This window comes from Pseudomonas sp. Marseille-Q8238, from assembly GCF_965111915.1.
In genome coordinates this window covers 802793-918135 of the sequence record NZ_CBCOPI010000001.1, presented here as the reverse complement: position 1 = coordinate 918135, position 115343 = coordinate 802793, and the positions used below count along the sequence as shown (strand labels likewise).

Annotated in this window: 100 protein-coding genes (2 of these 100 running past the window's edge); 34 read left to right on the top strand and 66 right to left on the bottom strand. The window is 60.5% G+C overall.

Annotation, left to right across the window (positions count from 1 at the left end):
* Both ACWPW0_RS04030 and ACWPW0_RS04025 read left to right on the top strand, forming a co-directional pair.
* Window positions 1-420, top strand: partial view of a hypothetical protein gene (locus tag ACWPW0_RS04030; RefSeq protein ID WP_454254500.1) — the end only. It extends 2205 nt beyond the left edge of the window; the window shows 420 of its 2625 coding nt (coding positions 2206-2625); its start codon lies beyond the left edge, outside the window; its stop codon occupies window positions 418-420.
* 1936 nt (window positions 421-2356) lie between these two features.
* The gene (locus ACWPW0_RS04025; protein WP_454254499.1) at window positions 2357-2770 is read left to right on the top strand and encodes a type IV pilin protein; all 414 of its coding nucleotides are present in this window, start codon (window positions 2357-2359) and stop codon (window positions 2768-2770) included.
* 50 nt (window positions 2771-2820) lie between these two features.
* On the opposite strand, the gene ispH is transcribed toward ACWPW0_RS04025, so the two are convergent.
* The 6 genes from ispH to murJ form a co-directional block, all read right to left on the bottom strand.
* A complete protein-coding gene (gene ispH, locus ACWPW0_RS04020) occupies window positions 2821-3765 on the bottom strand; it encodes a 4-hydroxy-3-methylbut-2-enyl diphosphate reductase (protein WP_454254498.1) in 945 nt (314 codons plus the stop codon).
* Between the two features lie 49 nt (window positions 3766-3814).
* A complete protein-coding gene (gene fkpB / locus ACWPW0_RS04015) occupies window positions 3815-4252 on the bottom strand; it encodes an FKBP-type peptidyl-prolyl cis-trans isomerase (protein ID WP_454254497.1) in 438 nt (145 codons plus the stop codon).
* Window positions 4245-4754 carry a signal peptidase II gene (lspA, locus tag ACWPW0_RS04010; protein WP_454254496.1) on the bottom strand — a complete coding sequence of 170 codons (510 nt, stop codon included), beginning with the start codon at window positions 4752-4754 and terminating at the stop codon, window positions 4245-4247. Before lspA ends, fkpB begins: the two co-directional genes overlap by 8 nt.
* The gene (ileS, locus tag ACWPW0_RS04005) at window positions 4747-7581 is read right to left on the bottom strand and encodes an isoleucine--tRNA ligase (protein ID WP_454254495.1); all 2835 of its coding nucleotides are present in this window, start codon (window positions 7579-7581) and stop codon (window positions 4747-4749) included. Before ileS ends, lspA begins: the two co-directional genes overlap by 8 nt.
* Window positions 7582-7601: 20 nt before the next feature.
* Window positions 7602-8540: a bifunctional riboflavin kinase/FAD synthetase gene (gene ribF / locus ACWPW0_RS04000; RefSeq protein ID WP_447589225.1), complete on the bottom strand. Its 939-nt coding sequence runs from the start codon at window positions 8538-8540 to the stop codon at window positions 7602-7604.
* A gap of 81 nt (window positions 8541-8621) precedes the next feature.
* Entirely contained in the window at window positions 8622-10166 is a 1545-nt protein-coding gene (gene murJ, locus ACWPW0_RS03995; protein ID WP_447589223.1) for a murein biosynthesis integral membrane protein MurJ, read from the bottom strand.
* A 195-nt stretch (window positions 10167-10361) separates the two neighbouring features.
* Here murJ and rpsT point away from each other — a divergent pair, with 195 nt between their 5' ends.
* Window positions 10362-10634, top strand: coding sequence for a 30S ribosomal protein S20 (gene rpsT, locus ACWPW0_RS03990; protein WP_447589221.1), 273 nt, complete (start codon window positions 10362-10364; stop codon window positions 10632-10634).
* A gap of 107 nt (window positions 10635-10741) precedes the next feature.
* On the opposite strand, the gene ACWPW0_RS03985 is transcribed toward rpsT, so the two are convergent.
* The 5 genes from ACWPW0_RS03985 to rplU form a co-directional block, all read right to left on the bottom strand.
* A complete protein-coding gene (locus ACWPW0_RS03985; RefSeq protein WP_454254494.1) occupies window positions 10742-11203 on the bottom strand; it encodes a CreA family protein in 462 nt (153 codons plus the stop codon).
* 12 nt (window positions 11204-11215) lie between these two features.
* The gene (gene proB / locus ACWPW0_RS03980) at window positions 11216-12334 is read right to left on the bottom strand and encodes a glutamate 5-kinase (protein WP_447589218.1); all 1119 of its coding nucleotides are present in this window, start codon (window positions 12332-12334) and stop codon (window positions 11216-11218) included.
* A gap of 78 nt (window positions 12335-12412) precedes the next feature.
* Window positions 12413-13636: an Obg family GTPase CgtA gene (gene cgtA, locus ACWPW0_RS03975; RefSeq protein ID WP_447589216.1), complete on the bottom strand. Its 1224-nt coding sequence runs from the start codon at window positions 13634-13636 to the stop codon at window positions 12413-12415.
* 104 nt (window positions 13637-13740) lie between these two features.
* A complete protein-coding gene (rpmA, locus tag ACWPW0_RS03970; protein ID WP_447589214.1) occupies window positions 13741-13998 on the bottom strand; it encodes a 50S ribosomal protein L27 in 258 nt (85 codons plus the stop codon).
* A gap of 38 nt (window positions 13999-14036) precedes the next feature.
* Window positions 14037-14348: a 50S ribosomal protein L21 gene (gene rplU, locus ACWPW0_RS03965; RefSeq protein ID WP_447589212.1), complete on the bottom strand. Its 312-nt coding sequence runs from the start codon at window positions 14346-14348 to the stop codon at window positions 14037-14039.
* 318 nt (window positions 14349-14666) lie between these two features.
* On the opposite strand from rplU, the gene ACWPW0_RS03960 reads away from it, so the two are divergent.
* Window positions 14667-15635, top strand: a complete 969-nt coding sequence (locus ACWPW0_RS03960) for a polyprenyl synthetase family protein (RefSeq protein WP_454254493.1) — start codon at window positions 14667-14669, stop codon at window positions 15633-15635.
* 113 nt (window positions 15636-15748) lie between these two features.
* On the opposite strand, the gene ACWPW0_RS03955 is transcribed toward ACWPW0_RS03960, so the two are convergent.
* From ACWPW0_RS03955 to ACWPW0_RS03945, 3 genes are all read right to left on the bottom strand, one after another.
* A complete protein-coding gene (locus ACWPW0_RS03955; RefSeq protein ID WP_454254492.1) occupies window positions 15749-19768 on the bottom strand; it encodes an autotransporter domain-containing protein in 4020 nt (1339 codons plus the stop codon).
* 207 nt (window positions 19769-19975) lie between these two features.
* On the bottom strand, window positions 19976-21241 hold the full coding sequence (locus tag ACWPW0_RS03950) for an OmpP1/FadL family transporter (RefSeq protein ID WP_454254491.1): 1266 nt from the start codon (window positions 21239-21241) through the stop codon (window positions 19976-19978).
* A 163-nt stretch (window positions 21242-21404) separates the two neighbouring features.
* The gene (locus tag ACWPW0_RS03945; protein WP_447589204.1) at window positions 21405-21689 is read right to left on the bottom strand and encodes a metalloregulator ArsR/SmtB family transcription factor; all 285 of its coding nucleotides are present in this window, start codon (window positions 21687-21689) and stop codon (window positions 21405-21407) included.
* Between the two features lie 316 nt (window positions 21690-22005).
* On the opposite strand from ACWPW0_RS03945, the gene ACWPW0_RS03940 reads away from it, so the two are divergent.
* The 3 genes from ACWPW0_RS03940 to ACWPW0_RS03930 all read left to right on the top strand — a co-directional run bounded on the left by ACWPW0_RS03940 (window position 22006) and on the right by ACWPW0_RS03930 (window position 23233).
* Window positions 22006-22446: a YeeE/YedE family protein gene (locus ACWPW0_RS03940; protein ID WP_454254490.1), complete on the top strand. Its 441-nt coding sequence runs from the start codon at window positions 22006-22008 to the stop codon at window positions 22444-22446.
* The gene (locus tag ACWPW0_RS03935) at window positions 22443-22853 is read left to right on the top strand and encodes a DUF6691 family protein (RefSeq protein ID WP_454254489.1); all 411 of its coding nucleotides are present in this window, start codon (window positions 22443-22445) and stop codon (window positions 22851-22853) included. The genes ACWPW0_RS03940 and ACWPW0_RS03935 overlap by 4 nt, the downstream gene beginning before the upstream one ends.
* Window positions 22854-22990: 137 nt before the next feature.
* The gene (locus tag ACWPW0_RS03930; protein ID WP_447589198.1) at window positions 22991-23233 is read left to right on the top strand and encodes a PA4570 family protein; all 243 of its coding nucleotides are present in this window, start codon (window positions 22991-22993) and stop codon (window positions 23231-23233) included.
* Window positions 23234-23424: 191 nt separating this feature from the next.
* On the opposite strand, the gene ACWPW0_RS03925 is transcribed toward ACWPW0_RS03930, so the two are convergent.
* The 6 genes from ACWPW0_RS03925 to ettA form a co-directional block, all read right to left on the bottom strand.
* Window positions 23425-24054 (bottom strand): FKBP-type peptidyl-prolyl cis-trans isomerase, encoded by a 630-nt coding sequence (locus ACWPW0_RS03925; protein ID WP_447589196.1) that lies wholly within the window; start codon window positions 24052-24054, stop codon window positions 23425-23427.
* A gap of 155 nt (window positions 24055-24209) precedes the next feature.
* Complete coding sequence (locus tag ACWPW0_RS03920) at window positions 24210-24704, bottom strand: TIGR00645 family protein (RefSeq protein ID WP_447589194.1); 495 nt, start codon at window positions 24702-24704, stop codon at window positions 24210-24212.
* Window positions 24705-24896: 192 nt separating this feature from the next.
* Complete coding sequence (locus ACWPW0_RS03915) at window positions 24897-25238, bottom strand: PA4575 family protein (protein WP_447589192.1); 342 nt, start codon at window positions 25236-25238, stop codon at window positions 24897-24899.
* Window positions 25239-25423: 185 nt separating this feature from the next.
* Window positions 25424-27871: a Lon protease family protein gene (locus tag ACWPW0_RS03910; protein ID WP_454254488.1), complete on the bottom strand. Its 2448-nt coding sequence runs from the start codon at window positions 27869-27871 to the stop codon at window positions 25424-25426.
* 317 nt (window positions 27872-28188) lie between these two features.
* On the bottom strand, window positions 28189-29529 hold the full coding sequence (gdhA, locus tag ACWPW0_RS03905) for an NADP-specific glutamate dehydrogenase (RefSeq protein ID WP_447589188.1): 1341 nt from the start codon (window positions 29527-29529) through the stop codon (window positions 28189-28191).
* Window positions 29530-29728: 199 nt separating this feature from the next.
* A complete protein-coding gene (gene ettA / locus ACWPW0_RS03900) occupies window positions 29729-31396 on the bottom strand; it encodes an energy-dependent translational throttle protein EttA (RefSeq protein WP_447589186.1) in 1668 nt (555 codons plus the stop codon).
* Window positions 31397-31913: 517 nt separating this feature from the next.
* Between ettA and ACWPW0_RS03895 the strand changes: the two genes are divergently transcribed.
* On the top strand, window positions 31914-36035 hold the full coding sequence (locus tag ACWPW0_RS03895; RefSeq protein ID WP_454256691.1) for a sensor domain-containing protein: 4122 nt from the start codon (window positions 31914-31916) through the stop codon (window positions 36033-36035).
* A gap of 12 nt (window positions 36036-36047) precedes the next feature.
* Here the strand turns inward: ACWPW0_RS03895 and ACWPW0_RS03890 are convergent, their stop codons facing one another.
* From ACWPW0_RS03890 to ACWPW0_RS03875, 4 genes are all read right to left on the bottom strand, one after another.
* On the bottom strand, window positions 36048-37721 hold the full coding sequence (locus ACWPW0_RS03890) for a ShlB/FhaC/HecB family hemolysin secretion/activation protein (protein ID WP_454254487.1): 1674 nt from the start codon (window positions 37719-37721) through the stop codon (window positions 36048-36050).
* 84 nt (window positions 37722-37805) lie between these two features.
* A complete protein-coding gene (locus tag ACWPW0_RS03885; RefSeq protein ID WP_454254486.1) occupies window positions 37806-40112 on the bottom strand; it encodes a collagen-like triple helix repeat-containing protein in 2307 nt (768 codons plus the stop codon).
* 246 nt (window positions 40113-40358) lie between these two features.
* Entirely contained in the window at window positions 40359-43085 is a 2727-nt protein-coding gene (locus ACWPW0_RS03880; RefSeq protein ID WP_454254485.1) for a PAS domain-containing sensor histidine kinase, read from the bottom strand.
* Window positions 43086-43088: 3 nt separating this feature from the next.
* Window positions 43089-43535, bottom strand: coding sequence for a TadE/TadG family type IV pilus assembly protein (locus ACWPW0_RS03875; protein ID WP_454254484.1), 447 nt, complete (start codon window positions 43533-43535; stop codon window positions 43089-43091).
* A 99-nt stretch (window positions 43536-43634) separates the two neighbouring features.
* On the opposite strand from ACWPW0_RS03875, the gene ACWPW0_RS03870 reads away from it, so the two are divergent.
* Together ACWPW0_RS03870 and ACWPW0_RS03865 are read left to right on the top strand one after the other, a co-directional pair.
* Entirely contained in the window at window positions 43635-44108 is a 474-nt protein-coding gene (locus ACWPW0_RS03870; RefSeq protein ID WP_454254483.1) for a prepilin peptidase, read from the top strand.
* 106 nt (window positions 44109-44214) lie between these two features.
* A complete protein-coding gene (locus ACWPW0_RS03865; protein WP_454254482.1) occupies window positions 44215-44997 on the top strand; it encodes a response regulator transcription factor in 783 nt (260 codons plus the stop codon).
* A 10-nt stretch (window positions 44998-45007) separates the two neighbouring features.
* Here ACWPW0_RS03865 and ACWPW0_RS03860 read toward each other — a convergent pair whose 3' ends face one another.
* From ACWPW0_RS03860 to cpaB, 9 genes are read right to left on the bottom strand one after another with little or no spacing between them, the layout of a single operon-like run.
* Window positions 45008-46774: a TadG family pilus assembly protein gene (locus tag ACWPW0_RS03860; protein ID WP_454254481.1), complete on the bottom strand. Its 1767-nt coding sequence runs from the start codon at window positions 46772-46774 to the stop codon at window positions 45008-45010.
* A gap of 9 nt (window positions 46775-46783) precedes the next feature.
* Complete coding sequence (locus ACWPW0_RS03855; protein WP_454254480.1) at window positions 46784-47047, bottom strand: DUF3613 domain-containing protein; 264 nt, start codon at window positions 47045-47047, stop codon at window positions 46784-46786.
* A gap of 3 nt (window positions 47048-47050) precedes the next feature.
* On the bottom strand, window positions 47051-47767 hold the full coding sequence (locus ACWPW0_RS03850) for a tetratricopeptide repeat protein (RefSeq protein WP_454254479.1): 717 nt from the start codon (window positions 47765-47767) through the stop codon (window positions 47051-47053).
* A 20-nt stretch (window positions 47768-47787) separates the two neighbouring features.
* Window positions 47788-48684 carry a type II secretion system F family protein gene (locus tag ACWPW0_RS03845; protein WP_454254478.1) on the bottom strand — a complete coding sequence of 299 codons (897 nt, stop codon included), beginning with the start codon at window positions 48682-48684 and terminating at the stop codon, window positions 47788-47790.
* On the bottom strand, window positions 48684-49562 hold the full coding sequence (locus tag ACWPW0_RS03840; protein WP_447589167.1) for a type II secretion system F family protein: 879 nt from the start codon (window positions 49560-49562) through the stop codon (window positions 48684-48686). The genes ACWPW0_RS03845 and ACWPW0_RS03840 overlap by 1 nt, the downstream gene beginning before the upstream one ends.
* The gene (locus ACWPW0_RS03835) at window positions 49559-50827 is read right to left on the bottom strand and encodes a CpaF family protein (RefSeq protein ID WP_447589165.1); all 1269 of its coding nucleotides are present in this window, start codon (window positions 50825-50827) and stop codon (window positions 49559-49561) included. The genes ACWPW0_RS03840 and ACWPW0_RS03835 overlap by 4 nt, the downstream gene beginning before the upstream one ends.
* Window positions 50824-51993 carry a pilus assembly protein gene (locus tag ACWPW0_RS03830; protein ID WP_447595537.1) on the bottom strand — a complete coding sequence of 390 codons (1170 nt, stop codon included), beginning with the start codon at window positions 51991-51993 and terminating at the stop codon, window positions 50824-50826. The genes ACWPW0_RS03835 and ACWPW0_RS03830 overlap by 4 nt, the downstream gene beginning before the upstream one ends.
* A 7-nt stretch (window positions 51994-52000) precedes the next feature.
* Entirely contained in the window at window positions 52001-53236 is a 1236-nt protein-coding gene (locus ACWPW0_RS03825) for a type II and III secretion system protein family protein (protein WP_447589163.1), read from the bottom strand.
* A gap of 21 nt (window positions 53237-53257) precedes the next feature.
* Entirely contained in the window at window positions 53258-54187 is a 930-nt protein-coding gene (cpaB, locus tag ACWPW0_RS03820) for a Flp pilus assembly protein CpaB (protein WP_447589161.1), read from the bottom strand.
* A gap of 281 nt (window positions 54188-54468) precedes the next feature.
* Here cpaB and ACWPW0_RS03815 point away from each other — a divergent pair, with 281 nt between their 5' ends.
* The 3 genes from ACWPW0_RS03815 to glyA all read left to right on the top strand — a co-directional run bounded on the left by ACWPW0_RS03815 (window position 54469) and on the right by glyA (window position 56561).
* Complete coding sequence (locus tag ACWPW0_RS03815; protein ID WP_454254477.1) at window positions 54469-54699, top strand: Flp family type IVb pilin; 231 nt, start codon at window positions 54469-54471, stop codon at window positions 54697-54699.
* A gap of 45 nt (window positions 54700-54744) precedes the next feature.
* Entirely contained in the window at window positions 54745-55155 is a 411-nt protein-coding gene (locus ACWPW0_RS03810; RefSeq protein ID WP_447589158.1) for a response regulator, read from the top strand.
* 152 nt (window positions 55156-55307) lie between these two features.
* Window positions 55308-56561, top strand: a complete 1254-nt coding sequence (gene glyA / locus ACWPW0_RS03805) for a serine hydroxymethyltransferase (protein ID WP_447589156.1) — start codon at window positions 55308-55310, stop codon at window positions 56559-56561.
* Window positions 56562-56772: 211 nt separating this feature from the next.
* On the opposite strand, the gene ACWPW0_RS03800 is transcribed toward glyA, so the two are convergent.
* From ACWPW0_RS03800 to ACWPW0_RS03750, 11 genes are all read right to left on the bottom strand, one after another.
* Window positions 56773-58563, bottom strand: coding sequence for an acyl-CoA dehydrogenase C-terminal domain-containing protein (locus tag ACWPW0_RS03800; protein ID WP_454254476.1), 1791 nt, complete (start codon window positions 58561-58563; stop codon window positions 56773-56775).
* A gap of 13 nt (window positions 58564-58576) precedes the next feature.
* Window positions 58577-60259, bottom strand: a complete 1683-nt coding sequence (locus ACWPW0_RS03795; protein ID WP_454254475.1) for an AMP-binding protein — start codon at window positions 60257-60259, stop codon at window positions 58577-58579.
* Window positions 60260-60290: 31 nt separating this feature from the next.
* Window positions 60291-61727: a carotenoid oxygenase family protein gene (locus ACWPW0_RS03790; RefSeq protein ID WP_454254474.1), complete on the bottom strand. Its 1437-nt coding sequence runs from the start codon at window positions 61725-61727 to the stop codon at window positions 60291-60293.
* A 173-nt stretch (window positions 61728-61900) separates the two neighbouring features.
* The gene (locus tag ACWPW0_RS03785) at window positions 61901-62827 is read right to left on the bottom strand and encodes a winged helix-turn-helix transcriptional regulator (RefSeq protein ID WP_454254473.1); all 927 of its coding nucleotides are present in this window, start codon (window positions 62825-62827) and stop codon (window positions 61901-61903) included.
* Window positions 62828-62905: 78 nt separating this feature from the next.
* Entirely contained in the window at window positions 62906-64261 is a 1356-nt protein-coding gene (locus ACWPW0_RS03780; protein WP_447589146.1) for a DUF1329 domain-containing protein, read from the bottom strand.
* Between the two features lie 13 nt (window positions 64262-64274).
* On the bottom strand, window positions 64275-66113 hold the full coding sequence (locus tag ACWPW0_RS03775; RefSeq protein WP_454256690.1) for a DUF1302 domain-containing protein: 1839 nt from the start codon (window positions 66111-66113) through the stop codon (window positions 64275-64277).
* A gap of 81 nt (window positions 66114-66194) precedes the next feature.
* Window positions 66195-67367, bottom strand: a complete 1173-nt coding sequence (locus ACWPW0_RS03770; protein ID WP_454254472.1) for an acetyl-CoA C-acyltransferase — start codon at window positions 67365-67367, stop codon at window positions 66195-66197.
* A complete protein-coding gene (locus tag ACWPW0_RS03765) occupies window positions 67364-68590 on the bottom strand; it encodes an acetyl-CoA acetyltransferase (protein ID WP_454254471.1) in 1227 nt (408 codons plus the stop codon). The genes ACWPW0_RS03770 and ACWPW0_RS03765 overlap by 4 nt, the downstream gene beginning before the upstream one ends.
* Before the next feature lie 460 nt (window positions 68591-69050).
* A complete protein-coding gene (gene yjiA / locus ACWPW0_RS03760; protein ID WP_454254470.1) occupies window positions 69051-70025 on the bottom strand; it encodes a GTPase in 975 nt (324 codons plus the stop codon).
* A gap of 166 nt (window positions 70026-70191) precedes the next feature.
* Entirely contained in the window at window positions 70192-70395 is a 204-nt protein-coding gene (locus ACWPW0_RS03755) for a YbdD/YjiX family protein (protein WP_447589137.1), read from the bottom strand.
* The gene (locus ACWPW0_RS03750) at window positions 70385-72475 is read right to left on the bottom strand and encodes a carbon starvation CstA family protein (protein WP_454254469.1); all 2091 of its coding nucleotides are present in this window, start codon (window positions 72473-72475) and stop codon (window positions 70385-70387) included. The genes ACWPW0_RS03755 and ACWPW0_RS03750 overlap by 11 nt, the downstream gene beginning before the upstream one ends.
* Before the next feature lie 308 nt (window positions 72476-72783).
* Here ACWPW0_RS03750 and ACWPW0_RS03745 point away from each other — a divergent pair, with 308 nt between their 5' ends.
* Genes ACWPW0_RS03745 through ACWPW0_RS03735 form a run of 3 tightly spaced genes read left to right on the top strand, consistent with a single transcriptional unit; the run spans window position 72784 to window position 76514 of the window.
* A complete protein-coding gene (locus tag ACWPW0_RS03745; RefSeq protein WP_454254468.1) occupies window positions 72784-73959 on the top strand; it encodes a DUF3142 domain-containing protein in 1176 nt (391 codons plus the stop codon).
* Window positions 73946-76153, top strand: a complete 2208-nt coding sequence (locus ACWPW0_RS03740) for a hypothetical protein (protein WP_454254467.1) — start codon at window positions 73946-73948, stop codon at window positions 76151-76153. Before ACWPW0_RS03745 ends, ACWPW0_RS03740 begins: the two co-directional genes overlap by 14 nt.
* Entirely contained in the window at window positions 76146-76514 is a 369-nt protein-coding gene (locus tag ACWPW0_RS03735) for a PilZ domain-containing protein (RefSeq protein ID WP_454254466.1), read from the top strand. Before ACWPW0_RS03740 ends, ACWPW0_RS03735 begins: the two co-directional genes overlap by 8 nt.
* A 115-nt stretch (window positions 76515-76629) precedes the next feature.
* Here ACWPW0_RS03735 and ACWPW0_RS03730 read toward each other — a convergent pair whose 3' ends face one another.
* The 4 genes from ACWPW0_RS03730 to ACWPW0_RS03715 all read right to left on the bottom strand — a co-directional run bounded on the left by ACWPW0_RS03730 (window position 76630) and on the right by ACWPW0_RS03715 (window position 79043).
* Window positions 76630-76809 (bottom strand): hypothetical protein, encoded by a 180-nt coding sequence (locus tag ACWPW0_RS03730; protein WP_454254465.1) that lies wholly within the window; start codon window positions 76807-76809, stop codon window positions 76630-76632.
* 131 nt (window positions 76810-76940) lie between these two features.
* Window positions 76941-78305, bottom strand: coding sequence for a DNA repair protein RadA (gene radA, locus ACWPW0_RS03725; RefSeq protein ID WP_447589127.1), 1365 nt, complete (start codon window positions 78303-78305; stop codon window positions 76941-76943).
* Between the two features lie 128 nt (window positions 78306-78433).
* Window positions 78434-78715 carry a YdcH family protein gene (locus ACWPW0_RS03720; protein ID WP_447589125.1) on the bottom strand — a complete coding sequence of 94 codons (282 nt, stop codon included), beginning with the start codon at window positions 78713-78715 and terminating at the stop codon, window positions 78434-78436.
* Between the two features lie 85 nt (window positions 78716-78800).
* Window positions 78801-79043 (bottom strand): YdcH family protein, encoded by a 243-nt coding sequence (locus ACWPW0_RS03715; protein ID WP_447589123.1) that lies wholly within the window; start codon window positions 79041-79043, stop codon window positions 78801-78803.
* A 177-nt stretch (window positions 79044-79220) separates the two neighbouring features.
* Between ACWPW0_RS03715 and mscL the strand changes: the two genes are divergently transcribed.
* Window positions 79221-79640, top strand: coding sequence for a large-conductance mechanosensitive channel protein MscL (mscL, locus tag ACWPW0_RS03710; RefSeq protein ID WP_447589122.1), 420 nt, complete (start codon window positions 79221-79223; stop codon window positions 79638-79640).
* 56 nt (window positions 79641-79696) lie between these two features.
* Here mscL and ACWPW0_RS03705 read toward each other — a convergent pair whose 3' ends face one another.
* Both ACWPW0_RS03705 and ACWPW0_RS03700 read right to left on the bottom strand, forming a co-directional pair.
* Window positions 79697-81256 carry a TerC family protein gene (locus ACWPW0_RS03705; RefSeq protein WP_447589120.1) on the bottom strand — a complete coding sequence of 520 codons (1560 nt, stop codon included), beginning with the start codon at window positions 81254-81256 and terminating at the stop codon, window positions 79697-79699.
* A 252-nt stretch (window positions 81257-81508) separates the two neighbouring features.
* Window positions 81509-82285 carry a ferredoxin--NADP reductase gene (locus tag ACWPW0_RS03700; protein WP_454254464.1) on the bottom strand — a complete coding sequence of 259 codons (777 nt, stop codon included), beginning with the start codon at window positions 82283-82285 and terminating at the stop codon, window positions 81509-81511.
* Window positions 82286-82353: 68 nt separating this feature from the next.
* Between ACWPW0_RS03700 and ACWPW0_RS03695 the strand changes: the two genes are divergently transcribed.
* From ACWPW0_RS03695 to ACWPW0_RS03645, 11 genes are all read left to right on the top strand, one after another.
* Window positions 82354-83478 carry a methyltransferase gene (locus ACWPW0_RS03695; protein WP_454254463.1) on the top strand — a complete coding sequence of 375 codons (1125 nt, stop codon included), beginning with the start codon at window positions 82354-82356 and terminating at the stop codon, window positions 83476-83478.
* Between the two features lie 691 nt (window positions 83479-84169).
* Window positions 84170-85852, top strand: a complete 1683-nt coding sequence (locus ACWPW0_RS03690; RefSeq protein WP_454254462.1) for an ATP-dependent nuclease — start codon at window positions 84170-84172, stop codon at window positions 85850-85852.
* 152 nt (window positions 85853-86004) lie between these two features.
* Entirely contained in the window at window positions 86005-86544 is a 540-nt protein-coding gene (locus ACWPW0_RS03685) for a hypothetical protein (RefSeq protein WP_447722242.1), read from the top strand.
* 95 nt (window positions 86545-86639) lie between these two features.
* Complete coding sequence (locus ACWPW0_RS03680) at window positions 86640-86987, top strand: hypothetical protein (RefSeq protein ID WP_447589105.1); 348 nt, start codon at window positions 86640-86642, stop codon at window positions 86985-86987.
* A gap of 85 nt (window positions 86988-87072) precedes the next feature.
* A complete protein-coding gene (locus ACWPW0_RS03675; protein ID WP_447589103.1) occupies window positions 87073-87378 on the top strand; it encodes a hypothetical protein in 306 nt (101 codons plus the stop codon).
* 370 nt (window positions 87379-87748) lie between these two features.
* A complete protein-coding gene (locus tag ACWPW0_RS03670; RefSeq protein WP_447589101.1) occupies window positions 87749-87994 on the top strand; it encodes an Imm32 family immunity protein in 246 nt (81 codons plus the stop codon).
* 5 nt (window positions 87995-87999) lie between these two features.
* Window positions 88000-88239 carry a hypothetical protein gene (locus ACWPW0_RS03665; protein ID WP_447589099.1) on the top strand — a complete coding sequence of 80 codons (240 nt, stop codon included), beginning with the start codon at window positions 88000-88002 and terminating at the stop codon, window positions 88237-88239.
* Between the two features lie 77 nt (window positions 88240-88316).
* Complete coding sequence (locus ACWPW0_RS03660) at window positions 88317-88709, top strand: hypothetical protein (protein WP_447589097.1); 393 nt, start codon at window positions 88317-88319, stop codon at window positions 88707-88709.
* A 102-nt stretch (window positions 88710-88811) separates the two neighbouring features.
* The gene (locus ACWPW0_RS03655) at window positions 88812-89231 is read left to right on the top strand and encodes an ankyrin repeat domain-containing protein (RefSeq protein WP_447589095.1); all 420 of its coding nucleotides are present in this window, start codon (window positions 88812-88814) and stop codon (window positions 89229-89231) included.
* 405 nt (window positions 89232-89636) lie between these two features.
* On the top strand, window positions 89637-89969 hold the full coding sequence (locus ACWPW0_RS03650; protein WP_447589093.1) for a hypothetical protein: 333 nt from the start codon (window positions 89637-89639) through the stop codon (window positions 89967-89969).
* 704 nt (window positions 89970-90673) lie between these two features.
* On the top strand, window positions 90674-91135 hold the full coding sequence (locus ACWPW0_RS03645) for a GNAT family N-acetyltransferase (protein ID WP_447589091.1): 462 nt from the start codon (window positions 90674-90676) through the stop codon (window positions 91133-91135).
* A gap of 81 nt (window positions 91136-91216) precedes the next feature.
* Here ACWPW0_RS03645 and ACWPW0_RS03640 read toward each other — a convergent pair whose 3' ends face one another.
* The 7 genes from ACWPW0_RS03640 to ACWPW0_RS03610 form a co-directional block, all read right to left on the bottom strand.
* Complete coding sequence (locus ACWPW0_RS03640) at window positions 91217-93370, bottom strand: TonB-dependent copper receptor (protein WP_454254461.1); 2154 nt, start codon at window positions 93368-93370, stop codon at window positions 91217-91219.
* Between the two features lie 47 nt (window positions 93371-93417).
* Window positions 93418-93831 carry a DUF2946 family protein gene (locus ACWPW0_RS03635; RefSeq protein WP_454254460.1) on the bottom strand — a complete coding sequence of 138 codons (414 nt, stop codon included), beginning with the start codon at window positions 93829-93831 and terminating at the stop codon, window positions 93418-93420.
* Window positions 93832-94022: 191 nt separating this feature from the next.
* The gene (locus tag ACWPW0_RS03630) at window positions 94023-94169 is read right to left on the bottom strand and encodes a DUF2474 domain-containing protein (protein ID WP_447589085.1); all 147 of its coding nucleotides are present in this window, start codon (window positions 94167-94169) and stop codon (window positions 94023-94025) included.
* Window positions 94170-94182: 13 nt separating this feature from the next.
* Window positions 94183-95190 (bottom strand): cytochrome d ubiquinol oxidase subunit II, encoded by a 1008-nt coding sequence (cydB, locus tag ACWPW0_RS03625; RefSeq protein ID WP_454254459.1) that lies wholly within the window; start codon window positions 95188-95190, stop codon window positions 94183-94185.
* Window positions 95191-95193: 3 nt separating this feature from the next.
* Complete coding sequence (locus ACWPW0_RS03620; RefSeq protein WP_454254458.1) at window positions 95194-96639, bottom strand: cytochrome ubiquinol oxidase subunit I; 1446 nt, start codon at window positions 96637-96639, stop codon at window positions 95194-95196.
* Between the two features lie 236 nt (window positions 96640-96875).
* Complete coding sequence (locus ACWPW0_RS03615) at window positions 96876-97322, bottom strand: SecDF P1 head subdomain-containing protein (protein ID WP_447589079.1); 447 nt, start codon at window positions 97320-97322, stop codon at window positions 96876-96878.
* Entirely contained in the window at window positions 97322-97447 is a 126-nt protein-coding gene (locus tag ACWPW0_RS03610; RefSeq protein ID WP_454254457.1) for a hypothetical protein, read from the bottom strand. Before ACWPW0_RS03610 ends, ACWPW0_RS03615 begins: the two co-directional genes overlap by 1 nt.
* Before the next feature lie 217 nt (window positions 97448-97664).
* Here ACWPW0_RS03610 and ACWPW0_RS03605 point away from each other — a divergent pair, with 217 nt between their 5' ends.
* Window positions 97665-98963, top strand: coding sequence for an NCS2 family permease (locus ACWPW0_RS03605; protein WP_454254456.1), 1299 nt, complete (start codon window positions 97665-97667; stop codon window positions 98961-98963).
* On the top strand, window positions 98960-100045 hold the full coding sequence (trmA, locus tag ACWPW0_RS03600; RefSeq protein ID WP_447589071.1) for a tRNA (uridine(54)-C5)-methyltransferase TrmA: 1086 nt from the start codon (window positions 98960-98962) through the stop codon (window positions 100043-100045). The genes ACWPW0_RS03605 and trmA overlap by 4 nt, the downstream gene beginning before the upstream one ends.
* 95 nt (window positions 100046-100140) lie before the next feature.
* On the opposite strand, the gene adeC is transcribed toward trmA, so the two are convergent.
* Genes adeC through ACWPW0_RS03585 form a run of 3 tightly spaced genes read right to left on the bottom strand, consistent with a single transcriptional unit; the run spans window position 100141 to window position 105890 of the window.
* The gene (adeC, locus tag ACWPW0_RS03595) at window positions 100141-101592 is read right to left on the bottom strand and encodes an AdeC/AdeK/OprM family multidrug efflux complex outer membrane factor (RefSeq protein ID WP_447589069.1); all 1452 of its coding nucleotides are present in this window, start codon (window positions 101590-101592) and stop codon (window positions 100141-100143) included.
* Window positions 101589-104732 carry an efflux RND transporter permease subunit gene (locus ACWPW0_RS03590; protein WP_447589067.1) on the bottom strand — a complete coding sequence of 1048 codons (3144 nt, stop codon included), beginning with the start codon at window positions 104730-104732 and terminating at the stop codon, window positions 101589-101591. The genes adeC and ACWPW0_RS03590 overlap by 4 nt, the downstream gene beginning before the upstream one ends.
* A gap of 12 nt (window positions 104733-104744) precedes the next feature.
* Window positions 104745-105890 (bottom strand): efflux RND transporter periplasmic adaptor subunit, encoded by a 1146-nt coding sequence (locus ACWPW0_RS03585; RefSeq protein WP_447589065.1) that lies wholly within the window; start codon window positions 105888-105890, stop codon window positions 104745-104747.
* A 191-nt stretch (window positions 105891-106081) separates the two neighbouring features.
* On the opposite strand from ACWPW0_RS03585, the gene ACWPW0_RS03580 reads away from it, so the two are divergent.
* A complete protein-coding gene (locus tag ACWPW0_RS03580; protein ID WP_454254455.1) occupies window positions 106082-106717 on the top strand; it encodes a TetR family transcriptional regulator in 636 nt (211 codons plus the stop codon).
* Here the strand turns inward: ACWPW0_RS03580 and ACWPW0_RS03575 are convergent.
* Window positions 106690-107103, bottom strand: a complete 414-nt coding sequence (locus ACWPW0_RS03575; protein ID WP_454254454.1) for a DUF4345 domain-containing protein — start codon at window positions 107101-107103, stop codon at window positions 106690-106692. The genes ACWPW0_RS03580 and ACWPW0_RS03575 overlap by 28 nt on opposite strands.
* Before the next feature lie 180 nt (window positions 107104-107283).
* On the opposite strand from ACWPW0_RS03575, the gene ACWPW0_RS03570 reads away from it, so the two are divergent.
* Together ACWPW0_RS03570 and ypfJ are read left to right on the top strand one after the other, a co-directional pair.
* A complete protein-coding gene (locus ACWPW0_RS03570; protein WP_454254453.1) occupies window positions 107284-107718 on the top strand; it encodes a DUF411 domain-containing protein in 435 nt (144 codons plus the stop codon).
* A 101-nt stretch (window positions 107719-107819) separates the two neighbouring features.
* Entirely contained in the window at window positions 107820-108686 is an 867-nt protein-coding gene (ypfJ, locus tag ACWPW0_RS03565; protein WP_447589057.1) for a KPN_02809 family neutral zinc metallopeptidase, read from the top strand.
* Window positions 108687-108726: 40 nt separating this feature from the next.
* Here ypfJ and ACWPW0_RS03560 read toward each other — a convergent pair whose 3' ends face one another.
* Window positions 108727-109737: an AraC family transcriptional regulator ligand-binding domain-containing protein gene (locus ACWPW0_RS03560; RefSeq protein ID WP_447589055.1), complete on the bottom strand. Its 1011-nt coding sequence runs from the start codon at window positions 109735-109737 to the stop codon at window positions 108727-108729.
* 157 nt (window positions 109738-109894) lie between these two features.
* Here ACWPW0_RS03560 and ACWPW0_RS03555 point away from each other — a divergent pair, with 157 nt between their 5' ends.
* On the top strand, window positions 109895-111721 hold the full coding sequence (locus tag ACWPW0_RS03555) for a long-chain-acyl-CoA synthetase (protein WP_454254452.1): 1827 nt from the start codon (window positions 109895-109897) through the stop codon (window positions 111719-111721).
* Here the strand turns inward: ACWPW0_RS03555 and ACWPW0_RS03550 are convergent.
* The 4 genes in view from ACWPW0_RS03550 to ACWPW0_RS03535 are tightly spaced (each overlapping or abutting the next) and all read right to left on the bottom strand, a layout consistent with a single transcriptional unit that may run on beyond the window.
* Entirely contained in the window at window positions 111718-112326 is a 609-nt protein-coding gene (locus tag ACWPW0_RS03550) for an HAD family hydrolase (protein WP_454254451.1), read from the bottom strand. The two genes, ACWPW0_RS03555 and ACWPW0_RS03550, sit on opposite strands and share 4 nt — an antisense overlap.
* Window positions 112323-113192 (bottom strand): acyl-CoA thioesterase II, encoded by an 870-nt coding sequence (gene tesB, locus ACWPW0_RS03545; protein WP_454254450.1) that lies wholly within the window; start codon window positions 113190-113192, stop codon window positions 112323-112325. Before tesB ends, ACWPW0_RS03550 begins: the two co-directional genes overlap by 4 nt.
* A complete protein-coding gene (locus ACWPW0_RS03540; protein WP_454254449.1) occupies window positions 113185-114798 on the bottom strand; it encodes a SagB/ThcOx family dehydrogenase in 1614 nt (537 codons plus the stop codon). Before ACWPW0_RS03540 ends, tesB begins: the two co-directional genes overlap by 8 nt.
* On the bottom strand, window positions 114788-115343 hold the 3' portion of the coding sequence (locus ACWPW0_RS03535; RefSeq protein ID WP_454254448.1) for a GNAT family N-acetyltransferase. It continues 14 nt past the right edge of the window; 556 of the gene's 570 nt are visible here — the last part of the coding sequence; the start codon falls outside the window, past its right edge — the gene reads right to left on this strand; its stop codon occupies window positions 114788-114790. The genes ACWPW0_RS03540 and ACWPW0_RS03535 overlap by 11 nt, the downstream gene beginning before the upstream one ends.

Genomic DNA, 115343 nt, shown 5'->3' with positions numbered 1-115343 from the left:
GCGTCAAAGAATGGTATTGCCTCCATGACAGGTAGTGCGTGCACAGGCGACTCGGGATACGACTCAGAGCGATGCGCCAGGACCCTTGCACAATGGATGGCAACCCAGAACGTCACAGACTTTGATGGCCTTAACACCATCACCACCCACACCATCGGCTTCAATACCAGCAGTAACGCACAAGCCACCGCACTGCTTCGCAATCTGGCCACATTGGGGGTGGAACAGCCTACCAGGCAGAAAACGCCAATGACCTGGCCACCGCATTCGACGATATCGTGCAAGCTGCGCTTGCCACCAATACCTCGTTCGTCAACAGCAGCGCACCGGTCAACAGCTTCAACCGCGCCGACAACCTGGACGAGCTCTACTTTGCCTTGTTCAAACCGTCTGAAACGGACCGCTGGGCAGGCAATCTGAAGCGCTACCGCCTGAGAACGGATGGTGATGTGGCCACCATCGTCGACGCCGACAACTCACCCGCCATCGACAAGAACACCGGTTTCTTCAAGAGCAACGCACGCAGCTTCTGGAGCACTACCCAGGACGGCAACGACATCACCAAAGGCGGCGCAGCACTCAAGCTGCCAGCACCTGCTAACCGCAAGCTGTTCACCTATCTGGACGGCACCATGCAAAACCTGATCACGACCAACAACAGCATCACCAAGGCAAGGCTTGGCGACAGCACGATGAGTGATACGGAAAGAGGCAACCTGCTCAGCTATATCCGTGGCTTCGATATCAACAACACGACGCCGCGGCAGGCCTTGGGGGATCCGATCCACTCCTCACCCAAACTCGTGACCTATGGCTGCAACGGCACGGTTACCAATGGCAAGTGCAGCAACCCGGACATCAGCGCCGTTATGGGCAGCAATGAAGGGTTTATCCACTCATTCAATACAACTACGGGGGTTGAGGAATATGCCTTTATGCCTGAAGCCCTGCTGCCAAACATCAAACAACTGAGGGGCGATTCCAAATCAACAGCGACCAAACCACGCCTATATGGCATGGATAACACGCTGACCATCTGGGCCAACGATGCTAACAATGATGGCAAGATCACCGGCAACGATTTCGTCTATGCCTATGCAACCATGGGTCGTGGAGGACGTAATCTCTACGCGCTCGACATTACGGACAGGAACAGCCCGAAGGTTCTATGGCAGATAATCGGCGGCGCCACAGCGGGCTTCGAAAAACTAGGTCAGACCTGGTCCGCCCCCGCTAAAACCAAGATAAAGGTCGGCGGCACCGTGCGCGATGTTCTGGTCTTCGGTGGCGGCTACGACGATGCTCAAGACACCCTGAATAATTCCACCAGCACCTATGCAGCCGACAATATGGGCAATGCTATCTATATCGTCGATGCCAAGACCGGCGCGAAGATATGGTCTGCAGGTACAGGGTCCGGGCATAGCGTCACTCTGGCCAAGATGAAGTACAGCATCCCGTCCTCCGTGCGCGTCATCACCTTGCCGGAGAATCAAGCGGCCAACCCAGAACAACTGGCCGATCAGTTCTTTGTAGGCGATATGGGTGGGCAGGTCTGGCGCTTCTTCATCAACAATGGCAGCACCGGCTCAGGACTTGTAACACCTGGAGGCACAAGCTCGGACGGTGTATTCGCCAGTATCGGTGGCACTACTGCTGCCAGCGCCCGTCGCTTCTACAATGAGCCGGATGTCGCGCTACTCAACGTCAAGGGCCGCATTTCGTTAACCGTCAATATTGGCAGTGGTTATCGCGGGCACCCTCTGAATGAGTATATCCGTGACCGTTTCTATTCGTTCCGCACAACATCCCTGTTCAAGAATGATGCTCAGAAGACGCTGACAGAAAGTGACCTCTATGACGCCACCACCAATCTTCGCGGAGGAACAAACTTTGAAGACCCGAACACCGGCTGGTACATAACCCTCGCCGGATCTGGGGAAAAAGTACTTTCCCGGGCCCTGACAGTGGGTGGGGACCTCTATTTCAACACCTACGAGCCCAGCCGGAGTACTGCAGCGTGCAGTGCCAGCGTAGGCAAAAACCGCTCCTATGCTGTCTCCTTGATGTACGCCACGCCGGCTAGCTATACCGTGAACGCTGATGGCAGCATCACCTACGGTGACCGATCCGCCACCAGCAATAGCGGCGGCATTGCAGGGGATCCACAACTGTTCTGCAGCGGCGACAATTGCTGGGTGCTTCCTGACCCGTCAATAGACCCAGTGAAAACTAAAACACCGCCACTGGGGAAAACCTATTGGACGGACAAACTGGATCTCGACTAGCCCCTGCCCCTGCCCCTGCCCCTGGGTAGAGAGCCTATTCAGGGGGATTTCTAAAAAGAGCAAGAACCATGAAGAAACAGACTGGCTTCACCTTGATCGAACTAATGATCACTGTGTTCATCCTCGGCATCCTGGCAGCTATTGCCATTCCCAATTACCAGAGCTATGTGAGGCGTACCCACTGCGAAGATGCCAAAGCAACACTTATGGGAGCTGCAAACCTAATGGAACGCTATCGCGCGCAGAAAAATACCTATACCGATGCGGATTTGGGTAGTTACGCGAAGAGCCCTATCGACGGAAGCACGAAGCAATTCACGATTGCGATCTCAGCTTCGACAGCCACCACCTACACGCTGACAGCAACACCCAGCGGAATGCTGTCGGGCACCGGAACCTTGACTATCAAGTCGACAGGGGAGCGAGGGGCAACAGGAAAACTCAGTACAATTAATGCCTGGAGCAGTTGCTCTGGCATATAAGCAACTCTTAAGCCGACTGCGCCGCCTCGGCTAGCGGCGCTCGTCTCGAATCAGACCGCCTTTACCCGCAACTCTTTCGGCATGGAGAACGTCACGTTCTCCGGTCGCCCATCCAGCTCTTCTGCGCCGGTCGCGCCCCACTCACGCAAGCAGGAAACCACGCCACGTACCAGCACTTCCGGCGCCGATGCCCCTGCAGTAATGCCGATACGCTGTATACCGTCGAACCACTCTTGTTTCAGGTCCTCGGCACCATCGATCAGGTAGGCTGGCGTGCCGATCCGCTCAGCCAGTTCGCGCAGACGGTTGGAGTTGGAGCTGTTCGGACTGCCCACCACCAGCACCACATCGCACTCATCGGCCAGTTGCTTGACCGCATCCTGGCGGTTCTGCGTGGCATAGCAGATGTCGTCCTTGCGCGGGCCACCGATGCTCGGGAAGCGCTGACGCAAGGCATCGATAACACGACTGGTGTCGTCCATCGATAGCGTGGTCTGGGTAACGAAGGCCAGTGACTCGGGATTGCGGACCTGCAAGCTCGCCACATCCGCCTCATCTTCAACCAGATAAATGGCCCCGCCGTTGCGAGCATCGTACTGACCCATGGTGCCCTCGACTTCCGGGTGCCCTTCGTGGCCAATCAGGATGCATTCGCGGCCGTCGCGACTGTAACGCGCGACCTCCATATGCACCTTGGTCACCAACGGGCAGGTCGCGTCAAATACCTTGAGGCCACGCGCTTCAGCCTCCTGGCGTACTGCCTGGGAAACGCCATGGGCGCTGAAAATGACGATGACATTGTCTGGCACCTGATCCAGTTCTTCGACGAACACTGCCCCGCGCGCGCGCAGGTCTTCGACCACGAATTTGTTGTGCACCACTTCATGACGCACATAGATCGGCGGGCCGAACACTTCCAGGGCACGATTGACGATTTCGATGGCACGGTCGACGCCAGCGCAGAAGCCGCGTGGGTTGGCGAGTTTGATTTGCATGACGGTTACCTCAATGGCCCATGGGCCAGTCCCGCGTGGGAACCCGCACTCAGGCGGGCTTCACCGCAATGATTTCGACGTCGAAGCTCAGCGTCTTGCCAGCCAGCGGATGATTGAAGTCGATGGTGACCTGCGCATCATCGAAGGCTTTGACCACCCCCGGCAACTCGGTATTGGCAGCATCGTTGAAGATCACCAGCAGCCCTTCGGACAACTCCATATCCTGAAACTGGCTACGCGGCATGATCTGTACGTTCTGCGGATTGGGCTGACCGAAGGCATTCTCCGGCTCGACCTGCACACTGCGCTTGTCACCCGCCTTGAAGCCAAATAGAGCCGCTTCGAAGCCGGGCAGCAAATTACCATCGCCCACCTTGAAGGTCGCCGGCTGCTTGTCAAAGGTGCTGTCCACCACGTCACCATTCGCCAGCTTGAGGGCGAAGTGCAACGTGACTTCCTTATCCGGTCCGATACGTTGCTCAGTCACGGGCAGGCTCCTCGGATTTCTTGCTCTTGAACATGTCCAGGGCCAGCATCACAGCGCCAACGCTGATCGCACTGTCCGCCGCATTGAACGCGGGGAAGTAATACTGGTTCTGCCAGTGCACCAGGATGAAGTCGACCACATGCCCCAGCACGACCCGGTCATACAGATTACCCAGCGCACCGCCCAGCACCAGCGCCAGCGCGATGGCCAACCAGGTCTCGTCGGACTTCAGGCGCTTGAGCCAAACCACCAGCACCCCACTGACCGCCACCGCGATAGCCGCGAAGAACCAGCGCTGCCAACCCGACTCACCCGCCAGAAAGCTGAAGGCCGCGCCCCGGTTGTAGACATGCGTCCACTCGAAGTAGCCATCAATCACGACCACACGCTGGCCGTACTCCAGTAGCTGCAACACCATCTGCTTGGTGCCCTGATCGAGCAGGAACACCAGCAGGGTCAGCCACAACCAAGCCAGGCGTCCGAAACGGCTGCTATCAGGCATGCTGGCGCACCTCGCCGGAACCGGAGATGTTGTCGATGCAACGACCGCACAGCTCAGGATGCTCGGCATGAGTGCCGACGTCCGCACGGTGATGCCAGCAACGCGCACACTTGCCATGAGCCGATTTGACGATCTGCAACTTCAGCCCGGGCACTTCAGTGACCACCGCATCGGCCGGCGCCGCAGACAATGGCGCGACAGCCGCGGACGAGGTAATCAGTGCAAAGCGCAGTTCATTACCCAGTTTGTCCAGCGTGGCCTGCAGGCCCTCGTCACCGTAGAGGGTCACCTCCGCCTGCAAGCTGCCACCTATGGCCTTGGCCGCGCGCAGGTTTTCCAGCTCCTTGTTCACGGCCGTCTTGACCGTCATGACCTGCTCCCAATAGGCGCGGTCCAGCACGAAGCCTTCCGGCAATGTGGCCAGCCCCTCATACCAGGTGTTGAGCATGACCGACTCGTTGCGCTCACCCGGCAGGTACTGCCATAGCTCGTCGGCCGTGAACGACAGGATCGGAGCAATCCAGCGCACCAGGGCCTCGCTGATGTGGAACAGCGCGGTCTGGCAGGAACGACGCGCCACGCTGTCGGCAGCGGTGGTGTACTGGCGGTCTTTGACGATATCGAGGTAAAAGCCACCCAGTTCCTGCACGCAGAAATTGTGCACCTTCTGGTACACGTTCCAGAAGCGGTACTCGCCGTAGGCCTCGGTCACTTCGGCCTGCAGGCGGGCGGCGGCATCCAGTGCCCAGCGGTCCAGGTCGAGCATCTGCTCGGCCGGCAGCAGATCCTTGGCCGGGTCGAAGCCGTTGAGGTTGGCCAGCATGAAGCGCGCGGTGTTGCGGATACGCCGGTAAGCGTCAGCGCTGCGCTGAAGGATCTGGTCGGAGACCGCCATCTCACCCGAATAATCGGTGGAAGAGACCCACAGGCGCAGAATGTCGGCACCCAGGCTGTCGATCACTTTCTGCGGCGCGACCACATTGCCAAGGGACTTGGACTGCTTGCGGCCCTGCTCGTCGACGGTGAAGCCGTGGGTCAGCAGTTCCTTGTACGGCGCGTGACCATCGATGGCGCAGCCGGTCAGTAGCGAGGAATGGAACCAGCCACGGTGTTGGTCGGAACCTTCCAGGTACAGGTCCGCCACCGGGCCACTGGTGTGGGCCAGCTCGGCGTGGGAGCCGCGCAGGACGTGCCAGTGGGTGGTGCCGGAGTCGAACCATACGTCCAGGGTGTCGCGGCTCTTGTCGTATTGGTTGGCCTCGTCACCGAGCAGTTCGGCGGCGTCGAGCTTGAACCAGGCCTCGATGCCTTCCTGCTCGACGCGCTGGGCAACCTGCTCCATCAGCTCGACGGTACGCGGGTGCAGTTCGCCACTTTCCTTGTGGGTGAAGAACGGGATCGGCACGCCCCAGTTACGCTGACGCGAGATGCACCAGTCCGGGCGGCCAGCGATCATGCTGTGCAGACGCGCCTGCCCCCAGGCCGGGACGAACTGGGTCTGCTCAATGGCCGCCAATGAGCGCTCACGCAGGGTGGCACCTTCATTGGGCTGGGTATCCATGCCGACGAACCACTGCGCGGTGGCACGGTAGATCAGCGGGGTTTTGTGGCGCCAGCAGTGCATGTAGCTGTGGTTGATCGCTTCGTGCTTGAGCAGCGCGCCCACTTCTTCCAGCTTGGCGACGATATTCGGGTTGGCCTTCCAGATGAACTGGCCGCCAAAGAACGGCAGCGAGTCGACATACACACCGTTGCTCTGCACCGGGTTGAAGATGTCGTCGTTGCTCATGCCGTACGCCTTGCAGGTACGGAAGTCGTCCTCGCCGTAGGCTGGCGCGGAGTGGACAACACCAGTGCCGGCACCCAGTTCGACGTACTCAGCCAGATAGACTGGCGACAAGCGCTCATACAGCGGATGACGGAAGTTGATCAACTCCAGCGCAGCGCCCGGCGCGGTGGCAACCACCGCCCCCTGCAGGCCGTAACGCTGCAGGCTGCTCTCGACCAGCTCTTCGGCCAGCAACAGCAGGCGGTCGCCAACATCCACCAGCGCATAGGTGAACTCGGGATGCACGTTAAGCGCCTGGTTGGCCGGAATGGTCCAGGGTGTGGTGGTCCAGATGACGATACTGGTCGGCTTGCTCAGGCTGGCCAGGCCGAAGGCGGCAGCCAGCTTGTCGGCATCCTCGATCGGGAAGGCAACATCAATGGCGTCGGACTTCTTGTCCTGGTATTCGACCTCGGCCTCGGCCAGCGCCGAACCGCAATCGAAGCAGAAGTTGACCGGTTTCAGGCCCTTGAACACGAAGCCGTTCTTGACCATCTCCGCCAAAGCACGGATCTCGCCGGCCTCGTTGGCGAAGTTCATGGTCAGGTAGGGGTTGTCCCACTCTCCGAGCACCCCCAGACGGATGAAGCCTGCCTTCTGCTCGGCAATCTGCTCGCTGGCATAGGTGCGGCAGCGCTCGCGAGTCAGATCGGCCGGCTGATTCTTGCCGAAAGTGGTCTCGACCTTGTGCTCGATCGGCAGGCCGTGGCAGTCCCAGCCCGGCACGTAAGGCGCATCGTAGCCGTCCAGCGTCTTGGAGCGGGTAATGATGTCCTTGAGAATCTTGTTCAGCGCGTGACCGATATGAATGCTGCCGTTGGCATAGGGCGGGCCGTCGTGCAGGACGAACTTCGGCCGGTTCTCGCCAATCTGCCGCAACTTCTGATACAGCCCAATACTGTCCCAGTGGGCCAGGGTTTGCGGCTCGCGCTGCGGCAGGCCGGCTTTCATTGGGAAGGCAGTATCCGGGAGGTTCAGCGTGGCTTTGTAGTCGGTCATCTCAGGCTCTTGGGCTTCATTCAGTCAAGCGGTTGGCCAAGCCAATAGGCCCGGGCGGCAGCGACATCCGCATTTATCGCTGTCTTCAGTGCCTCCAGAGAGGCGAAGCGCTGCTCATCGCGCAGCTTGTGGTGGAAAACCACCGTCAGGCGCCGGCCATACAGGTCGCCGGCGAATTCCAGCAGATGCACTTCCAGGTGGGGCCGTCCATCGCCCGCCACCGTGGGCCGCATGCCAATATTGGCGACCCCGTGATAACGCTGGCCATCGACCAGCACACTGACCAGGTACACGCCTCGCAGCGGCGGTTGGCGGCGTTTGAGCTGCACATTAGCCGTCGGCGAACCGAGCTGTCGCGCCAGCTTCTGTCCATGCAACACCCGCCCGGCCAGAGCGAAGGGACGCCCGAGCAGACGCTCGGCCAACTCCAGCTCACCCGCCTGCAGCGCCTGTCGCACCCGCGTGCTGCTGACCCGGTCACCGTCGAGCTCGACGGTCATCGCCGCCTCGACGCTAAATCCCTGCTCGGCACCGGCCTGCACCAGAAAATCGAAGTCACCGGAACGATCACAGCCAAAGCGGAAGTCGTCCCCAACCTCAAGATGCTTCACATGCAGCCCTTCAACCAGCACCTGACGCACGAACTCGGCTGCGGACAACTCGCGCAAGCGGCGGTTGAATGCCAGGCACAAGACCCGGTCGACGCCCTGTTCGGCCAGCAGTTCGAGCTTCTCGCGCAAGCGGGTCAGGCGCGCCGGCGCGGTATCCGGGCCGAAGAACTCGCGTGGTTGCGGCTCGAAAATCACCACGCAACTGGGCACACCCAGCTCAATGGCCCGCTCACGCAAACGCGCCAGGATGGCTTGATGCCCACGGTGTACGCCATCGAAGTTACCGATGGTGGCAACGCATCCCTGGGTGAGGGGTAGCAGATTGTGGAGACCTCGGACCAGCTGCATAGCGCGCTTCTTGCTTACAAAGTGGTCGATTATACGCACAGCTGGCAGCAGACAACAGGCAGCTATTGGCCTTGCCGCTGCTCAACTGATCGCTCGGCGCCCGAAGTCACGAACCCGAAAGCCCAGCAGCAGCAGTGTGGCGAAATACCCCACCAGCCCCAATGCAACCAGCGCCCCCAGCCGTAGCAAGCGCAGCCACATGTCGCCCTCACTCCATGCCGGCATGAAATACATGGCCAGCAGCAGCAAGGCCGTCATCACGCCCACCGCCAGGCACAGCTTGACGAGGAACACCCACCACCCCGGCTGCGGTCGGAACAACCCACCCTTGCGCAGTTGCCAATACAACAAGCCCGCATTCAGACAGGCCGCTAGCCCGATGGACAAGGCCAGCCCGGCGTGCGCCAACGGAATCACGAAGACGAACAGCACGTTCATCACCTGAGTTGCCAGCAGACTGATCACGGCGATTCGCACAGGCGTGCGGATGTTCTGCTGGGCATAAAAGCCCGGTGCCAGGATTTTCACCAGAATGATGCCGAGCAACCCCACCGAGTAGGCGATCAACGCAAGCTGCGTCATCGCCGCGTCATGACTGGTGAACTTGCCGTACTGAAACAGCGACACCGTCAGCGGTTCGGCCAACACCGCCAGTGCCACCGCGCTCGGTAGCACCAGCAGGAAACAGAGGCGCAGCCCCCAATCGAGCAGGCGCGAATACTCTTCGCGATTGGCGCTGGCATAGGTTTTCGACAGCGCCGGTAGCAGGATGGTCCCCAGCGCCACGCCCAGCACCCCGGATGGCAACTCCATGAGGCGATCGGCGTAATACATCCACGACACCGAGCCGGCGACCAGGAAAGACGCGAACACGGTGTTGATGATCAGCGAGATCTGGCTGACCGAAACCCCGAAGATTGCCGGCCCCATCAGCTTGACCACCCGCCACACCCCCGTATCGCGCAAGCTCAGGCGCGGCAACACGAGCATGCCGATCTTTTTCAGGTGCGGCAGCTGGTAGAGCAGCTGCAACAGCCCGCCGACCAGGACCGCCCAACCCAGCGCCATGATCGGTGGATCGAAATACGGCGTCAGAAACAGCACGAAGACAATCATGCTGACGTTGAGCAGGGTCGGCACGAACGCCGGTACCGAAAAACGGTTCCATGTGTTGAGCACCGCGCCAGCCAACGAGGACAGCGAGATCAGCAATATATAAGGAAAGGTCAGCCGCAACAGGTCGGTGGTCAGCGAGAAGCGATCCGCTTCATCAGCGAATCCCGGAGCGGAAATCCAGACGATCCATGGCGCGGCCAGGATGCCAAGCAGTGTCACCAGCGCGAGAACCAGTGTCAGAAGACCGGATACGTAAGCCACGAAAGTACGCGTCGCCTCCTCCCCCTGCTGCGACTTGTACTCCGCCAGAATCGGCACGAACGCTTGGGAAAAAGCCCCCTCGGCAAAGATCCGCCGCAGCAGGTTGGGCAGCTTGAAGGCCACGACCCAGGCATCCGACGCCACCCCGGCACCAAAGAAGCGGGCGATGAGCGTATCGCGGACAAAGCCCAGCACCCGGGATAGCATGGTCAGCGAACTGACCGCAGCCAGCGACTTAAGCAGATTCATGAATCATTCGACTTCCGCAAACGGGCACAACAGTGGACAATCCACCGCCGCGCGAAGGCGTCGAGTGTAGCGGGCCGTCACTGGTCAGACCAGCAGGCGGAATTGCCAATACACTTGACAGCTGCGCTTTGGCTCGGCATGATTCGCGGCCTTATTTGTTGCTATCCCCCCAGATTTTTTTCGAGGAGCTTGACGGTGGCCAATACACCTTCTGCCAAAAAACGCGCAAAACAGGCTGAGAAGCGTCGTAGCCACAATGCCAGCCTGCGCTCGATGGTTCGTACCTACATCAAGAACGTGGTCAAGGCTATCGACGCCAAAGACCTGGAAAAAGCTCAGAACGCCTACGTTCTGGCTGTGCCGGTAATCGACCGTATGGCCGATAAAGGCATCATCCACAAGAACAAAGCCGCTCGTCACAAGAGCCGCCTGAACGGTCACATCAAGGCTCTGGCTACCGCCGCCTGATCTGCACCCCTCATGAAAAACCGGCCAATGGCCGGTTTTTTATTGCCCGAGATTCCTGCAACTGCGTATCACGGGAGCGGACCGCACCCCGCGATACAGCCCTATGACTACTGCACCGCCCACGGCAGGATCGGTATGGCCGTGACCGCATTTTGCGGACTACCCTCGATGACCCGATCGCTGTAAACCAGGTACACCAGGGTGTTGCGCTTCTCATCGAAGAAACGCACTACCTGCATGGTCTTGAACACCAGCGATGTGCGCTCCTTGAATACCTCCTCACCAGCCTTGAGCGCACCCGTGAAGCGGATGGGACCTACCTGACGACAGGCAAGCGATGCCTCGGCACGATCTTCCGCCAATCCCAGACCACCCTTGATACCCCCTGTCTTGGCCCGCGATAGATAACAGGTAACCCCTTCGACCTTGGGGTCATCGAAGGCCTCCACGACAATCTTGTCGTTCGGCCCCATCCACTTGAATACCGTGGAGACCTCACCAACTTCCTCAGCAGCCGCCACCAGCGGCAGCACCAGGCAAGCAGCCAACAATCCCTTCGCAATACGCATTACGCACACTCCTCAAACCAGGATCAGGTTATCCCGATGCACCAACTCCGGCTCGTCGACATAGCCCAACAGCTTCTCGATGGCGTCGGAGGACTGACCGACAATCTTCTGCGCCTCCAAAGCACTGTAGTTGGCCAAGCCACGCGCGATCTCCCGCCCGTCCGGCCCAACACAAACCACCATCTCACCGCGCCGAAAACTGCCTTGCACCTCGCGCACGCCAACCGGCAACAGGCTCTTGCGGCCCTGCAACAGGGCCTTCACCGCACCGGCGTCCAGCACCAACGTACCACGCGTCTGCAGATGCCCCGCCAACCACTGCTTACGCGCCGCCAATAGACCCCGCTCGGGCGCCAGCAGCGTACCGAGGCGCTCGCCCGCCTTTAGCCGATCGAGCACGCGCTCGATACGCCCACCGACGATGACCGTGTAGGCACCCGAACGCGCCGCCAGACGCGCCGCGCGCAACTTGGTCTGCATCCCGCCACGCCCCAGCGCACCACCGGTTCCGCCCGCCACCGCATCCAGCGCAGGATCATCGGCACGCGCCTCGAAAATCAGCTGTGCATCGGGATTGTGCCGGGGGTCGGCATCGAACATGCCATCGCGATCCGTCAGGATCACCAATAGGTCCGCCTCGACCAGGTTGGCCACCAGCGCCGCCAGCGTGTCGTTGTCACCGAAGCGGATTTCGTCGGTCACCACCGTGTCGTTTTCATTGATGACCGGGATAGCACCCAACTCGACCAGCGTACGCAGGGTGCTGCGCGCATTCAGGTAGCGCTTGCGATCCGACAGATCATCATGGGTCAGCAGCACCTGCGCGGTATGCTTGCCGTGCTCGGCGAAGCTCGACTCCCAGGCCTGCACCAAGCCCATCTGCCCGACCGCCGCCGCCGCCTGCAACTCATGAATGGCACTCGGACGCGCCGACCAGCCCAGACGACTCATACCCGCCGCCACCGCGCCGGACGACACCAGCACCAGCTCCACACCCGCCTCACGCAGCGCCACCATCTGCTCGACCCACACCGCCATGGCTGAGCGATCCAGCCCACGACCATCAGCCGTCAGCAATGCACTGCCAATCTTCACCACCCAGCGCTGCGCACCCGTCACCTTGTCCCGCATTCTTCCAACCCCAACCAGAGAGCCATAACGTGCCTGCAATCAGCACAACGCCGCTATCAAGCGGCGCTGTACGATACCTCAATCGCGAACGTAGATGATCTCCGGACCATCATCGTCATCCTCGAAATCATCATCGAAGTCGTCGTCACCGACCTCATCGACACTCCTCAGACCAGAGCGGCGCAAGGCACGCTGGTCATCCAGCGCCTGCAAGCGTGCACGCGCCTCATCTTCAATGCGCTGATCAAGCTCCACCAATGCCTCGGCATAATCCGGCTCTTCCTCGATACGCACAGCGCGCTCATCGAGGTAGCGCATGATCGCCTGCGACAGCGCCTCGGTACCCTCGCTTTCCAGCGCGGAGATAACGAAAACCGGCCCCTGCCAATCCAGATGCTCGACCACTGCCTGCACACGCTCGTCACGCTCTTCATCGAGAAGCTGATCCGCCTTGTTCAGCACCAGCCAGCGGTCACGCTCCGCCAGAGCCGGACTGAACTTCTCCAGCTCATGAATGATCACCGCAGCCGCTTCACCCGGATCACTCTCATCCAGCGGCGCCAGATCGACCAGATGCAGAAGCAGGCGCGTGCGCGCCAAATGCTTGAGGAAGCGGATACCAAGACCCGCACCTTCGGAAGCCCCCTCGATCAACCCCGGAATATCGGCAATGACGAAGCTCTTGTAGCGCCCCACACTGACCACACCCAGGTTCGGCACCAGCGTGGTAAAGGGATAATCCGCCACCTTCGGCTTCGCCGCCGAGACCGAGCGAATGAAGGTACTCTTGCCCGCATTCGGCAAGCCCAGCAGGCCGACGTCGGCCAGCACCTTCAACTCCAGCTTCAGGTCACGCGCCTCACCCGGCTTACCCGGCGTGGTCTGGCGCGGTGCACGGTTGGTACTGGACTTGAAGCGAGTATTGCCCAGACCGTGCCAGCCGCCATGAGCCACCAGAAGACGCTGCCCCGCCCTGGTCAGATCACCAATGACTTCCTGAGTGGAGGCATCGATCACCGTAGTGCCAATCGGCACCGGCAGGATCAGGTCATCACCCTTGGCACCCGTACACTCCGTACTGCCACCCTTCTCGCCATTCTGCGCATTGAAACGACGGGTGTAGCGGTAATCGACCAGGGTATTCAGGTTCGGATCGGCTTCCATATAAATGGAGCCACCGTCACCGCCATCGCCGCCGTTGGGGCCACCCTTCTCGATGAACTTCTCGCGGCGAAAACTCATCATGCCGTTACCGCCGTCACCGGCTTTTACAAATATCGAAACTTCGTCGACGAATTTCATGGGGTACGCCTCCCGCCACGGGACGGGCTAGTGAAACAATGAATACAGGGTACAGAAACAAAAAAGCCCCGTCGCGAGACAGGGCTTTTTCAGCAAGCGCGGACTTAGGCAGCCACAACGCTCACGTAACGACGACCGAAGGCGCCCTTGACCTGGAACTTGATCACGCCGTCGACTTTAGCGAACAGAGTGTGATCTTTGCCCATGCCAACGCCGTAGCCAGCGTGGAACTGGGTGCCGCGCTGACGCACGATGATGTTGCCGGCCTTGATGACCTGGCCGCCATACATCTTCACGCCAAGGCGTTTAGCTTCTGAGTCGCGACCGTTGCGGGTAGAACCGCCAGCTTTCTTGTGTGCCATGAGTCATATCCTCCAAAAAGGGATCTAGGGCTGACGAATCAGGCCTGGATACCAGTGATCTTGATTTCAGTGAACCACTGACGGTGGCCCTGACGCTTCATGTGGTGCTTGCGGCGACGGAACTTGATGATGGTCACTTTGTCGTGACGGCCTTGAGCGACCACTTCAGCGACGACCTTGGCACCAGCAACAACCGGAGCGCCGATCTGAACGTCGTCGCCATTGCCAACCAGCAGAACGCGATCGAACGTGATGGATTCGCCTGTGGCGACTTCCAGCTTCTCGACCTTGAGGAATTCACCTTCGGCGACTTTGTATTGCTTGCCACCGGTAACGATTACAGCGTACATGGATATCTCTCCGTTAAACCTGCTCACCCGACTCTTTATAGGAAGAGTAATTGGCCGGCATGGCTGCATGGGACCTGGACTGGCGCCCGTGCAATTGCGTAAGGCAGGGAGTGCCCAAAGAAGTTAGGGGCCGCGATTGTACGGAAAGCGCAATCACGAGGCAAGCCCCGCCAGCACTCGCCTTGACAGCCCCCACCCTGCCCCCTAGCATGCCGCGCAATCTGCACGAGCCACGGCCCAGCCGCCGCGGCCCTGCTGGCTTCGCATTCTCGACAGAGAAACGGAGCAGCACCAGCCCTTCAGGAGCCACCGTCAACGATGCAACCCCAGGCCTTCTACAGCGTGGTGGCGGACGACTTCGCCGCCGTCGACGGCATCATTCGCCGCCAACTGGTATCCCGCGTGCCCCTGGTGGAAAAGATCGGCGACTACATTATCTCTGCCGGCGGCAAGCGCCTGCGCCCGTTGCTGGTTCTGCTCAGCGGCAAGACCCTGGGCTACCAGGCCGACGACCTGCGCCTGCTCGCCGCCACCATCGAATTCCTGCACACGGCCACCCTGCTGCATGACGATGTCGTCGACATGTCCGGCATGCGTCGCGGCCGCGCCACGGCCAATGCTCAATGGGGCAACGCCCCCAGCGTGCTGGTTGGCGACTTCCTTTATTCGCGCTCCTTCGAAATGATGGTCGAGCTGGGCTGCATGCCGGTAATGAAGATCCTTTCGCACGCCACCCGCGTGATCGCCGAAGGCGAAGTGCTGCAACTGTCGAAAGTACGCGACGCAAGCACCAGCGAAGAAACCTACATGGAGGTCATTCGCGGCAAGACCGCCATGCTCTTCGAAGCCTCCACCCACAGCGCCGCGGCCCTTGCCGGCGCGACGCCCGAGCAGAGCGAGGCCCTCAGCCGTTTCGGCGACCACCTGGGCATCGCCTTCCAGTTAGTCGACGACCTGCTCGACTACCAGGGTGATGCAGCGACTCTGGGCAAAAACGTCGGTGATGACCTGGCAGAAGGCAAGCCCACCCTGCCGCTGATCTACACCATGCGCGAAGGCACGACTGAACAGGCCGGCCTGGTCCGCACCGCCATCCAGAAGGGCGGCATCGAGGACCTGGAAAGCATCCGCCTGGCAGTGGAAAGCTCCGGCGCCCTGGCCTATACCGCCCGTCTGGCGCGCGAACATGCCGACCTGGCCATCGCCAGCCTGGACGTACTGCCGGACAACGAATACCGCACGGCACTGATCGAACTGTGCCGCTTCGCCGTCGCTCGCACCCACTGAATAACCGTGCAATACAAAAAGCCCGTCGCATGACGGGCTTTTTATTGGTGACCATGACACCGCGACAGGGTCATGAAGGTGCCCTGCATTCATAGAGCACCCGCCCCTGAGACTCAGAAGCTGAAATTGAGATTGGCCTGCACGGCATTGGACTTGCTATCGCCGCCCAGTTGTCCGTTGTAGCCAAGCCCAACCCGCAGCCCCGGCGACAACTCGACAGCGCCTTGCAACGAAGCCTGAAACACATCGCGCGACACATCGACACCCGCGACCTTGAAGGCGTCACTACCCTCAAAGACCAGAGTACCGGTGCCATCGGTCTGCCCTGCGGCACGTTGCCAGGCGAGACGCGTCGACAGTTCCACCGGCAAACCCGCCAACCCCAGACGCTGCTGCGCCCGTACACCCGCACTGAACAACGTCAGGTCACGACTGGCACCTTTGCCGTGCAGGCGTGCATCGCCGCCCTTTTCATTGAAGCTGTCAGTTTTAACCTGCACTTGGGTGAGACCGACAAAGGGCTCCAGGCGCGTATCGTCATGACGAATGGCATAGCCAACCTCACCAAAGGCCTGAGTAACTTGCGCGTCGTAGCTGGCCTTCAGACGCTCGCTCTCATCACCGATCCGGGCATCGCGTTTGGTATCGATGTCATACCAGGCATAACTCGCACCCAGGCGTACATTCAACGCGCCCAGGCTGCGGCTCGCATACCCCCCCAGGTAATAGCTGCTCAAGTCTGCCGAGGAATCACGTCGCCCCACATCCAGCGAACCATCACCCGTGCCAGCCAGTGCGCCTACTGTCCAATCGCCAGCTTGACCATCTACACCGAGCACCAGGCTGTTCAGCTCTCGCGACAGGTTCGCCGCATTGCTGTCCCCCTCAACACGACCATGCTCGTTCGACACCTGCGCCCACAGCGCCAAACCATTCGCGAAACGCTGTTGAGCCACACGCTCACCGGACTGACGCTGCAAGCTGGCATCGCGTACCACATGGCTTTCCTCCAGCAAGGCCGTGGCCAGGCTGGCATGCAGCTCACCGGACAAACCATCAAAGGCAGCCGGCGCCTGTTCGGCGGTCAGGGTAGAGACGCGGTTGTACAGAGCCACATTACCCAGGCTATCCAGCGCTGCAGCAGTAGCTCTCTGGTTGCGGGTCTGCCCCAGGTCCGCGAACTGAACATTATTCCGAGTAATCGCCTGCACCACACTGTTACCGGAATAGTTCAGCGAGAAGTCCAGAAAGGCGAAGGGGTTGCCCAGAACAGAGTCGAAGGTGCCATCAATGGCATCCGCACTGAGAATGGTGTTTTGCACGCCGGCCCGGTAGTTGGCATTGGGTGAGATCAACGAGAGCTGCAGGTTGCTACCATTCAGGTATGCGGTCCCGCCCGTAACGATGACCTGATCGGCATTACCCTGGGCATCTACCTCCACACTGAAGGTCGCGCCTGGCTTCAGCGTCAAATCACCATTCACCGTCAGCACACCGATCGAATTGCCCGGCGCGAGCGTACCGCCAGACTCGATCCGGGTTGCCCCGACAGAGCCATTACCACCAAGCGTGGCACCACTGCGTACAGTTACCGCAGAGTTGGCGATAGAGCCATTGACCGCCAAGATGCCTTCTTCGACCAACGTAGCGCCGTGATGAGCGATATTGCTATTGAGGTTCCAGAGGCCACCGCCCTGCTTGATCAGAGAGCCATTGAAGGACGTGCTGCCGCTCACTGCATCGGAATACAGTTGGCTGCCCTCACCACTCAAGATCAATTTCGAACCAGCATTGTTACCAATACTCAGGTCACCGAGAAGCGTCGAACCCTCATACAGGTGCACCGTGTTGGCATAACTCCCGGACAGGTCAATTTTCCCGGTAATGCTGCCTTCGTTATGCAACGTAATGGCCTCCCCGGAAGACAGCACAGCACCCTCGCTGCCACCTACGATGCTGCTGGTGCGGTCATTGACCACCAAGCCGCCACCGGCCAGATTCACCCCCTGAACCGTACCCTCGATACGCGCACCATCCAGGTTATAGACAGTGGCCTGACTGGAGGACGTGTAGACCCCGTACTTCGAAGCGATCAGGCTGCCCACACCACTGTTGACCAGTTTTAGCTCGTAGTTCGCACCATCCGGGTTCAAGGTACTGGTCTTGCCGTTGGGCAGGCTATATTGGGGCACGTCGGTGGTCAGGAAGACGCCATACACCCCACCGGAAATCAGCGCCCCATCGAGGTTGTACAGGTTGCTGGAGTTGCAGCCCGAACTGCACTGGATCAGTACACCAAAGTCGGCACCGCCATTAATGGCACTGCCTTGCCCCTGGTTAAGCAGATCACCACCCGCACCAAACGCCACCACGGCACTGGAACCATTGGTTGAGCTGCCAGCCACACCTCCGGTAATCACCGCCCCATCGATATTTTCCAGCTGCGCCTTGCCACCACTAATGACCACACCGAAGTTGCGCTCGCCCTCGATGCGACTGCCTGCTCCGGCGTTGAGCACGCTACCGCCCTTCTCCAACCAGACGCCTCGGGTATAACCGTAGATGGAGGCACCATCCAGGTTCTCCACCGCGCCGGAACCACCCCTGACACTGACAGCAATCACCTGGATCGGATCACCGAAAGCTGCATTCGGCGGCTCCAACCGGTCATTGCGCAACGCACTGATGGTGCTGGAGCTACCGCTGTTGGATACCGAACCACCTGCCCCGAGTGCCACCCCACGCGTCCAGCCCTGAATCACCCCATCGGTGTTCTCCACCCGACCATCTGCATTAATGGAAATCGCCGCAGATGCCGAAGAGGCAATACGACTTTGCTCATTGATCACTGTCGCCTTGGTGGTGGTGTTATTGATACGCACCGCCGTGCCACCACTTTCAATGGTCGAACCGGCAAGATTCTTGACGCTACCGGCAAGCAAATTCACGCCTGTGCCGGAAACCATTCCACCCTTGATCAGCGCACCATTCTGGTTGACAACCTCCCCGCCATAGCCGGTGATACTCACTGCCGTACCGGCACCAGCCCCACCCTGCGTAAAGATGTCACTGCCCACACCGTCGTTCTCGACAGTACCGCCACCTTTTAACTCGATGGCATAACTGCCCGTGCTGCTGACCTTGGCACCCGAAGTGTTACTTACACTGCTGTTGCGTCCACCCAGGCTCACTGCCGCCGTACCGCCAGCGATGCTGGCGCCGCTGCTATTGGTGACATGGGTAGTGACATAGTCGGTGGCCTGAATACCGTAACCGCCGGTATTACCCGTAATCTTCGCGCCATCGCTGTTGGCCACCCGCCCGGTGATCTGCAACGCAGCTGAACCACCCGTCAGGCTGATACCGTTACCGGTACTGCCCGAGGTCGCCTTGGCACTGATTGTGGCCAGTTCTCCCGAGTTGCTGACAGAGAGCTCCTTGAATGTATTGTTCCCCGTCAGGCCAACACCGGCCTTGGTTCCTTGAATTTTCCCATAATTCTCGACACTGCCTTGGGCGCTGGTACTGCCGACACCATAGGAGTTCGTCGAGGTCAGGGTGCTGTCAATGCTGCCGTAATTGACCAGCGTCGCACCGTTTTTCAGGTCCAGTATCTGGTTGGTCAGTGTCACACCCTGATTCACTTCCAGCCGCGAATTGGCTCCGTTGACGGTCACGGACCTGCTGGTGCTGCCGACACCAAAGGCTCTGTCACTCGCAACGACCAGGGTGCCACCGGATACCGTCGTGTTACCTGTATAGGTGTTAGTGCCCGATAACGTCAGGCTTCCGCTACCCGTCTTGGTCAAGGTGCCTGCGCCACTGAGCACGCCACTCAGTTTCAACGAACCATCCGCACCGACTTCGACGCTGCGTGCCGCGCTACTGGCCCAAGCACCGGAAAGACTCCAGTCCTCTGCCGCATCAATTGAGATAGCCGTGGTACCAGCCAGGCTATCGGCACTGCCGTTCTCAGGCAGCGCCTGCGCCAGAGGCGAGGCCAACACTGCCGTCAACCCCAGACCAATCACTGCTTGTCGACCACCAGCCTTGCTGACGCCACGCGCTTGCTCAGAAACCACCTGCGTAACGCCGAGCGTACGATTCCAGACGGTTCGGTAAATCCTGTTCATCGGGTATTCCTCGATTCGTACCGCCGGCAATACGGGCGGAAACGGCTACGCCAGGCCGCAAGCAACTGCATCAACCGAATGTGGGTCGATGGCAGGCTGCGCGGCGGCTAGCTCGTCAATGAAAGAGTGGGAGTGTCAGATCAGTGGCTCGGATGCCACATCCCGTGCATGCGCAGACACGTCATGCACGAGCGAGGTAGCGAGCGATCAGAATTTCCAGGCGTAAGCGACCCCGAGAATGTCCTGGCTCATCTTCAGATTGGCCTCACCACCTCCGAACGCCGCCGGGATGGAGCCATTGCCTTTGACGGTTTCCTCGAAGCCATGGGTATAAGCCAGGCTCAGTTCGCCATCCGGTGTCGGGGCCCAGGTAAGGCCAACACTGAGGTGATCACGAATCACACCCGGCGCAAGAATGTTGAGGAACGTCTGGTCCCGCTGCACGGGCTGATCAGCATGGCTGAAACCGCCACGCAAGGTCAGCTCCGGGCTCAGTGCGTAGCTGACGGCCAGTTTGTACACGGTGACATCCTGCCAACCGAAACCAGGACCGTTCTTCGAACCAAAGTTGTCGCCGGCAAACACCGCATTAACATCGAACTCGTTGGCGATCGAACGCACGCTACCGTACTTGATCTCTTGCACATCAGCTGCCACGGTCAGTGCCGGCGTCACCTTGTACGACAGGCCCACGCCATAGTTTTCCGGGATGTCGAAGCTGCCACCGTCGGCGAACAGACCGGCATAACGGTCAAACTCCTTGGCTTTGATCTTCGAGGACCAAGCCAGACCCAGCGTCAGATCGTCGGTCAATTGCCCCTGCCAACCGAGGCGTAGCCCCCAACCGGTAGACGTTTCATGATCCCGCTCATTGAGGTTGTCGGCATCACTGGAAAAGAACGGGTTGGCAAAGGCGCTAAGGCCCTTGGCGGCAAAACGTTGATAAACGAAGTTCACACCCACTCCGATGGACTGACGCTCGGTGAACTTGTAGGCAATCGACGGGGTGATGAACAGTTGAGCCAAGTCGACCCCGGCGCTACCGGTGCTACCGAATGCGCTGTAGGGGTTTTCCTTGTAGTCAGTGTTCATGCCGCCGTTGCCGTACACGGAGATGCCAACGCCTAAGCGATCATTCAGCTGCTTGCTGTAACCGATTTCCGGCAGCAGGAAATACTTCTTCTCGTTGCCATCGTATTTGCCATTGGCTCCCGCGCCATTGCCTTCGATCTCGGCACTGCGGTCGGGGGAGAACAGCGTGGCGCCGATGTCCAATCGGTCACCGATCCAGACAGTGCCTGCTGGGTTGTTCGCAGCCGCCAGGGCGTCCTGCGGCTGGGCAATGCTCACGCCAGCCTGACCCTGTGCCTTGATGCCATAGCCATGCACGAAGTAGCCATTGGTGGCGCCTGCCTGAGTGCTGATAGCGCCGCCCAACGCGACCAGCGAAGCGAATAGTGCTTTGGATTTCATTGTGTGTGCTCCTAAGGGTGCGGCCTGTATCGGCCTTCTCGGAGCAAACTATTAAACAAAATACATATTGTTTAATAATAATATTAAATGCTATTTATATCCCCAAAAGGAATAAGAGCATTGAAGCTCATAGCTGCCGTGCACTGCACGCACTTGAAACGGATCAGGGTTGAGGGCAGTAAAGCTCGTAGAGCGTACCGAGCAACTGCAGAGCTTTAGGATCTTTGACCGAATAGAAAATGCGCTTGCCTTCACGGCGAGTATCCACCAGCCCTTCGGCACGAAGCACACCCAGTTGCTGGGAAAGATTGGGTTGCTGGATACCCAGTAGCTCTTCCAGCTCACCGACCGAGCGCTCACCCTGGCTCAACTGGCAGAGCAGCATCAAGCGATCAGGATGGCTCAGGGAACGCAACACGGCCGCAGCATCCGTGGCGGCCTGACGCATGAGCTGAATATCCATATGTCCGTGGAAGATCTCGGTAAGCGGGATAGGAGCTGCACAGTATAAGAAAAACAATTTCTTTTCTGAAAAAAATACGGTCGCCAACTCACAGTCTTGAGCCTCTGCAGGCCTGAATATGGCAGAGCCGCATGAATTTTCGCCCCTGGCGCGTCCCGAGCCTCTCATGCACAGCGTCGTGAAAGACAGGGCTAGCAAACATTATAATTAATCATATATTGTAAAAACGAATACTGACCTGATTGCCCGCTACCCTTCACCCAGCAAGCAGGAGCAACCATGTAACACCAGAGAGAACAGCATGACCATCGATTGGCCGAACTTCACCTGGCTACCCGCTCTGCTTGGCGGCCTACTCATCGGCCTTGCCAGCGCAGTGCTCCTGCTATGGAACAAGAGGATTGCCGGAGTCAGCGGCATCCTTGGCGGATTACTGCGTCTGACACCGCAGGATCGCGCCTGGCGTATCGCCTTCATCCTGGGCCTGTTGCTTGCGCCAAGCCTCTACCACCTGATCAGCGAACGCCCTGCTGTCCGCATCGAGACCTCCTGGCCGTTGCTGCTGGTGTCAGGTCTTCTGGTGGGTTTTGGTACCCGTCTGGGCAGTGGCTGCACCAGCGGGCACGGAATCTGTGGGCTGGCCAGAAACGCTCCGCGCTCGTGGGCTGCCACGCTCACATTCATGCTCGCCGGCATCGTCACTGTCTTCGTCATCAGGCACCTGCTCGGGAGCGCCCAATGAACAATCTCTTCGCACTGGTAGCCGGCCTGATATTTGGTCTCGGCCTGATCCTTTCAGGCATGACCCAACCGGAAAAGGTCCTCGGGTTTCTTGATATAACCGGCCTCTGGGATCCCTCCCTGGCCTTCGTGATGGGCGGCGCCGTCAGTGTCGCGACCGTGGCATTCACCATGGCACGACGCCGCAAATCTGCCTCTCCCGCCACTGAACCATCGGGTCCGATTGATCGGCGCCTGTTGATTGGTGCGCTTATCTTCGGCATTGGCTGGGGGCTCGCAGGCATATGCCCTGGCCCCGCCATCGTTTTGCTCGGAACCGGCTCGGTCGACGGACTGATCTTCGTCACGGGCATGGTCGGTGGAATGCTGCTATTCAGGCTGCTGGAGAAACGCCCAGAGTCGGCCTGAAAGCTCCATGTTTGTGCACCCGCGCAAGGCAACAGCCTCGGGATAAATCGAATTCCGATAAAAGGCGCGATTGAGGCTTGCTATTATCTCAATAAGAATTATTCTCATCTCGTGTTCTCGCAACAAGGAGATGAGACATGACCTACTTGATCGATGCCTGGCTGGACCGTCCACACCCGTACCTGCGCATCCTCAACCGGGAAACCGGAGAAGTCTGTGCGGTGCTGGAAGAGGAAGCCATCGATGAGCTGCGCGACCAGGGTGATCTGGATCTGATCGGCCTGAACTCCAGTGAGCCAAGCGTGCTCAAGGAGCTGGTCCGTAGCCTGTTTCTGTTCTGCTACGCACGGGCCTTGCGCCCACACGGTGAGATGCACTGAGCACGTAGATCCATTCTGCCGGCCTATGCCGGCCCGCACCCTGACACAGAGGAAGTGACAGGAGCATGGGTGCCTTTACGAAGGCGACCATGACACAGGGGCAGGGTTGCTCCGACAGATGCCCGGGTTGTCTGGATGACACCCGGGCATCGCTTTTCTAGCGGCTCTGTCGAGCCGCCATCACCTGCTGATCAAAGGATGTCGAGCAGCTCGACATCGAATACCAGCACGCTGTGCGGCGGAATGCTGCCGGCAGCCTGACCACCATAGGCCAGTTCGCTCGGTACATGCAGGCGCCATTTGCTGCCGGTACCCATCAGTTGCAGGGCCTCGACCCAACCGGCGATTACGCCACCCACTGGAAACTCGGCAGGCTGGCCACGCTCGTAGGAGCTGTCGAACACCGTGCCGTCGATCAGGGTGCCGTGGTAATGCGTACGCACGTGATCTTCGCGAGACGGTTTGGCGCCCTCGCCCGCCACCAGCACTTCGTACTGCAGGCCAGAAGGCAGAACGGTAACGCCTTCACGCTTGGCATTCTCGATCAGGTAGCTACGACCTTCACCTGCCGCGGCTTCAGCCTTGGCAGCTGCTTCGGCCTGCATGATCTCGCGAATCACCCGGAAGCTGGCATTCAGGTCTTCAGAGGAAACCCGGCTAGGCTCACCGCCGAACGCATCACGCAGGCCGGCAACGACAGCATCCAGGCTGACACCCGGCGGCGGGTTGTCGCGCAGCTGGTCGCCCAGCTGGCGGCCAATGCCATAGCTGACACGGCCTTCGTCGGTAGACAGATCATTGGATAGGGTGGCTTCGGACATGTGCGGCTCCGCTCGGCATAAAAAAGGGCGGCCAGACTAGCACAGAGCCCGTATCAGCATGGCAATGCATGACCGCCCAGGAGCTAGGCCCAGTTGCCAGAGCACGCACAAAAACGCCCGATCACCTCACGATGATCGGGCGCTCGATGAATGCCTCAATCGTGGTGCTTGGTCAGCTTGTCCAGAAAGCCCATGCCGAATGCCGACACAACGAAGGTCATGTGCAAGATCACGTACCAGAGAATCTTGTCATTGGGGATGTTGCGCGCATCCATGAATACCCGCAGCAGATGAATCGAGGAGATCGCCACGATGGACGCAGCCACTTTCATCTTCAGCGAGCTGGAATCCATCTTGCCCAACCAGCTGAGCTTTTCCTTGCTCTCATCGATGTTCAGCTGAGAAACGAAATTCTCGTAGCCGGAAATCATCACCATCACCAACAGCCCGCCCACCAGCGCCATATCGATCAGCGACAGCAGCACCAGAATCAGATCGGCCTCGGCCAGAGCAAAGATGTTCGGCAGGACATGGAAGATCTCCTGAAAGAACTTCAGGCACAGCGCCAGCAGCCCCAGTGACAGCCCGAAATAGATCGGTGCCAGCAACCAGCGCGAGGTGTACATCGCATTTTCGATAAAGCGTTCCATATGCTCTCGCCGAGTAAAAAAACCGGCGGCGAGTATACCCAGCCTGTGCGTGCCGACAAAGATGCCAAATGTCGCGGAAGGTTATCCCCGCTAATTGTGGATAACCTTGTGGGCAGGGGCAGGAAGAATGGCTACGAAGCGGTAAAGACGGCGCCTGGCGAGCCTTGAGCAAAAAGTACTCAGCCTGCCTGCTCAGCTCTCCGGGCGAAACTGGTAATCCCCGGGAGGATGCTGCCGTTCAGCGTTCAAGCGACGCAGTTCGGCATGCAGATGCAATGACCATATCGCCGGCTCCGCGCAGGCAAGATAGCCTTGTGTCGACAAGCTATCGGCAATGGCATCAAGCACCGTTTCTGCCTGCAAAGGCCCATAGAACGGGCCTTGCGCCTTGACAGCGGACGGCTGCGCGCCAGACATCCCTGCCGCGCACAACAACGTCCATAAGCCGCGATCCCCCGCCAATGGGCGAATCAGGCATTCGATACGAGTGGTCAGGCCAAGGCACTGGCGAGTGAGACAGAGGCTGCGCGACATGGCGGCGATCCTCTCAGGGAGTGGCTTCCAGCCTACACCCCGGCACACCGCCCGGGAAAGTAAAAGTTATCCCCGCAGACTGTGGATAACTCTGTGAATGGTTTGGGGGAAAGGTGCCCGGGCCGACGGCGCGCGCAGCCGCAGGTGAACTGCTCAGTGACTGACCAGCCCAACTGCGTATGCCATCACTCTTTGGCTTTTTTCGCCGCAGGCTTGGCCCGGGTTTTCACCTCGGCGATCTGCACCGGCTCCTTTTCCTCTTCCTCCAGACCCATCTCGGCAATGGAGCGCAGTCGCTCGACGACACGTGCATTGACGCTACCAGCCGGGAACTCGCCCTTCTCGTTCGGCGCTCCCGCTGCCTCGCCTACCAGCAGGCTCAATGCTTCATCGACATGACGCACGGCGTATACATGGAACATGCCGGCCCGCACAGCCTGCAACACACGTTCATCGAGCATAAGAGTGGTGATGTTGGAATAGGGAATGATGGCACCCTGCTCACCGGTCAGGCCCCGGGCTTCGCATAGACGGAAGAAGCCCTCGATCTTCTCGTTCACACCACCGACCGCCTGCACCTCGCCGAACTGGTTGATCGAGCCGGTAATCGCGAAGCATTGCTTGAGCGGCGTACGCGACAAGGCGGAAATCAGCGTGCAGACCTCGCCCAGAGAAGCACTATCGCCGTCGACGTAGCCATAGGATTGTTCCAGCGCGATGCTCGCTGAGATTTCCAGTGGAAACTCCTGGGCGTAGCGGCTGCCCAGGTAGCCGGTGAGGATCATCACGCCCTTAGAGTGGATCGGCTGCCCCAGGTTGACCTCGCGCTCGATATCGACGATCCCCGAGCCCCCCGGATAAACGGTAGCGGAAATACGCGCGGGCACGCCGAAGGCCGAATCGCCGACCTCCAGCACCGTCAGGCCATTGCATTTGCCGACCGCCGCGCCCGTGGTGTCGATAAGGATGATGCCCGCCAGCATGTCGTCGATGATCCGCGCCGACACCCGCCCGGTACGCGTGGCCTTGGCCTTCAGCGCGCGTTCGATATGCCCGGCATCGGTGGTCGTATCGTTGGCCAGGCTACGAATGAAGTCTGCTTCGCTGACCAATTGGAAGAGATCGCCAATACGCGCCGACAGACGCCCCTGGTGCTCGGCCAGGCGCGCGCTATAGGTGGCCAGGCGCGCCACGGCAGCAGCCGTCAGCGGCGCCATGCCTTCCTCCGAGGTGCGCGTCTTCAGCAACTGGGCGAACTGCTCCAGGCTGTCATCGGCCAGCGGAATGTCCTCGTCGAAGTCCACCAGCACACGAAACATTTCCTGGAAGTCAGGGTCGGCATCCTGCAAGGCGTAGTAGAGCTGGCGCGAGCCAATGATCACCACTTTAAGCTGCAAGGGAATCATTTGCGGCGTGAGGGTCACGGTGGCAATGCGACCGAGATCGCCCAGCGGCGATTCCATCTTCAGCTGGCGGGAATGCAGGGCGCGCTTGAGTGCTTCCCACACGAACGGCTCGCCGAGCATCTTCTCCGCTTCGAGAATCAGGAAGCCACCATTGGCACGATGCAGCGCCCCGGGGCGCAGCTGGCGATAGCTGGTGTAGAGCGCGCCCTGGTCGGTGCTGTATTCGATCCGGCCGAAGAGGTTGTCATAGGTCGGATGCGGCTCGAAGACCACCGGCGCCCCGCCATCGACGTGATGCCCGACCACAAGGCTCGGGCAGTACTGCTCTTCGAGCATTTCGCGGCGTTGTGCATCTGACTTGTCGTCCCCCATCAGGTCGACCACGGTCTTCAGCAGGTTGATCTGCATGGCCTGCAGGTAGGCACAGGCACCTGCATTCTCCGCGTACTTCTCCGACAACGGCGCCAGCAATGGCTGCAAGGCCAGCGTGATGGTTTCCTCATTGAGCTGGCGCAACTGGTTGCTCAACTCGCGCTTCCACTGCGGCAGGCCGGTCAGCTCTTCATTGAGCCGCTCCTCCAGCTCAGCGATATCCGCATGGAAACGCTCGCGGTCGGCCTCGGGCAACTGGGCGAACTCGGCCTCATCCAACGCCTTGCCATCCTTCATCGGGGTGAAGGCGATATTGCTGCTGTCGCGGTACAGGGCAACATCTTTTTCCAGCGCCAGGCGCTCGATCACGTCCAGCGCCCTGTCGTAACGCTGGTTGAATACGCGGTCGAGAACGCTTTTCTTCTGCTGGTAGGTCGGGGTTTCGAATACGGCCGGAAAGGTCGACAAGAGGTTATCGATCAGATGGCCGATATCGGCGGTGAACTCGCCGGCACTGCCTGCGGGCAGCTCCAGCGCACGCGGCTCGCGTGGCTCGTCGAAACGATTAACGTATACCCAGTCGAGAGGCGTCTCCAGGCGCTTGGCTTCAGCCTTGAGATAACGCTGTACGAACGAGAAGCGGCCGGTGCCCGGCTCACCCATGACGAATACGTTGTAACCGGGCCGGGGCATCGCCACGCCAAATTGCAGCGCTTCGACGGCGCGCTCCTGGCCGAGCACGCCACGAAATGGCTCGAGTTCATCCGTGGACGTGAAATTGAACTGTTCAGGGGCGAAGGGACGGGTCAGCTCATGAGGCGCCAGGTGGAGACCGGCAGCAAAGGATTCAGGCATCGGGAGTCCTAATCGGGCGGTGCAACACCGCATGGAGTTGACCCATTCTGGCGCTGCGACGATGACCATGGCAAGAAATCCAGAGCGCCCAGGACAAACGTCTGGCTCATGCATCGGCACGATCAGCAAATGCATAGGCAGACGTGGTCTCTCCACACCCTCGGAGCGGGTCGAGAGTCGAACTGGGGAAGTCAGTGAGAACAACAGCGCAACGAACGTTGCAGAACAGGCGATGCCTCAGAACGAGCCACCGGAACAATCGAGAGTGACCCGCACCGCAGCATTGCTGCGGCACGGGACCACCGTCTACATCGGCGTCAGACTACGCCTTGCGCCAGCATGGCATCCGCCACTTTGACGAAACCGGCGATATTGGCGCCCTTCACGTAGTTGACGAAGCCATTCTCTTCTTCACCGTAGTGAACGCACGCGTGGTGAATCGACTGCATGATGCCATGCAGCTTGGTATCGACCTCACCCGCACTCCAGTGCATGCGCATGGCGTTCTGGCTCATTTCCAGGCCGCTGGTGGCCACGCCGCCCGCGTTGGATGCCTTGCCGGGTGCGTAGAAGATCCCCGCCTCGATGAACAGGTCGACGGCCTCCAGGGTGGAGGGCATGTTGGCGCCTTCGGCGACACAGATACAGCCGTTGCCCAGCAGCGTGCGGGCGTCTTCAGCATCCAGCTCGTTCTGGGTGGCGCAAGGCAGCGCGATATCGCAGGCCAGGCCCCAGGGACGCTGACCAGCCAGGAAGTGCAGATCGAACTCAGCAGCCATTTCGGTCAAACGGCCACGGCGCTCGTTCTTCAGGTCCATCAGGTAGGCCCACTGCTCGTCCGTCATGCCTTGTGGCAGGTGCAGGGTTCCCTCGGAGTCGGAAACGGAAATGACTTTGCCACCAAGCTCCATGACCTTCTGTGCAGCGTATTGCGCCACATTGCCGGAGCCGGAGATGGTTACGCGGCGACCTTCGAACGAATGGCCTTTGCGCTTGAGCATTTCCTGGGCGAAATAGACGCAACCGTAACCGGTGGCCTCGGGACGAATCAGGCTGCCACCGTAGGCCAGGCCCTTGCCGGTCAGTACTGAGGTGAACTCGTTTGCCAGGCGCTTGTACTGACCGAACATGTAGCCGATTTCACGACCACCGACGCCGATATCACCCGCTGGCACATCGAGATCGGCACCAATGTGACGGTACAGCTCGCTCATGAACGACTGGCAGAAGCGCATGACTTCGGCGTCGCTCTTGCCCTTCGGATTGAAGTCGGAGCCGCCTTTGCCGCCGCCCATGGGCAGGGACGTCAGGGAGTTCTTGAACACCTGCTCGAAGGCGAGGAACTTGAGCACGCCCAGGGTCACCGACGGATGGAAGCGCAGACCGCCCTTGTACGGGCCGATGGCGCTGTTCATCTGGACACGGTAGCCGCGGTTGACGCGCACCTGGCCCTTGTCATCGACCCACGGCACGCGGAACAGGATCGCCCGCTCGGGCTCGACCATACGCTCGACGATGCCGCTCTTCAAATAGCGTGGGTTGGCTTCGAGAAAAGGCCACAGGGAACGCAGAACCTCTTCGACCGCCTGATGAAACTCGGGCTGGTCGGGGTCGCGCTGCTTGATACGGGCAAGGAAGGTATCAACTGATTCGGTCATAAGAGTGGCCTCGCTTGACCGTAAGGGCACGGTCACTTTCTGAAAATCGGGCAGCACTCTAACAGCCAGAAACGCGTCATAACAGACCAAAACGTCGCATGACAGCAACTATTTGGTGCAAAACTATAAAATAACTAAGGAAAACAGGGGTTTTACGCGCACAAAAAAGGGGCCTTTCAGCCCCTTTTTTGTGCGCAACTTACTGCGCCAGTTTCTTGTGCCGTACCCGGTGCGGCTGGGCAGCAGCGTCGCCGAGACGCTTCTTGCGGTCGGCTTCATACTCGGTGTAGTTGCCCTCGAAGAATACCGCTTGCGAATCATCTTCATACGCGAGGATGTGGGTTGCCACGCGGTCCAGGAACCACCGATCGTGAGAGATCACGATGGCAGCGCCTGGGAAGTCGAGCAGGGCTTCCTCCAGCGAGCGCAGGGTTTCGACGTCGAGGTCGTTGGACGGTTCGTCGAGCAGCAGGACGTTGCCGCCCTCCTTCAGGGTCAGGGCCAGGTGCAAGCGGCCACGCTCACCACCGGAGAGGTCCTTGACGAACTTCTGCTGGTCGCCACCCTTGAAGTTGAAGCGGCCGACGTAGGTGCGCGACGGAATCTCGTAGTTGCCGATACGAATCTGGTCGGAGCCGTCGGAAATCTGCTGGAACACAGTTTTCCCGCCGTCGAGGTCTTCACGGCTCTGATCCACGCAGGCCAGCTGTACGGTTTCACCGATCTCGATGCTGCCCGAATCCGGGGTTTCCTTGCCCATGAGCATGCGGAACAGGGTCGACTTACCGGCACCGTTACCACCGATTACGCCGACAATGGCACCCTTGGGCATGGAGAACGACAGGTTGTCGATCAACACGCGATCGCCGTAACCCTTGGTGACGTTCTTGAATTCGATGACCTTGTCACCCAGGCGCGGGCCGGCCGGAATGTAGATCTCGTTGGTTTCGCTGCGCTTCTGGAATTCCTGCGACTGCATTTCCTCGAAACGTTGCAGACGGGCCTTGGACTTGGACTGGCGGGCCTTGGCGCCTTTGCGCACCCACTCCAGCTCTTCCTTCATGGCCTTCTCGTGAGCCGACTGCTGCTTGGATTCCTGGGCGAGGCGGTCGGACTTGGCTTCCAGCCAACCGGAGTAGTTGCCCTCGTAAGGAATACCCGCGCCGCGGTCAAGCTCGAGAATCCAGCCGGCGACGTTATCCAGGAAGTAACGGTCGTGCGTGATCGCAACCACGGTACCGGGGAAGTCGTGGAGAAAATGTTCCAGCCAGGCGACAGAGTCGGCGTCCAGGTGGTTGGTTGGCTCGTCGAGCAAGAGCATGTCCGGGGCCGACAGCAGCAGGCGGCACAGGGCCACACGGCGCTTTTCACCGCCGGAAAGGTGTTCAACCTTGGCATCCCAGGCCGGCAGACGCAGTGCGTCAGCGGCGACTTCCAGCTGGCGCTCGAGATTGTGACCATCGCTGGCCTGCAGGATGGCCTCGAGCTTGGCCTGCTCGGCGGCCAGCTTGTCGAAGTCGGCATCCGGCTCGGCGTAGGCGGCATAGACCTCGTCCAGGCGCGCCTGAGCGTCCTTGATCACGCTGACCGCTTCCTCGACCACTTCACGCACGGTCTTGCTCGGGTCGAGCTGCGGCTCCTGCGGCAGGTAGCCGATATTCAGGTCCGGCATCGGACGGGCTTCGCCGTCGAACTCGGTGTCGACACCTGCCATGATCTTCAGCAGGGTGGACTTGCCCGAGCCGTTGAGGCCGAGCACGCCGATTTTGGCGCCAGGGAAGAAGGACAGGGAAATGTTCTTGAGGATTTCCCGCTTCGGCGGAACAACTTTGCCCAGCCGATGCATGGTGAAAACGTATTGAGCCATGGATGACCTTGGTTCTGCTTCTATAAAGGAAAAGAGAGGCATTGGGCCTTTGCCTGCAGCCACCTTTGTCGCGACCGGACATGATAGCTCGCACGCCCGATGTGTGCGGCAAAACTATCGAAATGTGTCAACGGGAGCAAATCCAGCGATGGACAGTAATGGCACTTCGCCTTGCATCAGGGCATTCTAGGCTCCGTTGATGCTCCACCACCCGCTCGAAGCGCCAGACCACGCGACCTACAACGACACCCCGACAGCCGGAGTGCTTGTTGATATCGCCCGACGAGCGCCCTGAACAGGTGGCAGCCATGGATGGCAGGTCGCAAAAAGGAGATATTCAGGATGTATCGACGCCCCTAACACTGATTACCTGGCTTACAGTCCGCAGACAGGTCGTTGTATCAGCAGGATTCGTTGCGTGCCCAAACTCCGCCGTCATCGCTCGACCCGTACCCTGGGAGACGCTGTCACCCGGTCTTCGCGTGGCTCGCTCAGAGGCGCACTGGCCTTGTTGGTGATGCTGATGCTGGGCCTGCTGATGTGGCAGCTGCAACAGGAATTCCAGCAACTGGAAGACAGCAAGCGCCAGCAGAGCCTGGCCTACAGCACGCAGCTCGCCGAACACCTGGACCTGGCCATGAAGCTGAAGGCCGAAGCCGGCCAGACCTTCCTGCAACAGAATGCCGTTACCCCTCCTTCAGCGGACCAGCAAGCGCAATTGCTGGAAAACCTGCAAGGGGTCTACCCTGCCCTGCACAGCCTGGCCTGGTTCGATGGCCAGGGCCGTATTCTGGCTGACAGTGCCCCCGCGGCAGAAGACCAAGCCTTGATTGCTCACCTGCTGAGCCAGCGGCGCCAGCCTTACCGTTTTGCCTATGGCCTGCGCGATGAGGGTTTGTTGTACCTGGTGCTACCACGCGCCGACACACCAGCGGCAGGCAGCGGTTGGCTGATCCGCCTGCACACCGCAGGGCTGCACAACTGGCTGCCGGTGACCTATAAACCGCTGCCCTGGCTCCTGCAGGATCAACGCAGCGGCCAAGTCATACTGCGCCAGCCCCCCGACGCTACGGCACCCACGACGTCGCTCAGCGAAAGCGAGCAGGCGCACAGTATCCTGCAAGTACCGCTGGCCGGCAGCGACTGGCTGGTCCATGCGCTGTTCGATGCCCCGCATGCACGGGCCGAGCTACTCTCCAGCCAGGCAGGCAAGCTGCTGTTCTTCATTCTCTGTGCGGCACTGGCCCTGCTCACACTGTTCGGCATGCTGCGAGAGCAACGCAGCCTGCGGGAATCCCACGAGCTGTCCCGTCGCTCGCTGGAAGATGCCATCGGTGCGCTCGGCACAATCGACGAGCGCGTTCTGGTTACCCAGGCGGATGGACAGATCAGTTACCTCAACCCGCGGGCCGAGCAGATGTTCGGCCTGGCCCAGACACAAAGCGGCAAGCGCCATATTCTCAGCCTGCTGCCCGCGCTGGCGCCCTGGGTACAAGACGAGCAATACAGCCAGAGCACACCGGTAGAAATCCTGCAGGAAGGTGAAAAACGCCTCTACACCGTGACCTGCCATGTTCTCGACAAGGACGCCAAGGCTTCCGGTCGGGCCTGGGTGCTGCGAGATGTCACCGAGGAAGAGCATGCCCTGCGGGTGATGCAGGACACTCGCCGGCGCTATCAGGATATTTTCGAGGGCGGCGGCGTTGCCCTTTGCGTGTTCGACCTCACCCGCCTCGCCCAGCTTCTGGAAGAACAAGGCCTGACTCACAGCGACCAGCTAGCGTCCTGGCTCGCGGCTGATGAACAGCGCCACCAACAGGTGCTACAGCGCTTCCACCTGACCGAAGTCAACCAGTTGGCGTTGCGCCTGATCGGTGCCGACAATGGCCAGCAAATCTGGCAACACGTCATCGGCTTTTCGCCACTGCGCATTGGTGGCATGCGCTATGAACTGATCGCGGCCCTGCTCGATGGCAAACCCGAGCTGCAACTGGAAACCCGTATCAGAACGCTGCAAGGCCATGAGCGCTATATATGGCTGACCCTGCAGCTACCACCGAACCGAGAGCAGTTGCATGCCGTCACGCTGAGCCTGCACGACATCACCAGCCGAAAACGCATCGAGCTGTCGCTGGTCGAGCGTGAGCGGTTTTGGTCGGATGTGGTCCGTGCCGTACCAGACACCCTCTATGTTCACGACATGACCAACCACCGGGTGTTGTTCAGCAATAATCGCCTCGGGCCAGACCTGGGGTATAGCCGCGAAGAGATCAAGCAGTTCCGTGGCAACTTCTGGGAGCAGATTCTCCACCCGGACGATGTCGAACTTTATCAGCGCGTGCGCAACCTGCAGAAAGTCGTGGGCAGCAAGCAGACGCTGAACTGTCAGCTGCGCTGGCGCCATCGCAATGGTGACTGGCACTGGTTTGATGTGCGCGAACACGCGCTCAGCCGCGATGCTCAAGGTCGTGTCAGCCGGCTGATTGGCGTAGCCAAGGACATCACCCCGGAGATCAATGCCCAGGCGAGCCTCAGCGACAGCGAACGTCGTTATCGGCTACTGGCAGAAAGCATCAGCGATGTAATCATCTCGTCCAACAGCCAGTTGCAACTGAACTATGTCAGCCCTTCGACCCAGGCATTCTTCGGCTACAGCCCGGAATGGGTATTGCAGAATGGCCTGTTCGGCACCATCACCAACCCGCGCCAACTGGCAGAGCTCTATAACCTGCTGGGCGAAGTCCAGAAGTCACTGGGCGACTCACAACAGTTGCTCGAGCTGCAGTCACGCCTGACCAGCAAACCCTTCGTTTTCGACTGCCTGCGAGCCGATGGTCGCAAGATCACCGTGGAAATGCGCGTGATGCTGATGTGGGATGAACAGGATCGCTTCGAAGGCGCCCTGGGCATTGCCCGCGACATCAGCCAGCAACGCCGGGCCGAGCGCGATCTGCGCATGGCTGCCACCGTGTTCGAACACTCCACGGCGGCCATTCTGGTCACGGACCCGGCGGGTTACATCGTACAAACCAACAAGACTTTCCAGCGCATCACCGGCTATGCCACTGCTGACGTACTGGACCAGACGCCCGGCCGGCTCACTGCCGACCGTCAGCAAGCTGGCCAGCTCACGTTCATTCTCAACCAATTGAGCAAGCACGGTATCTGGGAAGGCGAGCTGTGGCTGAAACGCAAGAATGGCGAAAACTACCCAGCCTGGGTCGGCATCACCGCCGTACAGGATGACGATGGCGACCTGGTCAGTTACGTGTGCTTCTTCAACGACATCAGCGAACGCAAAGCCAGCGAGCAACGCATCCATCGCCTGGCCTATTACGATGCACTGACCCTTTTGCCCAACCGCACCCTGTTCCAGGACCGCCTGCACACCGCCCTGCAACATGCCGAGCGGCATGATGAATGGGTGGTGCTGATGTTCCTCGACCTGGACCGCTTCAAGCCGATCAACGACTCCCTTGGCCATGCGGCAGGTGACCGCATGCTCAAGGACGTCGCCGTGCGCTTGTCAGACTGTGTCGATGAAGACGACACCGTGGCGCGCATGGGCGGCGATGAGTTCACCTTGCTGTTGCGCCCACGGGATAGCCGCGAGGGTGCCTTGCATCGGGCCGTGCATGTCGCCGAAAAGATTCTCGCCAGCCTCGCCCAGCCTTTCGTGCTGCAGGGCCGCGAGTTCTTCGTCACTGCCAGTATCGGTATCGCCCTCAGCCCGCAGGATGGTGGCGAGCTGAGCCAACTGATGAAGAACGCCGACACCGCGATGTACCACGCCAAGGAGCGCGGCAAAAACAACTTCCAGTTCTACCAGGCGGACATGAACGCCACCGCGCTGCAACGTCTGGAACTGGAAAGCGACCTGCGCCACGCCCTTGAACAGAACCAGTTTCGTCTCTACTACCAGCCGCAACTGGGTGGCGATGGCAAGTACCTCACTGGCGTGGAAGCCCTGCTACGCTGGCAGCATCCACGACGCGGCCTGGTGCCGCCGGGGGACTTTATCCCGGTGCTCGAAGAACTTGGCCTGGTGGTTCAGGTGGGCGACTGGGTGATTGCCGAGGCGTGCCAGCAGATGATCAACTGGCAAGCGGCACAGATCCATGTGCCGAAGATATCGGTCAATCTTTCGGCCCGTCAGTTCGCCGATGGGCAACTGGGCATGCGCATCTCCAGCATGCTAGGCAACAGCGGCCTCGCCCCTGCGTGCCTGGAGCTAGAGTTGACTGAAAGCATCCTGATGCGCGATGTCAGTGAAACCATGCAGATTCTCGCCACCCTCAAGCAGCTCGGCCTGTCCATCGCGGTGGATGATTTCGGCACGGGCTACTCGTCACTCAACTACCTCAAGCAATTCCCCATCGACGTCTTGAAGATCGACCGCAGTTTTGTCGATGGCTTGCCGGGGGGCGAGCAAGATGCACAGATTGCCCGCGCCATCATCGCCATGGCCCACAGCCTGAACCTGTCGGTGATTGCCGAAGGGGTCGAGACCACAGCACAACTCGACTTCCTGCGCGACCACGGTTGCGATGAGGTCCAGGGCTACCTGTTCGGCAAGCCGATGCCGGCCGACGAATTCGCCGGCCTCTATGACAGCAGCACCCAATTCACCTTGCAGTGACTGCTGCCAGATTCAGAGCTGATAACTGAAGCTCACTGTCAGGCGTGGATTGCGATTATTGCTATCCAGCGCCTTATCAGCCATCGGCTTGGCGGCTTCCAGCGAGATGTTGTAGTAACGCGCATCGCCGAAACGAATGCCCAATGCAGCCGATGACAGCTCGGAATGACGGACTGGCTGTTCGTTGAACCAGGTGCGTGCTGCATCGACCGCCACGTATGGCTGCAGCAGGCTCAACCATTTGTTCTCCAGAGTGAAGCTGTAACCCAGCTCATACCCCACGCCCCAACCCTTGTCGCCAGATGCCTGATCGTTCGGGTAACCTCGGCCAAAATTCTGCCCACCGAAAATCGCCTGCTCGGCATCCGGCAGATTGTCCTCACTCCAATACAACGCACCTGACAGGACGCCCTGCCAGCGCTCGCCAAACTTGTCGCTCTGCATCGCGTAGAGATTCATACGGGTGAATTCGAGATCGAACAGATCGTTCTCGGTCTTCGCCCCCAGGGTATTCAACCCCCGATACAGGCCGCCGCTTACGATGCGAAAGCGTTGCGCATTCGATTGCCGCCAATCCGCCTCGAGCGCCAGCACGCGTATATCGGTTTCATCCTTGATCGAGAGCGGGAACCCGACGCCGCGATAATGGGTGCTGTCATCCACCCCGTAGAGACGAACGGTCCCGCTCAACCAGCTCGTGGCGGTGGCAACAAAGGGATGACTGACGCCCAGCGACAGGCGATCACTGGAGCGACGACGCTCCAGCTCCAGCCCATTGGTGAGGCGCAGGTTGTCGGACGGATCACTGCGATAACTGGAAGCGAACAGATTGAGCCGGGTGCCTTCGCTGCTCAGGTACTGGCCATAGTCGAAGCGCAGGTAGCGCTCGTGATCCTCCCCTGGTGGGTACAACGCACCCAGACTGATCTGTTCGCCAAACGAAGTGTGCGAGTTACTGGTCAAGGTCACCAGCGCCTGGCCAGAGGAGTTGTTGCCATCACTGAACGACAGGCTGCTGTTCCAGGCTTCACGCACAGCCGCGACATTCAACCGGGCAGCGCCGTCGGTGGTGCCCGGCGGTGGCAGTTCGGCACGCACGCGCACCCCAGGGATCCGGCTCATCAGTGCGGTGTATCGCTCGAAGGTCGCCCGGGTCAGTGGGCGCTCGCCCTTCATCTTCGCCACGAGTTTTTCCAGATAGCCCTGCACCGCTCCCAGTTCACCCTGAAGCTGGTAGTCCTTGATATAACCCTCCACCAGCACCACGCGCACCAGCCCGTCCTCGAAACGCTGGTTGGGCAAGAAGGCGTAGGAGATCAGATAACCATCAGCCTGATAGCGGCGGGTGATGCTGCGCGTGGCCTCGAGCAGTTCACTCATGCTGCTTTCCCGACCGATCAGCGGGCGATACAGCTCGGCCAGTTCCTCGATCGGGTAGACGCTCCCGCCCTCGATCCGCACATTGCGCACCAGCACCTGAGTGCCCATCTGCAAGGTCTGCCGAGGCTGTGCTTCGGGCACTTTCAGCTCGGGTGTCTTGGGGCGATAGGTTTCAGCAGGGAGGTTGGGGGACGGCAGGTTACGTTCTATCGCATTGCTGTTGAGGAAGTTGGGTAGCGCATCGGCAGCGAAAGCGGATTGGCAAACAGCTCCAGCAAGGCCCAGCAGGATAACCAGTACACGCATGAGTCACTCCTTGACCAACGAACAGAACGGCAACAGGCCGGGCGGCCCACTCGTGGATCACCCGGCCTTTCAGCAAGACTAGTTCTATTTGCCAGCCTTGCCAGCGCCTGTCAGACCTTGCAGCAAGCCACCCACAAGACCCGGCTGGCCGTTCCCGGCATTGCCACCGTTCAGCAGGCCACCCACCTGAGTCACGGTATTGCCCAGACCATTGACGGTTGCCCCCAGCGCATTGGTGACTGGATTGTTGCCGCCAGCACCTTGCAACCCAGTGCCAATGGAACTCACGGTGTTCCCCAGGCCATTTGTCAGGTTGCTGACCGGAGCACCCAGCCCGGTAGCCGAGCCGACACCCTGGGTCAGACCGGTTACCGTGCCGACTACCGGAGTCAGCACCTGGCCGACGGTTTCACCGACACCTGCCAGAGGTTGGCCAGCCGCTTGATTAGGCTGCCCATTGCCCCCCACCAGGGTGCCCAGAGAAGCGACCAGCCCACCACCACTCTGCAGGTTATTGCCAAGGGAACTAACCAGACCGTTGGGGCTGCCTGCATCAACGCCACGACCAGTCACAGCCACGACACCACCCAGGTTCTCCAGCAGATTGAAAGCCTGGCCCTGCATGCCCGCACCGTTCACCAGGTTCTGGGTCACGCTATACAGACCGGCCAGAGCATTGTGGTCCAGAGCACCGTTGGACAACCCGCCGCCAGCTTGCCCCACCACATACTGGGTCAGACGTTGCAGGCCGAACAAAGCGCCCTGATTGACCTCACCTGTGGGCAGTCCATTGGGGTCGACCCGGACCAGCAGGTAATACGCCACGTTGTTCAGGCCGAGCAGAGCGTTGTGAGCATCCTGCCCACCTTGCAGGTTACCGGCGCCAACACTGCTGACCACATGCTCAAGCACGCTGCGCAGGCCACCCAGGGCATTCTGATCGACCGAACCCGCAGGGATAACACCGGCACCCAGTTGATAGGTCAGTTGCTTGGTCCAGTGCTGCAGGCCCGCCAGCAGATTCTTGTCACCGGCGCCAAGGTTGAGGCCGCCCGCACTGACCTGCTCGGTCAGTTGAGTAACCAGGCCGTGCAGGCCAGCAGCTCCTTGATTACCGCCAACGTTACCCAGCAGTCCGTCCGTACCCAGCGAGGTCAGCGCTTTACCCAGGCGATCCAGCCCCTGCAATGACGGGGCACCTTGACCACCTGCCAGCAACTGCCCGGCATTCGCCTTGTTCACCACGTGCTGCACCAGACGATGCAGGCTGAACAAGGCATCCTGATCAACCGAGCCAACCGGAAGCGAACCATTACTCAGGCCACTGGCCAGTTGTGCCAGTTGATGCTTCAGGCTGAGCAACGAATCCGTGCCAGGCTGACCTGCACCACCGACCTTCTGTAGCAGTTGGCCAACCAGCCCCTGCAAAACATTCAGCTTACCGAGATCCGGCGCCTCACCCGGCTCTTTGCCGCCGAAGTAACCCCCTGCGGCCCCGACGATACCGCCAACGCCATCCACGGCACCGCTAAGGCCCAGGATCACGCCATTGTTACCACCCGCTCCGGCAAGACCGTCACTGAGGTTGGAAACCAGACCACTGACCTGCTGCAGGCCACCATTCACCGGCTCACCCAGACCAGTAGCACTGCTCACCTGATACAGACTGCCTTCGACGAGCTGGGTCACAGGAAGCAGCACGTCGCTGCTGACCTTGGTGGTCACCTGCCCCAGCGGGCCACTGGTTACCGCCGTGCTCAAGGTATCCCCCAGCATGGTCACGACTTCGCCTTTGCCTTCGACCACTGCGCCGACCTGACTGACCACGCCCCCAACCAGGGAAATCTGACCGACAACCGGAACATTACCCAGCAGCTCCGATTGGCCGAATGCTTTTACCCCGCTACCCAGCGTGGAAACACCGCCACCCAGGTCCGACGTGGCATGCCCAACCCCTGCCACGGTCACGCCCACTGCATTGGGTTCGCTATCAAGGCTACCCAGGCCATTGTGCAGGCCTGAAGCCAGGCTGTTGCTGGCCGCACCTATCGAGGAGACCAGGCCACCGGCGCCGCCAGTAAGGTCCTTGTTACCCGCGATGCTTATGCCGGCAATACCATCACCCAGAGCATCAACAGTCGTACCCACCGAGCCGACAACGGTAGCGGTCTCGCGCACGATATTGGTCGTGGTCAAGGTGGTGGGCGTAGTGGTCGGGGTAGTAGGTGTCGTTGGGGTAGTGGGAGTCGTAGGCGTGGTGCCGCCGCCGCTGCTGGAACTGGAGCTGACATAGTTCTTCGAACCGCCACCACCAGAACTGCATCCTGCCAGGCTAACTGCCAAAGCCAGAGCCAACACTGAACTGATATGAACGCCGCCTGGAGTACGCATGAGAATCCTTCCTTATTTCGTTGTCACTGCCTGAAAGGGCACTCATCCCTTTCCCGTGAGAACGATCTCAGTACAGCCTCGATGCGCCAGCAATTCTGAACTTAGTATTAACCCGTTATATATCCCGCCTCTCCGGCCTAACTACCCATTTAAAAACAACCACTTATATAAAACCCAGAACAATGCGTCAGAAAAAGAACGTCATTTATCCAACGCCCTTCTAGACCAGCGGTGATCTGAAAACGGCTATCCGACAGGCAGTGGCTCTTCTGCAGTCCGCTCAACACACGGCAAGGTCACGCAGAATCTGGCGCCTTGTTCTGCATTTTCCACACTGAGATTCCCACCCATCTGCTGGACGATGCCATAGCTGACCGACAGCCCCAGGCCTGTGCCCTTTCCGACTGGTTTGGTGGTAAAGAACGGCTCGAAAACTCGCTGCATGATTCGCGGCTCGATGCCCCCACCGTTATCCTCGACCCAAAGGCGAACCCAACCCTCTTCTACCGTCGCCCTCAAGCAAAGCCAGGGCTTGAAGGTAGGCTCGTGCTCCCACTTGCTCAGCATGGCATCCCGCGCATTGACCATCAGATTGATCAACACCTGCTCCAACTGATCAGCGTGCCCCTGCACCTGTGCCGTGGAGGTGGGCAGCTCGGCGCGCAGTTCCAATCCTTTGCCAACCAACCCTTCTGACAACAGTGACAAGGCCCCTTCCATCGCCTGTAACGGGTCGAATACCTGCTGCTCGATTTCCGAACGACGACCGAAGACCCGCATATGGTCGACGATACGCGCAGCCCTCTGTACCTGGGCCTCGATGCGAATCAGCTTGTCCTCCAGATACTGAGCCGGCACATCGCCTCCGGCCAGACGCTTCAGCACATTGGCCACGGCCATGCGCATCACGTGCAAAGGCTGATTCATTTCATGTGCCATCCCCGTGGCCATCTCGCCCAGCGTGGCCATTTTCGCGCCCTGAAACAATTGCTGCTGGGCCTGACGAACCTCAGTGTTGTCACGTCCAACGGCCTGCACCTCGCATAAGCGGCCGTGCTCATCGAACACGCCACGGTCCGCCCATATCCACCAGGCGTGCTGCCGACCGGGCAACTGCAGACAGATTTCCGCTGTGCTCAATGGCGCCTCTGGTGTAAGTCCGATCAGCCGCTGGTTGAACGCCTGGCGCTGATCTTCGGACAGCCAATCACCCAGACAGGCGCCGATCAATTCGTGGGGCTCTCGTTCGAGGTAATCAGCCAACGGCCGGTTGGCGAATGTCAGGCACAGATCAGGCGTGTATCGACAAATCATCGCCGGCGAGTCTTCCACCAGGATTCGATAGCGCTCTTCGCTTTCGCGCACCCGCTCAGCTGCCAGGGTTGCCTCGGTAACATCCAGCCATAAGCCTACCGCTTCGCGCGGCAATCCCAATTCGTCACGCAACAACTTGGCTTCATCCAGCAGCCAGTGATAGTCGCCACGCCGATCACGCAAGCGATAACGACAGCTGGTGCTACCTTCGCGCAGCAGCTCGCGTGAGCGGAAAAAGAAGGTATCCAGGTCCTCGGGGTGCACTTTCTCGGCCAACTGGGCACCCCGGAGATCGGCCAGAGACCAGCCCAGCAACGGCGCCAGGCTGTCGCTGCAAAACGCCAGTTCCAGAGCGCCCCCGGCGTAGTCCTGCACATAGATCACCGCGGGAGCGCTGGCTACCAGATTACGCAGCCGTGCATGCGCGGTGGTGGCACGCTCCTCCTCGCGTTTGATATCACTGATATCCAGCGCGAAACCAACGATGCGGCGCGCTCTACCTTGCTCCAACACCAAGGCTTGTACGCGTTGCCACACGGTATCCCCCGGACGGTTCAGGCGCAGGCTCAGCACAAAACCAGCACCACCAGCCTCCAGCGCCAGCAAACGTATACGCAGCTCATCACGATCCGCTGGGTGCACGGCCTCCAACCAGTGCGCTAGCGGCAACGACTGCCCTGCGGGGAGCGCCCAGGCTTCCGCCAGCGCCACTGCCAAATCGATGGTCGAAGCACCGATGTGATACTCCCACCACCCTACACCCAGCAGCCCTTGCAAGGCTTGCAGGCGGCCCAGTTGGTGTTGTTGATGCTGCTCATCGAGACGAACCAGCAATGGACCGGCAAGCAAGGCGAAGGCCTGCCGCCAATCCTCAATGTTCAGCCCTGGCTGCTCCAGGCTCGCTTCATAGGGAGCCGCTATCAGCCAGGCCCGAACACCACCGCCATTGCGGTAAGGCACCAGCCAGGCACTGTCACAGCCGTGCAGAGCAGCCAACCCAGACACGCTGGCCGGCAAGCACTGCAATGGGGCATCTCCCAACCGCCCCAGGCCATTACCCAGCGCCTCCGCATCCGCCCAGAGAGCCGGAGCACCATGCTCCTGGTAATGCGCATAAACCCGCCAGCCCTGTCCATCACTAACCGCCAACGCTACGGTGGGCATCTGCCAGAGTTGAGCCAATCGCTGCAGCGACTCAGCAGTCGTGAACTGCAGTGTGCCGGGCACGCAATCGCGTATCCGCTCGGCAAGGCGGCCAGCCTCGCTCAGGCTTTGACCTCGCAACGCGCCCGCCTGAGCCTGGGCCATAACGTCGGAAATATCCTGCAGGCACAGCAGCCAGCCTGGCTCGACGGAGCGTATCCAGCCTCGCGTATGCAGCACACGCCCACCACGACCCTGAAAATCCAGATCCAGCACATGTGCGCCCGAGGCAGCCAGATCATCGAGCATTTCCCACGCGGTGTGCAGGCACAGACAATCACGTAATCGGTTGGGCTTCATAACCGCCAAATGCGCGACCAGGGCCCCGGCCAGCCGCAGCACATTGCCCTCCTGATCCAACTCGATGGCAAGACCACCAGGGGGTGCCCAGAGCGGGTCCATGCTGAGTGACTTTGGAGGTGATGGCGCGTCGACCTGCCTGTCGAACCAGCCCATGGCTTACTCCGTCAGCTTCAGGCTGGAGGTGGCTGACAGTGTCTGGGGAATGCTCGGCAGCTCTCCGATTCCAGGTAGGACCAGAGCCGGGACCAAAGGGTGATTGCCGTAGTCGTACGCGATGCGCACGCTCAACAATCCGTTGACCAGGGTCGTTTGCGTGGTCAGATGAGGACGAAATACAGAGGGAAGCCAAGCCAGGCGCTGGTCGACCACAGCATTGACCTCCGCGGTCGCCAACGCCTGATAATTATTGGCAATAGGGTTCAACGCCACGACCCGACGAGTCGCCTCGGCAGACGCTTCAGTGAAGGACTGCATCATCAGCAATGGCAGGCTATAGCTGACGGCCCCATAGAAGATCGCAAAGAACACCACGAAGACCAGCGCAAACTCGATAGCAGCTGCGCCCCGTTGCCTGCTGCCTCCGAGTCGAGATTTCACGTCCATGTCGTTATCTCCGAACGAACGCCTACTGGGTGCCGCCACAGCTACAATGCGGCAAGATACCTTTCAGCATAGAAGCTCCCACGAGGTCTTGCAGGACGCATGCATACACTCGTTCTATTCGTCTGGCTGGCCCTGTGTGCCTGGCAGGATGCCGCCCACCGCCGCATATCCAATTGGCTCACCCTCGGCGGCTGCGCACTCGCATTGGTGTGGCTGTCGATTGCCGGTACGACCTGGCTGGGTGCCCGTCCGGTCGAAGCAGCCTTTGCGGCGCTCCTGGCCCTGCTCCTGACCCTGCCTGGCTACTGGCTGAAGCGATTGGGAGCTGGCGATGTAAAACTGTTGCTGTTCATTGCTCTGACCAGTACTCCGCGCACGTTGCTGTTTTGCATCGTCGGCGCTGGCGCCGCTTATCTGGTCTGGGCAATGACTACGCGCAGGCTCTGGCATCGAATTCCCAGCAATATTCAACGCTACATTCCCATGCTCGCCCCTGAACACAGACATGAATTTCCATTCGCGCCCTTTCTGCTCGTCGGATTATTGACCGATCAGTTTCATTTTTCGCCCTAGATCATCTACACCTAATAGGTCGGCCAACAGGACAACTGCGGCTAGATCGGGCCTACAGAGCGATGGAGCCGCCTCTATCGCTCATGACCTGCAGGAAGGGTGAGACATGGACAGGTTGAATGCGCGTGTGAAACTGCTGATCGTCGATGACGAGCCTCAGTCGGTTGAGGAACTGTACGAATATCTGGAAGACAGCAATTTCATCTGTATTCCCTGCTACTCCTCTCAAGATGCCATTACCATCTTCCAGGCCGATCCTGAAATCGGTCTGGTGCTGTGCGACCTGAACATGCCAGGCCTCAACGGCGTTGGACTGGTCAAGGAGCTGGAACAGATCGCCGGTGACGACCATCCCTTCGAGGCCATCCTCCTGACGGGGCAGGGCGAGCAGAAGGACGTGGTAGAAGCCATGCGCGTAGGGTTCGCCGACTTCTACCAGAAGCCGGTCGACATGACGCAGCTACTGGCTGCACTCCAGCGTCTCGAACTGAAGCTACGGAGCCGCCTGCAGCGTTATCAGCTCATGGAAAACCTGAACCAGAAACTGCACTACGTTGCCTCTTCGGTGGACGAACTGTACCGGGAGTTCAACAACGCCCAGAAGTCCACCAACAAAGCCCCCACCAACCCTGCCGCCGAGCCACAAACTCAGCAACTCCCCTTGCCCCCCTACTTCGAGATGTTGTCACGTCGGCAATTGGATGTGGCCCGCCTGGTTGGCAAAGGCATGACCAATTATCAGATTGCCTGCGAACTGGGCATTACCGAGAACACGGTAAAACTCTACGTTTCTCAGGTGCTACGACTGACCCATATGCACAATCGCACGCAACTCGCCCTCGCCCTCACCCCCGGAAAGTCCGGACCAGGACGAGTCACGACGCACTGACTACGGCGCATCAGCGGACCAACTGTGGGGGCGCGGTGTGCACATCAAGCAGCATCACTTCACTGAACCCCAGCTTGATGCCCAATGCATCGAGTAGGGGCGTGATGACTGTGCTGCTCAATGCCGACAGGACCGAGTTCAGTAAATTCACCGCGCCTCCTGCCACAGTCAGTACGGTGTTGATTACCGTATTCGTGGCCAATTGCAGCACCCCATGGAGAATGCAGAAAAGGTTCAACAGTGTTGGCACACACTCGCTGTACAACAGTTGAATATTGGTTCCCTGCAGGGATGGCAGGCTGAGTGCTACCTGCGAAGACAACATCTGTGGATTCGGAGAGAACGTCGTCACCACCGTGCCATTTGGCCTAGGCGTAGATGTACTGGTGTAGGTAAGCGTTCTTGATGCACTGCCAATCACTGGTGGCTGCCCACCACCAAGACCGATCTCTGCTTTCAGTATCGGCAGCGTCAGAACATCGAGCGTAATGGTGGCAGGCGCCGTTTTACTGCCCACTGCTGTCAGACGAATATTGTCCGTTTTGGTGCTGGCCTCTATTTGCACCTGCCCTGGATTGGTGCAACGGACACTTTTCAGTGCACCTTCGGCCTGCGCAAGGCCAACCCTCAAGGCCAGATCGACCTTGGCATTGACCCCGTATCCTCCCAGACTGAGGATTCCCAGTAGCTCTGGCTTCAACCCAAGCACCAGATCCAGTTGTCCGGTAGTCGCTCGAGTACGCCACTCTCCTGTCACAGGATTTTTCCCCGGAGGGCCAAGCGCCTTTCTTGGCGCCTCGGTAATATCCAGCGTTGCAGAGGCCAGACCAGGTACCGTCAGGTCCAATGCCACCGAACGCTTCCCGTTCGCCGCCACTGCTCCGGCCAACAACATATCGAACAGATTCACATTAGCCTTCAATGCCTCCCTGGGAGTTCCGGTGGCAATCCCCAGCAACTCGCCCAGAGTTGTGGTTACCGCAGGAATATTGACCAGTTTCGCGCCACTCAGCGAAACGCCCGCAGTGTCACTACTGGCACTCAGCAACTGAGCGACTGTTTCCACATAGGGCAACAGTCCGATGCGAGTCTCAAGCAGCTGATCCAGCGTGCCTGCATTCGCCTTCACCTTGAGCAGATCGAGAAACTTCAGCAGCTCCACATTGGCGCCGGCGATTCCTGACGGAGTAAGTACTGACACATCGACATTACCGTTCAGCAAGCCCTTCAAAAGGGGTGACAGCAGTGGCGATTCATCGCTATTGAGCCGCAAAAGGCCGCTGCCTACTGAAAAGCTGGCCACATTGCTACGTCGTGCAACAGCCTGGCCCGAGAGATTTACCTGACTGCCAAACCAACCGCCCATGATCACACTGGCAGGAACCTGTTTGCGCACCTCGACCTTCACCGCATCGATCAAAGAGGCGTTCTCGACCAGATCACGGCGGGAGTCAGCACCTATCACCACGCCGCCAATCCGGGCTGTCAGCGAACGGGTAGAACTGATCGAAAAACCATTGCGTTGCGCACTGGCCAACGCCTTCATCTGAGCAGCATCATGGGTCCATGGTGTCGCAGGATTGGCACACAGCCCACCCGTGGATGCGGCCTCCAGGGCGGCCATATCAGCCACTCGCTGCAATGCACGCTTCTCCAGGTACAAACGACCGCTATCGACCACCAGCACCAGGCAAACCAGAAGCAAACCGAGGGTTACCGCCGCGGTCAGCCCGATGGCTCCTCGTTGTGCATGAAACCTCATATGCCGTGCGTTCATGATCGCACCTCATTTGCCTGAGGATGATCCTGGTGAACCGCTGGTATCGAAGAACTCAGGGATCGCATGCCGATAGCTATCCAGCCAGCGCTGATAGCTCAGTTCACGCTCGGCTGGCGTCGCCCGTTGCTCATGGGGAGACGCCTGAGCGCCGGAGCGCTGTTGTTCCAGCCAACCCGCCACGGTGCTTTTGGCATTCGTGGCAGGCGTTTCAGCGGCCTGTATCGACAGCGGCAGCATGACAATCAGTGCAACCATCCACCGAGCGTTCATCACTTACCTCCTCGCGCTGGGCACCGTGTGCCGCACCGCCTCCATAACCGGTGAAGCATCAGCCAGAGGCAAGGTGCGACCGGTGGGTTGTTTGAGCTCTCTAGCCAGAGCTTCGGCACTGCGCGTCTGCTCGGCACTCAAGCCAAGACTGGTAATCAGCTTCGCCGCCTGATCCCAACGCTGCTGATAGAACAACAAGGCCAACAGGTTAAGCGCCGGACGGGTATCTGCCTGGTCAAGTTCCATTGCGGTCAGGAACTCGAAGTTAGCCTCCTCGACACGCCCCTGACGCAGGTAAAGCACACCCATGTCATTGCGCACACGAGCGTCCACAGGAGCCAGCCGTACCGCCTCACGCAACTGCTGCTCGGCTTCTGGCAGATCGCCACGCGCAACAGCCAACTGGCCCAGACCATGCCTGCCTGCGGCTGCCAGACAAGTACCCAGCAAACTCTGATAGAGCCCTTGCGCCTCACTGCGTCCAAGACGGCGCAATACCTGAGCCTGCCCCAGACGCACTTCAGGCAAGCTGGCAGACAGGCCCTGTAAATGAGCCAATGCAGCGTATAGGCGACCTTCGCTCACCATGTCACGAGCCAGGTTGAGCGCCAGCGTTTGCTCCTGGCTGGGTGGCTCACAGGCCTTGCCACTGCTTCCGGCCTGGCCATCGAATAGATGAGGGCCGCCAGCACAGCCTGCCAACTGCAGGAGTACGAGCATCGACAACATTCGCTTCACCATCAGCTCCCCCCCAGAGCGCGACTTATGGCACTCAGGCCTGGCCCGGCCAGCACGATCAACAAGGCTGGGAAAAGAAACACCATCATGACCACTGCCATCTTGGCCGAGAGTTTGGAGATGTGTTCCTGCATACCCGTCAGGCGGCGCTGATCCAGCAACTGCTTGAGCGCCAGCAACGAACTCATCGCCCCGCCCCCTTGGCGAATGAGTTGCTGCAAGATCACCAGACAATCCCTCACTTCATCCACGGCCAGATGCCGATCGAGCTGCTGTAATTGCTCCGCCAATTCGAGCCCGGAGTCGACCCTCGACAAGACATTGGAAAGCTCCAGAGACAGATTAGGCATGATGGTCCGGCCCTCTATGCTGAGCACCCTAAGTGCCTGTTCGACGGTCAACCCGGAATCAAACAGGATCCGCAGCAGAGGAATGAACGTCGATATCTCGGCTGCCAGTTGCCGCTGGCGCCGGGCAGCGGCAAATGCCAGCAAACGCTTGGGCAGCAGCAGGCCTGCACCGATGGAAAGAACAGGTAATAGCCAGGCATGTCGCAGCGGGCTACCAAACAGCAGCTGCCAAAGCAGGACCAACGCCAGAAACACCAAGGGAGTTCCCAGCTGAAGTGCAGTGAACAGGGCACGCCGATTGGCGCGGCGCCACCCGATGCGGCTGAGTAGTTGCTGGGTTTCACTGTCCAGGCTCAGCAAGCGCTGGCCGATCCTGCTGCGCCCCAGCTGAAGCAACAGGGTCGAACCGAAAAGCGGGGCCTCTTCACTCACCCGGTCACTGCGTAACCGGCGCAGTACCTGCTCCCGGCGCGAGTGCGTCTGCAGGAGTGTCATCACGAGGAGCCCGGAACTCAGGACAAGGCAAATGCACAGCACGATCCAGGGCATCATAGATTCCTCAGCATGCGCCACAGCAGGAAGCAGCCAAAGGCCTGCATGCCAAAAGAAGCCAGCAGCATGGTCCGACCACTCGGGTCCAGCCACATGCTCATCAGGTAGTTCGGGTTCACGACCAGAATGTAGCCGGCCAATGCCAAGGGCAGGCAGCCCAGCACCCAGGCGGTAATGCGTGTCTCCCCTGTCATTGCCCGGAACTGGCGAGCGATGTTGTCCCGTTCATGAATGACGTTGATCAGGTTCTGCAGCAGCTCCCCTGCACTGCCGCCATAGCGATGGTTCACTCGCACACCCAACGTCAGGATGCGCAGCTCTTCAATGGCATAGAGGTCGGCAGCTTCCTCCAGCGCTTCCGCCAGGCCGACACCCAGGCGAACCTGATTACTGACACGCTGCAAGGCACCGGACAACGGCTCTGGTGCCTCGTCGATGGCACGCACCATGGCATCGCCCAGCGTTTTACCGCTGTGCAGGCTGCGTAAGACCTGATCGAGCAATGCCGGTAATTGTTCGATCATGCGTTTCGTACGGCGCCGCACGCGCCAGGCAAGCCACATACGCAGGAGCAGTGGCGGCACGGCCAGCGCCAGCAGTGCGAACAGCCAGCCTCCTCGTAGCCAGCCAATCGCCAACAGGAGCAACCAACCTGTCAGCATCAACCGTAGCCGGCCGGGCTCCATCTCCATACCTGCGCGTATGAACGCACGCTCGATCAACCCCACGGCAACCGGCGCTTTCACGTCCACGGCATCGCCATAACCAAGCCTGGCCAGTACCTGTTGGCTATGCGCCTGCTGTATGCCTCTGCGCCACAACCAGATCGCCGCCCCGGCCATGCACGTGCAGATGATCAGCAGCGGAATATTCATGACTCCATCCCCTGCTGACGCAGTTTTTCACCTGCGGGGTTGATCGCCTCGCGCACAAAGCTCCCACTCACTCTGTCGAAACGGAACAGCGTGTTGGTGACATAGATATCGTCGCGGATACCAACGATCTCGACGATCTCGCTGACGCAACGGCGTCCGTTAGGCAAACGCGTCAACTGAATCACCACATCCAGCGCGGCACAGATCATCTGGCGCAACGTGCGCTCGGCCACCGTACGCCCGGTCAGGCCAACCAGCGTCTCCAGGCGCAACAACGAATCCGCGGCACTGTTGGCATGCACGGTACTCATCGAGCCGTCGTGGCCGGTGTTCATGGCCTGCAACACGTCGATGACTTCAACACCACGAATCTCGCCAAGGATGATGCGGTCCGGACGCATACGCAGGGCATTGCGGATCAAATCACTCGCAGCCACCTCGCCATTTCCCTCGGCATTCGGTGGGCGCGTTTCCAGACGCACCACATGCGGGTGGTTGAGCTGCAACTCGGCCGTATCCTCGATGGTTACGATCCGCTCGTGGTTATTGATCAACAGGCTCAGCACATTGAGCATGGTGGTTTTGCCGGTCCCGGTACCGCCACTGATCATGATGTTGCAGCGGCGCCCTACCGCCTGGCGAATGAACTGCAGCATCGCCTCATCCATGCTCTGGTAGGCCAACAAGTCGGTACTTTGCAGCAGATCCCGGCGGAACTTGCGCACGGACAAGCACGTGCCATCGAGGGAGATAGGCGGAATGATCGCGTTGACCCGGCTGCCATCCGGCAACCTCGCATCGACCATCGGACTGGACTCGTCCAGGCGCCGCCCCATGGGTGCCAGGATGCGTTGAATAACGCGCTGCACGTGCTGGTCGTCGATAAAGCGCAACTCACTCTGGTGCAGTACGCCATCGCACTCGACGAACAGGCGATCAGGTCCGTTGACCAGAATCTCGGTCACCGCTGGATCGCGCAGCAGAATCTCCAGCGGGCCGTAGCCGATCAGCTCATCGACCAGTTCTTCGGCCATACGCTCCATCTCATACCGAGACAGTGCCAGGTGATGCCGACTGACATAGTCGACCACCTTGTCGGTGACATACTGGGCTACGACAGGACGAGCCCCCTCGAGCACGTTGACACCGTCTTCGTCGATGGCGTCGATGATATGCCGGTGCAACACCAGCTTCAGGCGCTGATGTTCCTGATGGCCGGTCGGACTGGGACGAGCAGTGCCGCCGAACAGGCTATCCGTTCTCATGACCGCTGCCCCAGGCGTTTGAACCATCCGGTGAGGCTCGATGGTTCGGCGCCGATCAGGTTTTCACCCCACTGGCGCAAGGTTCGCGTGATGCGCTCGCGCGGCGCGACTTCGTACAGAGAGCGCCCCAGGTTCTTGGCATTGAGGCGGACCTCGGGGCAGTACGGCAATACGCCGAATACAGGCAGCCCGAATGTTTCTCCCAGGACATCGGCCCCCGGAGCCACACCACTCAGATAACGATCGACCAGAAGTTGGGCATGATCCAGTTTCATACCAGACTCGCGCCAGCGCCCGAGCAATGCCAGGTTATGGCGGCAGTCCGGCACGCTCTGATCACAACACCACAGCACCTGGCTCGCCCGGTTCATGAAAATGCGCAGTGCCTCGCTATCAGGCTGCCCTGCCAGGTTCACCACGATGTGTTGAAAATGCAGGTTGAACGCGCCCAGCAACAGGTATATTTCCGCCGCGCTCGCCTGCCCCAATGTTTCCCCTTCTTCCATGCCCGCCAGCAGCCGCAAGCCCTGGGGATGGGTACAGAACGCGCTATCGATCAGACTGATATCCAGCCGTCGCAGGTTACGCAAGGCATCGCCAAAATGAAAAGTGGCCTCCAGTCCGAGCATCGCCACGGTGTCGGCAGCTGGCAGGCCAAGATCCAGAAGCAACGTGCGCTGTCCGGCAGCCTGCATGGCCAACGCCAGGTGGGCGGCAAGCATGGCGCTGTCGCCCCCTTGCTGGCGGGTATACAGCACCGTCATCCGTTCGCCCTGCCACACTGGCTGCACCTGGGGCAGACGCTTGGTCAAGCGCCGGGCAAGGCCCGCCACCTCACTCGAGCGAGCGCCATAGGCGATAAAGTCGCGAGCCCCCGCACGCATCGCATTGAGCACCAGATGGTTGTCCATACCGTCGCCAAGAGCGACAACGGCCAAGAGCGGACGAGCCTCCAGCGCCCCTTCGATGAGCGCACTCTGCGTGGTGAGGTTTTCTCGATCCAAGCCGATGAACAGCAGACTTGCCGAGGTGACATCGACCAGGGCAAGCAGCTCGTCGAGCGTCCCCCGGCCAGCATTAAGCACTTGTCCCAATGGACTCAGCGCCGCTTCCAACCATGCCATATCGGCACTGTTGCGGGTCAGGGCGAGAAAGGTCTGGCTCATACCCACACTACTCCGAGAGTCCGACACGGCGATCGAAGTTGCCGTTTTCCAGGAAGAAGAACTTGTAGATATTCGGGTCATAGCGACGCAGCCGCTCACCCGGCAACTCCGGCAACGTCGCATCCGCTGCCAGCGGCTGGATCAACCTTGGCGTCACGATCATCAGCAGCTCACGGTCCTCACGGTCTATCCGCGAAGAGCGGAAGAAAGCTCCAAGTACGGGGATGTCCCCCAGACCGGGAAACTTGTCCACCGAGGCCACGTTACGGCTGCTGATCAAACCGCTGATGACGAAGCTCTCACCATCAGCCAGCGAAATACTGGTGTCCGTGCGCCGTACTGTCAGTGCGGGGACCTGAGTACCTGCAATGCTGATACCCGCATTGAAGTCCAGCTCACTCACTTCTGGCGCCACCTTGAGGAGGATTCGATCACGGCCGACCACGGTAGGCGTCAGTGTCAGGCGTATGCCGAACTCCTTGTATTCGATGCTGATGTTGTCGCCATTGTTGTTGGGCACAGGGACTGGAAACTCACCGCCGGCCAGGAAGCTCGCACTCTGCCCACTGAGGGCTACCAGGCTGGGCTTGGCGAGGGTATAGGCAAATCCGCTGTTTTCCAGCGCATTGAGAATGCCCAGAGCCTTGCTGCTACCGCCGCCCCAGACGATGTTGAAACCACCGTTGACCAGCGGAATGGCTGGTGACACGGAGCCCACAGTACCGGGTGAAACCGCTACGCCTGGCACGGTACCCGGCGCACCAAAGAGGAAGTTGTTGGAGCCCGTGGAGAAGATGGAAGTACCGACTGCTTTCAGCTTGCCGCGACTGACTTCGACGAAGCGAATATCGGTCTGCACCTGGCTAGGCAGATCGGCAAACGATTGTACGACCGCAGGAGCAGGCGCCAAGGCAGCGGTTGCCTGCCCCTCGACCTGCACCATGCTGTAGCGCGGATCAGGGCTACAGGCAGTCCAGACCATGAGGCTGGTCGCTCCCGACTTTTTGCCAGTGACCAGAAATGCCCGTGCGCCTCGCAGCTGTACATCAGCGACCTCCGGGTCACCAATGGCTATGCGTTCAATGGCAACAGGAAACGGCAACTCCCGCTGCAAGCCCTGAGTGATGCCGATCACCGAGGGAGCCGTCGCCAACGCCTGGCAGGCCGCTGGCACGGCATGAGCCCCCTGTACCACGGAAAGAAGCCCCATCACTGCAACGACAATCCATACGCTCCTGCTCATACCCAGGCATTCCTTTACTGATCAGGGAGTTTGTCGAGTGACGCTATCGCCACGCACGATTTCCACCGTTGTCCGTCCTTCCCCGCTCGAGCGGGCAGTTGCAGAGCCTCTCGGTATCGGTGCAGCGGCGGGACGACCGGCAAGCTGGTCGAGTCGCAGCAGGGAGCGGTTCGTATCATCCAGAGTCATTGGTTGAAGCTCGCCTGCGCGATAACGCGCCAGCAGCTTCTCATCCGCGCTGCGTACTGCCAGGCGTAGCACACCGGCCTCGCTCGCCAGCATGAGACGGGTCACCTGATCTTGCGGAACCGCCAGTACAGCGGTGCGGGGATTGCGGCGCTGCGCCGCCTCTTCCTCAGTGGGCGGCTTGGCCTGACCGTCATTAGACAGCCCGAGGATAGGCCCGATGCTCAGTAAACGCAGGGCAGGCAGGGCGACCTGGGCAGAACTGGGGCGTTGCCCATCCTCGCGCATGTACAGCAGCACATCGACATAGTCACCTGGCCGCACGTGGTGGCCCGTACTGACCACTTCATCGATCGGTACTGCAATGGCGCGCTCGTCTGCATGAATCATCTGCGCCAACGGCCCGGAGCCAGAAAAATGCTGTTCAGAGAGCAGAATGCCAGCCGGCACCGTGCTCCAGCTCACCCGGCCAACCACCTCTTCAATGGTTTTGAAACTCCCAGCCGGGACGACCTGCAGCTGCTCGACCACCAGGTCCTCAGGCGTCAGGGGAACGAATGGCTGTATGGGGCGCGCAGTCATCACGACAGCCGTACGCATGACGGTTATGCCGTCGGCGTTCGGCTCGATGGTCGGGGCGCTGGTGGCGAGACCTTCCTGAACAGGCTCATGGGATGGCTGGCTTTGCCTGACGCCCCAATAGCCAGCAGCTACAGCACCGAGCATCAGCACGGCGGCCAGGGAAAGGGTCACGCGACTATCCATACGGACAACTCCTTTGCCGTTACAGCGATGCACTCAGGCCTGCCGAGCCTGAGCTTCTGCGCTGTCCAATCACACCACTCGTCTGGAGCATAGAGTCAATTCCGGAAATGCCCAGAATTGAGGCAGCATTTTTTTCTATGAAATAACGCCAATTAATCAACACCATAAAATTGGCAAACGCCGCACTATCACTTTGCGACTAATACCTTGTAGAGGATTGCGCGCTCATCAGGCCTGGACTATCCCTCAGTACGTAGTCATATGCCGCAAGGAGCAGCACTATGTTCATCAAAGCGTTGGTACAGCGAATCAAACTCTTCCTGATCGAGGAAAAAGGAGCGTCCGGTATCGAATATGCAGTGATCGCCGCCATGGTTGCGTTGGTGCTCATTGGTTTCATGAGTGGCGACGGCAGCATTGGCGACAATCTGGACAAGATCTTCACCAAGATTTCCGAAGGCCTCGGCGGTGTTGCTGGCGGCGGCGGTGGTGCGGGTGGCGGTGGCAGCTAGTCACATCAGAATGAAGAAATCGATGTCCGGGATGGAGCCGAGACAATGAGCAACCCAACACCCATCCGAGAAGAATTGCTGCTCGTAGATGACGAGGAGGACATCCTCCTCGAACTGGCCGAGATGCTGGAGCACGAAGGATTTCGCTGCCACACGGCGCTCTCGGTACGAGCAGCTCTGGAGTTGCTGGACCAGCATCCGGACATTGCGCTGGCCATTACCGACCTGCGCATGCCGGATGAAAGCGGCTTACGCCTGATCCAGCGACTGCGCCAGAGCGTCGCCCGCCAGAATCTGCCCGTGATCGTTACATCCGGGCATGCCGAGATGGAGGATGTCATCGAAGCCCTGCGCCTGCAGGTCGTGGATTTCTTCCGTAAACCCATCTATCACGACCGCCTGTTCGAGGCACTCAACCGACTGTTTCCGCCGCCGCCAGTACGCCTGGTGCGCTAGACCGTTTTGCAGCAGATTCATTAGGTGGCCAACCCTGCCTGATGAATCCCGCTCGTCTGTCGCATGACCCGCATTCATATGCCACTTCCCCGCGTATGGGGTAGAATCCCCGCCCTCTTACAACCGCCCAGCTGATTCATCAGGGGATTGCCATGTTCAGCCGTGATTTGACCCTCGCCCGTTACGACGCCGATCTGTTTGCCGCGATGGAGCAAGAAGCCCAACGCCAGGAAGAACACATCGAGCTGATCGCTTCCGAGAATTACACCAGCCCAGCGGTGATGGAAGCGCAGGGTAGCGTGCTGACCAACAAGTACGCCGAGGGCTACCCAGGCAAGCGCTACTACGGTGGTTGCGAGTACGTCGACGTGGTCGAGCAACTGGCCATCGACCGCGCCAAGGAGCTGTTCGGTGCCGACTACGCCAACGTCCAGCCGCACGCCGGCTCGCAAGCCAACAGCGCCGTGTACCTGGCCCTGCTGCAAGCAGGCGACACCATCCTGGGCATGAGCCTGGCCCACGGTGGTCACCTGACCCACGGCGCCACCGTTTCCTCGTCCGGCAAGCTGTACAACGCTGTGCAGTACGGCATCAACGATCAAGGCCTGATCGACTACGACGAAGTCGAGCGCCTGGCTGTCGAGCACAAGCCGAAGATGATCGTTGCCGGTTTCTCCGCCTACTCGCAGGTGCTGGACTTCCCGCGCTTCCGTGAAATCGCTGACAAGGTCGGCGCTTACCTGTTCGTCGACATGGCCCACGTGGCCGGTCTGGTTGCCGCTGGCGTGTACCCGAACCCGGTGCCGTTCGCCGACGTCGTCACCACCACCACCCACAAGACCCTGCGCGGCCCGCGCGGCGGCCTGATCCTGGCCAAGAAGAACGAAGAGATCGAGAAGAAACTCAACTCTGCCGTTTTCCCAGGCGCCCAGGGTGGTCCGCTGGAGCACGTCATCGCGGCCAAGGCCGTATGCTTCAAGGAAGCCCTGCAGCCTGAGTTCAAGACCTACCAGGAACAAGTGGTGAAGAACGCCCAGGCCATGGCCCAGGTGTTCATCGACCGTGGTTTCGACGTGGTTTCCGGCGGCACCAAGAACCACCTGTTCCTGCTGTCCCTGATCAAGCAGGACATCACCGGTAAAGACGCCGACGCTGCCCTGGGTCGCGCCTTCATCACCGTGAACAAGAACAGCGTACCGAACGACCCACGTTCGCCATTCGTCACGTCCGGCCTGCGTATCGGCACCCCAGCCGTTACCACCCGCGGCTTCAAGGAAGTCGAGTGCCGCGAGCTGGCCACCTGGATCTGCGACATCCTGGAAAACATGGGCGATGAGTCCATCGTTGACCGCGTGCGCGAGCAGGTCAAAGCGGTCTGCGCCAAGCTGCCGGTATACGGCAACTAAGCACTGACGCAGCAACGCAAAAGCCCCGGCCTTGGCCGGGGCTTTTGCGTTTCAGGCTTAGAACCTGTTCACGATCTCCTAGCTCGCGGCCATACGGCGTTAAAAACGCCCTCGGAATGCTCATTTACCACTCGTAAACTGCGCTTCCTCAGACGTTTTTGCCTTGTCTGGCTCTAATCCAGAAAATCGTGAACAGGTTCTTAGAACATCGTCAGAAATGCGCCTCGCTAAGCTGCATCAGCGAAGAGGCACCCGCCAGCATCATCTGTGCGTGTGCCTGGGCACGCGGCAGGATGCGCTGGAAGTAGAAGTCGCACGTGCCCAGCTTGCCCTCGTAGAACAGGCGCTCATCGCTGCCCTGCTCGAGCGCTTGCTCGGCTTCATACGCCATGCGCAACCAGAAATAACCCAGCACCAGATAGCCCGAGAACATCAAGAAATCGACGGCTGCAGCACCGACCTCATCCGGGTTCTTCATCGCAGCCATGCCGGCCTTCAGGCCCAACGATGCCCACTGCGCATTGAGCTCACCCAGGGTCTTGGCATAATCCCCCAGACGGGCATGGGCACTGTGCTGCTCGGCAAGCGCCTGGACCTTAAGGCTGAAGCCACGCAGCAGCTTGCCCTGGCTCCCCAGCACCTTGCGCCCCAGCAGGTCGAGCGCCTGAATGCCGTTGGTGCCTTCGTAGATCGGGGCGATGCGGCAATCCCGTACCAACTGCTCCTGGCCGGACTCGCGGATATAGCCGTGGCCACCGAATACCTGCATCCCCAAGAGCGTGGTTTCCATGCCGCTGTCGGTCATGAAGGCCTTGCAGATCGGCGTGAGAAAGGCCAGTTCGTCAGCCGCGGACTGCCGCTGTTCGGCATGCTGGGCAGCCTCGGCCAGGTCCATCTGCTGGGCCGTGTAATAGGCCAGGGCACGCGACCCTTCATTCAGCGACTTCATGGTCAGCAGCATGCGCCGCACGTCCGGGTGCACGATGATCGGGTCGGCGGCCTTGTCCGGCGCCTTGGGTCCACTCAGAGAACGCATCTGCAAACGTTCACGGGCATAGCTGACGGCGTTCTGGTAGGAGGTCTCACCGAGGCACAGGCCCTGCATCGCCGTCGCCAGACGCGCATGGTTCATCATGGTGAACATGCAACGCAGGCCACGGTTGGCCTCGCCCAGCAGGAAGCCCTTGGCATCGTCGAAGTTCATCACACAGGTGGCGGCACCCTTGATGCCCATCTTGTGCTCCAGCGAGCCGCACGCCACGGTGTTGCGCTCGCCGCACACGCCGGGCGCGGTGGGCAGGAACTTGGGCACGACGAACAACGAAATGCCCTGGGTGCCAGCCGGCGCGCCTTCGATACGCGCCAGGACCAGATGCACGATATTTTCGGTGATGTCCTGATCGCCGGCGGAGATGAAGATCTTGGTGCCAGTGATGCGATAACTGCCATCGGCCTGCGGCACCGCTCGGGTCTTCAGCAAGCCCAGGTCGCTGCCGCAGTGCGGCTCGGTCAGGCACATGGTGCCGCCCCATGCACCGCTGATCATCGACGGCATGTAGGTGTCACGCAGCTCCGCGCTGCCGTGAGCGGCCAGGGTGGTCAGTGCGCCCTTGGTCAGCCCGGCATACATGTACCAGGCCGGGTTGCAGGCGCCGAACATGTCGGTGAGGAAGACCCCCAGCGACTCGGGCAGGCCCTGCCCTCCGTGGGATTCCGGCGAGGACAGGCCCGACCAGCCATTCTCCATGTAGCTCTGGTAGGCCTGCTTGAAACCGGGCGGCGTATACACCTGGCCGTTTTCCAGGCGGCAACCATGCTCATCCCCCACGGCATTGAGCGGAAACAGCTCCTGCTCGGCAAAACGTGCGCCCTGGTCGACCACTGCCATGACGGTCTCGGCGTCCAGCTCCGCATGGCCTATGGCCGCATAGTGCTCGGGGTAGCGATACAGCTCGTTGATGAGAAATTGCATGTCCCGGACCGGGGCTTTGTACTGCGGCATGATGAGTTCCTTGTCAGGCGACGGTAGGCAATGGGATGTCGCGGGCGTGCAGCACGCCGCGACCGCTTTCGCTTGCGGTTTCGATCAGCACGCCATAGCGCTGTTCGATGATGTTGCGTTTGACCTTCAGGGTTGGCGTCAGCTCGCCGCCATCCACCGACCAGAGATCGTCCAGGAGCAGCAGCGCCGACAGTCTCTCGTGCTTTTCCAGGGACTCATTGAGCTCGGCGAGCAGGTTGTCGAGCTGTGCCATGCGTACCGTCTGATCGAGACCCGCTGCCTGCGGCGCGAGAATCACCAGGGCCAGTGGCTGGGTACAGCCTGAACCGACCACGCAGACGTGTTCGACCAGCGGCGACGCCGACAGCGCATTCTCGATGGGTGCCGGGGCGACGAACTTGCCCTTGCTGGTCTTGAAGTTGTCGCGCACACGGCCGATCACGCGCAGCAGCCCCTGGGCATCGACTTCGCCCATGTCACCGGTATGCAGGTAGCCATCGGCATCCAGCGCCTCGGCGGTCCGCTGTGGGTCGTTGAAGTAACCGAGCATGTTGCCCGGGCTGCGGATGAGCACCTCGCCATCGCCGGCCAGGAGCACGTCGACATCCGGGCAAGCCGGGCCGATCCAGCCTGGCGGCGTGACGCCGACCACACCCAGGTGCGAGTAACCGAAGTTCTCGCTCATGCCGAACACTTCGATCATCGGCAGGCCCAGGCGGTTGTACCAGGTGAGCAGGCTGGGCGGCACCGGGGCCGCGCCGGATACGCCAAAACGGGCGCGATCCAGCCCCACCACGGCGCGAGCCTCTGTCTGCTGCTCGGGCGTGAGGGACACGCCCTGCTCGATCAGCTCGAGCAACGGGCGCGGCATAAAGGCACGCATGGCCTGGAACAGCTTGATCCAGATGCGCGGCACACCGAAGAAGACGTCCGGCCGGCTGTGCTTCAGGTCTGCGATGAAGCTGTCCTGCGATTCATTGAAGAACACCCGCAAGCCCAGATGCAGGGAGCCGCACTCCACAGCCAGACGCTCACCCACATGGCTCATCGGCAAGTAGGAGAACACCGTGTCACCGGCCTTCAGGTTGCTCAGTTGCGCCCACTGCCACGAGGCCACTGACGCGGTGCGGAAACTGTGCATCACCCCTTTCGGCTCACCGGTGGTGCCGGAGGTGTAGATGATGGTGGCGCAGCGCTCTCGATCGGGACGCGGGCTTTGTGCCAGTGGTGCATGGTTGGCCTGGATGGCCTCCCAGCGCACGCTGTCGCCGGCATCACGGCACAGCGGCGTGGCGATCTTGTGCACACCCTCTGGAATCCCGGCATGGGCGTCGGCGATATCCAGCTGGCCGATGACCACCGCCACCGCCTGGCTGTGCTGGAGAATCTGCCGCACCCCGTTGCCCGCCAGGGATGGGTACAACGGCACCGACACATGCCCCGCCATCCAGATCGCCAGATCGGCGATCACCCAGTAGGCGGAGTTCTTCGAATACAGGGCAATCCGGCTGCCCTCCGGGTAACCCTGCGCCTGCAAATAAGTGGCCAGGCGCCGGGCCTGTTCGCCCGCCTGTGACCAGCTCAGGTCATGGTATTGACCACCCTGGGACTGGGTCAGGTAAACCTCGTCGGCACGCTCCTGCTCGAAGCGATAAAAGCTCTCCAGCAAGGTGGGGAAATCGTCTTGATCAGCCATGCACGCATTCCTCTTATTGTTATGGGGGAAATCAGTTCAGCCGGTCCCCATTGATCCAGGTGGCATGGAAGCCTGCCGGCACCTTCACCGGGATGATCACCCGCGCCAGCGGCCCGTTATCGAGGGCACGGGCGTCGAAGATCTGCAGCTCGCTGCGCCCGGTGGCGACGTTGATGCAGAACACCACGAGGTAGCCGTCATCCTCTTCCGCCGAGCCGACCCGGGGCGCGAACCAGGGCTCGCTGTACCAGGCATTGACGGGGTCATCACTGAAGGCGCCGACACACGCGCCGGTATCCAGGTCGAACTTGCGGATACCCATCCAATGCAGCACGTCTGGGTTGTGGTCGACCAGGTAAGCCCAGCGATTGCGCCGCCCCTGGAACGCCAGGTTCATGCTGGGGAACTCGACGTTGTGCTCGGCATTGAGCACGCTTTCGTGCGTAGCGCCGGTCACCAGGTTCATGCGCCAGATCCACAAGCGTGCATGCATGCGCAGTTGGGCGATATCGGCCGCAGTGGTTTCCGCGTCGATCTGCCCATCGGGGCCTTCGCACGGCATGTAGCGGCATCCGACCATCACCAGCTCATCGCCCTCTTCCCAGGCATTGATGGTGTGGTAGATGAAGCACGGGCTGAAGTCGAACCAGCGCACCTCGTCCGCCTTGCCGTAACGTGGAATGACGCCGAGGCGAGTCGGCAGGCTGGGGTCGAATTTGATCTTGTGCCGACCATGGCGCAGCGCCTCCGGGCAATGCACCAGCGGCAGGTCATGCAGGATGCTGTAGTGCTTGGAGATGGCCATGTCGTGCGGCATGCGCGAACCCGGCAGCTGGATCGGCACCTCATGGCACAACTGGCCATCCGCGCCGACGACGCCGTAGCTCATGTAGGGCGATTCGGACCAATAGTCGAAGAACATCATCTCGTCGGTTTCAGGGTCTACCTTGCTGTGCGCCGACATGCCATTGCCCAGGCCCTTGTAGGGCGCCTGACCACGGGTTTCCAGGGTTACCGGATCGAGCAGATAAGGGATCCCGGCCTGATACCAGCTGACCACGGCATGCCCGGCATGCCCCACCACATCGGTATTGGCGGTGTTCTTCAGCGGGTTGTCATCGCGGCCCTTGCGGGTATCCATGATGCCGCGATGAGTTGCCTGGCCGGCGCTCAGCTCTTCTTGCAAGCCCTCGGTCTGCACCCAGCGATTGCGGTAGGTGACCTTGCCGTTGGCGAAGTGGGCGCTGTGGATCATGCCGTCGCCATCGAACGCATGATAACGACCAGCCGGGGCAAAACGCGGATTGGGGCCGTTGCGCAGGTAGACGCCATTCAGGTCAGCCGGGATCGTGCCCTCGACCTCGAAGTCCTGCAGGACTCGCTCATCCGGCACCGGGCCGAACGCTCCGCTCAGGTAGAAACCGTACTCTTCGCCGAATGGCGCATCAGGCGTTGCCGGGGTGGCCATGGAATACCCTCGTTGTTGTTATAGAGAGGAAATACCATGTCAATTTAGTTCAGCTATAAAAGTCAGGTCAATCTAAAATGCGGCAGAATCAGCCAGGCAAATTCATTTAGATTCACGAAAGAAAGCAAGAGTGCGAAATCTGCCTGGAGACAGATTTCAGTTCAGCTATGGTATCAATCGAGTGCGATGCGAGTGCCGCAGGCCACGCAGGTGTAGTCGAGACTCAACCAGGACGTGCACGGCACATGGAGCAAGTCCCACCCCTGCTCGACCATCGGCTTGATCGGCAACCAGCGCATGCCCCATTCGCGCATCGCCATGATCACCGGGTACAACTCCAACCCCCGTGTGCGCAGGGCATAGCCACCATCGTCCTGACGGGCCAGCATCTGAGCGCTGAGCAGGATGTCGAGGCGGTTGGCGAGGATGTTCGGCGCAATGTCGAGGCAGCTCTGCAGATCACCATACCGGCGCAGCCCGAAGAGCAGGCCACCGATCAACAGTGAACTCCAGCGGTCACGCAGCCAGACCTCCGCACTGATCTGCAGCGGGTCTTCGACCTTCTCGCTACCCGGCGCACTGCGGGTACGCCGGTAGTCGGGCACCGAGGCGGCGTAGGCCAGAGGCCCGCGCATGAACAGCGGCTTGACGTGACTCGGGCGCAGTTCCTGTGCGCAGTGCCGGCATTCGATGCGCAGATGCAGCGGCTCCTTGCAGTGGTCGCAACACAACCCCAGGTCAGGTGCCGCCACTTCGCCCAGCCAACGACGGTTCCATTGGTCGAGCAGGAGAAACACCGGCTTCAGCGCCCGCCCCTGAGCGGTGATGCTGTACTCGAAGCGTTTACCACTGTTGCCGTAGGCCTGCTTGTCCAGGCACTGCTGCTCGTAGAGGGTATTGAGCCGCACGGACAGCGCCGCACGGGATACCCCGAGGCGCTCGATCAGCTCATCGAAACGCAGCGGTCCGTGGAACAAGGCACGCAGGATCGACAGGTTCCAGGGATCGGCCAGCACATCCAGCACGTCATGCAGGATGCTCGTGCGAACCAGATGAAAGCTCTGCTCCAGAGTCGGGTAAACGTAGTGGCCAGCATCCATGATGTTCTCGTCGGCAGTAAAACCCGCACTATCTTAACGGAGAGGCCGCCCCCTGTGCGGGAGCGGCCTTTACAGCGCTTAGCGAATGCCGGCCTGGCGCAGGGCGCTAGGTGTGAAATCGGCGGAACTGAAGCGCGCCCCGAACTGGTAGCCCGCATTTTCCTCGTTGTTCATGCCCAGGGCGATGTAGCGCCCGGAAAGCAGATCGTAGAGGGTTTCGACGCGGTACCACGGCACCTGGACATGGTAGAACTGCATCGCGTGGCCTTCACCGACACGCCACAGACCGCCACGGCTGTCGTAGTGATCCACGGTCGCCACCTGCCAGGTGTCCTCATCGATGAAGAAAACACGCTTGGCATACAGGTGACGCTGTTCCGGTTTGAGGTTGGCTTCCACCACCCAGACACGGTGCAACTCATAGCGCGTGTGATCCGGGTTGAGGTGGCCGGCCTTCACCACATCGTCGTACTTGAGCTTCGGGTCTTCCAGCAGGTAGCTGTTGTAGGGAATGTAGATTTCCTGCTTACCCTTGATGGTCCAGTCGTAGCGATCCGGCGAACCGTTGTACAGGTCATAGTTGTCGGCCGTACGCAGGCCATCCGCCGCCGTACCCGGGCCATCGTAGGCCACCTGCGGCGCCAGGCGCACGCGGCGCTGACCGGCGTTGTAGATCCATGCCTGACGCGGCGTACTGGCCTGGTCCATGGTCTCGTGGGCCAGCAGTGCAGTACCCGCCAGACGCGACGGCGCCAGCACCTGCTGCTTCATGTAGTACAGCACCCGTCCCGGTGCCGAGGCATTGAAGTCCGTCAGTTCCTCACGCGTACTCATCTGATCGACGAACAGCACGGGGGTGTAGCTGCCATTGACCTGAGGCGTGACCTGCACGAACTGGCGCTTGACGCTGCCACCGCGGTAGCGACTGATGTGGTTCCAGATAGCCTCGACACCCGTGCTGGCGAAGGGAAACGGCGTCGAAACCTCGAATGCCTGCATGCCGTAGCCATTGGCCGACAGGCTGGCACCGGTAACGTTGCGGGCAGCCGCCTGGGCCACCGAGTCCGGCACCGCGGCGGTGCGATGAGTCGGGTAGACCGGAATGCGGAAGGTCGTCGGATAACGCTGCAGCAGCGCCTTCTGACCCGGCGTCAGGTTGGCCTCGTACTGCGCGGCGTTCTGCGCCGTGATGACGAATAGCGGTTTTTCGCCAGCAAAGGGATTGCCGAGACGGCCATTGGCCGAGACCGGCGCCGCATCACGGGGCAGGCCACCGGTCCACGCCGGGATGGTGCCCGCGGCATTGCCGGCGCGCTCGCCGCCCAGCGGGGTGTAGGTCTTGCCGAGTTCATCGGCGGAGATGGCATTGGCTGCCAGCAGCGGGCTGGAGAAGCCCAGCACCAGAACCAGCGCACTCAACTTGAAGTAATTCATGCTCAGAGCTTCCTCAGAAATTGACGCCCAGGCTCAGGGCCAGGAAATCGCGATCGCGCGCCACGTCGAACTCGCCACCAAAGAAATTGGTGTAGGCGATGGACGCGGTGTAGGTATTGCGGAACTCACCGTCGAGGCCGACGCTCACCGCCTTGGTGCCCTCGCTGAAACCACCGGTCTGCGGCGAGTAGCCCTTGACGTCATGGGAGAAGGCCAACGAAGGCCGCAGGTTCACCCCGGCAAACACGTTCGGGTAATCCAACCCCGCCCGCAGGCGATACCCCCAGGATGTACGCGTGACATAGCCATCGTTGTTGCACTGCGGCTGAGTGCCATCCACCGCACAAGGTGCGCCATTGGCGTTGGTGCCCGCACCGAAGACGTTGTCGCGACCGAAGCGCAGCGTGTCAGTGCTTTCCAGGCCACCCACACGCGTGACACCTGCCTCACCGACCAGGGTCAGCGCACTGGCGCCCAGCACCTGGTTCCACATGTGTACGGCGGTAACCTGGGCCTGGGTCACTTCCTTGCGAACGTAACCATTGATCAGGGTGCCCGGCTGAATGTTGTAGCGCCCCGACTGCACAGCTGGTGAAGCCGCACCATTGGTGATCAGCGCCAGCATGTCCACGGCGTTGAGCTGCACCGGCATGTTCGGCCGGTAGCTGATTTCCCCCGACAGCGCCGTACCGGTTGGCAGGTTGGTGGCGAAGCTCAGGCCGTACAGGCGGATGTCTTCTGGGTATTCCATCATGTAGCGCGAAGTACCAATCAACACCGCGCCACCCAGTGGGCCCATACCCGCAAGACCCGGGCTACCCACCAGATTGGACGCATAGGCCGAGAGGTTCGGCGTACGGCTGTGGTAGTTCATCGCGTAGGCACCGAACTCGGTGTTCAGCGGCGCCGAGAAATAGCGCAGCGACAGGCCCCACTGACCATCATCACGCGGCGTGTTGTCCGGTGCACGGGGTACGGCGATACCCTCGGCATCGAACACCGGGTGGTAGCCAAGCGTCGCCAGCTGGGCAAGCGCGCCCTGCAACAACCCTGCCCCACCAGTAATGCCACTAACCAGGTTGGGGACGTTCGGCCCGATATGCGCCACGTTGCAACCGCTCGGCGCAAAGTCGGCACGGGAGAAGAAGGTGCCGCAGTTTTCCATCACCGTTTCACGCCAGCGCAACTGATAGAAAGCTTCCAGGCTCAGGTCCGTGGTCAGGGCCTGGGACAGGTAGATCATCGGCACCGGAATCAGGCCTTCCTTGACCTCGGCACCGGGCCGGCGGAAGGCGGAAACGTCGATCGGGTTGATGCTGTTGATCCCGCCCCCGATGAAGGTGCTCTCACCCCAGCTCACCACCTGCTGGCCGAGGCGAACCGTGCCCGGCATCTCGGCGATGGCGTAGTTCTGGTAGACGAAGGCATCCAGCAGCTCGGCGCCACTGCCCTTGGCCGCGGGCTTACGGCCGCTGTCATCCAGCTCCTTGAAACGCGGCGTGTCCTTTTCCAGGGCGTAGTCGTACCAGTACTTGCCGCGCATGAAGAGACCGGTGTCCCGGTAGCGCAACTCCAGCTCGTGAATACCCTTGAAGATCTTCGAGAAGGCATCCCCACGGCGGTAGTTGAGGCGACCATCATCGCCCGCCGAGGACAACGCGCCCTCGCCCCCGTTATTGGCACCAATGAGTTTCTTGTCCGGGTTTTCCATGGACCAGCTGAAACCAACCGACAGCTGACTGTCGAACGAACCTTCCAACTCCCCGTAGCTGAACACACCAGCCTGAGCGGACGCACAGGCCAGCGCCAGCGGCAACAGCGAGAAACGAAGGAGCGGGTGCCTGTTTTTTATTTTTCTCATCAAAGCAGCCTCTTCAAATAGGGGACATTCTTGTATGGCGACCCGCTTCCCCTGGCAGCGGGCCTCATGGATTTACAACACCTCGAGCAAGCAGGCCGTCGCCACCCCCGCACCACCACAGATCGCCGCTACACCGTAGCGACCACCGTGCTGACGCAGGTTGGCCAGAAGATCCGCCACCAGCATCACCCCGGTCGCCCCCAAGGCATGGCCGCGCGCCAAGGCACCGCCCGCGATGTTCAGTCGTGCGTCAGGAATGCCCAGGCTGTCGCGAAAGTGCAGCGTGGTCGCCGCAAAGGATTCGTTGAATTCGTACAGGTCAATATCGCTCGGCGACAGGCCATGGCGGGCCAACAGTTTGCGCACCGCCGCCGGCCCCTCCTCGAGCATCGGCACCGGCTCGCCCGCCACGCTGACGACATCCAGTACGCGCGCCAACGGCACACGACCGATGCGCTCACCCAACTCGAGGTTGCCCAGCAGCGCCAGCGCCGCACCATCGGCGGGAGCCGGGGCATTGGCGACCGAGTGCACGGCCTGCCACTCCCCCTGATACCAGTCCTGCAGCCAGGGACCGCACTCGGCCGCCTGTTCGCCAAACACCGCCGGCAACGCTGCCAGCCGCTCCAGCGTCAGAGAGGGGCGCACCATTTCGTCACGCTCGAGCACAGGCGTGCCCGTGGCATCCACCAGGGCTTGCAGGAATGGATGCTCAGCGCTGCGCGCCGCACGCTGATGCGACTGCAACGCCCAGCTATCCAGGGCGTCTCGCGAATAGCCATGACGGCGAGCCAGCAGGTCAGCGGCCACGCCCATGGGCACGAACCCCGTGGAGGCTCGAACAGCGGCATCGCTGAACCAACTGCCCCGATCGGAGAACATCGGCACCCGCGAGGTGCTTTCCACGCCACCCGCGACGGCACAGACATCGCCACCGCGTACACGCCCAAGGGCATAACCCAGCGCATCCAGACCCGAACAGCAGAAGCGATTCAGGGTCAGCCCCGGCACGGACTTGTCCATGCCGGCATGCAACCAGGCCGTGCGCGCCAGATTCGCGCCCTGCTCGCCCACTTGGGTCACGCAACCCAGAGCAAAATCTTCTGGCAACGCAGCCGCCCAGCGCTCACGGCGAGGCACCAGCAAGGCAGCGAGCAGGTCGACAGGCGCAATGCCTGCCAGCGCGCCGTCAGCCTTGCCAGCACCGCGCGGCGTGCGCACGACCTCATAAAGGAAAGCGCTCACGGCTCGCCCACCACGAAGCAGGCGGTAGCCGTTGCACTGCCACCGAAGTTGAGCGTGGCGACACGACGCGCGCCCTCGACCTGGTAATCACCCGCCAGACCACGCACCTGCTTGAAACCATCGAGCAGCATGCGCACGCCCGTGGCGCCAACCGGGTGACCGGAACCGATCAGGCCGCCACTGGGGTTGATCGGCAAACGTCCGTCGAAGGCCAATGCACCCTCTTCGATGAACTGCCAGCTCTGCCCCGGTGGAGTCAGGCCGAAATGGTCGATGGCCATGTACTCGCTGACGGTGAAACAGTCATGCGTTTCGATCACGTCCAGGGCATTGGCATCGGCAAGCCTGGCGCGCGACAAGGCGTCTTGAATGGTTGACCGCAGGTGCGGGAAAACCCAGGGGCTGTCGCCACTGATCGCCAGCTTCTCCGCCAGCGACATCGGGCCACCACGGTGCCCCCACCCCAGAATCGGTACGGGCGCCGGTTGCGCCGGGTAGTCACGCTGATAACGCTCGGCAAAGGCATCCGACGCCAGAATCAGGCACGCCGCACCATCGGTGATCTGGCCACAGTCGGCCCGGCGCAGGCGCCCCTCGATCAGCGGGTTGAATTCATCGTTGGCGGCGAAGTGCGCATCGGTCAGCTGCCAGGCGCGGGTCTGCGACAGCGGGTTGCGTTTGGCGTTGCCCAGGTTCACCCGGGCGATGCTGGTCAGGTGGGCCATGTCGACGCCATAACGGCGGTCGTATTCATTGAGCACCTGGTCGAACATGTGCGGCCACAGGTAGGTGGCTGATTGCCCCTCCTCGCCTGCCCAGGCTGCCGCGCCGAGAAACTCCGCCGCACGCTGGCCGCCAACATTGCGCATCAGCTCTGCACCGACCACCAGCACGCAGTCGTAATGCCCGGCCTGGATATCGGCCATCGCCGCCAGAATGGCCATGCTGCCCGAGGCGCACGCCGCCTCATGTCGGGAAGCGGGCAGATCGTGCCAGGCGGGATACAGGCGATTAACCAGCCCACCGAGCATGCCTTGCCCGCAGAACAACTCACCGACGAAGTTGCCGACATGAATCGCCTGCACCCGCTCGGGCTCCAGGCCGGTGACATCCAGCGCCTGCGCACAGACCTGCTCGAGCATCTGCGCCAATCCCAGTCCTTCACGCGTCCAATTACGCGCAAAGTCCGTCTGCGAACCACCGAGTATCGACACACCGGTCATCTTGGCCTCCTACAGGACCACCCCCGCAAAAGGTCAGTCCGTAGATAATTTTTAGTATTCTTATAAAATCAAAAGGCACAATCATCGCCGGCGATACATCTCGATAAATCAGCCAGATAAAAGCTTATTAAAGCGCACACAAAGCCAAGCGACGCTTTGAAATTAAGCCATTCAGTTCAACTACGCAAGCAATATCCCAAGCAATATTACGCCTTATAAGCCAGCAGAATTACGCCCGCGAACGGCTCTGAAACGGGCGTCATAAACCGCGATGAATCGCGCGCAGCCATCGTCACTCTCCCCCCCCAAAAAACCACGGCATAAAAAAAGCCGCACACCCTAGCAGGTGAGCGGCCTTTCTCTAATCAATAAAAACCTACCTCTGGCACGTGCTCCTATCGCGCTGCAACAGGGTATGCCACGCGCACCAACAAGCTCCGATGCGGACAGCCCAGGAAGATCAGATCAGCACATGAGCGAAGCGTCGACGAATCTCCTCCTCGGGCAGGTTATCGCCGATAAACACGATCACGCTTTCACGCGCCTCGTCGGCCGCCCATTCGCTGTCGTAGTCGAACCCATACAGACGCAAGACGCCCTGAAACACCATCCGCCGCTCCTCGCCAGCGATGCTCAGCACGCCCTTGTAGCGCAACAGCGAATTGCCATGGGTTTCCAGCAGGTCTTCCATGAACAGGCTGAGCTTGTCGATATCCAGCGGCTGCTCGCTTTTCAGCACCAGGGTGGCAATCCGATCCGCCGATGCACCAGCCGGCGCCAGAGGCCGCAATGTCAACGCAGGGCCAATATCGGCATTGAGATTGAAACCACGGATATCCAGCAATTCAGCCAGGTCGATACGCCCGTGCTCGACCACGCCAATCGGTGCACGCCGGTTGATGCGTTGCAGGCGCTGACGCAACGCGTCGACCTGAGCCGCCTCGACCAGATCTGTCTTGCTCAGCAGAATGCGGTCGGCAAACCCGACCTGCGCCTGGGCGATGGCTTCCTGCAGATGGCGCTCGGCATTGGCCGCATCGACCAGGGTGATGATGCCGTCGAGCACATAGCGCTCGCACAACTCATCGCCCGCGAAAAAGGTCTGCGCCACCGGCGCGGGATCGGCCAGACCGGTGCACTCGATCACCAGCCGATCGAAGGCCAGCTCACCCCTGTCGAGCTTGTCCAGCAGCAGGTACAGCGCCTTCTCCAGCTCGACATGAATGGAACAGCAGACACAGCCATTGGCCAGGGTCATCACCTGCACCGGCTCGCTGCCCAGCAGTTGGCTGTCGATAGGGGTATCGCTGTATTCGTTCTCGATCACAGCCAGCTTCAGGCCATGTTCGGCCTGCAGCATATGGCGCAGCAGCGTGGTCTTGCCGGCACCGAGAAAACCACTGAGCACAGTGACGGGAATGGGGGCATGCGACATCGCGATCATCCTGTGCAGGGTGGATCGGGGCGCGCAGCCCGCGCCTTATCGATCCACCGTACGGGTCAGCGGTGGACGAACAGAGCGTCAGCTACGCGCTCCGATCCACCCTACGAAAAGCAGCGCGCCACGACTGGGCGTGGCGCGCGGTGTTGCAAGGAGTCTATCAACAGCAGCGGATGGGGCGTCCCTTACCTCCGCCGTAACGAGCCTCCTGGCGCTCCCGGAAGAACGCCTCGTAACTCATCACCGGCAGGTCGGGATGCTTCTTGGCCATGTGCTCGACATAGGTGTCGTAGTCCGGCATGCCGACCAGCATTCGCGCAGCCTGCCCGAGGTACTTGCCCATGCGGCTCAGGTCATTGAACACTGGCCACCTCCGGTGCGTCGGCCGGGATCGCCTGATACGGCGCTTCCCGATCACTACGCTGCGGTTTGACCCACGCAGCACGCCCAACCTTGACCGCGTAGAACAGCACGCTGAGTACCACGAACAGGAACAGCAGGGTCAACGTCGCATTGGTGTAGGCGTTGTAGATCACATGCTGCATCTGGCCGAGGTCCTTGGCGGGCGCGAGGATCTGACCGGCATCCACGGCGTCCTGGTATTTCTTGGCCAGAGACAGGAAACCCACTGCCGGATTCGGGTCGAGCAATTTGATCAACCCGGCCGTGATGGTGCAGATCAGCAGCCAGGTGGCCGGAATCAGCGGCACCCAGACATAACGCTGACGCTTCATCTTGATCAGCACCACCGCACCGAGCATCAGCGCGATACCGGCAAGCATCTGGTTGGAGATACCGAATAGCGGCCACAAGGTATTGATGCCGCCGAGCGGATCGATCACCCCCTGGTACAGCAGCCAACCCCACATCGCGACGCAACCGGCCGTGGCGATGACGTTGGCGGTCCACGACTCGGTTTTCTTCAGGGCCGGCACGAAGTTGCCGAGCAGATCCTGCAGCATGAAGCGTCCGGCACGGGTACCGGCGTCCACTGCGGTAAGGATGAACAGCGCCTCGAACAGGATCGCAAAGTGGTACCAGAACGCCATGGTGTTCTCGCCCGGCAACACGCTGTGGAGAATCTGCGCGATCCCCACGGCCAAGGTCGGCGCACCGCCGGCGCGGGCCAGAATGGTGTGCTCGCCGATGTCACGGGCAACCGCTTCCAGCGCCTCCGGCGTGATGGCAAAGCCCCAACTGCTGACAGCCGCGGCTACCGATACAGCATCGGAACCAACCACGGCCGCCGGGCTGTTCATAGCGAAGTACACGCCCGGCTCGATCACCGATGCTGCGACCATGGCCATGATGGCGACGAACGACTCCATCAGCATGCCGCCGTAACCGATGTAGCGGGCATGCGACTCGTTGGCCAGCAGCTTGGGCGTGGTGCCGGAGCTGATCAGCGCATGGAAGCCGGATACCGCGCCACAGGCGATGGTGATGAACAGGAAGGGGAACAGCGTACCTTTCCACACCGGGCCGGTGCCGTCGGTGAACTGGGTCAGCGCCGGCATCTTCAGCTCGGGCATGACCACCAGGATGCCGATGGCCAGGGCGATGATGGTGCCGATCTTGAGGAAGGTCGACAGGTAGTCGCGCGGCGCCAGGATCAGCCACACCGGCAGCACCGCGGCGACGAAGCCGTAGCCGATCAGCATCCAGGTGATCTGCACGCCGGTGAAGGTGAAGGCCGGCCCCCAGACCGGGTCGGCGGCAATCTGCCCACCGAGCCAGATCGACCCGAGCAGCAACGCCACGCCGATGACTGAAATCTCGCCGATGCGCCCCGGACGGATGTAGCGCATATAGATGCCCATGAACATCGCGATGGGGATGGTCGCCATCACCGTGAACATGCCCCACGGGCTTTCAGCCAGGGCCTTGACCACGATCAGCGAGAGCACCGCGAGGATGATGATCATGATCAGGAACGCGCCGAACAGCGCAATGGTGCCAGGCACCTGGCCCATTTCCTCGCGGACCAGCTCGCCCAGGGAGCGGCCATTGCGGCGCGTAGAGATGAACAGAACCAGGAAGTCCTGCACCGCACCGGCCAGCACCACACCGGCAATCAGCCAGAGCGTGCCGGGCAGGTAACCCATCTGCGCGGCGAGTACCGGACCGACCAGGGGGCCGGCGCCAGCGATGGCGGCGAAGTGGTGACCGAAGAGGATGTGCTTGTTGGTCGGCACATAGTCCAGACCATCGTTGTTGAGGACCGCGGGCGTGGCCCGGGTCGGGTCCAGCTGCATCACCCTGGTGGCAATGAACAGGCTGTAATACCGGTAAGCGACGAGATAGAGGGCAACGGAGGCCACCACTATCCACAAGGCGTTGATAGCTTCACCGCGGCGCAACGCCACGACACCCAAGGCACAGGCGCCCACCACTGCCAACACTGCCCAGGGCACGTGACGCAGCAGGCTATTGTTATTGTTCATATGAGCTCCCAATGAATGGACAGACAAGCTGCCGCACTAGCTTAGCCGCTCCAGCACACGTCACTATCCGACCAAGGTCGAATGGGGCAAAAGGCTGTCGCGCACGGCTGATCGCCATGACACGTTACTGATTATGGCGCATGCGAACCAGACGGCTCGGCCGGCTGTCTGCTGCTGCATCGCACCAGGACGTGAGCGGTGCACTCGGCAAGCCGATGTGCAAGCCGTAAACTCCCGCTTCCAGCCACACGTTACCGCTCGCAAACAGGTTACCCCGCGCCATGTACGGCTTGTCACCCCGTTCGCTCATGACGATGCTCTGCCTGTTCCTGCTCAGCGGCTGCCTGGAGCAAACGCCACCCCGCGCTTTCGACCAGCAGGTCTATATCTGGCAGCGCCAATGGCAGCCGGCACATGCCAATGCCCTGGCGCAAAGTCGCGAGACCTTCTCCGCCCTGCGGGTTCTGGCTCTACAGGCCCACCCACAGGCTGGCTGGGGACGCGCCTACCCGGACCTTGATCTGCTGCGCGAGGACGGCCGACCGGTGATCGCCGTGGTACGTCTCGACGGCCAGCTGCCACAGCTCGATACCGAAGCCATTCTCCAGCGCACGCTCGAACTGGCCCGTTACTGGCGCGCCAAAGGCCTGCCACTGCAAGGCGTGGAGATCGATCACGACTGCGCCACCGCACGCCTGCCAGCCTATGTCGAACTGCTGCGCGACCTGCGCCGGCAACTGCCGGAAGAGCTGCAACTGAGCATTACCGCCCTGCCGGCCTGGCTGGACAGCCCGGTGCTGGATGAGGTGCTGGCACAAGTCGACAGCTCGGTGTTGCAGGTGCACGCCGTGGACGATCCGACTCAAGGCCTGTTCGATCCGCAACGGGCAGAGCCATGGGCCCGCGCCTACGCCGCGCGCAGCCAAACACCTTTCTACCTGGCCCTGCCTGCTTATGGTGTCGCACTGGTGGACAACGTCTACGGCCTGCCACAGGTGGAAAGTGAAGCACCATTGCGCCTGCGCGGTGAGCGCCGCGAATTGCGCGCCGATCCGCGCCAGGTGGCCGGCCTGCTGGAGAACCTGCGCAGCCGGACACCGGACAACCTGCGCGGCATTCTCTGGTTCCGTTTGCCACTGCCCAGCGACCAGCGTGCCTGGCCACTGCAAACCCTGCTCGCCGTGGTGCACGGAGAACGGCTGCATACTGCACCCAGCGTGCGCCTGCGGGCCGCCAACGGTGTGAACGAGATTCTGGTACTCAACCACGGCAACCTGCCGCTCAACCTGCCCCTGCAGGTCAACCTGCCCGCCGCCAATTGCGAGGCAGTCGACGCCGTGGGCGGCTATCGCTGGCAACGCACCCCCGACGGTTTTCGCTTCACCCCCAAACAACCCGGCATCCTGCCCCCCGGCGAAGAACGCGCCGTGGGCTGGGTCCGCTGCCAAACTCTTCATCAAGGAAGACTCAATGCTGTGTTCTAACTGGCGCCCCACCCTGCTGACCCTCGCGCTCGCCAGCCTGCTGCCACTGAGCAGCGCGCATGCCTGCGGCCCGGAGTTTCCCTACCGCCTGCTGGAGGACCGCGAAAATGCCCTGCGCGAGTTGCCGGAAGGCAACTTCAGCCTCGAGACGCGCCGGCTCGGCCAACCGATCCCTGGCCTTGGCCAGGCCGGCGAAGCAACGTTGGAACCCTACTGGGATAGCGACAACAGCCGCTACCTGGACGCCCGCGTGGTCGCGGAAAAACAGCAGCTGACGCCTGAGCAACTGGCCCTGACCAATCAGTTGCGCAGCCTGCAGGATGCCCGCCAGGCCGAGCGCGACGGCGCCGCCCTGCCCGCCGAACTGCGCCTGTATACCGCTGGTGCCGTGGCCTTTGCCGAAGGCGACCATGCGCTGGCCGCCGACTACTTCCAGCAGGTCCTGGCCCTGCCCGTCGCCGAACGCCCTCTGCGCAGCACCTGGGCCAGCTATTCGCTGGCGCGCAGCCAGGCAGCACTGGTCAACAGTGCCGCCGATGACGTGCTGGACGACACCGCCATCGCGGAGCGCAGCCAGCACTATCGACAGCAGGCCCAACGCAATTTCCAACAGGTCCGCGAGCAAGTGGCCGCCGGCCTGGCCGATCCACTGGAGCTGGGTATCGCCAGCCTCGGCGAAGAAGCCCGCCTGCTGCTCGATGCCGGCGACTGGGGCGGCGCCATCCGCCTCTACGCCAGCCAGTCGCTGCACAACTCCAGCACCGGCTACAGCTCCCTGCGCCAGGTCGCACGCGAGCTGGCAAGCCTGTCCAATGCCGAGCTGCTGCCCCTGCTCAGCCAGCCGGAAGTGCAGCAACTGCTCACGGCCCAGATACTCAGTCAGATCGACGACTACGACGCGCAGACAACGATGACCGCCAAGCGCCTGCTGGGCCTGTTGCAGCGCGCCGAGGTCAAGAATCTGAAAGACGCCGATCGCCTGGCGGCAATCAGTTACCAGAGCGCCGACTATGCCGGCGCCAAGAAGCTGCTCGAACAGGCCAGCGATACTGGCCTAGCCTGGTGGCTGCGGGCCAAACTGGCCCTGCGTGAGGGCGACAAGAACGCAGCCACCCAAGCCTATGCGAAAGCGGCCAAGGCCTTCCCCGCTGACGAAGACTGGGGCTGGCGCCGCTCCGAAAACTGGCAGTACGAAACCCTCAAGCCGCAGTGCCGCGTCCAGGGCGAGTCCGCCATTCTGGCCATGGAGCGTGGCGATTACCTCGACGCCTTCGACCTGCTCTACCGCAGCGGCGAAACCTACTGGCAGGATGCGGCCGAAGTCGCCGAACGCGTGCTGAGCACGGATGAACTCAAGGCCTATGTCGATGAACACGTCACGGCCATCCCGACCAAGGCCGACGAGGAGGATTACGTCTGGGATCGGCCCCTGCCGAACCGCCTGCGCCAGTTGCTCGCCCGGCGCATGCTGCGCGAACAGCGCTATGACGAAGCCACGGCCTACTTCCCCAGCGCAGCCCTGCAGCAGGCGGCACGCGACTATGGCAACGCGCGCCAGGCCGGCGAGAACGCCTGGAGTCGTACGGCGCGGGCCGAAGCCTACTACCAAGCCGCCACCCTAGCGCGCGTACAGGGCATGGAGCTGCTCGGCTATGAACTGAATCCGGACAACGCCTGGACCGCAGGCGCCTTCGGCACCGACCAGCCCAAGCCGGTCAAGGCTGGCGGCCTGCTCACCAGTGCCGAAGCCGAGCTGCAGAATGCCACCCAGGCCGAACCAAACCGGCGCTTTCATTACCGCTGGGTCGCCGCCGAACTGGCCAATCGCTCCGCCGACCTGCTTCCCGAGCGCAGCCAGGCTTTTGCCGCCGTCCTGTGCAAGGCCACCGACTGGGTGATCAACAAGGATTACCCGCAGGCCCGCACCTATTACCAGCGCTATATCGACCATGGCGCCTACCTGGAATGGGCCGGGGCCTTCGGCACCCAGACCTGCCCGGAGCCGGACTTCCAGGCTGCCGGCAAACGCGTGTGGTTCGAGCGCGAACAAGCCGTGCGCCAGGCGCTGCGTCCTTACAAATACGCACTTCCTGTCGGCCTGCTCATCGTGGCGGGCGGCCTGCTCTACTGGAAGCGGCGTCGGGCAGCCTTGGCTATAGTGGCTAAAACCAAAGAGGATTCACGCAATGAGTGAAACCGAGCGCCGACGCTTCCAACGCATCGCCTTCGACGCCGCCACCGAGCTGGCTCAAGGCGGACAGCGTTGGGCTGTCGAGCTGCATGACCTGTCGCTCAAGGGGATGCTGGTGGAGCAACCGGCAGACTGGAGTGGCGATCCGGCCCAGCCGTTTTTCGCCACCATCACCCTGGATGCCAGCACCCGCCTGCAGATGGAAGTGGAGCTGACCCGTACCCGGGACGGACTGCTCGGCTTCGTCTGCCGGCACATCGACCTGGACTCCATCAGCCACCTGCGTCGCCTGGTAGAACTCAACCTGGGCGACGAAAGCCTGCTGGAACGGGAATTGGCTGCGCTGGGTGAAGAGGAAGGCTGAGCGCCTGCTCACGCCACCCTCATGCGGGGTGCGCCTTGGGCACCTGACACCATCTGTGCATCAACGACGCGAACCGCGGGTGCACGGAGCGCCCTACAAACCCGAACACCCCTGGCTAAAGTGCAGTTTCGTGAGCACCTGCCTCGCGGCGCAGCGCATCAGGTTTCTGCACAGCGCGACGCGCCTGTGCCCGGCGAGTGGCCATGCTCGCCTCGCGCCGCTCTTCGGCGAGGTCGCGAGGTTGCCCCGGCTCGTAATTGATAGTCTTGGCGAAGAAGTCGAAGAACGAAAACATGGGGCATCTCCTTTCTGGATACGGCCCCATGCTCCTCCCACCCGATGCAGCGAAACTTGATCTGCGGCAACAGCCACACCTGCCCCACAGCGGCAGAACGCCGCAGCGCCGGGGCGGCAGCCACCTGATGGTTATTCGAACAAGGCATCCAGCGCCTGCTCCAGACGCGTCACGCCAATCACCTGCAACCCTGCCGGCGCATCCTTGGGGGCGTTGCCCTTGGGCACGATGGCGCGCTTGAAGCCATGCTTGGCGGCCTCTTTCAGGCGTTCCTGGCCACTCGGCACCGGACGAATCTCCCCGGACAGGCCGATCTCGCCGAACACCAGCACATCATGGGGCAACGGTCGGTTGCGCAGGCTGGAGATCACCGCCGCCATCAGCGCCAGGTCCGAGGCAGTCTCCAGCACCTTGACCCCACCGACCACGTTGAGGAACACGTCCTGATCGTAGGTCGGGATACCGCCGTGGCGGTGCAGCACCGCCAGCAACATGGCCAGGCGGTTCTGGTCCAGGCCCAGGGTGACGCGGCGCGGGTTAGCCAGGTGGCTGGTATCGACCAGTGCCTGCACTTCCACCAGCATTGGCCGGGTGCCTTCCCAGGTGGCCATGACCACACTGCCTGGCACTTCTTCCTGGGCACGGGTGAGGAAGATCGCCGAGGGGTTGGTCACTTCCTTGAGGCCCTTGTCGGTCATGCCGAACACGCCCAGTTCGTTGACCGCGCCGAAGCGGTTCTTCACCGCGCGCAGCAGGCGCAGGCGCCCGTCCGACTCGCCCTCGAAATACAGCACGGTGTCGACCATGTGTTCGAGCACACGCGGGCCGGCCAGCGCGCCTTCCTTGGTCACGTGGCCGACCAGGAAGATCGCCGTGCCACTCTGCTTGGCGTAGCGCACCAGCAGCGCCGCACTCTCGCGCACCTGCGCCACGCCGCCCGGAGCCGACTGCAATTGTTCGGTAAAGATGGTCTGGATCGAATCGATGACCATGACCTTGGGCTGCTCACGGCGCGCCACCTCGATGATGGTTTCGATGCAGGTCTCGGTCATCACCTTGAGCTTGTCCTGCGGCAGGTCAAGGCGGCGCGCGCGCATGGCCACCTGCTGCTGCGATTCCTCGCCGGTAACGTACAGGGCGGGCAGGCGCTGGGCGATGTTGCACAAGGTCTGCAGGAGGATGGTCGACTTGCCGATGCCGGGGTCACCACCGATCAGCACCACCGAGCCATCCACCAGGCCGCCACCGAGCACGCGGTCCAGTTCATTGGAGGCGGTGGAAAAACGCGGCACTTCCTCGACGCTGACTTCGGCCAGGGTCTTCAGTTGCGCCTGCTGCCCGGCCCAGCCACCTCGCCCACTGGGCGTAGAAGCATTGGCCTCGATCATGGTTTCGGTCAGGGTGTTCCAGGCGCCGCACTCGCCGCACTGCCCGGCCCACTTGGGAAAGGTAGCGCCACACTCGGTGCAGCCATACATGCGCTTGGCCTTGGCCATAACGGGCTCCTCGTCATCGAAGCCCGGATGATACGAAACAACTGGATATATTTACAGCCCAATACAGAGAATACGGCTCGGTAGCGGCGCGATGAGCCCAGTGGCGGTGCACCCTAGAGCCGGAGCGTCTAGCTGCCCTTACAGCCATTGCCGCAGCCGCAGCATTGGCCGGATGCACGCTTGAGCTGGCGAGCCAGGTCGTCCTTGAGGGCCACCCGCTCCTGCTTGAGCGCACTCAGGCCATCATCGCCCAGCAACTCGATGCCGCCTTCGATGCGGCAGATACGCTTGTCCAGGTCCTCATAGTGGCTGGCCTGGCGGGAAAAGTGTTCATCCTCCTGACGCAAACGCTGCAAAGCGGGGCGCAATTCGGGGAAATCCTGGATCAGCGGATGGTGGTCAACGTGCATGTGGGGCACTCCAGCAAAGGGGAGTTTCAGGTTAAGACGCCCCACCCCATATGCCGTTGACGCCGGTCAAACAAAGAACCTATCGCTACTGAGCCGCTCGCTTGAGCAGATCGGCAATCACATCCTTCTGGGTCACCCGTTTCAGCTTGAGCCCCTGCAAGGTCAGGTCATCCACCTCCTGCCGGCCCGCCTCGACCTCGTAGATATGTGCATCCAGGCTCTGGTACTCGCGCGCCAGATGGGCGAAGTGCGCATCCTGCATCAGCGTACGCAGGGCGGCCTGGTATTCGGGGAACTCTCGGGACAGCGGATGATGTTCAAGTGGCATGGTCATTACTCCTAGGCAATCAACATTCAGGCTAGACCAACCCCACACATTCATCGCACCAACATCCGGACCGACGGTCAGAGCCCAACGCCGAGCATTCTCATGCCAATGCAGGCTGGCACGGCGCGCGCGCTGAATTACACTTCACCCACCAGACCCCTCATGGAGTAAACAAGAGTGAGCATCCTCAACGAGTTCAAGGCATTTGCCGTCAAGGGCAACGTGGTCGACATGGCCGTCGGTATCATCATCGGCGCGGCATTCGGCAAGATCGTCAGTTCCTTCGTCGGCGACGTGATCATGCCGCCCATCGGCCTGCTGATCGGCGGGGTCGACTTCAGCGACCTGGCCATCACGCTCAAGGCCGCAGAGGGTGACATTCCGGCGGTGGTGCTGAGCTACGGCAAGTTCATCCAGACCGTGCTCGACTTCATCATCGTTGCCTTCGCCATCTTCATGGGCGTCAAGGCCATCAACCGACTCAAGCGCGAAGAGGCCGTGGAACCGTCGGTGCCGCCAGTGCCGACGCCAGAGGAAACCCTGCTCAGCGAGATTCGCGACCTGCTCAAGGAGCAGAAGCAGGACCGCCTGCCCTGACCCGGCAACGCACATGAAAACGGCGCCCAAGGGCGCCGTTTCTGTATCCGCTGCTTTTATCCGGGAGATGCCGGCGGCGTCAGCAGCAACCGGCTGATACGGCGCTCACGCACCTCGATCACCTGCAGCTGCCAACCCGCGAAGGCCAGGCTATCGCCCACTGCGGGCAGACGATCGAGCAGGCTCATGGCCAGGCCGGCGAGGGTCTGGTAATCCTCGGTGGCCTGGGCGCGAAAGCCGATGCGCTCGCGCAACACGCTGAGGTTGAGCGCACCGTTGACCCGGTAGGCACCGTTGATCTCCTCGACTTCCGGCCCGTCCACCTCACTGGCATCAGGCAGTTCGCCAGCAATGGCCTCGAGGATGTCGGTCAACGTCAGCATGCCTTCGAAACCGCCGAACTCGTTGACCACGAACGCCACGTGGGTCGAGGCCTCACGCATCTGCTCCAGCGCGCCCAGCACGGTACAGCTGTCCGGCAGGTTGAGCGGGCGACGCAGCAGGCTTTCGATATCCGGCTGCTCGCCCTTGAGCAGTTCCTTGAACAACTCCTTCTTGTGCACGTAGCCCAGCGGCTCATCGAGCTGATCGTCACGAATCACCAGCAGGCGCGAGTAAGGCGACAGCGCCAGGTCGGTGCGGATGGCCTCGGCCTCGTCATTGAGGTCGATGTGATGCACCTGCATGCGCCCGGTCATGACATGGCGGATCGACAGCTCGGCCAGCCCCAGCACGCCGCGAATCATCACCCGTTCGCGACGGTCGAAGAGCCCGCGCTCACCAGACGACTCGCCCACCATATCGGCGATTTCCTCGCCCACCTCGTCGGCCTCCACCTTACCGCCGAGCAGGCGCAACACCGCATGTGCGGTACGCGCACGCAGGCCGCGCTCACCCTGCAGGTTGCGCTTGCGCCGGGCACGGGCCAACTGGTTGAACACCTCGATAAGGATCGAGAAACCGATGGCCGCGTACAGGTAGCCCTTGGGAATGTGGAAACCCAGGCCTTCGGCGGTGAGGCTGAAGCCGATCATCATCAGGAAGCCCAGGCACAGCATGATCACCGTCGGCCGCGCATTGACGAAAGCCGTCAGCGGCTTGCTGGCAACGATCATCAAGCCGATGGAGACGATCACCGCGATCATCATCACTTCCAGGTGCTCGACCATGCCCACGGCGGTGATCACCGCGTCCAGGGAGAACACAGCGTCGAGCACGATGATCTGCGCCACAACCGGCCAGAACCTGGCATAGGTGCGCGCGCCACCACTTCGCTGCACATGCCCTTCGAGGCGCTCGTGCAGCTCCATGGTGGCCTTGAACAGCAGGAACACGCCACCGAACAGCATGATCAGGTCACGCCCGGAGAAGCTCTTGCCGAACACCTCGACCAGCGGATCGGTCAGGGTTACCAGCCAGGCCATGCTGGCCAGCAGGCCCAGACGCATGACCAGCGCCAGGCTCAGGCCGATTACCCGCGCACGGTCGCGCTGATGGGGCGGCAGCTTGTCGGCCAGGATAGCGATAAACACCAGGTTATCGATGCCCAGGACGATTTCCAGGACGATCAGGGTCAGCAGGCCAAGCCATGCCGTGGGATCGAGGATCCATTCCATAGCGGTCAGAAGATTCCGGCAGGCAAGAGACGATCAGCACCGCGTTGGCGGAGCTGGGAAACAGGAAGGTGTGCAGGGGCGTACGGCGTGAGGCCAGTGCAGGTGAAGCTGGGCGGGTAAATGGAGGGGGCCACCGGGGGTGGCTTGCAACAATCGCTGTCCATGAAATCCAGTCAGGTAATAACGGACGACAATCCTAAGGGTAGTCCGCATGCGACCTGAAGGAGCAAAACGTTACCAATCTTTAACTGGTTACCAGTAGTTCTCCACCGCCACCGCACCCGGTCGGCGGCTGAGGGACAGCTGCATGTCGCGGGTCTTCAGCACCGCGCGGGTGTCCTCAATCATCTGCGGGTTGCCACAAAGCATCACCCGCGAATGCTCGGGGCTGAGCTCCAGACCAGCGGCACGCTCCAGTTCGCCGTTTTCGATCAACGCGGTGACGCGGGCATTCAGCGCGCCCGGCACCTGCTCACGAGTCACCACTGGGATGTACTGCAGCTTGCTGCCGGCGCCCTCCAGCCACTCGCGCTGCGGCAATTCGGCGATCAGCTCTTGATAGGCCAGCTCACCGGTATCGCGAGCGCTGTAGACCAGCACAATGCGCTCGAAGCGCTGCCAGGCCTCCAGGTCCTGCAAGATCGACAGGAACGGCGCCAGACCGGTCCCAGTACCGATCAGCCACAGGTCGCGGCCATCGGGAAAGCGGTCGAGGGTCAGGTAACCGAAGGCCTGCTTGTCTACCAGCAGTTCGTCGCCCACCTGCAAACGGCTCAGCTCACTGGTGAACTCGCCACCCGGTACGACGATGGAGAAGAACTCGAGGTACTCGTCATGGGGCGCGGAGACCATCGAATAGCCACGCCAGACGATGCTTCCGTCCGCCTTGCGCACACCCAGCCGGGCGAACTGACCGGCACGAAAGCGAAAGCCCGGGTCACGCGTCACGCGCAAAGTGAACAGACTCGGCGACCAGATCCTCACCTCGGTCAGGGTCTGGCTCGTGAACTTCTCTTCGCTGACGGTCATACTTGCGCTCCTCGACTACACCCGCACAGTGTCCCGCAAAGCGGCCCCAACAAACACCGACGGTTTCCATGCCTATTCTCGACACGCCCTTTGCCCGGCTCGACCTGATCCGCCAGCCCGACCAAGCCAACGAGCCGTTGCAGGCCTTCGATGCGGCTGACGAATACCTGCTCAACCACCTGCACGAGCAGGGCCTGCCGGCAGACGCGCGCGTGCTGGTACTGAATGATGCCTTCGGCGCCCTGGCCACTAGCCTGGCCAGCCACGCCCAGGTGACCAGCAGCGGCGACTCGCACCTGGGTTTCATGGCCCTGGGCAAGAATCTCGCCCGCAACGACCTGAACACCGATGCCGTGCACTTCGTGCCAGCCAGCGCCACAGCACAAGGCCCGTTCGACTGTGTGCTGATCCGTGTGCCCAAGACCCTGGCGCTGCTCGAAGAACAACTGATCCGCCTGCATGACCAGCTCGCCCCAGGCGCGCAGGTGATTGCCGCCGGCATGGTCAAACACCTGCCCCGCGCAGCGGGCGACTTGCTGGAACGTTACATCGGCCCGGTGCAGGCCTCGCTGGCAGTGAAGAAGGCACGCCTGTTGTTCGCCACACCGGAGCCCAAGGCAGCCCCCCGCTCGCCCTACCCCAGCCGTTACCAGCTGGAGCAGCCCCGTATCGAGCTGATCAACCACGCCAACGTGTTCTGCCGCGAAGGCCTGGATATTGGCACCCGTGCCTTTCTCCCACATCTGCCGCGAACGCTGGGCGAACAACGCGTGGCCGACCTCGGCTGCGGCAACGGCGTACTGGGCATCGCCTACGCCCTGGCCAACCCCGAGGCGCAATTGACCTTGGTGGACGAGTCGTACATGGCGGTGCAATCGGCCCAGGAGAACTGGCAGGCGGCGCTTGGCGCGCGTCCCGTCGAGATCCGCGCGGGTGACGGCCTGGCCGAACAATCGGCCGACTCGCTGGATCGAGTCCTGTGCAACCCACCCTTCCACCAGCAACAGGTGGTCGGCGACTTCCTTGCCTGGCGCATGTTCACCCAGGCCAAGGCCGCACTGGTGCGTGGTGGCGAACTGTGGATCGTCGGCAACCGCCACCTCGCCTACCACGCCAAGCTCAAACGCCTGTTCCGCGGTGTGGAACAGATGGCGGCGACACCCAAGTTCGTGGTGCTCAAGGCAACAAAATAAACCGTCCTTAGAGCCTGTTTACGATCTTCAGGGTTAGAGCCAGACAAGGGCTAGGCGCCCCCGCAAAACACCCGAGGAAGCGCAGTTTACGAGTGGTAAATGAGCATTCCGAGGGCGTTTTTAACGCCGTATGGCCGCGAGCTAGGAGATCGTAAACAGGCTCTTACACGCCGGCAGGGCAACTCAAGCGACCTAGTCCGCGAGCGTGGCGATGCCCACCGCTCTAAACACGGCTCTACAACGTCAGCACAAACTGCGACAAGCAGTGCTATCAAAGCAGCCCGCTCCAGCTAACAAGGCGGTGCTTCCTGATGTGAGGCGAAGAGATCGAACTGCTCTCCCGGCCCGGTAGAAAACAACCTCGCTGGGAGCTCAACTGTATGGACGGCACTGTTGGCCCCATAACAAACCAGAGTGCCCGCTCCGCGCGATTGAACGGGCTCGCCCGCCATGGACAGATGGCAATATGATGGCTTATTGTCGAGACCAAGTTTGCACTCGCACTTAGTCGCGCACAGTGGCCTTGCCACGTGTGGTGCATAACCTTCTTATACGGTCATCAGCACCATAAGAACCCCGGTCTAGACAGGCCCTGCAAAAGGAACATGGAATGTTATCCACCAGTCCCGCTCAGCAGGTTATGCACCATTTGGTGTCTATTTATAGTTATATTTTCGTCAGAGATTGAAGCATGCTTGAAAAAATCAAGTTGAAGTTTGGCAGTGCAGAAGATGAAGAGGCTTTAGATCTAGCTGTTACCCCAATTACTGTATTTGTTGGCCCGAACAACTCTGGCAAATCAAAAGCGCTAAGGGAGATTCAGGTCTTTTGCAGATCGGGACAGCTTGATGCTCGAGGTGTAATTTTAAGTGAGGTAATCCTTAAAAATGTAGACAGGGATAAGTTTAGTGAGAAGCTATCTCACTTAATAAAACAGCCAAGTGAGCATGAGTCACTTCCTGAAGGTAATGTAATTCTCGGTAGCTACCAAGAAAGAATACAAGTCTCAAAAGCAAATCTTAATCAGGCCATAGACAACGTAAATAATGGTCATTTTAGGCAGTGGTTTTGTAGCTGGTTTTTAAAGTTCAATACTTTATTGCTGGATGGGCAAGGCCGAATGCAGCTCGTGCGTGACCAACCAGGCGGAAATCTTCAATCGCCACCGCAAAATAGTTTAAGCGCACTCTTTCGTGATGACGAGAAACGAAAAGAAGTGCGGAGAATTGTGCACGATGCATTTGGCATGTACTTTGTCATTGACCCGACTGACTTGGGGCAATTAAAAGTCAGACTATCAGAAGCTGCCCCCAAAAATGACATGGAGGAACGAGGCGTACACGCTGAGGCTGTAGATTTTCACAGCAAAGCAAAAAAAATTGATGACATGAGCGATGGCGTAAAAGCCTTTACCGGCATCGTGCTCGAATTAGTAGCCGGTGACCCTATGGTTCTCCTTATAGACGAACCAGAAGCATTTCTGCATCCATCCCTCTCGTATAAGTTAGGCAAGGAGGTTTCTATAACATCCTCAGCTCAGAATAAGAATATTTTTGTTTCAACGCATAGCTCAAACTTTATTATGGGATGTATGCAATCAGGGGTTCCGATAAATATCGTTAGGCTGACATATTCACAAGGAGTTGCTACTGCCAGATTGCTGCCAGATGATAAGCTACTTCAGTTAATGCGTAATCCGTTACTGCGGTCAACTGGAGTCGTTGATGGGTTATTTTACGAGGCGGTGATTGTAACTGAGTCTGATGCAGATCGTGCATTCTATCAAGAGATAAATGATCGCCTTCTAAGATATTCACCAGACTCAGGGATAAGTAATTGCCTATTTATAAATGCCCAAAATAAGCAAACTGTTCATCAAATAATCAAGCCCCTAAGAGAGCTTGGTATCCCAGCCGCTGCGATTGTTGATATAGATGTGCTTAAAGAGGGAGGCCAGGTTTGGTCTAGCTTCCTAAGTGGCGGTTTTCTTCCTCAAATAACACAGGCGCCACTGGGAGAGATTAGGCAAAAAATAAAGCAGAAATTCAACGATCTGAATATCGATATGAAACGTGATGGCGGAATATCCGCATTGCCTGACAATGAGCGCGAAGCTGCAGAGAATCTCCTAAATCAATTAGCAGAGTATGGCCTGTTTGTGGTTGCTAATGGGGAGCTGGAATATTGGTTGAAATATCTCGGAGCAACAGGTCATGGTCCAAAATGGCTAGTTTCAATCTTTGAAAAAATGGGAGAAAACCCCGAATCTTCAGGTTACATAAAGCCCAAAACTGGGGATGTATGGGCTTTCATTGAGAAAATAAAGAATTGGACATCATCCGCCTCTAGAAAAGGTATCCCGGCAAAAATATAACAATGGGCTGAAGTCGCTCATTTCATTCGCTGGGACCGGCGAAGCCGGCCCCTTAGCTTAATCGTTATGTGTACCTTATGAAATCACTACTAGCTTTAGCCTCTTTAATACTCACAATCAATTGCTATGCGAGTGAACCCAGCAGCAGCCTGATGAGGGAACTAGACAGTATTAATGAGCAACCGATTAAAAATCTAGCCACATCATCTAAAATAGAAATCTATCGTTTTTATTGGTCTCGCAGCTCAAAGAGCACTCTGACCTATACAATCGACCTAACCTCCACTAACAAACCAACTTTAATCATTAAAAAATTCTCCAAAAAAGATCCTCAAACTTTATTATCGGAAACAAAAACAGAACTAACTAAAACCCACCTTCAGAACCTTAAAAGCTTTCTAAATGGCGCACAATTCTGGACGCTACCTTCCGAAGAGAAGAATGCCGGGCTTGATGGAGCCACATGGATATTGGAAGGAATAAAAGATGGCCAATATCACTACACCGAGCGTTGGTCACCATTACCGCCATATTTTGGCTGGACCGGCACATGGAAAGATGGCGAGCTGGTTATGAAACGCTTGAACCCGCCATTTGAAAAACAAGTTAAGCACTCGGACGAAGTCGGCCTTGATTTCCTATGCCTCTACATCATGCTCATGGCAGATCAAGAGCCAGAGGTTATCTACTAGTACCAGGCACACATAACAACTGGTTCAAGCCGCTCGCTTCGCTCACTCGGGACCAGCTAAAGCCGGCCCCTTAACCAACCGTTAGGAGCCCTACATTGCTTCTTCAAAATATCGAAATAGCAATCCACTACTCTGCGGGGCTGCTTTTGGTTGGGTTGGCGGTGCTAATTTTTGTATCAATAAATAAAACATCAGGAATATTAATAGGCATCTACGCCACTTATTCACTAATAATGCAATTTGCATTTAATGGCGCGTTAGGGCTTGGGGTTTTGGCGCAAATATTTTTAGAGACAAACTTTGAACTAGGCAAGCCATGGCCAGCAACGGGCGCAGTTGTGCTTGGAATAACTGGTGGCATTTCAAAACTAAGTCTTGCTGGCGGTGTTTACTTCCTAGCCAGAGCATTAAAAACAAAAAATGGTGGCCGGGCCCCTAACTAGTGGTTCAAACCGTTCGCTTCGCTCACTGGGACGGGCTAAAGCCCGCCCCTTAACCAAACGTTAGGTGCTTACAAGAGAGTGTCCTGTGGAAACCATACGAATTCCTAATGTGTATTGGCCTTTACTCATTGCATACGCACTATTTGCTTATGCAGCCTTCTTGGCGTGGAAGCAGTCCTCTTCATTTTTTGGGCTACTTTCCATATTTTCATTTATAGCCTTGGCTTTCATTGAAGGCGCGCCAATACTATTATTTTTCTATACTGACAATCTGGAAGCTAATCTGGCTATGCTTTTTGAACTGCACACATGGCCACACTCTTTATTATTACTTGTCGGTCCAATTTCTATTATTTTAGCGCTTCGTTTAAGGCCGACGCTCAACACCTAACTAGCGGTTCAAATCGTTCGCTTCGCTCACTGGGACCGGCTAAAGCCGGCCCCTTAACCAAACGTTAGGTCTCACATGAAGAATCCTGAGTGGACGTCCAAAGGCAAGACAATAGCTGGCTTGATTAAGGAGTTACTATCGTTTGAGGACCAAGAAATGGAGGTAAGGATATCGCTAGATGGTGGCGGCACTTCATTGCCCATTTCCTTGGTAGGCAAGTCCAATGGCAAGTATGCCGTGCTCCAGAACTGCCAAGATATTCCAACCCCAATCAGGCATCGTGATGAAACCTAACAAGTCGCTGAAATCGCTCACTTCGTTCGCTGGGACGGCGTAGCGCCGCCCCTTAGCTTAATCGTTAGAGGTCTTTGTGAAAATTCACGGTTACGCCAAGGAAGAGCAAGACGCTGAGAATATTACTCCTGCCGACCTAGCAGAAGTCACATTGGTCGCGTCACCTGAAGAACTGCGGCGCATCGCGAAATTCCTTGAACTCTGTGCGAATAAAATAGAAATACATGAAAAGTCTTGGGAGCATGAGCACTTATCTGACCAAGACAAGAGCTTTGAGCACTCACCACACTTTATTGTATTCAACCCAAGTTATGAACTGTAAAACCAATGAACTACAGCGAAGGCACAGAAGCCATGTTAGGGGATGAAGTCCTTATTGCAGAGAAGCACAAAGGTATTGTGGTCGCCTGTATCGAATCAGGGCAATACAGTAAAGATTACCCTAAGAGCAATTGGTCATACTTAATGTCTGGAGTTCTCATTGACACCGATTTTGGTGGCCTGATTCACTACAAGAATTCAGCATCCGAAAATATTGCACTGGTAAAGCGCGGAGTAAACCTCTAACAACTGGTTCAAACCGTTCGCTTCGCTCACTGGGACGGGCTAAAGCCCGCCCCTTAACCAAACGTTAGATGCAGCTCATGACTAATGCACAGTGGCAAGAATTTCTAAAAACCGCGCGACGCATCCTTGGGCAAGGAGCGCCCGTTTCATGGGCAAGCCAATCTTGGTGTGCCTGGACTACGTTTCAAAGCTTGAACTCAGACATAAATTACTGGAAAAGTGGTCTTCCAGATGAGCAAGATATTCATGAGAGTTACACGGCCGACGGTGGAGTTTGGGGGCAACCGTTCCACTACGAGCAAATTGCCCACTTTATAATTCCTGCGCAGTTCTATTGGGAAAAAATTGAAAACAAAGAATTTACCCATGGCCACAGACAACAAAATTTAAGCAAGCTATCGCAAGAGCTAACCACACTCGGAATTCCTCACAGACTTACCGAGTTGGTTCTAGAGATAAAGCTTTACTAGCGAGTGGCCACATCTAACTACTGGTTCAAGTCGTTCGCTTCGCTCACTCGGGACCGGCTAAAGCCGGCCCCTTAACCAAACGTTAGAAACCACAAGAACTCTATGCGTAGCCTTGAAGAAATCCTCAATGAAGTCGAATCAGTGCCAGACTATTACGGCCACAAGGCCACGTCTATTCACTACAAAAACGGTTGGGGGGATACACCTCTTCACGTCGTCAGTTGCTGGGGTGATTGCGAGGCTATAAGAACCCTAATTGAGGCTGGCGCAGATATAAATGCGCGGGGAGAAACAGGGTTTACTCCATTGCATTGTGCAACAGAGCAAAATCGCATCGAAGCAGTGGCGTTGCTCCTATCGTTAGGCGCAGAAATCGTGCAGGACTCGAACGGCCACACACCAATTGAGCTAGCCGATTTATTGGAGCGTAAAGAAATAATAGAAATTCTGAGTGTGGTATCTAACAATTGGTTCAAGTCGCTCGCTTCGCTCACTCGGGACCGGCTAAAGCCGGCCCCTTAACCAAAAGTTAGACACACTCGCACATGAACTGTCCAAATTGTCAGAAAGACTCGATTCGGTTCTCTCATACATGGATCAAAAGCGGGTTTGGCACTTATCGTTGCCCGGATTGTGGAACAGTTTCTCGGGTTAAGAAGTCCGCTTTACTTACGGTGTTATCGATGTGCATTGGCCTACTATCAGCTGGTTTGGGTTTCGTTTTTCAGAGCTGGCTCGTGCTCGGGATTGCCTTAGCTCTCGGGGTGGCACTTGACGCTCTTGTTGATTCGCGGTTCCGTCGTCTGGAATTAGTTGTTGTACGGGCATAAACCGTGTGCCTGCAATTAGTTCAAGACCGTTCGCTACGCTCACTCGGGACCGGCTAAAGCCAGCCCCTTAACCAAACGTTAGAACCTGCAGGGATTTATGCGGACAATACTCGAAAAAATCGCTCTCGCCGCAGGCTTGTTAAGCGCATTAATAGCTGCCATTGGGCCAGCCTTGATTGCACCTCAATTTCGTGCGGTGTTTGAGGGCTTTAATGCCGAGCTACCCACACTGACCACCTTTTTTATTTACTACTATCATGCGCTATGGTTACTGCCGATAACAGTTATTTATGTCTGGTATAAATGGCCACTACCCAAGCATGGCGCACTCTCCTCATGCTTAATTGGCATTCTTGGTTTAGCTTTAGTTTTTTCAGTAGGCGTTGTCGCTTTGTACTTGCCAATATTCAATCAAGGAGCTGGTGCTTGACGACCTCTAACAATGCACTCAAATCGCTTGCTTCACTAGTTTGCACCGGCGAAGCCGTCCCCTTAGCTTATTCGTTAGAGAATGCATATGAAATACACTTAACTCCTGAGCATCCCAATCCGGGTAATTGGAATATACATATTCTACTCAGTCTTTCTTGCAATAATAAATCAGCATTTTATTTTGAATCAGTTGGCAACTGACCATTCTAGTGATTACAAAATCTATGCAATAGCTGCTGTGCTTGAAGTAGGCTTCATGTTAGCTGCAGCATTTGCACTAACAAACTGTCACTGACAATATCAAATTTTCTTACACCAAAACGCTCCGAAAGCACATTCAATATCAGCATCACCTCTGAACAACTTCAATCAGCAGCGCTTTGCATAATGGGTATTTACATAATCACCGAGAACATACCAGACCTGGTATTCAATACTGCACGGTTGATAAGTCATATTAGGCAGCCGCTAGACCCCTTTGGCGGGGTCTCCGAATTGATAGCAAAAGAACTAGCTATAATAATCAAAATACTCATCGGTATATTTCTATGCATAAGGTCTGAGGGAATAATTCTTTTAATCACCCGCATAAGAACAGCCCGGATAGCAGCACCACCATCTAACTAGTGGTTGAAACCGTTCGCTTCGCTCACTGGGAGGGGCTAAAGCCCGCCCCTTAACCAAACATTAGAGGTATTGCTGATGACCATATCTATACGCAAAGCACGCCTGGAAGACGCGGCGGCGATCAGCACTCTAATAATTGCCGCTATTAAAGAAACTAATGCTTCAGACTACCCCGCATCTTTTATTGAGAAACTGCCAGAGAATTTTTCACCTGAGCGGATAGTAAGCCGTATGCTCGCCCGTGAGACATTCATTTCCGTGAACAACGGAACGGTCACCGGAACTGCTAGCTTAGATAAAAGCACCATACGATCTGTTTTCGTAATGCCAAGGCTTCAGGGTTTAGGTATTGGCCTAGCTCTAATGAGGCACATAGAAGAGCTGGCTACAAAAAACCAAATAAAGGAACTGACTGTACCCTCTTCAATAACTGCTGAAGGTTTTTATCGGAAACTAGGGTATGCGAAAGTGCGCGAAGAATATGAAGGTGTTGAGAAAATCATCATAATGAGCAAAATCACTTCACCCTCTAACTAGCGGCTCAAGTTGCTCGCTTCGCTCACTGGGACGAGATAAAGCCGGCCCCTTAACCAAACGTGAAAGCGGCCTGCCTGTTTATCAGAAGCGAACGTCCACCTTGGTCCATAGCGTGCGCCCCGGCTCACTGACCCGCTCGGGGTTATCGGCCAGGAAGCCGAAGCCGGCATCGCCAGCCAGATTCAGGTGCTCGTTGTAGGCCTTGTCGAACAGGTTGTCGACGCCAGCGCTGAGGGTGAGCGAGTTAGTGGCCTTGAAGGCGCCGTTGAGGGAGATCACGGCGAAGCCGCTGCTGTCACCAAAGTCCTTGCCGACCACATTGCCCTGCCCTTCGCTGGTCCGTGTTTGCGCGGCCACCACGCGCCACAGGGCACCGGCACTCCAGCGTTGCTGCTCGTAGGTCAGACCCAGGCGGGTTTCCAGTGGTGGCATCTGCGGCAGTGCCGAACCGTCGGAGCTGTTCTTGCCCCAGGCGTAGGCCAGCGTGGCGTCGCTCTTCCAGTTCGATGTCCACTGGTAGCTGGCACCCAGTTCGCCGCCCATGATCCGCGCGTCGACGTTCTCGGCACGCGAGGTGCTGCCCATCATTCCCGGCGTGTAGGTGAACAGGATGTAGTCGCGCACCTGCCCCGCGTAGCCCGACGCCCAGGCCTGTAGTTTCTCGCCTTGGTACTGCACGCCGAAGTCCAGTTGCGTGGTCTTCTCCGGTTTCACACCGGCGAAAGCGTTAGGCGTGTCTTGTGGGCCATTGCTTGGCGAAAACAGCTCCCAGTAGTCGGGCATGCGCTGCACATGGCCGAGGCCGGCATACAGGGTGGTGGGCGAGTTGGCCAGGTCGTACTCGTAGCGGGCGAACCCGCTCGGCAGCGTGTCGGCACGGGTGTCGCCGGCAGTCGGGTTGGAGCGCGAGCCCATCATGCTGCCGATGCTCTGACGGAAGTCCCTGGCCGAGGCCCGATCCAGCCTTGCACCGGCAATGAAAAGGTTGCGGTCGACAACCTGCCAGGTGCCTTCGGCGAAAGCGCCATAGCTGTGGAAGTCGGCATCCTTGTTCCAGGCGAAGGCGTCGGGCTCGGTCAGCGCGCCGGTCATCATGTCGTAGCTGGAGCGGCGACCGCGGTGCTCGCTGCGCTGGGCGTCGACACCGGCTACCAGCTCCACAGCCTGCCAGGTGAACGTGGCGGCGAACCGGCCACCGAGGGTACGGCGGTCGACGCTGGAGGCCATCGGCATGGGCATGCTACTGGCCGGGTTCGGGGTGCGCAGGCTGTAGTTGTCCATGATGTGGTCGGCGTAGTTGTAGTAGACATTGCCCTCGACCTTGCGCAACACAGCGCCGAGGTTCTCGCGAGAGAAACGCAGCCCGAGGCTTTCGCGCTCCAGCTTGGCGGCGTCCATGCCACGCCCGGCGTAGCGCGACTCTCCGTCACCCCGGCCAGCGCTGAGTTCGATCAGGGTATCGGCATCCGGTGTCCAGCCGAGGGCGACATCGCCACTCCACTTCTCCCAGCGCGATGGCCAGGTGTCGCCATGGCCGTCCTTGTAGTCGTCGGCGCGGGCCTGACTGCCGATCACCCGCAGGTAGCCCTGCTCGCTGCCCACCGCACCGTCGAGCAGCTTGTCCAGACGGCCACGGGAGCCCACCAGCAGGCTGGCATCGAGACGACTGCCAAGCTCGCCGAAATGCTCCGGCTCACGCTCGAACAACACCGTGCCGGCCGAGGCACCGGCGCCCCAGAGCACGGTTTGTGGGCCTTTGATCACCGTGAGTTTGTCGTAGGTCGACGGCACGATGTAGGAGCTGGGTGCGTCCATCCGCGCCGGGCAGGCGCCGATCATCTGCCCGCCATTGGTGAGGATGCTCAGGCGCGAGCCGAACATGCCACGCAGCACCGGATCACCATTGCTGCCGCCGCTGCGAATGGCGGAGAAACCGGGAATGGTCTTCAGGTAGTCGGTGGCATCAGTTGCCGGCACCGGCTGGCGGGGCGCCTTGGGGTCGGTGACCACGGTCAGCGGCGAGGTCTGCTGCACGGCCGTGATTACCGTGGCATGCAGCTCATGAGCAGCGGCATCGGCCTGGTGTTCGGCATGCTCATCGGCCAGCGCCTGCTGGGACAGGCCGAGGCCGACACACAGCGCCAGAGAATGTCGGGCAAACGGCACCCACGTATTTAGAGAGAAAACAGCATAGGCGGCCGACCGCAGTGGTCGACGGGAAAATGATGGCGTCATCGGTGAAATCCTGAATCTGAAAGCACGGAGTCGCAGCCCTCGTCCGGCTAGACGCGGCAATACGGGAATGCAGGCTCATGGCCTGGTGCAACAACTCGGATCAGGGGAGAAGCGCGAGGGTTGGCCGATGGCCAGAGGTAACGCGGCGGCAGCCGGCCACAGGTTCTGCGGTCCGGGCGAGGGGGCTTGGTCTCCTGGCGCAACAGCCAGGCCAGGCCGAACAGCAAGGCCATGCCCAGCACCATGGCCGAGCACAGCGGGCACTGGAAGTTCGCCATCAGGGCATTGCCGCTGTCATGCACGGGCGCATCGCCATGGGTGGAACAGAACGCCGTATCGAGGCCACTCAGTTGCAGGCCAACGCCCTGGCCGTGGTGAACGGCACAGGCAAACAGACTGAAGAGGATGCTGGCGTAGAGCATCCAGGCAATCAGCGTGCGGTCCTGGCGGGCGATTTTCATGGCGGCGACTCTAGCACCGCCGGGGAAGTGCTCACGACGCGGTTGATTGCCGCAGTCGCATGAGTCTCATGCATTTACAGGGACGATCACTAGCGAGGGAACCGGGACTTCTGGTCTCGCCCCGGAGGGCGAAAGCAGACGGCCATGCAGCCCTGAGCGTCGTCAGGCACCAGGAGTTGAAGCCTCCCCTGTCAGGGCGTGCTCAACCCCGCCGCATTCATGAACAACCGCAGCAGGTAAGACAGCACACCCAGCGCCAGCACGCTGAGCGCCCAGATCAGCAGCAGCCAACCCAGGCGCTGCCACAGCGGTTTCTTCTCGACCTTGTCGGTCATCATCGCGCGCCTCCGCTCAGTGATAGCCCTGATCGTGCGTGACCTTACCGCGGAACACGTAGTAGCTCCACGCCGTGTACATCAGGATGAAAGGAATGATGAACAGCGCGCCGACCAGCGCGAAGCCCTGGCTCTGCGGGGGCGCCGCCGCTTCCCAGATGGTCAGCGAGCCGGGCACGATGTGCGGCCACAGGCTGATGCCCAGGCCGCTGTAGCCGAGGAAGATGAGGATCAGCGTCAGCACGAACGGCTTGATGTTGTCGTCGTTGGCCACCGAGCGCAGCAGGTAGAAGAAGGTCACCAGCACCAGCAGCGGCACCGGCATGAACCAGAACAGGTTGGGCATGCTGAACCAGCGCTGGGCGATGGCGTCCTGCGACAACGGCGTCCAGATGCTGACGATGCCGATCACCGCCAGCAACACCAGCGCCAGCGGGCGGGCCATGTCGTGCATCTGCCGCTGCAGGCGACCTTCAGTCTTCATGATCAGCCAGGTGCAGCCGAGCAGCGCATAGGCCGCCACCAGGCCCAGGCCGCTGAACAGCGGGAACGGTGCGAGCCAGTTCAGCGTGTCACCGGCAAAGGCACGGTTCTCCACCGGAATGCCTTCGATGAAGGTCCCCAGCGCCACCCCTTGGAAGAAGGTCGCGACCAGCGAACCACCGATGAACGCCTTGTCCCAGATGTGCTGCTTGTGCTCCTTGGCCTTGAAGCGGAACTCGAAGGCCACGCCGCGGAACACCAGGCCGATGAGCATGAACATCAGCGGCAGGTAGAGCGCGCTGAGCACCACCGAGTAAGCCAGCGGGAAGGCCGCGAACAGGCCGGCGCCACCAAGCACCAGCCAGGTTTCGTTGCCGTCCCAGACCGGCGCCACGGTGTTCATCATGATGTCGCGCTCGCCCTTGTCCGGCACGAACGGAAAGAGGATACCGATGCCCAGGTCGAACCCGTCCATCACCACATACATCATCACGCCAAAGACGATGATGATGGCCCAGATCAGCGAAAGATCGATGCCCATGGTTCAGTTCCTCGCGCCCAGATCGTCGCCGTTGTTGTCGTCATCATCCATGCCCTCGTCCGCTGCCGAAATCGGCCGGGCGGGCGTGCGTTGCTGGCCGGGACCACCGACGCCCTGCTCCTTGCCTTCGTTGGTTACCGGACCTTTGCGCACCAGGCGCATCAGGTAACCGAAGCCGGCGCCGAACACGGCGAAATACACCACCACGAACAGGGTCAGCGTCAGGCCCAGTTGCCCCGCGCTGTGCCCCGACGAGGCATCGGCCGTACGCATCAGCCCGTAGACCACCCAGGGTTGGCGACCGATCTCGGTGGTGAACCAGCCCGCGAGGATGGCGATCAGCCCGGACGGCCCCATCCACAGCACGAAGTGCAGGAATGCACGCGACTGGAACAGCGTGCCGCGCCAGCGCAGCCACAGGCTCCAGACCCCGGCCAGGATCATCAGCAGGCCCAGGCCGACCATGACACGGAACGACCAGAAGACGATGGTCGAATTGGGTCGGTCCTCTTTGGCGAACTCCTTCAGCGCCGGCACTTGCTGGTCCAGGCTGTGGGTCAGGATCAGGCTGCCAAGCTTGGGAATCTCCACCTTGAAGCGGGTTTCCTCACGCTCCATGTCCGGCCAGCCGAACAGGATCAGGGGCGTGGCCTCGCCACTGCTGTTGTCCCAGTGGCCTTCGATTGCGGAGATCTTCGCCGGCTGGTGCTTGAGGGTATTGAGGCCATGGAAATCGCCGATCACCGCCTGGATCGGCGCGACCAGCAGGGCCATCCACATGGCCATCGAGAGCATCTGCCGCACGGCCGGGTTGTCACGTTTGCGCAGCAGGTGCCAGGCCGCCGAGGCGCCGACGAAGAACGCCGTGGCCAGGAAGGCGGCAGTTGCCATGTGCATCAACCGGTAAGGGAACGACGGGTTGAAGATCACCGCGAACCAGTCCACCGGAATCACCCGACCATCGATGATCTCGAAGCCCTGCGGGGTCTGCATCCAGCTGTTGGAGGCCAGAATCCAGAAGGTGGAAATCAGCGTACCGATGGCCACCATCACCGTGGAGAAGAAGTGCAGGCCTGGCCCCACGCGGTTCCAGCCAAACAGCATGACGCCGAGGAAGCCGGCTTCGAGGAAGAACGCCGTGAGCACCTCATATGCCAACAACGGCCCGGTGATCGAGCCGGCAAAGTCGGAGAAGGCGCTCCAGTTGGTGCCGAACTGGTAGGCCATCACCAGGCCGGAAACCACGCCCATGCCGAAGTTGACGGCGAAGATCTTCGACCAGAAATGGTAGAGGTCGCGATAGACCTCCTGGCCGGTCTTCAGCCACAGCCCTTCGAGCACTGCCAGGTAACTGGCCAGGCCGATGGTGATGGCTGGAAAGATGATGTGGAACGAGATGGTGAAGGCGAACTGTATTCGCGCCAGGTCCAGGGCTTCTAAGCCGAACATGGGACATCCTCGGTCAGGTGATGTTCTGGGCGGACACGGTCAGCCGTCCAGTGGCTCCAGGTCTTGGAGTCCGGGGTTGGTGAATTGTTCTTATTGAAAAATGGTCTACCGCGCGCATCCGGTCAAAAAAACCGGCAGGGTCATTTACCTGCGTGCGTTGATGCAGATCAATGGACGATCACAGAATATCGCGTAGTGATCGCCCATACCCTGTGGTGCAAAGCCGCATCCCGAAACTACGGTGGCGTCAACGCTGCGGCGAACTGCAAGGCCTCATCCGCCCCCGTGAAACCGGACAGCACGATATGCCCATCGCTGATCGGGGCTTGCACCAATGGCGCCAGGCGCAGCTGCCCATCGATCACGATGGCCAGCGGCTGATCGATCGCCTCACGGGTCATCTGCTCCAGACGGGCGCGTCCAGCCTGGTTGAAAACCAGCAACACCACCGCCTGCCCGGATTCATCGAACAGCGCCTCGGCCCGCTCGACATCCTTGCTGCCGAGCCTCGCCTCGGGCTCGACCCAGTAAGGCGCGCTGCCTTGTGCGTAGCGCATCACCACCCAGCCCGGCTGGGCCGACATCGTCGCCCGATGCAGACCCAAGCCGTCCTTGCCCACCTCAGGCGCCATGGCACAACCTGCCAGCACCACGGCGGCGACCAGCAGCAGAACGCCGCGCATCAGGACGCCCACATGGCGTTCGCCACCAGGTTGCGCGAGAACCGGCCGATCAGTTGTTCGAGCAGGGACGCGGTGTCGATAGCGTCCACGCCGTCGGCAAGGGCAATCAGCGCGCGGCTGGTCATGACTGTTCTCCTGGGGCGGCGGTCTCCATGCTCATGTGGACCCACCCTGCCCGGCGTGGTTCGCCTTAATGAACAGCCCATCGGTGTGCACAAATTCACCAGCCGCAGGTGAGCTGATATGATGCGCCGCTTTCCTATACGGCATTTTCACCAGCGTCCCCAGCGGATGCTGTGCGTTGCTTTTGCCGATCCGCAGATTGAGGCCTAGGGGGCTGTCATGCTGGAGAAACTCTTCCAACTCAAGGCACACGGCACCACCGTGCGCACCGAGATACTGGCCGGGCTGACCACCTTCCTGACCATGGCCTACATCCTCTTCGTCAACCCGGAAATCCTCGGCAAGACCGGCATGGATGTCGGCGCGGTATTCGTCGCCACCTGCCTGGCCGCCGCCATCGGCTCGGCGCTGATGGGCCTGATCGCCAACTACCCGATCGCCCTCGCGCCCGGCATGGGCCTCAACGCCTTCTTCACCTACACCGTGGTCCTGCAGATGGGCTACAGCTGGCAGGTGGCCCTGGGGGCGGTGTTCATCTCCGCCACGTTGTTCTTCGTGCTGTCGATCTTCCGCATCCGCGAGTGGATCGTGAACAGCATTCCGCTGCCCCTGCGCTCGGCGATTGCCGCCGGCATCGGCCTGTTCCTGGCGCTGATCGCCCTGGAGAAGGCCGGCATCGTGGTCGACAACCCAGCCACCCTGGTCGGCCTTGGCGACCTCACCGCACCCGGGCCGCTGCTGGCGATCTTCGGTTTCTTCCTGATCATCGCCCTGGAGGCTCGGCGTGTGACCGGCGCGGTGATGATCGGCATCCTGGCGGTCACGGTGATCGCCGTGCTGCTCGGCGTCACGCCCTTCCAGGGCGTGGTGTCGATGCCGCCATCCATCATGCCGACCCTGTTGCAGCTGGACCTGATGGGCGCGCTGGATGTGGCGATGATCAGCGTGATTTTCGCCTTCCTGTTCGTCGACCTGTTCGACAACACCGGTACCCTGATCGGCGTGGCCAAGCGCGCCGGCCTGATGCGTGCCGACGGCCATCTGCCGAAGATGGGCCGCGCGCTGATCGCCGACAGCACGGCGGCCATGGGCGGCTCGCTACTGGGCACCAGCACCACCACCAGCTACATCGAATCTGCCTCCGGCGTTGCCGCTGGCGGGCGCACCGGACTGACCGCTTGTGTGGTCGCCGTCCTGTTCCTCCTGGCGCTGTTCTTCGCGCCGCTGGCAGGCACCGTACCGGGCTTCGCCACTGCACCGGCACTGCTGTTCATCGCCGTACTGATGACCGCCGGCCTCGCCGAAATCGACTGGGACGACCTTACCGTCGCCGCCCCCGTGGTGATCACCGCGCTGGCCATGCCGCTGACTTTCTCCATCGCCAATGGCATCGCCCTGGGCTTTATCGCCTGGGTGGCGATCAAGGCGCTGGCCGGTCGCTGGCGCGAACTCAACCCGGCGCTGGTGATTCTGGCCGCGCTGTTCGTCTTCAAATTCGCCTACAGCACTGCCGCATGAATCCGACTCGCGACGCCGCGGCCTATGCCGCCCAACTGCACGACAAGACCAGCCGCCTGCGCGCGCTGCTCGCCCCTTTCACCGCGCCCGAGCCCGAGGTCTTCACCTCGCCGGCCGAGCATTACCGCCTGCGCGCGGAGTTCCGCCTGTGGCGCGAACAGGAAGAACGTCACTACGCGATGTTCGCCGCCGGCGACAAGCACACGCCGATCCTGATCGAAGACTTCCCCATCGCCAGCCTGCGCATCAATGAGTTGATGCCGCAGCTAAAAAGCGCCTGGCGGAGTAGCTCTGTTCTTGCTTTCAAGCTGTTCCAGGTCGAGTTCCTCACCACCCTGTCCGGCGATGCCTTGATCACCCTGTGCTACCACCGCCCGCTGGACGCCGCCTGGCAAGCCGAGGCCGAACAGCTCGCCGCCAAGCTGGGCGTCAGCCTGGTGGGCCGCTCACGAGGTCAGCGCCTGGTGATCGGTCGCGACTACGTTCAGGAAGAACTGCAGGTGGCCGGTCGTACATTCACTTACCGCCAGCCGGAAGGCGCCTTCACCCAGCCCAACGGCATGGTCTGCCAGCAGATGCTGCAGTGGGCTTACGACGCTCTCGGCCAGCGTGACGACGACCTGCTGGAGCTGTATTGCGGCAATGGCAACTTCACCCTGCCGCTGTCGACCCGTGTGCGCAAGGTGCTGGCCACCGAGATCAGCAAGAGCTCGGTCAATGCCGCGCTGGCCAACCTGGCCGACAACGGCATCAACAACATCGAGCTGGTGCGCCTGTCCGCCGAGGAACTGACCCAGGCGCTGAACGACGTACGCCCGTTCCGTCGCCTGGCTGGCATCGACCTGAAAAGCTACGCCTTCGGCACCGTCTTCGTCGACCCGCCACGCGCCGGCATGGACCCGGACACCTGCGAGCTGACGCGCCGTTTCGAACGCATCCTGTACATCTCCTGCAACCCGGAGACCCTGGCGGCGAACATCGCCCAGCTGCACGACACGCACCGCATCGAACGCTGCGCGCTGTTCGACCAGTTCCCCTGGACCCACCACATGGAAAGCGGCGTGCTGCTGGTACGGCGCTAAGGCTCGCCACCTGGAGTTCCGATAGAGGACACCGCAGACAAACGCCCACAAAAAAGCCCCGGCACTGCCGGGGCTTTTTCGTTGCAGCAGGCGACTCAGTTGGCCGCAGGTGCGGTCGCCACTGTCGTGGTCTGCTCGTTCCAACCACCGCCGAGAGCCTTGTACAGGTTGACCTCGCTGGTGAGCTGGTTGAGGCGATCCCCAATCAGTTGCTGCTTGGCGCTGAACAACTGGCGCTGGGCATCGAGCAGAGTCAGGTAACTGTCCACGCCCGTACGGAAACGACGATCCGCCAGGTTGTAGTACTGCTCGCTGGTTTTCACCAGCTCACGCTGGGCCTGCAACTGCTCCTCATAGGTACTGCGCGCCGCCAGGCCGTCCGCCACTTCCTGGAAGGCGGTCTGGATGGCTTTTTCGTACTGCGCCACCTGGATGTCCTTCTGCACCTCGGCATAGTCGAGGTTGGCCTTGAGACGTCCGGCCGTGAAGATCGGCAGATTGATATGCGGCTGGAACAACCAGCTGCCCGATCCAGAGTCGAACAGGCCGGACAACTCGCGGCTACTGGTACCGGCATTGGCGGTCAGGCTGATGTTCGGGAAGAACGCCGCACGCGCCGCACCGATGCTTGCGTTGGCCGAGCGCAATTGATGCTCGGCCTGCAGCAGATCGGGACGACGTTGCAGCAGATCGGACGGCAGCCCCGCCGGTACTTCGGCGAGCAGGTTGGTGTCGAGCACTTCGCCAGCCGGAATATTGGCCGGCAAGCCATCACCCAGCAGCACGGTCAGCGCATTGCGGTCCTGGGCAACCAGACGGGTGTACTGGGCCAAATTGACCTGCGCGCTCTGTACCGCGGTACGCGCCTGGCTCAGCGCCAGGGCGTCGGCCACCCCCACATTGAAGCTACGCTCGGTGAGCGTGTAGCTCTTCTGGTAGGTGTCCAGCGTGTCGCGGGTCAGGGCCAGCAGCGCCTGGTCGGCCTGCAGTGTCAGGTAGGCATTGGCGACACTGGCGACCAGGCTGATCTGCGTGCTGCGGCGTGCTTCTTCGCTGGCGAAGTACTGCTCCAGCGTCTGCTCGTTGAGGCTGCGCAGGCGACCGAAGAAATCGATCTCCCAGGCACTGGTGCCGAGCGTGGCGCTGTACTGGCCGCTGGTGGTGGCTTCGCCGGTCTGCGACAGGTCGGCCGGCAGACGTTGCCGGGTACCGCTGCCCGCAGCGGAAATGCTCGGGAACAGCTCGGAACGCTGGATGCGGTACTGTGCGCGATAGGCGTCGATATTCAACGCGGCAACACGCAAGTCACGGTTATTGACCAGCGCCACCTCGACCAGGCGTTGCAGCGCCGGGTCGCGGAAGAACGTGCGCCAGCCAAGCTCGGCCGCCAGCGTGCCAGTTTGCGCGGCATCCGCAGCGCCGCCGTAGGCAGCGCCTTCAGGCCAGGCCGCCGCCACCGGCGCCGCAGGGCGCTGGTAGTCGGGGATCATCGTGCAGCCGCTGAGCACAGCGGCGGCAATGGTCAGAGACAACAGGGACTGCCTCACTGGACGGCCTCCTTCTCGTTGGTGGCGTTGGCGCTCTTGTCCTTGAACATCGAGCAGACCAGCACATAGAACAATGGCACCCAGAAGATCGCCAGGACCGCCGCGGTGAGCATGCCGCCGATCACACCGGTACCGATGGCGTGCTTGCTGCCGGCGCCCGCGCCGCTGGAAATGGCCAGCGGCACGACACCGAGAATGAACGCCAGCGAAGTCATGATGATCGGACGCAGTCGCATGCGGCAGGCCTCGACGGCCGCCTCGACGTGACTCTTGCCCTGCTCATGCAGCGACTTGGCGAACTCGACGATGAGGATCGCGTTACGCGCCGACAGGCCAATGGTGGTAATCAGGCCCACCTGGAAGAACACGTCGTTGGACAGCCCGCGGAACATGGTGAACATCAGCGCACCGAAGATACCCAGCGGCACCACCAGCATCACCGAGAATGGAATCGACCAGCTCTCGTACAGCGCCGCCAGACACAGGAACACCACCAGCAGCGACAACGCATACAACGCTGGAGCCTGGGAGCCCGACAGGCGCTCCTCGTAGGACTGTCCGGTCCAGGAGTAACCGACACCTTCCGGCAACTGCTTGGCGATCTCTTCCACCGCCAGCATCGCATCGCCCGAACTGTAGCCAGGCGACGGCGCACCGAGGATCTCCACCGCGCCGACACCGTTGTAGCGGGCCAGCTTGGGCGAGCCATACACCCACTTGCCGGTGGCGAAGGCGTTGAATGGCACCATCTGGCCGGTGTCATTGCGCACGAACCATTTGCTCAGGTCTTCCGGGTTCATCCGCGAGCTTGGCACGCCTTGCAGATAGACCTTCTTGACCCGCCCATGGTCGATGAAGTCGTTGACGTAGCTGCCACCCCAGGCAATCGACAGGGTGTTGTTCACGTCAGCCAGGGACACACCAAGGGTGCGTACCTTCTCATCATCGATCAGCAACTGGTACTGCGCCTCATCCATCAGGCCGTTGGCCCGCACGCTGTTCAGGATCGGGTTCTTCGAGGCCAGCTCGAGGAACTTGTCCCGCGCTTCGTTGAGCGTTTCATGGCCGACACCGGCACGGTCCTGCAGGAACAGGTTGAAACCGGTGGCGTTACCCAGCTCCATCACCGCAGGCGGCGCGAAGGCGAACACCATGGCGTCGCGGAAATCAGTGCCGAAGAAGTGCATCTGCGCGCGGTGCGCCAGGTCGAACACACTGGTGCCTTCGGCCGTACGCTCGCCCCAGGGTTTGAGCATGATGAACGCCATACCGGAGCTCTGGCCGCGGCCGGCGAAGTTGAAGCCGGTCACGGTGAACACCGACTTGACCGTACTGGCCTCATCTTCGAGCAGGTACTTACGCATGTTGTCGACGACCACCTGCGTACGCTCGGCACTGGAGCCGGACGGTGTCTGCACCTGGGCGAACAGTACGCCCTGGTCTTCGTCAGGCAGGAACGCGGTCGGAATACGGCCGAACATCCACACCATGATCGCGATGATCACCGCATACATCAGCAGGTACGGTGTCTTGCGCCGCAACATGGCCCGCACGCCGCGCTCGTAGCCGTTGACGCTGCTTTCGAAGGTACGGTTGAACCAGCCGAAGAAGCCGCGCTTGACGTGATGCTCACCCTTGGGGATCGGCTTGAGCAGGGTCGAGCACAGGGCTGGCGTGAAGATCAGCGCCAGGATCACCGACAGCACCATTGCCGAGACGATGGTGATCGAGAACTGCCGGTAGATCACGCCCGTCGAGCCACCGAAGAACGCCATCGGCAACAACACCGCCGACAGCACCACACCGATCCCGACCAGTGCGCCCTGGATCTGCCCCATGGACTTGCGCGTCGCCTCGAGTGGCGACAAGCCCTCTTCGCGCATCACCCGCTCGACGTTTTCCACCACCACGATGGCATCGTCCACCAACAGGCCGATGGCCAGGATCATGGCGAACATGGTCAGGGTGTTGATGCTGAAGCCGAAGGCCGCCAGGATGCCGAACGTCCCGAGCAGCACCACCGGCACCGCCAGGGTGGGAATGATGGTGGCCCGGAAGTTCTGCAGGAACAGGAACATCACCAGGAACACCAGCACGAAGGCTTCGAGCAGGGTATGCATCACCCCGGTGATGGACTCCGAGATCACCGGTGTGGTGTCGTACGGCATCACCACTTTCATGCCTGGCGGGAAGAACGGTTCCAGCTCGTTGATGGTCTCGCGAATGGCCTTGGCCGTGTCCAGGGCGTTGGCCCCGCTCGCCAGCTTGACCGCCAGGCCAGAAGCCGGCAGGCCGTTGAACTGCGCATCGATACTGTAGTTCTCACCGCCCAGCTCGACAGTCGCCACATCACCCAGGCGCACCTGGGAACCATCACGATTGACCTTGAGCAGGATCTTGCGGAATTCCTCCGGCGTCTGCAGGCGGGTCTTGCCGATAATGGTCGCGTTCAACTGCTGGCCAGGACCCGCTGGCAATCCGCCGAACTGGCCGGAGGAAATCTGCACGTTCTGCGCCTGGATCGCCGTTTTCACGTCGCTCGGAGTCAGCTTGAAGTTGTTCAGCTTGGCCGGATCGAGCCAGATACGCATGGCGTACTGGGCACCGAACACCTGGAAGTCACCGACGCCCTTGGTCCGCGATATCGGGTCCTGCATGTTGGACACGATGTAGTTGGACAGGTCGTTACGGGTCATGCTGCCGTCTTCCGAGACGACACCGATCACCAGCAGGAAGTTCTTCACCGCCTTGGTCACACGGATACCCTGCTGCTGCACTTCCTGCGGCAACAGAGGCGTGGCCAGCTGCAGTTTGTTCTGCACCTGGACCTGGGCGATGTCAGGGTTGGTGCCCTGCTCGAAGGTCACGGTGATGGTCATGCTGCCGTCGGAGTTGCTCTCCGAGGACATGTAGCGCAGGCCATCGATACCATTGAGCTGCTGCTCGATCACCTGGACCACGGTGTCCTGCACGGTCTGTGCGGAAGCGCCCGGGTAGCTGACCTGAATCGCCACTGCCGGCGCGGCGATGCTCGGGTACTGGTTGATCGGCAGTTTGAGAATGGACAGGCCGCCCGCCAGCATGATCACCAAGGCGATCACCCAGGCGAAGATCGGCCTGTCGATAAAGAAGTTAGCCATCGTTGTCGCTCCTTAGCGGCTGCCGGCCTGATCGGCCGCGGATGACTCCGGACCTACAGCGACGTTTTTGGCTGGGGCGACCTGTACTTCATCGCCCGGATGTACGAATTGCAGGCCTTCGGTGATCAGCTTGTCGCCAGCCTTGAGGCCGTCGGTCACCAACCAGCGATCACCCACGGTGCGCTCGGCGCTCAACTTGCGCAGCTCGACCTTGTTCTCGCCATTGACCACCAGCGCGGTCGGCTGGCCCTGCACGTTGCGCGTGATGCCTTGCTGCGGCGCCAGAATCGCACTCTGGTTAACACCCGCATTCAGGCGCGCATGCACGAACATGCCTGGCAACAGGCTGTGATCCGGGTTGGGGAACACGGCGCGCAGCGTGACCGAGCCTGTGCCTTCGTCGACCGAAACTTCGGAGAATTCCAGCGTGCCTTCGTGTTCGTACTGGCTGCCGTCTTCGAGCGTCAGCTGAACCTTGGCAGCATTCTCACCAGCCTTCTCCAGCTTCCCACTGGCCAGCTCGCGGCGCAGACGCAGCAGGTCCTTGCTCGGCTGGGTGACATCGACATAGATAGGGTCGAGCTGCTGGATAGTAGCCAGCGCCTGAGCCTGGCCATTGTTGACCAGGGCACCCTCGGTGACGGCCGAACGGCCGACGCGGCCGGAGATCGGCGCAAGCACCTTGGTGTAGCGCAGGTCGATACGGGCTCTTTCTGCCGCGGCTTCGGCCTGCAGGCTGGAAGCGCGGGCTTCGTCATACGCCTGCTTGCTCACGGCTTGGTCGGCGACCAGGTCCTTGTAGCGCGTGGCCAGCGACTGCGTCGACGCCAGGGTCGCCTGGGCGCTCTTGTAGCTGGCCTGGTACACGGATTCGTCGATCTGGTAGAGCTGCTCGCCGGCCTTGACCTCGGAGCCTTCCTTGAACAGGCGCTTCTGGATGATGCCGTCGACCTGCGGGCGCACTTCAGCGATGCGGTACGCGCTGGTACGGCCCGGCAACTCGGCCGTCAACGTGAAGGGTTCTGCCTGCAGGGTGATTACACCGACCTGTTGCGGCGGTGGCGCAGGGTGTTCGGCCTCTTCCTTACAGCCGACCAGGGTAAACGTGGCCAGAGCGACGGCGGAAACCATGGCTACATAGGCTGGCTTCTTGTGCATCTGAATCGACCTCATATGGAGAATTCGTCGGGACCGTGAAGGCACCCGAGCGGGGATGGGAAGTGGACTATTTAGGTAGCTAACGAATATACTTACATCCGAGAATGTTTGTAAATGCTTTATTCCTCTAGAACATAAGAATATGACTGTGCCGATTTGGCTATTTATCCGTGGGCTTGCTGAGTTGAAGAATGGCCAGACGTACCAAAGAAGAAGCTGAAGAAACCCGAGTGGACATCCTCGATGCTGCCGAACGGGTGTTCTACGCCAAAGGCGTGTCGCGCACTTCTCTGGCGGATATCGCCACCGCTGCCGGCGTCAGCCGGGGCGCGATCTATTGGCACTTCCAGAATAAGGTCGATGTGTTTCAGGCATTGTTCGACCGTCTGCGCCTGCCCCTCGAAGACCTCGCCACAGCCAGCGAACGGGAAGACGAGCCCGATCCGCTGGGCCGTATGCGCGAATTGATGATACGGGTGCTGTGCGATCTGGAAAATGATCCACAACGTCGCAGGGTCAGTGAAATCCTTTTGTACAAATGCGAGTACACCGATGACCTGGGCGACCTGCGCCAACGCATGCAGGAATTCAGCCTGGAGTGCGACGTACGCATCGAGCGCACCCTGCGCAACGCCGTGAACAAAGGGCAACTCCCCAGCACCCTGGACTGTCAGCGCGCCGCCACCTGCCTGCATGCCTGCCTGGACGGCATCCAGGCCCGCTGGCTACTGGCCGCCGGGCCACAACCACTGGCCGATCAAGCCGCGCTGCTGGTGGACTCCCTGCTCGACATGCTGCGCTACAGCCCCTCCCTGCGCACAGCCTGATCAATACGCCCCAGCGTGCGCAGCACCGCGAAGGCCACCCCGGCTGAAACCACCTCGAACAACAGGGCGTAGAGATTGAACGTCTGCTGCAGGCCGCCATCCAGGTACAGGCCTGCGATACGCCCCAGCGCCAACGCACTGTAGAGCAGCACCAGCAAGGTCAGTGCCGGGCGCAGCAAGTCGACCCTCAACAAGGCCAGCACCAGGTAAAGCGCCAGTGCGATCTGCAATGCCCCGTAATAAGCGCGCACATCGGTAATGGCTGCCGGCTCCATCAGCAGCATGCCGCTGAGGCTGGCCATCTCCTGCGGCCAGATGAAATAGGCCAGCCCTGCCACCGCGAGAAACACGGCCTGCACAATCAACACGATACGAGCGAGCAACATGGCTTTGACTCCTGATTCCGTGGGTAATCGATCGCCCTCTCCTGTATAGGACCCGCCTATCGGGGCGCTTCGCGCTGAGTGGCTGCAGCATAGGCCGGATTGTCGCACCGAGACAGGCCGCCCTGTGCCTGCGACGCAAGTGGCGCTATCCTGCGCCGATTCCCTTCAGGAGCTATTCGCATGCGCCCCCTTTTTCTTGCTGCGGCTCTGTTTGCCGCCACTGCCCAGGCTGCCGAACAACTGAGCATGGATGTCTATCGCGACCCCAACTGTGGTTGCTGCACGGCCTGGATCAGCCATCTGGAAGCCAACGGCATTCAGGTCAACGACCACATCGAAAATGACATGACAGCCGTCAAACAGCACCTCGGCGTGCCGCCTCGCCTGGCCTCGTGCCATACCGGCGTGATCGACGGCAAGTTCGTCGAAGGCCACGTTCCTGCTGCAGACATCCTCAAACTGCGTGCCCAGCCGGACCTGATCGGCGCCGCCGTACCGGGCATGCCGGCTGGCTCGCCAGGCATGGAAATGGGCGGTCGGCAGGACGCTTACCAAGTGGTCGGCTTGCTGCGTGATGGCCAGGAACGGGTCATCAGCGACTACCCGAAAAACTGAAAAATCCGGGCAGCCGATCACCGGACTGGCGCGGATGCACGCCAGCGTTAACACTGACGATTCGACGGGATAACGGGCCAACTGAATAATGGAGAATGACCATGCGCTGGCAACGGGCACGACGTAGCGACAATGTGGTGGACGCCCGTGGCGGCGGCGGTGGCATGCGCTTTGGCGGCGGCAAGGGCTTGAGCCTGGGCGGCATCGCCATCGTGGTAATCATTGGCTTGATGATGGGCCAGGACCCGTTGACGATCCTCGGCCAGCTTGCTGGGCAAGGCGGCGTCAGCACCCAGAGCAGCCAACCTGCGCCAACCGCCAACGACCAGCAAAGCGAATTCGTCCGCGCCGTGCTCGGTGACACCGAGGACACCTGGCGCGCCATCTTCCGCGCAGGTGGCAAACAGTACCAGGATCCGAAACTGGTGCTCTTCAGTGGCGGCGTCAACTCGGCCTGCGGTTTCGCCGATGCGGCTGTCGGGCCGTTCTACTGCCCCGGCGACCGTCAGGTGTACCTCGACCTGCAATTCTTCCACGAACTGGAAACCCGCTTCGCCGCCGCAGGCGATTTCGCCCAGGCCTACGTGATCGCCCACGAGGTCGGTCACCATGTGCAGACGCTGCTCGGCGTCTCGGCCAAGGTCAACGCCGCCCGCCAGCGCGGTGAAAAGCTCGAAGGCGACAACGGTCTGCTGGTGCGCCAGGAACTGCAAGCCGACTGCCTGGCAGGCGTCTGGGCCCATCACGCGCAACAGCGCCTGGACTGGCTGGAGGCCGGTGACCTGGAGGAAGCCCTGAATGCCGCCAATGCCATCGGCGACGACCGCCTACAGCAAAAGGCTCGCGGGCGCGTGGTGCCGGACTCATTCACCCATGGCACGTCTGCCCAGCGCGTGCGCTGGTTCAAGACCGGCTTCGAACAGGGCGACCTGAACCGTTGCGATACCTTCAAGGCGGCACGCCTGTAGGCACACAGACGACCCGCGCCACAGGTGCGGGTCGTCCTCGCTACTCCTGCTGTTGATATGCCTTGGGCGACACGCCGTACCAGCCCTTGAATGCCTTGTAGAACGCACTGGGTTCGCTGAAGCCCAGTTCGCGACTGAGCTGCTCCACACGACAATCCGGCTGCGCCAGGCGCTGCAGCGCGTACTGCCGACGCACATCGGCCAGCAACTCGGAAAAGCTGCATTGCTCGGCACGTAGGTGACGGTGCAGGGTCTGCCGGCTGATCCCCAACTGCCCGGCGACCGCGGCCACCGAGACCTCGCCACCGAGCAATCCCCGCTCGATCAACTGCACCGTCTGCGCGCGAACGCTGTATTGCAGGGGCAACTGCGCCTGCATTGCGCTGACCCGCTGCTGCATCAACCCCTTCAGATAGGTATTGGCACCCAGCACCGGCAGCAACAGGTCCGCCTCACGCAGCTCGAGGTAATCGGAACGCTCGGCAAAGCGTGCCGCCACACCGAACACCTGGCGATAGACCGCGGGCGCTGCCAAGGCCGCATGACGAAAACCCACCGCCTGCGGCATCAAGGTCACCCCCGTCAGCTGACGCGCCCAGCACAGCGCGGAACTCACGCTGTACTCGCTGACCACGGCATGACCGAGCAATGGCGCGCTGAACTGCATGGAGATACGCACCCGCGCACCGCTGCGCTCGACCACGACGCCCTCGCCCTCGCTCATCACCGGGATGTAGCGGCAGAACAGCTCCAGCGCCTCCCCCAAGGTGGCGCTCTGGGCAATCAGGTTGGCCACCGGCCCGCGCGTCTGCAAGCCACGTTGCTGGCCGAGCAACAAGCCGATCTCCGCACCAGCGCCACGGCTCAGCGCCAACCGCCACAGATGCAGAACCCAGTTCAGCGGAATGCGCCGCTCAAGATCCTGCAACTGCTCGGGCGCCACGCCCAGCTCATGCAGATCGTCCGGCCCAACGAGCGCGAGCCGCTGCAGCGACAGGTACAGATCGAGCAATTGCGAGGCCGTCCCGGCGGGAATGTTCGCCTGCAACATGAGGAAATCCTTGACCACACCGATAGGCCGATTGTGCACAGCAGATGAGACGAATTGCCAGTCCCGTGCAACCGCTGGCTATCAACAAGTTTGCCCGTGCGACGTAGATTGGCAGGCAGAACAACATCGAGTGCACCGCACCACCGGAGTCCGCTACATGAGTCAGCAAGACCTGATCACCCTGCCGCGCCTGTGCGCACGCCTCCCTCGCCTGCTGGTCGACCTTCCAGGCATCGTCAAGGGCCTGCGCATCTCCAACCGCAGCCGTGGCACCTATGCCACCGGATTGGGCAGTTGCGTGGAACTGGCCGCACAGCAGAACCCACAGGGCCTGGCCATGATCCAGGGCGAGAACTGCCTGACCTATGCGGCGTTCAACCAGTGGGCCAACCGCATCGCGCATTACCTCGACTCGCGTGGCCTGCAGCAAGGCGACACGGTAGCGCTGTTTATGGAAAACCGTCTGGAGCTGCTGGCCTGCGTCACCGCCTGCGCCAAACTCGGCCTGGTCAGCGCCTTGGTCAACAGCAGCCAACGGGGCCAGGTTCTGGCCCACAGTATCAACCTGGTCAACCCCAAGATGGCCGTGGTTGGCGAGGAGCTGCTGGAAGCCTTCGAACAGGTAGGTCCCGACCTGGAGCTGGCCACCGATGCCCGCGCCTTCCTGGCTGACCGTCCCACCTGGCTCGATGCCGGTGAGGCGCCCAGCGGGTGGCTGCACCTGGCCGCCGAGCTGGCAAAACAACCCGAGCACAATCCGCAACCCGCCCGCCCGGTGCAGGCTGACGACTCCTGCTTCTATATCTACACCTCGGGCACCTCCGGCCTGCCGAAAGCCGTGGTGTTCAACCATGGTCGTTTCATGAAGGGCTACGCGATGTTCGGCTTCGGCGCGATGCGTCTGCGTCGTGACGACCGCATGTACGTCACCCTGCCCTTCTACCACGGCACCGCCATGGTGGTGTGCTGGGGCTCGGTGCTGGCCGGCCAGAGCACCCTGATCATGGCGCGCAAGTTCAGCGCCAGCCGTTTCTGGGATGAGGTGCGTCAGTACCAGGCCACCGCCTTCGGCTATGTCGGCGAGCTGTGCCGCTACCTGCTGGAAAGCCCTCCGCGCCCCGAGGACAGCAACAACAGCATCCGCATCATGCTCGGCAACGGCCTGCGCCCGGGCATCTGGCAGACCTTCAAACAGCGCTTCGACATCGACCGCGTGGTCGAGCTGTATGCCTCGAGCGAAGGTAACGTCGGCTTCACCAACCTGCTCAACCTCGACAACACCGTGGGCTTTTCGCCCTACCCCTACGCCATCGTCCGCTACGACCAGGAGCGTGAAGCGCCTCTGCGCGAGAACGGCCAGTTGCACAAGGTGAAAAAGGGCGAAGCAGGTCTGCTGCTCGGCAAGATCACCGACAAGAGTCCGTTCCATGGCTACACCGATGCGCAGAAAACCGAGAAGAGCATCCTGCGTGACGTGTTCGAGCCGGGCGATGCCTGGTTCAACACCGGCGACCTGATGCGCGACCTGGGCTTTCGTCATGCACAATTCGTCGACCGCCTTGGCGACACCTTCCGCTGGAAAGGCGAGAACGTTTCCACCACCCAGGTGGAGGCCATTCTGGATGGCATCGACCAAGTCAGCGAAACCGTGGTCTACGGGGTGGAAATCGCCGGCACCAATGGCCGCGCGGGTATGGCTTGCATCCGTCTGAACGCACCCGCCGAGAGCTTCGACTTCCAGGCCATGCTGGAACGCCTGCGCAAAGAGCTGCCGAACTATGCCGTGCCCCTGTTCCTGCGCTTGAGCAAGCAGGTGGAAACCACCGGCACCTTCAAGCACAAGAAGGGGCCACTCAAGGAGCAGGGGTTCGATCCGCAGCGCTGCCCGGACCCGCTGTATGCCTGGATTCCCGGCAGTGACCGCTACGTGCCGCTGACCGATGAGCTGCATACGGCCATTCAGGCCGGTGCCTACCGCTACTAAGCGACGGCGATCGCCTGCGTCACCTGCGCCAGTAACGCGGCGCAGTCCGGGGCGTAGGCGTCCGTCAATTCCGGCCAGGGGTTGTCTGGCAAGTTGACCAGTACGCCAAAGGCGCCCGCAGCACGGGCGCAGTCCAGGTCGAAGCGGTAGTCGCCCACCATTACCATCGCCGTGGGGCTGATACCCCAACGGCTCGCCAGTTGCAGCAGGCCGTCCGGGTCTGGCTTGGGAATCGCCTCGCTTCGCCCGATCACATCAGCACTGGCAAAGCAGTCACCCAGGCCAATGGCTTCCAGGGTCAGCAGTGCCAGTTCGTGAGCGTTGCGGGTCAGGATGCCGAGTTGGCAACCACGGGCATGCAGCGCCCGCACCAGTTCGACCGCTCCGGGTGCCGCCACCGAGCCAAGCGCCAGGTCGCGTTCATGCTCCAGCAACCAGGCGTGTTTGGCCTGGGCCTCCGCCTCGGGCAACGCAGCGAGGTGATGAAGGATGTCGTCCTCCGCCGGGATCGACAGCGCCTCGCGAATCGCCGCGAAATCATGTACGGCAACCGTCAGGGTGCCGTCCATGTCGAACACCCAGTGGCGTGCCGTAGACAGTGTCACTTCCAGTCCTCGCGCTGACGAATCAGCCCTTCCTGGCTCACCGATGCCACCAGCTTTCCTGCGCGGTTGAAGATGCTGGCACGCGAGAAACCACGGGCATTGCCGGCCCACGGACTGTCCATGGAATACAGCAACCAGTCATCCATGCGCAGGTCGGAGTGAAACCACAGCGAATGGTCCAGACTGGCCACCTGCATGAACTTCTGGAACACCGATACGCCGTGGGGCAGCATCGAGGTGGTCAGCAGGTTGAAGTCGCTGGCGTAGGCCAGCAGGTATTTGTGCAGGCTCGGCTCATCCGGCAGGTTGCCGTCGGCGCGAAACCAGACGTGTTTGATCGGCTCGCCCGGCTGCGGCGCGAATGGGTTGATGCGCGTTACCGGACGGATCTCGATGGGTTTGTCACTGGTCATGCGCTCACGCATGCGCTCGGGAATCAGCGCGGCGACTTCGCGCGCCAACTCGGTTTCCGACTGCAAGGCTTCCGGGCCTGGCACATCGGGCATCGTCAACTGATGGTTGAAGCCTTCTTCGTCATACTGGAACGAAGCGCTGCAGGTGAAAATCGGCTGGCCTTTCTGTACGGCCGTGACCCGTCGGGTGCTGAAGCTGCCGCCGTCACGCACGCGCTCGACCTGATAGACCACCGGCAACGTGGCATCGCCGGGGCGCAGGAAATAACCGTGCAACGAATGCACATGGCGCGCATCGTCCACCGTCTTGCTTGCCGCCGATACGCACTGGCCGATCACCTGACCACCGAACAGCTGGCGGAAACCCAGGTCCTGACTGACACCACGAAACAGATTCTCCTCGATCTGCTCCAGGCTCAGCAGGGCAACCAGATCATCCAGCACTTTACTCATCGACTCTCTCCTCGGGGCGGCGCACATCAGGGTAGGCAGGGGCGGTGCTCAGGCGTTCATCCCACACGGCCCGACCCAGGGTGAAATGGTAAAGGCTTTGCCAGCGGCTGTCGGCCAGTTCCAGCAATTCATGCACCTGATCATCAAAAAAACAGCCGATTCCAGTACCGGATAGTCCCGCCGCCTCGGCCTCCAGGTACAGCAACTGGCCGATCAGGCCGCATTCCCAGTAAAGCCGTGGATAGTGGTGTGCACCTCGGGCCAGGACCGCATCGAAGCGCGCGAGCATGGCCACCGCCACACAACCATCGGAAGCAATGTCCTGGCCGCACGACAGAAACGCCGACACCCCTCGGGCATCCCCTGGCAGCAAACGGTAGAGCGGCAGTTCGGCGTGAGCACGCTGCCAGAGGAAATCAGCACGCATGCCGCCCTGCGCCAGCCCGTCGCCACGCGCCAGCCAATACAGCCCCGGCGCCAGCCCCTGTACGCGATGGACGAACAGCAGCAGGTCGACCTGCGCGGCCTCGCCCGTCACCGCGAAGGGTACTGGTGAGTTGCCCGGCAACAGGCGGCGTAACCAGGCATACAACAGCTCGGCCTGAATGCCGCTGCGGCCATCCATCGCCTGGGCGCTGCGGCGCCGATGCAGGATCGGCCGCAACGGCAGCCCCGGATTGTCGTCCTGCGTCTGGCCCGGCGTTACCGACCAGGCCGGCTCTGGCAGCGCGGGGGCACGGCACAATGCCTGTACCCGTTGCAGCTCAGGCCACTCGCGCTGCTGACGCGACAGGCGATTCGGCAGGCCAGCGAGGTCCATAGCCGCCAGCCCCGTCAGCAGCCGCTCCGGCAACGTGAATGCCTGGCTCTGCGGTGGGCCGATCCATAGCAGGCAGTCCGCGTGCTCGGCCTCGGCAAAGCCTTCGCGATCCAGACCAAGCACCCCATCCAGACGAGGCTCGGCCACGCTGCGCAACACCCGCACCTGCCAACCCTGGATGCTCGCGGCGATGCTCAGGCAAGCCAGCGCATGGCCCAGGTCATGCTGACAATAGCGGTAGGCGCGTTCGCCATACTTCCAGGCCTCGCGCCAGGCGATGCTGGCCAGGCCGAGGAGAAAGCCTCCTGGCGGCAGCGCCGTAGCCAGATCCCCGCCCAGCACGCCCGGTAATTCGGCGCGGACCTCCAGGGCATGTTGATCCGGTGCGTAGTGCGCCAGCAGCGCCTGTTCGCCCAGCACGCCCGGAGGCAACAGCAGATAGGCTTCGGTCGGGTGCAGGTTGCCGGAGGACGGATTGACCCGCAGTGCCCAGCGATTGCCACCTGCTTCTTTCCAGGCGGAAAGCGCCAGGCTGTCATACAGCAGTTGCGACAGACGCGCACGCTCCAGGGCAGCGGGTTTTGGCAGTGGAGCGGCGAATACCGCGTCGTAGGCGGGCGACTCTTCCTGCGGGCGCTGCCACAACTCGATCAGCCGTACCCCCTGATAGCGGCGGAACGGTGCCGGCTGGGTCGCCCAGTCCAACTGCCCCGGACCAGGCGCGTAGACATCCGACCGATGCTTGCTCAGTTCGTGGTAGGCCCTTACCGCCTGTTCAGCGTCCATCGATGCACTCCTGCCACTGCTGCCGGGCCAGCCGATACAGAACATGAGGGCGCAACGGATGGCCAACGGGCAGGCGCGGGTGCTCGAAGTCGCCCGCCGAATCATGGCGCATGCCCAAGCGCTGCATCACACTTCGCGACGGCAGGTTGGCCGGCACGGTAAAGGCCACGACCTCATCCAGTTGCAAACGCTCGAAAGCGAAGGCCAACGCTGCCTGCGCCGCCTCCAGCACATAGCCCTGGCGCCAGAAGGCCTTGTGCAGGCGGTAGGTGATTTCTACCGCTGGGGTAAAAGGCGCCTCGAAGCCCACCCGCAGCAGACCGAGCACACCGATCAGCCCCGGTTGGTCGTGGCGCTCCAGTACCCACGCGCCAAAACCGTGCTCGGCGAAATGCGCACGAACGCGCTGCGCCAATGCATCGCTCTCGGCCGTGCTCAGGCAAGCCGGAAAATGCCGCATCACCTCGGGGTCGCCGTTCATTTCGGCAAAGCTCGCCAGGTCGGAGTCATGCCAGGAGCGCAGACGCAGGCGTGCGCTGTGCAAT

Bases quoted from the DNA above. Each gene is read 5' to 3' on its own strand.
- ACWPW0_RS04025 (WP_454254499.1), top strand. From the start codon at position 2,357: ATGAAGAAACAGACTGGCTTCACCTTGATCGAACTAATGATCACTGTG.
- ispH (WP_454254498.1), bottom strand. From the start codon at position 3,765: ATGCAAATCAAACTCGCCAACCCACGCGGCTTCTGCGCTGGCGTCGAC.
- lspA (WP_454254496.1), bottom strand. From the start codon at position 4,754: ATGCCTGATAGCAGCCGTTTCGGACGCCTGGCTTGGTTGTGGCTGACC.
- ileS (WP_454254495.1), bottom strand. From the start codon at position 7,581: ATGACCGACTACAAAGCCACGCTGAACCTCCCGGATACTGCCTTCCCA.
- ribF (WP_447589225.1), bottom strand. From the start codon at position 8,540: ATGCAGCTGGTCCGAGGTCTCCACAATCTGCTACCCCTCACCCAGGGA.
- murJ (WP_447589223.1), bottom strand. From the start codon at position 10,166: ATGAATCTGCTTAAGTCGCTGGCTGCGGTCAGTTCGCTGACCATGCTA.
- ACWPW0_RS03985 (WP_454254494.1), bottom strand. From the start codon at position 11,203: ATGCGTATTGCGAAGGGATTGTTGGCTGCTTGCCTGGTGCTGCCGCTG.
- proB (WP_447589218.1), bottom strand. From the start codon at position 12,334: ATGCGGGACAAGGTGACGGGTGCGCAGCGCTGGGTGGTGAAGATTGGC.
- cgtA (WP_447589216.1), bottom strand. From the start codon at position 13,636: ATGAAATTCGTCGACGAAGTTTCGATATTTGTAAAAGCCGGTGACGGC.
- rpmA (WP_447589214.1), bottom strand. From the start codon at position 13,998: ATGGCACACAAGAAAGCTGGCGGTTCTACCCGCAACGGTCGCGACTCA.
- rplU (WP_447589212.1), bottom strand. From the start codon at position 14,348: ATGTACGCTGTAATCGTTACCGGTGGCAAGCAATACAAAGTCGCCGAA.
- ACWPW0_RS03960 (WP_454254493.1), top strand. From the start codon at position 14,667: ATGCAACCCCAGGCCTTCTACAGCGTGGTGGCGGACGACTTCGCCGCC.
- ACWPW0_RS03955 (WP_454254492.1), bottom strand. From the start codon at position 19,768: ATGAACAGGATTTACCGAACCGTCTGGAATCGTACGCTCGGCGTTACG.
- ACWPW0_RS03950 (WP_454254491.1), bottom strand. From the start codon at position 21,241: ATGAAATCCAAAGCACTATTCGCTTCGCTGGTCGCGTTGGGCGGCGCT.
- ACWPW0_RS03945 (WP_447589204.1), bottom strand. From the start codon at position 21,689: ATGCGTCAGGCCGCCACGGATGCTGCGGCCGTGTTGCGTTCCCTGAGC.
- ACWPW0_RS03940 (WP_454254490.1), top strand. From the start codon at position 22,006: ATGACCATCGATTGGCCGAACTTCACCTGGCTACCCGCTCTGCTTGGC.
- ACWPW0_RS03935 (WP_454254489.1), top strand. From the start codon at position 22,443: ATGAACAATCTCTTCGCACTGGTAGCCGGCCTGATATTTGGTCTCGGC.
- ACWPW0_RS03930 (WP_447589198.1), top strand. From the start codon at position 22,991: ATGACCTACTTGATCGATGCCTGGCTGGACCGTCCACACCCGTACCTG.
- ACWPW0_RS03925 (WP_447589196.1), bottom strand. From the start codon at position 24,054: ATGTCCGAAGCCACCCTATCCAATGATCTGTCTACCGACGAAGGCCGT.
- ACWPW0_RS03920 (WP_447589194.1), bottom strand. From the start codon at position 24,704: ATGGAACGCTTTATCGAAAATGCGATGTACACCTCGCGCTGGTTGCTG.
- ACWPW0_RS03915 (WP_447589192.1), bottom strand. From the start codon at position 25,238: ATGTCGCGCAGCCTCTGTCTCACTCGCCAGTGCCTTGGCCTGACCACT.
- ACWPW0_RS03910 (WP_454254488.1), bottom strand. From the start codon at position 27,871: ATGCCTGAATCCTTTGCTGCCGGTCTCCACCTGGCGCCTCATGAGCTG.
- gdhA (WP_447589188.1), bottom strand. From the start codon at position 29,529: ATGACCGAATCAGTTGATACCTTCCTTGCCCGTATCAAGCAGCGCGAC.
- ettA (WP_447589186.1), bottom strand. From the start codon at position 31,396: ATGGCTCAATACGTTTTCACCATGCATCGGCTGGGCAAAGTTGTTCCG.
- ACWPW0_RS03895 (WP_454256691.1), top strand. From the start codon at position 31,914: ATGCTGATGCTGGGCCTGCTGATGTGGCAGCTGCAACAGGAATTCCAG.
- ACWPW0_RS03890 (WP_454254487.1), bottom strand. From the start codon at position 37,721: ATGCGTGTACTGGTTATCCTGCTGGGCCTTGCTGGAGCTGTTTGCCAA.
- ACWPW0_RS03885 (WP_454254486.1), bottom strand. From the start codon at position 40,112: ATGCGTACTCCAGGCGGCGTTCATATCAGTTCAGTGTTGGCTCTGGCT.
- ACWPW0_RS03880 (WP_454254485.1), bottom strand. From the start codon at position 43,085: ATGGGCTGGTTCGACAGGCAGGTCGACGCGCCATCACCTCCAAAGTCA.
- ACWPW0_RS03875 (WP_454254484.1), bottom strand. From the start codon at position 43,535: ATGGACGTGAAATCTCGACTCGGAGGCAGCAGGCAACGGGGCGCAGCT.
- ACWPW0_RS03870 (WP_454254483.1), top strand. From the start codon at position 43,635: ATGCATACACTCGTTCTATTCGTCTGGCTGGCCCTGTGTGCCTGGCAG.
- ACWPW0_RS03865 (WP_454254482.1), top strand. From the start codon at position 44,215: ATGGACAGGTTGAATGCGCGTGTGAAACTGCTGATCGTCGATGACGAG.
- ACWPW0_RS03860 (WP_454254481.1), bottom strand. From the start codon at position 46,774: ATGAACGCACGGCATATGAGGTTTCATGCACAACGAGGAGCCATCGGG.
- ACWPW0_RS03855 (WP_454254480.1), bottom strand. From the start codon at position 47,047: ATGAACGCTCGGTGGATGGTTGCACTGATTGTCATGCTGCCGCTGTCG.
- ACWPW0_RS03850 (WP_454254479.1), bottom strand. From the start codon at position 47,767: ATGCTCGTACTCCTGCAGTTGGCAGGCTGTGCTGGCGGCCCTCATCTA.
- ACWPW0_RS03845 (WP_454254478.1), bottom strand. From the start codon at position 48,684: ATGCCCTGGATCGTGCTGTGCATTTGCCTTGTCCTGAGTTCCGGGCTC.
- ACWPW0_RS03840 (WP_447589167.1), bottom strand. From the start codon at position 49,562: ATGAATATTCCGCTGCTGATCATCTGCACGTGCATGGCCGGGGCGGCG.
- ACWPW0_RS03835 (WP_447589165.1), bottom strand. From the start codon at position 50,827: ATGAGAACGGATAGCCTGTTCGGCGGCACTGCTCGTCCCAGTCCGACC.
- ACWPW0_RS03830 (WP_447595537.1), bottom strand. From the start codon at position 51,993: ATGAGCCAGACCTTTCTCGCCCTGACCCGCAACAGTGCCGATATGGCA.
- ACWPW0_RS03825 (WP_447589163.1), bottom strand. From the start codon at position 53,236: ATGAGCAGGAGCGTATGGATTGTCGTTGCAGTGATGGGGCTTCTTTCC.
- cpaB (WP_447589161.1), bottom strand. From the start codon at position 54,187: ATGGATAGTCGCGTGACCCTTTCCCTGGCCGCCGTGCTGATGCTCGGT.
- ACWPW0_RS03815 (WP_454254477.1), top strand. From the start codon at position 54,469: ATGTTCATCAAAGCGTTGGTACAGCGAATCAAACTCTTCCTGATCGAG.
- ACWPW0_RS03810 (WP_447589158.1), top strand. From the start codon at position 54,745: ATGAGCAACCCAACACCCATCCGAGAAGAATTGCTGCTCGTAGATGAC.
- glyA (WP_447589156.1), top strand. From the start codon at position 55,308: ATGTTCAGCCGTGATTTGACCCTCGCCCGTTACGACGCCGATCTGTTT.
- ACWPW0_RS03800 (WP_454254476.1), bottom strand. From the start codon at position 58,563: ATGCCGCAGTACAAAGCCCCGGTCCGGGACATGCAATTTCTCATCAAC.
- ACWPW0_RS03795 (WP_454254475.1), bottom strand. From the start codon at position 60,259: ATGGCTGATCAAGACGATTTCCCCACCTTGCTGGAGAGCTTTTATCGC.
- ACWPW0_RS03790 (WP_454254474.1), bottom strand. From the start codon at position 61,727: ATGGCCACCCCGGCAACGCCTGATGCGCCATTCGGCGAAGAGTACGGT.
- ACWPW0_RS03785 (WP_454254473.1), bottom strand. From the start codon at position 62,827: ATGGATGCTGGCCACTACGTTTACCCGACTCTGGAGCAGAGCTTTCAT.
- ACWPW0_RS03780 (WP_447589146.1), bottom strand. From the start codon at position 64,261: ATGAATTACTTCAAGTTGAGTGCGCTGGTTCTGGTGCTGGGCTTCTCC.
- ACWPW0_RS03765 (WP_454254471.1), bottom strand. From the start codon at position 68,590: ATGACCGGTGTGTCGATACTCGGTGGTTCGCAGACGGACTTTGCGCGT.
- yjiA (WP_454254470.1), bottom strand. From the start codon at position 70,025: ATGTCGCATGCCCCCATTCCCGTCACTGTGCTCAGTGGTTTTCTCGGT.
- ACWPW0_RS03750 (WP_454254469.1), bottom strand. From the start codon at position 72,475: ATGAACAATAACAATAGCCTGCTGCGTCACGTGCCCTGGGCAGTGTTG.
- ACWPW0_RS03745 (WP_454254468.1), top strand. From the start codon at position 72,784: ATGACGATGCTCTGCCTGTTCCTGCTCAGCGGCTGCCTGGAGCAAACG.
- ACWPW0_RS03740 (WP_454254467.1), top strand. From the start codon at position 73,946: ATGCTGTGTTCTAACTGGCGCCCCACCCTGCTGACCCTCGCGCTCGCC.
- ACWPW0_RS03735 (WP_454254466.1), top strand. From the start codon at position 76,146: ATGAGTGAAACCGAGCGCCGACGCTTCCAACGCATCGCCTTCGACGCC.
- ACWPW0_RS03730 (WP_454254465.1), bottom strand. From the start codon at position 76,809: ATGTTTTCGTTCTTCGACTTCTTCGCCAAGACTATCAATTACGAGCCG.
- radA (WP_447589127.1), bottom strand. From the start codon at position 78,305: ATGGCCAAGGCCAAGCGCATGTATGGCTGCACCGAGTGTGGCGCTACC.
- ACWPW0_RS03720 (WP_447589125.1), bottom strand. From the start codon at position 78,715: ATGCACGTTGACCACCATCCGCTGATCCAGGATTTCCCCGAATTGCGC.
- ACWPW0_RS03715 (WP_447589123.1), bottom strand. From the start codon at position 79,043: ATGCCACTTGAACATCATCCGCTGTCCCGAGAGTTCCCCGAATACCAG.
- ACWPW0_RS03705 (WP_447589120.1), bottom strand. From the start codon at position 81,256: ATGGAATGGATCCTCGATCCCACGGCATGGCTTGGCCTGCTGACCCTG.
- ACWPW0_RS03700 (WP_454254464.1), bottom strand. From the start codon at position 82,285: ATGACCGTCAGCGAAGAGAAGTTCACGAGCCAGACCCTGACCGAGGTG.
- ACWPW0_RS03695 (WP_454254463.1), top strand. From the start codon at position 82,354: ATGCCTATTCTCGACACGCCCTTTGCCCGGCTCGACCTGATCCGCCAG.
- ACWPW0_RS03690 (WP_454254462.1), top strand. From the start codon at position 84,170: ATGCTTGAAAAAATCAAGTTGAAGTTTGGCAGTGCAGAAGATGAAGAG.
- ACWPW0_RS03685 (WP_447722242.1), top strand. From the start codon at position 86,005: ATGAGGGAACTAGACAGTATTAATGAGCAACCGATTAAAAATCTAGCC.
- ACWPW0_RS03665 (WP_447589099.1), top strand. From the start codon at position 88,000: ATGAACTACAGCGAAGGCACAGAAGCCATGTTAGGGGATGAAGTCCTT.
- ACWPW0_RS03660 (WP_447589097.1), top strand. From the start codon at position 88,317: ATGACTAATGCACAGTGGCAAGAATTTCTAAAAACCGCGCGACGCATC.
- ACWPW0_RS03655 (WP_447589095.1), top strand. From the start codon at position 88,812: ATGCGTAGCCTTGAAGAAATCCTCAATGAAGTCGAATCAGTGCCAGAC.
- ACWPW0_RS03650 (WP_447589093.1), top strand. From the start codon at position 89,637: ATGCGGACAATACTCGAAAAAATCGCTCTCGCCGCAGGCTTGTTAAGC.
- ACWPW0_RS03645 (WP_447589091.1), top strand. From the start codon at position 90,674: ATGACCATATCTATACGCAAAGCACGCCTGGAAGACGCGGCGGCGATC.
- ACWPW0_RS03640 (WP_454254461.1), bottom strand. From the start codon at position 93,370: ATGACGCCATCATTTTCCCGTCGACCACTGCGGTCGGCCGCCTATGCT.
- ACWPW0_RS03635 (WP_454254460.1), bottom strand. From the start codon at position 93,831: ATGAAAATCGCCCGCCAGGACCGCACGCTGATTGCCTGGATGCTCTAC.
- ACWPW0_RS03630 (WP_447589085.1), bottom strand. From the start codon at position 94,169: ATGATGACCGACAAGGTCGAGAAGAAACCGCTGTGGCAGCGCCTGGGT.
- cydB (WP_454254459.1), bottom strand. From the start codon at position 95,190: ATGGGCATCGATCTTTCGCTGATCTGGGCCATCATCATCGTCTTTGGC.
- ACWPW0_RS03620 (WP_454254458.1), bottom strand. From the start codon at position 96,639: ATGTTCGGCTTAGAAGCCCTGGACCTGGCGCGAATACAGTTCGCCTTC.
- ACWPW0_RS03615 (WP_447589079.1), bottom strand. From the start codon at position 97,322: ATGCGCGGCGTTCTGCTGCTGGTCGCCGCCGTGGTGCTGGCAGGTTGT.
- ACWPW0_RS03610 (WP_454254457.1), bottom strand. From the start codon at position 97,447: ATGACCAGCCGCGCGCTGATTGCCCTTGCCGACGGCGTGGACGCTATC.
- ACWPW0_RS03605 (WP_454254456.1), top strand. From the start codon at position 97,665: ATGCTGGAGAAACTCTTCCAACTCAAGGCACACGGCACCACCGTGCGC.
- trmA (WP_447589071.1), top strand. From the start codon at position 98,960: ATGAATCCGACTCGCGACGCCGCGGCCTATGCCGCCCAACTGCACGAC.
- ACWPW0_RS03590 (WP_447589067.1), bottom strand. From the start codon at position 104,732: ATGGCTAACTTCTTTATCGACAGGCCGATCTTCGCCTGGGTGATCGCC.
- ACWPW0_RS03585 (WP_447589065.1), bottom strand. From the start codon at position 105,890: ATGCACAAGAAGCCAGCCTATGTAGCCATGGTTTCCGCCGTCGCTCTG.
- ACWPW0_RS03580 (WP_454254455.1), top strand. From the start codon at position 106,082: ATGGCCAGACGTACCAAAGAAGAAGCTGAAGAAACCCGAGTGGACATC.
- ACWPW0_RS03575 (WP_454254454.1), bottom strand. From the start codon at position 107,103: ATGTTGCTCGCTCGTATCGTGTTGATTGTGCAGGCCGTGTTTCTCGCG.
- ACWPW0_RS03570 (WP_454254453.1), top strand. From the start codon at position 107,284: ATGCGCCCCCTTTTTCTTGCTGCGGCTCTGTTTGCCGCCACTGCCCAG.
- ypfJ (WP_447589057.1), top strand. From the start codon at position 107,820: ATGCGCTGGCAACGGGCACGACGTAGCGACAATGTGGTGGACGCCCGT.
- ACWPW0_RS03560 (WP_447589055.1), bottom strand. From the start codon at position 109,737: ATGTTGCAGGCGAACATTCCCGCCGGGACGGCCTCGCAATTGCTCGAT.
- ACWPW0_RS03555 (WP_454254452.1), top strand. From the start codon at position 109,895: ATGAGTCAGCAAGACCTGATCACCCTGCCGCGCCTGTGCGCACGCCTC.
- tesB (WP_454254450.1), bottom strand. From the start codon at position 113,192: ATGAGTAAAGTGCTGGATGATCTGGTTGCCCTGCTGAGCCTGGAGCAG.
- ACWPW0_RS03540 (WP_454254449.1), bottom strand. From the start codon at position 114,798: ATGGACGCTGAACAGGCGGTAAGGGCCTACCACGAACTGAGCAAGCAT.